The sequence below is a fragment of the Cellulomonas alba genome (genome assembly GCF_030362835.1).
Lineage (GTDB): Bacteria > Actinomycetota > Actinomycetes > Actinomycetales > Cellulomonadaceae > Cellulomonas > Cellulomonas alba.
Window position 1 is genome coordinate 168012 of the sequence record NZ_JAUCGQ010000002.1, and the last position, 115343, is coordinate 283354.

Genomic DNA, 115343 nt, shown 5'->3' on the forward strand with positions numbered 1-115343 from the left:
GAGGCGGTCCGTCGTGGTCCAGCCGTCGGCCACGAGCAGCTCCGCGACCGCGTGGAAGTCGTCGAACACGTGCTGCTTGTGGGCGCGCATGCCGGCGCGGTGCCAGTCCTCGCCCTCCTCGCCGCCGCCGCGCAGGTTCGCGACGACGTAGACGCCGCCGGCCTCGACCCACGCGAGCGTCGTCGCCGAGTACGCCGGGTCGAGCGAGATCTGGAAGCCGCCGTACCCGTAGAGGATCGTCGGCGCGGGCGCGAGCGGGCGGCCGTCGGCGTCGACCGCGTCGGCCCGTGCGACGACGAAGGCGCGGACGGTCGTGCCGTCCGCGCTCGTCGCCTCGACCTGCCGCGTGACGACGTCCGGGAGGTCGGGGACCTCGCCGGGAGCCGAGGCCCACAGCGTCACGCGCCGCGTGCGCTCGTCGAAGCGGTGCACGGCCGGGACGCTCGTGTGGTCGGTGTACGAGAACCAGACCTCCGGTCCGCCCTCGGGTCGGGTCACGAGCCCCGAGATGGACCCGAGGCCGGGCAGCTCGAGCGCGCCGGTGGCCTCGCCGGTCGCCGGGTCGTGCGTCGTGACCTCGCTGACCGCGTGGCGGCGCCACGACGCGAGCAGCAGCGTGGGCACGCGCTCGTCGTCGCCGCCGTCGGTGAACGCCACGTCCTCGAGCACCGCGTCCGCGCGCTCCGCCAGGAGCGTCGTCCAGTGCTCGACGCCCGGCCGCTCGGGGTCGGTGACGGCGAGTCGGCCGCGCGGCGCGTCCTGGTCGGTGTGGACGTACAGGCGACCGTCGCGCGCGACCCACGCGCCCGTCTCGGCGTCGAGCCCGACGGCGACCTCGACGAACGCGGGCGCGGCGGCGTCCGCGGCGATCTCGGCGATCCAGACGTCGGTGCGCGGCGCCGTGCCCGCGGACGCCGAGACGATGAGCCAGCGACCGTCGCGCGACACCGAGACGCCGTAGTAGTTCGTGTGGTCGAGGCCCGCGCCGAACACCTCGACGTCCTGGTCGGCGGGCGTCCCGACGCGGTGCAGCCACACGCGGCGGTGGTACTGCCGCTCGTCCTCGGGCAGCAGCTCGGGCGCCAGCCGGCGCACGTAGAAGAACGCCTCGCCGCCGGGCAGCCACGCCACGGGGGAGTAGCGCGCGCGGTCGATCGGCCCGTCGACCACCTCGCCGGTCGCGACGTCGAGCACGCGCAGCACGCTCTCCTCCGTGCCGCCGGTCGACACCTGGTACGCGAGGCGCTCGCCCTCCTTGGACGGCTGCCAGGCGTCGAGCGTCGTGGTCCCTGCCGGGTCGAGCGCGACGGGGTCGAGCAGCACCCGCTCGTCGTCGCCCTCGGCGACCACGACGACCGCGTGCTCCTGGTCGCCCGCGCGCCGCGAGAAGAACCGCCGACCGCCGCGCCACGCCGGCGTCGACACGAAGCCGGCGCCGAGCAGCTCGCCGAGCCGCGCGGTCAGGCGCTCTGTCGCGAACGCGCCGCCCAGGGCGTCGAACCGCGCGCGGTACGCGGCGTAGAGCGCGTCCTGCTCGGCCGACCAGCGCTCGGTGTCGGGGTCGCTCGCGTCCTCGAGCCAGCGGTAGGGGTCGGCGACGCGGTGGGTGTGGAGGTCCTCGACGAGGTCGAGGCGGTGGGCGTGCGGGTAGGCGGGCAGCGCGGGGTCCGTCATGGTCCGCAAGGCTACGACGCGCACCTCGCGACACCCGGCGCGTGCCCCTCGTCCTGCGTCTTCGCTCACCCACCTGGCAGGATCGGCACGTGGCCGACCACACCGAACCGAGCGGCGCCCTGGTGCGCCTCGCCTCGGCGCACGGCGTGGTGCCCGACCACTGGGACTTCCACGGCAACCACCGGCGGGCCTCGGCCGAGACGCTCACGGCCGTGCTGGCGGCGCTCGGGGTCGACGCCTCGTCCCCCGAGCGCATCGACCTGGCGCTGCAGTTCGCGGAGGACCAGCCGTGGCGGCGCGTGCTGCCGCCCGTCGTCGTGATGCGCCGCGGCCGCACGGCCCACGTGCCGGTGCACGTGACGCACGGTGACCCTGTCGAGCTCTGGGTCGAGCTCGACCCGGAGGCCGGCGGTGGACGCCGGGACGTCGCGCAGGCCGACGTCCCCGTCCCGCCGCGCTCGGTCGACGGGCGCGACGTCGGACGCGCGACGTTCACGCTCCCGGCCGACCTGCCCCTCGGCTGGCACACGCTGCACGCGTCGGGCCCGAGCGCCGAGGGCCGTGCGCCGCTCGTCGTGACGCCCGACCGCCTCGAGCTCCCCGAGCGGCTGCGCGACGGCGACCGCGCGTGGGGGTTCATGGCGCAGCTGTACTCGGTGCGCTCGCGCGCGTCGTGGGGCGTCGGCGACCTCGCCGACCTCGCGGAGGTCTGCTGGCGCGCCGGGCGGGATTGCGGCGCCGACTTCGTGCTGGTGAACCCGCTGCACGCGGCCGAGCCCGGCGCGCCGATGACGCCGTCGCCCTACCTGCCGACGACCCGCCGCTTCGTGAACCCGCTGTACGTGCGCGTCGAGGACGTGCGCGAGGCCGCGTACCTCTCGGCCGCCGACCGGGCGCTCGTCGAGTGGGCAGCCGAGCCCGCCCGCGCGCTGGGCGACGACCCCGGCCCCATCGACCGCGACGCCGCCTGGACGGCCAAGCGCGCGGCGCTCGAGGTGGTGTTCGCCGCGCCGCGGTCGGCCGCGCGCCAGGCGCGGTTCGACGCGTTCGCCGAGCGCGAGGGCGACGGGCTGCGCACGTTCGCGCTGTGGTGCGCGCTCGCCGAGAAGCACGGCAGCGAGCACTGGCCCGACGAGCTCCGGGACCCCGCGTCGCCCGCCGTGGCCGAGCTCGCCGCGCAGCTGGCCGACCGCGTCGAGTTCTACACGTGGCTGCAGTGGGTGGCCGACGAGCAGCTCGAGACGGCGCAGCGCGCGGCCCACGAGGGCGGCATGGCGATCGGCGTCATGCACGACCTCGCGGTGGGCGTGCACCCCGAGGGAGCCGACGTCTGGGCGCTTCGCGACGTCCTCGCGCGCGGCGCGACCGTCGGCGCGCCGCCCGACATGTACAACCAGCAGGGCCAGGACTGGTCGCAGCCGCCGTGGAACCCGGACGAGCTCGCTCGGGTCGCGTACCGGCCGTACCGCGACATGCTGCGCTCCGTGCTGCGCCACGCGGGCGCCATCCGGATCGACCACGTGATCGGCCTGTTCCGGCTCTGGTGGGTGCCCGCCGGGAGCCTGCCGTACGACGGCGCGTACGTGCGGTACGACCACGAGGCGCTCGTCGGGATCCTCGCCCTCGAGGCGGAGCGTGCCGGCGCGATCGTCATCGGCGAGGACCTCGGCACCGTCGAGCCGTGGGTGCGCGACTACCTCGCCGACCGCGGCGTGCTCGGCACGTCGGTGCTGTGGTTCGAGCAGGACCTCCACGGCAACCCGCTGCCGCCCGACGAGTACCGCCGGCTGGTGCTCGCGACCGTCACGACGCACGACCTGCCGCCGACCGCGGGCTACCTCGCGGGCGAGCACGTCGCGATCCGCGACCGCCTGGGACTGCTGACCGAGCCTGTCGCCACGGTGCGCGCCGCCGCCGACGCCGAGCGGGGCCGCATGATCGACGCGCTGCGCGCGCGGGGCCTCGTGGGCGACGACCCGTCCGAGCGCGAGATCGTCGAGGCGATGCACCGCTACGTGCTCGGGACGCCCGCGGTGCTCGTCGGGGTCGCGCTCACCGACGCGGTCGGCGAGCGGCGCGCGCAGAACCAGCCGGGCACCGACCAGGAGTACCCGAACTGGAAGGTGCCCCTCGCGGACGGCGCCGGCCGCCTGGTGACGGTCGACGAGCTGTTCGACAACCCGCGGCTGCGCTCGCTCGTCCAGGTGCTGCGCGAGGGCTGAGCCCGTCGCCCGACCCGCCGGGCCTCGGGGCCCCCGCGCGCGGTGGGCGTCGGAGGCCGATCCCGTGCGCCCGCGTCAGCCCGCGGAGGCGGACGGGGTCGGCTCGGTCGCGCCGTCGGTCGGTGCCGCGGTGGGCGACGCGGTCGCCGCCGACTCCTGCTGGAGCACGGAGTAGACCTCGGCGACCATCGACATGAACGTGGTCGCGTCGGACGGGTCGCCGCTGTAGAGGTGGCCGCCCACCGCGATGAGCGGCACGTTCGTCGCCGAGACCGGGTTCGCACCCGTGATCGGCACCGACTTCTGCGCGCGGGCGGTCGCCTGCGTGGCCCAGTCGGTGAAGTCGCCGTGCTCGATGCAGGACGCGACGGTGCCCGACGTCGCACCCGCCTTCTTGACGAGCGCGACGAGCTGCGTCGTGGTCAGGCCGCCGGCCGGGAGGGTCGGCTGCGCGGTGAGCAGCGCGGCGTTGACGTCCCACGCCTTGGCGGGCGTCGAGTCGGTGACGCAGGCGAGGGCGCCGGCGGCGCGCAGGGAGTAGTCGCCGGTGAGCGCGGTGCCGGGGGCGAGCGTGCTGGTGGGCGCGGGCGTCGGGGTCGCCGACGGCGTCGCGGACGCGGACGGGCTCGGCGACGCGGACGGCGTCGTGGTCGGGGTCGCCGTCGCGCTCGCGGAGGGCTGCGGCGTCGGCGTCGGCACCGTGGAGCCGTCGAGCAGCGCGACGGGGTGGATCTCGAGCTGCACGTGCGAGCCGGTCACCCACGACTTGAGCGAGTCCGCGTTGGCGGCCCACCACGCGGCGGAGCGCGAGTCGCGGTAGTCGACGTACGCGATGACGTCGATCGGGTCGGCCGAGGTGCGCCCGAAGTCGGTGTCGACCGGCGTGGCGTCGGGCGCGATGCCCGCGGTCGTCTGCGGCGCGATGCCCGACCCCGAGCCGTCGCCCTCGAACAGCACGCCGTCGCTGAGCATGTTCTTCGGCCCGGTGGCCGCGGCGCGTGCGGAGGCGTGCTGCGCGCGCACGATGCTGCCGATCGTCACGCCGACCACCAGGAGCACCACGAGCCCGACCGCGGTCCACCGGTAGAGCACGCGCCGGCGCTGCTGGGCGGCTCGCCGGCGGGCGGCCTCCCGCTCGGCCTCGCGCTTGCGCACCTCGCGCTCGTGGTAGGCGACCTTGTTCTTGGCGGACTTGCGGTAGCTCATGGCGGGGGGATCCTCCGGACGGACGCCGGGGGACCGGCGACGGCGCTGCTCGCCGCACATCCTGCCCGACGACGCTGGGTGCGCAGGCCCGTCCCGGCTGTGAGTTCGCCGGGGAACGCGCTCGCGCTCGCGTCGGCCGCCCCGGCAAGCGCCGGGTCAGCCCCGGCGGCGGTCCGCCTGCTGCGCGACCAGCGCACGCCGGACGCGGTCCCGCTCCTCGGCCACGAGGCGCCGCAGCGCGGGCGGCGCGTCGGTCTCGGCCTCGAGCCACGCGTCCGTGGCGCCCGCGACGTCGACGCGGTCGTCGTCGGCGAGGTCGATCGGGTACAGCCCGACCACCACGTTCTGCGCCATCTCGTTCGTCTTGTCGGCCCACACGCGCGTCAGCTGCTCGAAGTACGGCGTGACGAAGGGCAGGAGCAGACCGCGGTCGTGCACGCGGCCGAGGCCCGCGATGGTGGCGGCCTGGATCGCGTTCGGCAGCTCGTCGCCGTCGACGACGGCACGCCACGCGGCGGCCTTCGCCTCGGCCGTCGGCATCGCGGCACGCGCGGCGGCCGCTGCCCGCTGGCCGGTGGCCGTCGGGTCGTCGGCGAGCTGCGCGGCGACGTCGACCTCGCCCGCGCGCCCGCCGGCGACCAGCGACGTGAGCAGCTCCCAGCGCAGGTCGGTGTCGATCGACAGGCCGGGCAGCGTCTCGCGGCCGTCGAGCAGCGCGGCCACGGCGTCGAGGTGCGCCTGCGTCGACGCGCGCGCGGCGAACGCCTTGACGAGCTGCAGCTGGGTGTCCGAGCCCGCGTCCGCGGCGCGCGCGAGGCCGAGCAGCCGCTCGGTGGCGACCACGTCGGCCTCCTCGCGGTGCTCGCGGGCCACGTAGAGGTCGAGCGTCGTGTGCAGCTGGCGCAGCAGCACGAGCACCACCGACGAGTCGGTCTCGTGCGCGATGTTGCCGAGCACGAGGTCGACGAAGTCGCGCGCGGGCGTCTCGCCGTCGCGCGTCGCGTCCCACGCGGCGGCCCACACGAGCGTGCGGGGCAGCGAGTCCTCGAACCGGTCGAGGTGCGCGATCGCCTCGGCCAGCGACGCGTCGTCGAGCCGGATCTTCGCGTACGCGAGGTCGTCGTCGTTGACGAGCAGCAGCGAGGGGCGCGGCCGCCCGACGAGCGCGGGCACCTCGGTGCGCGGGCCGTCGACGTCGAGCTCCTCGCGCAGCGTCCGGACCAGGCGGCCCGTCGCAGGGTCGAGGTCGTAGCCGCCGATCGCGAGGCGGTGCGGGCGCTGCACCGGGTGCTCGGCGGGCACCTCCTGCAGCACGGCGAACGACGTGATGACGCCGTCGGCGTCGACCGCGACCTCGGGGCGCAGCAGCGTGACGCCGGCCTTCTCGAGCCACAGAGCCGACCAGGCCGACAGGTCGCGGCCGCTCGTCGACTCGAGCTCGGTGAGCAGGTCGCGCAGCTCGGTGTTGCCCCACGCGTGCTTGGCGAAGTAGGCGCGCACGCCGGCGAAGAACGCGTCGTTGCCGACCCACGAGACGAGCTGCTTGAGCACGCTCGCGCCCTTGGCGTACGTGATGCCGTCGAAGTTGACCTCGACGTCCTCGAGGTCGCGCATGTCGGCGACGATCGGGTGCGTCGACGGCAGCTGGTCCTGGTTGTACGCCCAGCTCTTCTCGAGCGACGAGAACGTGGTCCACGCGCTCGTCCAGGACGTCGCCTCGGCGGTCGCGAGCGTCGACGCGTACTCCGCGAACGACTCGTTGAGCCAGAGGTCGTCCCACCAGCGCATCGTCACGAGGTCGCCGAACCACATGTGCGCGAGCTCGTGCAGGATCGTCACGGTCCGGCGCTCGATCGTCGCCTGCGGCACCTTGGACCGGAACACGTACGACTCGAGGAACGTCACCGCGCCCGCGTTCTCCATCGCGCCCGCGTTGAACTCCGGCACGAAGAGCTGGTCGTACTTGGCGAACGGGTACGCGAAGTCGAACTTCTCCTCGTAGAACGCGAAGCCCGCGCGCGTGACGTCGAGGATGTTGTCGGTGTCGAGGTGCTCCGCGAGGGACGCGCGGCAGTAGACGCCGAGCGGGATCTCGCGACCGTCGCTGCTGGTCAGCGAGCCGTGCTCGTGGTGGTAGGGCCCCGCGACGATCGCAGTCACGTACGACGACAGCACCGGAGTCCGCTCGAACGTCCACGTCGCGGTGCCCTCGTCCCGGCCACCGTTGCGGTTGCTGCCGCCGTCGACCGGCACGGGCTCGCCCACGACCGGGTAGTTCGACACGACGGTCCAGTGGGCGGGCGCGGTGACCGTGAACGAGAACGTCGCCTTGAGGTCGGGCTGCTCGAACACCGCGAACACGCGGCGGCTGTCTGCGACCTCGAACTGCGAGTACAGGTACACCTCGTCGTCGACCGGGTCGACGAACCGGTGCAGGCCCTCACCCGTGTTCATGTACGCGCAGTCGGCGACGACCAGCAGCTCGTTGTCGGCCTCGAGGTCGGTCAGCGCGATCCGGGACTCGGCGAACACCTGCGCCGGGTCGAGCGAGCGGCCGTTGAGCACGACCTCGTGCACGGCGGGCGCGATGAGGTCGACGAACGTCGAGGCGCCCGGCGTCGCGCCGAACCGGAGCACCGTGCGGGAGGAGAACGTCTGCGGCCCGGTCGTGAGGTCGAGCGTCACGTCGTAGGAGCGCGTCTCGACGACGGAGGCGCGCTCGCGCGCCTCGGCACGGGTCAGGTTCTCGGCGGGCACGGGTTCTCCTCGGAGCGGTGCGGGGGGCTGGTGGCCGCGTCGATCATCGCACGCGGCCGCGAACGCCTGGCGCGTGGGACGACATGCACGAACCGCGGCGCGCGATGCAGACTCGCGGGGTCCACCCCACCCGAAGGAGACCTCGTGACGACCACCTCGACCGCGCCCCGACCGACCGTCGACTTCTGGTTCGACCCCGCGTGCCCGTGGGCGTGGATGACGTCGCGCTGGATCGACGAGGTGGCCGAGCGCCGTGACGTCGAGGTGCGGTGGCACGTCATGAGCCTCTCCGTCCTCAACGAGGGCCGTGACCTCCCGGAGAGCTACCGGCGGCTCATGGACGAGTCGTGGGCGCCCGTGCGCGTGATAGTCGCCGCGGCGCGCGACCACGGCGACAAGGTGATCAAGCCGCTGTACGACGCGATGGGCACGCGCCGTCACCCCGGACGCCGCAGCGACACCGCGGCGATCGTCGCCGAGGCGCTCGAGGAGGTCGGCCTGCCCGCGGACCTCGCCACGGTGGGGGAGACGGACGAGGTCGACGGCCTGCTGCGTGCGTCGCACGCCGAGGCGATCGCACTCGTCGGTGACGACGTCGGCACGCCGGTCGTCGCGGTCGACGGCGTCGGCTACTTCGGACCCGTCGTGACGCCCGCACCCACGGGGCAGGCGGCGCTCGACCTGTTCGACGGGCTCGTGCTCATGACGCGCGTGCCGGGGTTCTACGAGCTGAAGCGCTCGCGGACCGCCGGCCCGTCGTTCTGACAGGCGCGTCGGGCGGCTCGAACCGGCTCCTGACCTGCAGGGTTGGGCTGCCCGGTTCGTCCCGTGTGATCCTGTTCCGCGTCCCGCCGCCGACAGCAGGAGCCGCATGGTCACGCCCCGCACGATCCGAGCGCTCGGCCTGCTCGACCTCGTCCTCGTCATCGCGCTGCTCGTCGCCGCCGTCGCGTACCTGACGAACGACGGCCGGCCGGCCGCGGGGCCCACGGGCGACGTGAGTGCGGTCGCGCAGGCGCCGACGCCGACGGCCGCGCCGACCGCGGACACGGCGTTCGCGCTGCCCAGCGGCAACATCGGCTGCGCGATGACGGTCGACGGCGTGACGTGCTCGATCGCGAGCATCGCGTACAAGAAGCCGAAGGTCGAGGGCTGCTCGGGCACGACCGGCCATGTGATCACCCTCGGGACGCAGGGCGCGGCGTGGGCGTGCGTCGAGGGGAAGAAGCCGTCCGTCGCGTCTCCCGAGACGCCCGTGCTCCAGTACGGCTCGACGAGGTCCGTCGGGGACTACACGTGCACGAGCGCGACCGACGGCGTGACGTGCACCGACGGCGGCGGCACGGGCTTCCGGCTCGCACGCGCGTCGTGGGACATGCTGCCCTGACGGGTGCGGTCCACACCGGGCGCATCCAAACCCGCTGGGCCGCTCGTTGCGCGCTGCGGCCACCGGTCCCCGCGGGGCGCTCGCTCCGCGCGGCGCGCGTCGTGCAGACGGGCCGGGAGCAGCCGCGTCAGGCCCGCTCCCGCTCCACCACGTCGGCCGGCCGGGACGGGTGCGTCGCCCCCAGGGGCACCGCGCGGTGCCCGAGGTGCGTGGCGGCCAGCTCGTACGCCGTCTCGCCGTGCACGGCGAGGTCGAGGCCGGTCCGCTCGTGGTCCTCGTGCGCGCGGAACCCGACGGTCCGCTGCACGGTCCTCGCGATCAGCCATGTCGCGCCGAACGCGTACGCCGCGATCACGACGACGGCGACCGCCTGACGGACGAGCAGCCCGACACCGCCGCCGAACAGGAGCCCGCGCGCGTGCCCGGTCACCGTCGCGGTGGCGAGCACGCCGATCAGCAGCATGCCGGTGACGCCACCCACGCCGTGGACCCCCGCGACGTCGAGGGAGTCGTCGTACCCGAGGCGGTACTTCAGGCCCACCGCGTACGAGCACGCGAGGCCCGCCGTGAGCCCGATCAGCAGCGCGCCGATCGGGTTCACCGCGCCGCACGCCGGAGTGATCGCGACCAGACCCGCGACCGCGCCGGACGCGGCCCCCAGCGTCGTCGCCTTGCCGTCGCGCCGCCGCTCGACGAACAGCCAGCCGCCGACCGCGGTGGCGCCCGCGATCTGCGTGTTCAGCAGGGCCGTCGCGGCCGAGCCGTCGGCTGCGAGCGCGGAGCCGGCGTTGAACCCGAACCAGCCGAACCACAGCAGGCCGGCGCCGAGCACGACGAGCGGCAGGCTGTGCGGGCGCATCGGGTCGCTGCGGAAGCCGAGCCGAGGCCCGAGCACGAGCGCCAGCGCGAGGCCGGACGCACCCGAGTTGATCTCGACGACCGTGCCGCCCGCGAAGTCGAGCAGGTGCAGGTGGGTCGCGATCCAGCCGTCGGGCGCGAACACCCAGTGCGCGATCGGGAGGTACACGAGCGTGGTCCACGCGACCACGAACCAGATCCAGCCGGCGAACCGCGCCCGGTCGGCGATCGCCCCGCTGAGCAGCGCCGCGGTGACGACGGCGAACATCAGCTGGAACGCGACGTACGCCGAGGCGGGGACGGTGTGGAACAGCGTGTGCGGGCCGATGCCCGCGAGTCCCACGTGCTGCAGGCCGCCGATCAGGCCGAACGCCGCGTCGGGTGCGAACGCGAGCGAGTAGCCGTAGAGCACCCACACCACCGTCACGGCGGCCAGGCACCCGAAGCTCATCATCAGCATGTTGAGCACGCTCTTGGCGCGCACCATGCCGCCGTAGAACAGCGCGAGGCCCGGCACCATCAGCAGCACGAGCGCGGTGCTGACCAGGAGCCACGCGGTGTCGGCGGCGCTGAGCTGGGCGGGCATCCGGTCCTCCGGGGGAGACGACGCAGGGCGGCCGATCGGCCGGACCGAGCGTGGCCCGCGGCGGTTTCGACCGGCTCACGCGCCCGTTTCGGCCGCGTAACGAGCCGCCCCTCCCTGTTACGTCCGCGTTTCGCGGCAGCAGAGGGCCGCGCGGGCGGGCGCCAGTTGCCCGGCTCCCGCCCGCGACCGGTCTCACCAGATGCTGACGCGCTCCGCCGGGTCGAGGTACAGCGCGTCGCCGGGCTGCACGTCGAACGCCGCGTAGAACTCGTCGACGTTGCGCACGACGCCGTTGCAGCGGAACTCGGTGGGCGAGTGCGGGTCCGTCGCGAGCCGGCGGATCATCTCCTCGTCACGCCCCTTGGTCTGCCACACCTGCGCCCAACCGAGGAACACGCGCTGCGCACCCGTCAGCCCGTCGACCACGGGTGCCTCCTCGAGAGACGTGCCGAGCGCGATCCGGTACGCCTCGAGTGCGATCGACAGGCCGCCGAGGTCGCCGATGTTCTCGCCGATCGTCAGGCCGCCGTTGACCTTGTGCGACCCGTCGAGCTGCGCCGGCGAGAACTGCGAGTACTGGTCGATGAGCGCCTTGGTGCGCTTCTCGAACTCCGCGCGGTCGTCGGCCGTCCACCAGTCCTCCAGCCGGCCGTCGCCGTCGTACTTGCTGCCCTGGTCGTCGAAGCCGTGGCCGATCTCGTGGCCGATCACCGCACCGATGCCGCCGTAGTTCACGGCGTCGTCGGCGTCGGCGTCGAAGAACGGCGGCTGCAGGATGGCCGCCGGGAAGACGATCTCGTTCATGCCGGGGTTGTAGTAGGCGTTCACCGTCTGCGGCGTCATGAACCACTCGTCGCGGTCGATGGGCTTGCCGATCTTGTTCAGCTCGCGGTCCTGCTCGAACGCCGACGCGCGGCGCACGTTCCCGACGAGGTCGTCGGCGGACACCGTGAGCGCGGAGTAGTCCCGCCACTTGGCCGGGTAGCCGATCTTCGGCGTGAACTTCTCGAGCTTCGTCAGCGCCTTGGCGCAGGTCTCCTCGCCCATCCAGTCGAGCCGCGCGATGGACTGCCGGTAGGCCTCGACGAGGTTCGCGACGAGCTGCTCCATCCGCTCCTTGTGGCTCGGCGGGAAGTGCCGCTCCACGTACACCTTGCCGACGGCCTCGCCGAGCACGCCCTGCACCAGCGCGACGCCGCGCTTCCAGCGGTCCCGCAGCTCCTGCGCGCCCGTGAGGGTGCGGCCGTAGAAGTCGAAGTTGGCCTCGACGAGCTCGTCGTTCAGGTACGGCGCGCGGTCGGACACGACGTGGAACGTGAGCCACGCCTTCCAGTCCTCGAGCGGCTCGGACGCCCAGAGCTGCGCGAAACCCTCCGCGAACGACGGCTCGCGCACCACGAGCTGGTCCAGCGAGCCCTGCGGCGCACCGAGCGCCGACGCCCACGCGCGCCAGTCGAACTGCGGCGCGCGCTGCGCGAGCTCGTCCAGCGTCAGCGCGTTGTAGGTCAGGTCGGCGTCGCGGTCCTTGACGACGTCCCAGTGGTGCGACGCCAGCTTGGTCTCGAGCCCGACGACGCGCTCGGCCGCCGCGTCGGCGTCCGCCGGGGCCACGCCGGCGCCGAGGGCCAGGATGCGTGCGACGTGCGGGCGGTACGCCGCCAGGACGGCCGCGTACTGCTCGTCGCGGTAGTACGACTCGTCCGGCAGGCCGAGACCGCCCTGGTAGAGGTGCACCACGTAGCGCTCGGGGTCCTTGGCGTCGTTGTCGACGTAGAGGCCCACCGCGCCGCCGGCGCCCGTGCGCTGCAGCGCGCCCAGGGCGCCGGTGAGCTCGGCCTGCGACGTCGCTGCCTCGACGAGCGCGAGGTCCGCGCGGAGCGGGGCCGTGCCCGCGGCCTCGACGGCGTCGGTGTCCATGAAGCTCGCGTAGAGCGCGCCGATCTGGGCCTCGACGCCGCCGGCGTCGCCGGCGTGCGCGCCCGCCTCCTCGATGATGACGCGGACGTGCTCCTCCGCCTCGTCGTGGAGCTGGCGGAACGAGCCGTCCATGGCGCGGTCGGCGGGGATCACGTGCTCGGCGATCCACCGGCCGTTCACGTGGGCGAAGAGGTCGTCCTGGGGGCGGACGTCGGGGTCGAGGGCGGAGGTGTCGATGCCGCTGCGTGTCATGCGGGCCAGCCTAGGCAGAGGTGCCGACAGGCGCGGCCCGGTCAGCGCGGCGGCGCGGTCTCGGGCGCGGGGACACCGGCCGGGACGCCCGCCGGCACGAGCCGCAGGAACGGGATGTGCCTCCCGACGAGCGCGAACTCGTCGCGGCTGTCGACGGCGAAGCCGAGGTACCGGCACAGCCCGCGCGCGGCGACCGGGTGCCGGCGCGCATAGCGGTCCATCGTGGCCGCGCCCTCGTCCGTGGTGAGGGGCACCGCGCGGACCGCCCACGTGCGCAGGCCGGTGGTGACGCGGGCACGCGGGTCCGCGCGCAGGTTGCGGTACCAGTCGCTGCGCGTGCCGAACCCCGACGCGACGAGCAGCGCTCCGTCCTCGCGCCCGACGACCTCGATGACGACGCTCCGCACCGCGCCCGTGACTCGTCCGCGGTGCTCGACGAGCACGAAGCGGCGGCCCAGGACCCAGCCGAGGTGCGCGCGGTACAGCGCGATCGGCAGCCGGAACCAGGCGCGCCGCCAGCCGGTGGGCACGTCCGGGACGGGGAGCTCGCGCACACGGCGACGCTAGGCCCGGCGCGGCGCCGCCGCAGGCCGACGAGGCGTGCGGACGTGCCGCTCGTTCCGCGTGGACGCGGTGCCTGGTCCGCGTCGCCGCCCCGCCCGGTCCGCGTGGACGCGCGCTGCCCGCCCCTGCGCGCTGCGGCAGGATGGGCCCATGCGCATCCACGTCGCCTCCGACCACGCCGGGTTCGAGCTCAAGGCCGCCCTCGTCGAGCACCTGCGCGCGGCCGGGCACGACGTCGTCGACCACGGCGCCGACACGTACGACGCGCAGGACGACTACCCGCCGTTCTGCTTCCACGCGGGCGAGGCCGTCGTCGCCGACCCCGGCTCGCTCGGCGTCGTGATCGGCGGCTCGGGGAACGGTGAGCAGATCGCCGCGAACAAGGTGGTCGGCGTGCGCGCAGCGCTCGCCTGGAACCTCGTCACGGCGCAGCTGGCGCGCCAGCACAACGACGCGAACGTCGTGGCCATCGGCGCGCGGCAGCACTCGGTGGACGAGGCGCTCGAGCTCGTCGACGCGTTCGTCGCCGAGCCGTTCAGCCAGGACCCGCGCCACGAGCGCCGCATCCACCTGCTCGCGGAGTACGAGGGCGCCCACCGCTGACGTCCCCGCCACGCGCGGTGCGGCTCGGGCAGCCGGTGCCGCCGCGCGTGGCCGGACATCAGAACACCCAGCTGCAGCCCGGCGCGACGGCCCACCCGAACGCGGCGGCCGTCTGCGCCACCGCACCGGGAGTCCGCTCCTCGAGGAGCCCGGCCCGGGCGTACGCCTCGAGCGAGCGGCCGCCGAGGTACGCCGCACCGAGCTCGCGCACGTCGAGCGCCACGTCGGCGTCGTCGTCGGTGCGGCTCACGCTCGCGGCCCAGCCCGTCGTCGCGTCGTGGTCGCGCGTGGTCAGGCGCCAGCGCCCCGCGTTCGACGGCAGGCGCGCGTCGGTGACGTCGAGGACCACGTCGACCGGCGCCGAGTAGCGCCGGGCCTCGAGCGCCGCCGGCAGGTCGAGCAGCCGCACCCAGACGTTGTCGGTGAGTCGCGGGGTCGCGCGGCGGGGCTCGACGAGCAGCTGGAGCAGCGGGTCGTCGACCGGGAGCATCGGCGACTCGACCGTCCCGGTGAGGTCCAGGTCGAGCAGGGCGCCCCAGAGGCGGTGCGCGGCGGCGGCGTCGAGCGCGGCGACCTCCTCGACCGTCACCTTGTTCTGCGGGCCGGCCGGCCCCCAGTCCTCCTTGCGGCGGAAGAGGGCGTACCCGCGGGGCTCGCCCTCGGCGGTGTGGACGCTCAGCAGGCGCTGGGCCTCGGCCCCGTTGCGCCACGCCGGCGGGTCCGCGAGGAACCGCGCGCGCAGCTCGGGCGTCGAGCGGGTGACCGCGCCGGGCCGGTGCGCGCTCGCCGCGGCGTGCAGCGAGTGGACGAGGTCGTCATGGCGCGCGGCGTCGATCGTGTCCAGCCGCACGGTGAGCGCCGCCGAGCCGGGGACGTCGCGGAGCGCCGCCCGGCGGGGGAGCGTCAGGCGGACGTCGTCGGCGGCCGAGCCGTACCCGAACCGCCCGTAGATGGCGGGCTCGGCGGCGTAGAGGGCCGAGACCGGCTCCCCGCGGCCGAGCGAGCGCTCGAAGTGCGCGTCGATCATCGCGTTCAGCAGGCCGCGGCGGCGCTCGTCGGGACGGGTCGACACCCACGTCAGGCCCGAGCACGGCACCGCGCCGCCCGGCACGGGCATCGTGAACTCGTACGAGCCGTGGATCGCGGCGTACTCGCCGTCGGGGCGCTCGACGGCGACGGCGCGGTCGTAGGCGATCGAGAACGGGATCGTCGCGACGGTGTCGGGGTCGCCGGTGAACCCGAAGCCGAGCTCCAGGACGTGCCGGAACCGGGGCAGGTCGTCGGCGGTGACGGGCGAGATGCGATAGCCCTCGGGCAGCGTTGACATGCGCCCATCGTGCCGACCGGCACCGACACGCGGCCACGTGATTGCACGCGGAGGTGCGGCTCAGTCCTCGTCGGGGAACCAGATCGCGCGGCGCAGCGCGACGCGGCGTCCGTCGTTCGTCAGCGGCGTGCCCTCGGCGCGCAGCTCGGCCAGGGCCCTCAGCTCGTGCCGCGGCGGCGGCGCTCCCGAGGCGTTGACGACGCGCCACCACGGCACGCCGCCGCCCGCGCGGCTCATCACCTGGCCGACCTGACGCGGGCCCCCGCGGGCCGCGCCACCGGCCGCGACGAACCCGTCCGAGACGACCTCCGCGATCGTGCCGTACGTCATCGCGCGGCCCGGCGGGATGCGCGCGACGAGGTCCAGCACGGCCTCGGCGTAGTCGTCGTCCATCAGTCCGCGAGCACCTGCGCGATCGTCGGCAGTGTGCGCGGGTCGGCCTGCACGAGCAGCGTCGTGATCGCCGTCGACCGCCACGCGGGCAGCTGGGCGCGCACGTCGTCGGGCGTCCCGACGAGCGCGACGTCGCGCACCAGCTCGAGCGGCACCGCCGCCGTGGCGCGCGCCCGGTCGCCTGCCAGGTAGTGCGCCTGGATCTCGGCGCACGCGTCGCCGTAGCCGAGGCGGTCGAGCACCGCGCGGTGGAAGTTGGCGCCCTTGGCGCCCATGCCACCGGCGTAGAGCGCGACGAACGGGCGCACCGCGTCGGCCGCGGCCTCGACGGACGCGCCGAGCACCACGGGGACCGTCGCGACGACCTCGAACGCGTCGGGTGCGCGCAGGGCCGCCGCGCGCCGCGCGAAGCCCTCCGCGAGCAGCTCGCGGTACTGGTCGTCCATGCGCGGGCTGTAGAACAGCGGCAGCCAGCCGTCGGCGATCTCGGCCGTGAGGGCGACGTTGCGCGGGCCCTCCGCCGCGAGGTGGATCGGCAGGTCGGCGCGCAGCGGGTGCACGGTCGAGCGGAGCGCCTTGCCGAGGCCCGCGCCCTCGTCAGGCCGCAGCGGCAGCCGGTAGAACTCGCCGTCGAACGTCACCGGGGCCTCCCGCGCGAGCACCTGCCGGACGATCGCGACGTACTCGCGGGTGCGGGCCAGCGGCCGCGGGAACGGCTGGCCGTACCAGCCCTCGACGACCTGCGGTCCGGAGGCGCCGAGACCCAGCACGAACCGACCGCCCGAGAGGTGGTCGAGGGTGAGTGCCGCCATCGCCGCGGCGGTCGGCGTGCGGGCCGAGAGCTGGGCGATCGCCGTGCCGAGCCGCACGCGGGACGTGCGCGCGCCCCACCACGCGAGCGGGGTGAACGCGTCCGAGCCGTACGCCTCGGCCGTCCAGACCGAGTCGAACCCGAGCGCGTCGGCCGCGAGCACCGCGTCCTGGGCACCCGGCGGCGGACCGGCCGACCAGTAGCCCGTGTGGTAGCCCAGCCGCATCGTCGCTCCCTGTCCGCGGGGCGCCCTCGCCCCGCGGGGCGTCACGCTACCGGTGGGTATGCGCCGTCACCCCACGCGGTGCCGGTCCGCGAGCGTGTTGAGCAGCGCGACCGCCCGCTCCGCGTCGTCGACCGTCACGACGTACGTGCGGCCGCCGGTGCGCTCCACCTCGACGCCGGGTCCGGTGCGCAGCACGATGCCCGTCCGCCCCCCGCGGCCGAGGCGGTAGCCCCAGCCGCCGAACTCGGGGACCGGACGGACGTGCACGACGCGCGCCTGCTCGACCTCGTCGAGCGGGATCACGAGCCGCGGCCAGCCCAGCGCGGAGCGGACCGTGAGGCCGCGCTCGTCGACGCTGACGTGGAACACGAACATCGTGCCGAGCATGGCGGCGAGGACCACCGCGACGACGAGCGTCAGCGGTGTGTGCAGGACGACCGCGAGGAGCACGAGCACCACGCAGACGACCCCCACCACGACGGCGGTCGACCGGCTCGAGACCGTGCGCGTCCACGCGGCGCGCGCACCGGGCGCGAGGTCGAGGCGCGGCGCGTCCGCGGGCACGCGCTCCGCGGTCGGCTGCGGCGCGTCGCGCGGTGCGAGCAGCGCGACGGCGACACCGAGCACCACACCCGCGAGGATCCCCGCCACCACGACGCCGTCGATGCCCGGCGCGTCGAGCCCGTCCTCGATGCCCCGCTGCACCGCGAGCGCGCCGACCGCCATCACGGCGAACGCGATCGCAAAGCCGACGGCGAAGCCCACGCTGATGCGCCGCGTGCCCGAGCTCCGGCCGGCGAGCACCGCGAGGAGCCAGCAGCCGACCGCGACCACCGCCGGCACGCCGAGCGCGACCGCGAGGAAGCCCGCGAGCGTCCCGGTGCCGTTCGGGCCCGTGGAGTCCCAGTGCGTGGCGACGCGGTCGGGCAGCTCGTCGGCGAACGACGCGATCGCGAGCCCGGCGACGAGCAGCACGGCCAGGGGGACCAGCAGTGCGAGCACCGTCGACGAGAGCCGGTGCGGGACGGGCGGGCGTGCGGTCATCGCAGGGCCTCCTTGACGAGGGCGAGAGTGGTGGCGGGCGGCACGCCGAGGTCGCGCGCCGTGGCGACGACGGATGTGATCGCCGCGTGGAGCGCCGCGTGGTCGACCGGGTGCGCCGTGACGACCGCCCCGCGGCCGCGGCGGAGCTCGATCAGCCCGTCGTCGCGCAGGTCCTGGTACGCGCGCAGCACGGTGTGCAGGTTGACGTCGAGCGAGGTCGCGAGGTCGCGTGCGGACGGGAGCCGCTCGCCGGGCCGGAGCTCGCCGCGCGAGACCATCGCCCGGACCTGCGCGCCGATCTGCGCGAACAGCGGCTCGGGCGAGGAAGGGTCGAGGACGACGAGCATGCCGCCAGCCTAGTTGTTTGAGTGAAACTAGAACAACTTCGACCCGTGTACCCGTGGGCGTGACCGGCGCGCGAGGGGGCGTCACGCGAGGGGGCGTCACGCTGGGGCCGGCCCGGACGGCCGATCGGGCCGGTCGGCGAGATCGCGCGAGGGAGGGCGCGATCGCGCCGTGCCGTTGCGCGTTCGCCGTGCCGTTGCGCGATCGGTGTGCAGGCGCTGGTGCGCCGCGTCGTCGCGTGATCGGGGTGCAGGCGCTGGTGCGCCGCGTCGGCCGGGTCGCGCGCCGTTGCCCTCGCACCGTTGCCCGCGCAGGATGCGACGTCGTGCCGCGTCGTGCCGCGGCGGGCCGGGGAGGGGTCAGATGAAGATGGCGGGGTCGTCGACCTCGACGTCGAAGGGCGCGGCCTCGGTGCGGACGCGGATCTGCGCCGGCACGCCGACGGCGATGGCGCCGTTCGGCACGTCGTGGATGACCACGGCGTTCGCGCCGACCTGCGCGTCGTCGCCGATCCACACGGGGCCGAGCACCTTGGCGCCGGCGCCGATCACCACGCGGTCGCCCAGCGTCGGGTGCCGCTTGCCGTGGCGCATGGACTTGCCGCCGAGCGTCGAGCCGTGGAAGAGCAGCACGTCGTCGCCCACCTCGGCCGTCTCGCCGACGACGACGCCCATGCCGTGGTCGATGAAGAGCCGCCGGCCGATGCGCGCGCCGGGGTGGATCTCGATGCCCGTGACGGCGCGCACCACCTGCGAGAGCAGGCGCGCGGGGAGCCGCAGCGCGGGCTCGCGCCACATGGCGTGCGCGATCCGGTAGCCCCACACGGCGTGCACGCCGGGGTACGCGATGGCGACCTCGAACAGGGAGCGTGCGGCGGGGTCGCGGTGGCGCGCGGCCTCGAGGTCCTCGCGGAGCGCGGCGAGCAGCGGCGACATGGGGGTCCTTGTCGTGGGGGGACGGACGGGGACGGTTCCGGTGGCCCGGGCCGGGCGGGGACGGGCCGGGCGAGCCCGGGCCACCGGCGGGGCTCAGTCGAGCAGGTCGGCGTAGAGGATCGTCGACAGGTACCGCTCACCGAACGACGGGATCACCGCGACGATGAGCTTGCCCTCGTTCTCGGGGCGCTTCGCGAGCTGGATCGCGGCGTAGAGCGCGGCGCCGGACGAGATGCCGACGAGCAGGCCCTCCTCCTTGGCGGCGCGGCGCGCGTACGTCACGGCCGTCTCGGCGTCCACGTCGATGATCTCGTCGTAGATCGACGTGTCGAGGATCTCCGGCACGAAGTTCGCGCCGAGGCCCTGGATCTTGTGCGGGCCGGGGGTGCCTCCGTTGAGGATCGGCGACTCGGCGGGCTCGACGCCCACGATCTTGATGTCGGGGTTGCGCTGCTTGAGCACCTGGCCGACGCCCGTGATGGTGCCGCCCGTGCCGATGCCCGCGACGAAGATGTCGACCTTGCCGTCCGTGTCGGCCCAGACCTCCTCGGCCGTGGTGCGGCGGTGGATCTCGGGGTTGGCGGCGTTGGCGAACTGGCGGGCCAGGACGGCGCCCGGACGCTCGTTGGCGATCTCGTTGGCGCGGTTGACCGCACCCTTCATGCCCTCGGAACCCGGCGTGAGGATCAGCTCGGCGCCGTAGGCCCGGAGGAGCGCGCGGCGCTCCTTCGACATCGTCTCGGGCATCGTCAGCACGACGTTGTAGCCGCGCGCCGCGCCGACGAACGCGAGCGCGATGCCGGTGTTGCCCGACGTGGCCTCGACGATCGTGCCGCCCGGCTGGAGGTCGCCCGACGCCTCGGCCGCGTCGATGATCGCGACGCCGATGCGGTCCTTGACCGAGTTGGCCGGGTTGTAGAACTCGAGCTTGCCGACGATCGTCGCGGGCGCGCCGTCGGTGATCTTGTTGATGCGGACCAGCGGGGTGTTGCCGATCAGCGCGGTCGCGTCGTCGTAGATGCGGGCCATGGTTCCTCTTCGAAGAAGCCGCCGGGGGCTCCGGCGTGGGGGACGGGTGGGAGTGGGTCGGCCACCGTGACACGGCGCACGACGACGTGCCCGGTGGGTGGTGCGGTGGGGCGAGCGCTGACGCAGCCGCGGGTCACGGCCCAGGTCGGGACGTACCGACGGCGGGGGACGGCCAGCGCTCTAGAGACAGCGACAACAGGGCGTGCAGGCGCACGCGGCGGAGAACGGGGTGCACACGCGCACGCTCATCGTTCTCCTCGAGAGGCAGGGCCCCAGATCAGGGCCGCAGACTGGCCGACCGTAGCGTCAACTGCCGGAGCCGCGCAAAGGTTCCCCACGGAGCGGGACGGCCCGGGTCGGCGCCCCGGCCGCGCGACGGCGCGGCGAGGGGCCGCCGAGCACCTACGCTTGGCCTCGCCCGGTCGAGAGCCGGGCGACGGGGTGTGGCGCAGGTTGGTAGCGCGTCCGCTTTGGGAGCGGAAGGTCGTGGGTTCGAATCCCGCCACCCCGACCCGTCGCCGGGCCGTCCCCGTCGGGCGGCCCGGCCCCCACCGGCCGCTGGCTGCGGTTGGATGGCCCGGTGCCCGCCGACCCGCCCCGCCGCATCCGTGTCGTCGGCAACACCGGCTCCGGCAAGACGACGCTCGCGCGCGCGGCCGCCGACCGCCTCGGCGTGCTGCACGTCGAGCTGGACGAGGTGTTCTGGAGCGAGGGCTGGACGAAGCGCGACCGGGACGAGGCGCGCGCCATCCTGCGCGAGCGGCTCTCGACGGCCGGCGCGGCCGGCTGGGTCGCCGACGGGAACTGGAACCGCGACCGGCAGGGCATGCTCGACGACGCGGACCTCGTCGTGTGGCTCGACTACCCGCGCCGGCTCGTCATGCGGCGCGTGCTCGTGCGGACGCTGCGTCGGGGCGTGACCCGGCAGGAGCTCTGGCACGGCAACCGGGAGCGGCTGCGCAACCTGCTGCGGCGCGACCCCGACCAGAACGTGGTGCTGTGGTCGTGGACGCAGCACCCCCACTACCGGGAGACCTACGCCGCGCTCGCGGCGAGCGACCCGCGCGTCGTGCGGCTCGCCGGCCCGCGCGAGGCCGACGCCTGGCTCGCGGGTCTGCGGCGGGTGGCCGGCTGACGCCGGGGCCGGTCAGGGCCTGATGGCCCGCACGTGGACCACGGGCTGACGCATCGTCGTCGTCACGGCCACCTCCGCGACGTCGACGAGCCCGGCGGAGCGCAGCAGCCGCTCGATGCCGTGGTCGGCGTTGTCCGCGAGGAACGCGCGGTCCGCGCCGCGGTGCGACCGGCCGTCGGCGCGCGGCTGGAGGTCGGCGATCGTGACGCGGCCGCCGGGCGCCAGGACGCGCGCCAGCTCGGCGGCGAGCGCGGCCTTCTGCTCGGTCGGCACGTGGTGGAGCGCGAAGGCGCTGACCACGTGGTCGAGCGAGCCGTCCTCCGCGGGCAGGTGGTCGGCGTAGCCGCGGACGAGCGTCAGCGGCAGGCCCGCGCGGCGCGCCTTGGCGGCGGCCTTCTCCAGCGCGCCGCGGTCCGGGTCGAGCCCCGTGACGATCGCCCCGCGGCGGGCGGCGCGCAGCGCGAGGTTCCCCGTGCCGCACCCCACCTCGAGCACCCGCTGCCGGGTTCCCACGCCGGCGACCTCGAGCAGCTGCTCGTGGACCCGCCCGACCCGCGCGAGCCGCGTCATCAGGTCGTACGTCCACATCAGGTGCGGGTTGCCCGTGCCGGGGACGAACGGCCGCTCGCCCGCCGCGGGATCGTCGAGGACGCGGACGGCTGCGTCGGTCGTGCTCATGGTGGCTCCTTCTCGCGGTGCGTCGGCGGGTGGTAGACCGGGTGCCCGGCCTGGCCAGCGTGCGCCACGCCGATCGGCGCGGACCGGACAGCAGTGGGGGGCCATGAGACATCCGTCGGCTCCGGAGCACGCGCCGACCGCGTCGGCGGACGCGCTGCGCCGCCACGTCCGCGTCCGCACGGTGCGGCCGGACGGCACGCCGGTGTTCGCGTACGACGAGCGACAGCGGCGCCCGCCCGTCGACCTGATCCACCTCGACGACAGCCTGGGCGCGGGTCCCGTCCTGCCCGGCGACCACCGGCACGCGCACGACTTCCACGCTCTGGTGTACGTCGAACGCGGTGGCGGTGACGTCGCGCTCGACGACGGCGTCGTCACGCTGCGGACCGGCGAGGTCGTCGCGGTGCCGCCGGGCCACGTGATCGGCGTGGGCAGCCTCAACCCCGTGGTGGGCGCGCTGTGGACGGTGGCGTTCCGGTCGGACGTCGCGGTCCGCCGGACGCCGGCGGCGGCGTGGACCGCCGACCCGCTGCTCGCGGCGTTCCCGGCGGACGGCGTCGGTCGGTACCTGGTGCCGCCCGACGAGCGGGCCGCGTGGACGGGATGGCTGCGCGACCTCGACGCGGAGCTCGACCTCGCGGCACCCGGTGCGCCAGACGCGGTCGCCGCCGTCGTGACGCGGCTGCTCGTGGCGTCCGCGCGGCTCGCGGCTCCGGAGCCCGCGGGCGGCCGCCCTGGACGGCCCGGCGACCCCTTCGTCGCGCGCGTGCTCGACCTCGTGGAGGAGCGCTATGCGACCCCCGTGGGGACGGCCGACCTGGCACGCGAGCTCGGCTACACCGCGGGGCACCTGACGACCGTGGTGCGCCGGCGCACCGGGCGGACGGTGCTCGAGTGGCTGACCGAGCGGCGCATGGCCGAGGCGCGCCGCCTGCTGGTGGACACCGACCTGCCGCTCTCGGCGATCGCGACCCGGGTGGGCTACCGGGACCCGGCGTACCTCGGCCGGCGCTTCCGCGCGGCGCACGGCGTGACGCCCGAGCGCTGGCGTCGGGCGGTGCGGTCGCCCACAGCGGAGCGCTGACTGCTCGGCTCACGCGCCGGGACCGCGTGCCGCGCCGGTCGCCACCTGCCCGATCGTGTCGGTCGGCACACCGAAATCAGTGGCGCCCCGCGCGGATCGTAACGATACGATTCGCGTCAGCCCCGCGCCCCGGCGTCGCCGCCGCTCCGCAGTGCACCACCCCTCGTTCGTCCTCCTCCCGGAGCGCTGCCCGCATGCCCAAGGTCCTCACCGCCGGTCGTCCCTGGCGCGTGATGCTCGTGTTCGCCGTCCCCCTGCTGATCGGCAACGTCGTCCAGCAGCTCTACCAGGTCACCGACGCGATGATCGTCGGCCGCACGCTCGGCGTGGACGCGCTCGCGGCCGTCGGCGCGACGGGCAGCCTGCTGTTCCTGCTCATCGGGTTCGCGTGGGGCATGACCACGGGCTTCGCGATCCCGACCGCGCAGGCGTTCGGCGCCGGGGACCACGCGGCGGTGCGGCGCTCGGTCGCGGCGGGCACGATGCTCACCGCGCTCGCGAGCGTCGTGCTGACCGCGCTCGCGCTCGGGCTGACGCGCCCGGCGCTCGAGCTGCTCCGCACCCCGCCCGAGCTGATGGGTCAGGCGACGACCTTCGCCACCGTGAGCTTCGCCGGCGCCGTGGCCACGATGTTCTACAACTACCTGGCCGCCGCGGTCCGGGCCATCGGCGACTCGCGCACGCCGCTCGTCTTCCTGACGATCTGCTGCGCGCTCAACGCCGCGCTCGTCGTGGTGCTCGTGCGGTACGCGGGCCTCGGGGTCGGCGGCGCGGCGCTCGCGACGGTGACCTCGCAGGCGATCTCGGTCGTGCTGTGCCTCGCGTACATCCGGCGGCGGGTGCCCGTGCTGCTCGTGGGCCGCGCCGACTTCCGGGCGGCGACCGCCGAGCTCGCGGGCCACCTGCGGATCGGCCTGCCGATGGGCTTCCAGGCGTCGATCATCGCCATCGGCACGCTCGCGGTGCAGCTGCGGCTCAACGAGCTCGGCGCCGACGAGGTCGCGGCCTACACGACGGCGACCCGCGTCGACGGGCTCGCGGTCGCGCTGCTCGCGTCGCTCGGCCTGGCGGTGTCGACGTTCGTCGCCCAGAACCATGGCGCGGGCCGGCCGGACCGCATCCGCGTCGGCGTCCGCCAGGGCACCGTCATCGCGGTGGCGGGCTCGGTGCTGCTCGGCGTCGTGCTCGTCACGTCGGGTGCGCCGATCATCCGGCTGTTCGTCGGCTCCGGGCAGGAGGGCGTCGTCCACATGGCGGCGAACCTGCTCGCGGTCAACGGCTCGCTCTACACCGCGCTCGGCGTGCTGTTCGTGCTGCGCGGGGCGCTGCAGGGGCTCGGCCACACGTTCGTGCCGACCATGACGGGCGCGGTCGAGCTCGTGATGCGCGTCGGTGCGTCGCTCGTGCTCGGCGCGATCTTCGGCTACGCGGGTGTGGTGTGGGGCAACCCGCTGGCGTGGCTCGGTGCCGTCGTGCTGCTCGTGCCGGCGTACCTGCGGGCGAAGCGGTCGTTCGACGCCGTGCGCCCCGAGGAGGCCGTGACGGGTGGCGCGGTCGACGAGCCGCTGGTGGTCGAGGGGCCCGCCGAGGGGTCGGCGGTCGTCGAGGCTGTCGTCCCGCAGCCGCGACCCGAGCCGGTGCCCGCGGGCGACGCCGAGCACGGCCGCGACGACGCACGCTGCGAGCCCGCGTCGCGCTGACGGGCGTCGCCGCGCGGCGCGTCAGGCCGCCGCGCGCGCCTGGCGGTCGGGCACGACGACGAGCGCGACCAGCGCCACCACCGCGCCCAGGAGCGTGCACAGCACACGGTCGACCGTCAGCGCCGTCGGGTCGCCCGTCCCGGCGAGCGACACCATCAGCAGCGCCATCGGCGTGATCGTCAGCATCGCCAGGCCGTAGTGCCGCATGACGACCACCTCAGTGACGAGCTGGAGCGCGACGACGAGCGCCGCCACGGCTGCGAAGGGCAGGTGCGCCTCGAGCAGCGGCCACGCCACGAGCGCGCCCGCCACCGTGCCCGCGGCCCGCTGTGCACCGCGGACCACGGCCTGGCCGGTCGAGGCGACGGTCAGCGTCGCGGTCGCGCCCATCACGGCCCACGCGCTGTGCGACGAGCCGGACGCATGCGCCACCCCGCCCGCCGCGAGCCCGGCGACGAACAGGCGCAGCAGCGGCCGGCGGTCGAGCGCGGGGAGGCCCTCGCGAAGGGTCCGCGTGAGCGTGCGGCGCGGCGGGAGGGGGGCCGGCGCCGGCCCGAGCCGTGCGGCGATCACGGCGGCGTGCCGACGCAACGGCTCGGTCGCGGTGCGGCCGCGCGCGTGGGTGGCGTCGTCGGCGAGCACGTCGCGCGCTCGCTCGACGAGGGCCGTCGCGTGCCGGCGCGACGCGGCCGAGCCGGTCGCGAGCGCGACGTCGACCGCGCCGGCCGCCCGGCGGACGGCGACCCGCGCCGGGCCCGCCGGGTGCAGCAGCCATCCCGCGCAGCACACCACCCACGCGAGCGCGGCGCCGACCGCTGCGGCGGCCACGCGAGCGCCGATGTCGGCCAGGGTGGGCTCGCCGCTCAGCCCGGCGCCGACGCAGAAGACGACGATCGTCGCGCCGGGCGGTCCGCTCCGCAGCGCGGTGCACAGCGCCGCCGTCCCGGCCGCGACGGCCGCGGCGAGCGCGACCGTCCCGACGGCGGGCGCCCCCCACGCCGCGACGAGCGAGCTCACCGCGACGGCCCCGACGAGGCAGCCCGCGACCACGGCGAGCATCCCGGCACGCCGGCGGTACGGCTCCCACCGCCCGTAGAGCGACGCGAGAGCCGCGAGGGCCGCGAAGCCGGCGACGCCGCGGTGGCCGGTCAGCGTGCAGGCGGCGAGCGCGAGCGCGACGGCGACCGCGCACCGCACCGCGGCGGCGAGGGTCGAGTCGGCGGGCTGGGTGCGCAGCGCAGCGCGCAGGTGGGCGGGGTCGAGCACGTCCCGGGCCGCGGAACGCGCCGCCGACGCCAGGGGAGCGAGGGTCGTCGTCATCGGTTCCAGATTACTTCACTGGTAAATCAATCTGGAACGACTAGGCTGTGACGGTGGACGCAGTCGAGCGCGCGCGGGCGCAGTGGCGGGAGCGACGGCCCGACGTCGACACGTCCGGCATGGCCGTCGTCGCGCGCGTGCTCCGGCTCGCGGCCCTGATGGCGCGCGAGCACGACGACGCGCTCGCGCGCGACGGGCTCACGACCGGCGAGTTCGAGGTCCTCGCGGCGTTGCGGCGCGCGGACCGCCCGCTGCGCGCGCACGAGGTCGCGACGGTGACGTCGAGCCCGGGGGCGACGCTCACCAAGCGGCTCGACCGGCTCGGCGCCGCGGGGCTCGTCGAGCGGCGCACGCTCGAGCGCGACCGGCGTGGCGTCCTCGTCTCGCTCTCGGACGAGGGCCGCGCGCTGGTCGACGCGGTGCTCCCCGGCCACGCCGGCCGCGAGGCTGCCGTGCTCGCCGACCTCAGCGACGACGAGCGCGCGACCCTCGCGTCGCTGATCGCCCGCGTGCTCGCGACGGCCGAGCGGGGCCCCGCGTCCTGATGCCGCGCCCGGCGGCCGGCGATCGGTGGGTCGACGGGTGCGTCGGCCGTCGCGCGGCGAGGATGGGACGCATGCCCGAGCCCGATGCCCGCGTGGCCGTCTACATCGACTTCGACAACATCGTCATCTCCCGGTACGACCAGACGTTCCGCCGCGGCGAGTGGCAGCGCGACGGGGCGCGGCACCACGCCATGGACGACGCCGCCGACCCCGTCGGGCGCAAGCTCGCCGAGGCGCGCGTCGACGTCGGCGCCCTGCTCGACTACGCGTCGTCCTTCGGGTCGGTCGTCGTCAGCCGCGCCTACGCGGACTGGTCGCTGCCGGCCAACGCCGCGTACCGCGGCCAGCTCGTCGACCGCGCGGTCGACCTCACGCAGCTGTTCCCGGTGACGGCGGGGGTCAAGAACGGCGCCGACATCCGGCTCTCGGTCGACGTGGTCGAGGACCTCTTCCGCCTGCCGGACCTCACGCACGTCGTGGTCGTCGCGGGCGACTCGGACTACATCGCGCTCGCGCAGCGCGCTCGCCGGCTGGGGCGGTACGTGGTCGGGATCGGCGTCGCGGGGTCGACGAGCCGCGCGCTGATGGCGGCGTGCGACGAGTACGCCGACTACGGCGAGCTCGTCGACGTGCCCGAGCTCGCCGACGAGGCGGACGACGCGGACGACGGCGACGACGCGGACGACACTGCGGCGCCAGGCGGTGGCGAGGCGCCCGCGAGCGGGACGCCCGGACCGGAGGCCGGTGCCGGACCCGACGCGGGCGCGCCGGACGGGAGGAGCGCGGCGCGCCCCACGGCGGGGAAGGCCGCACAGCGTGCCGCGTCCCAGCTGCTCGTGCGCGCGATGCGGCTGATCCACGACCGCAAGCCCGACGACGTCTGGCTGTCGTTCGGCGAGGTGAAGAACCAGATGCTGCGGATGGACCCGGCGTTCAGCGAGAAGCCGCTCGGGTTCGGCTCGTTCAGCGACTTCGTGGCCTCGCGCGGTGGGCTCGTCGAGACCAGCCCGAAGCGCGGGACGACGCAGCCGGAGATCCGGCTGCGGGCGCGCTGACCTGGGCCGTTGGTCCGTCGAACGGCTGGCCGCGGCCGAGGAGCCTGAGCCGCGAGCGTCCGCCGTCGCCACCCGCTGCGGTGAGGCGGCCCGGGCTCCCGCCGGGCGCGGTCGGTCGCGGGGACCGGTCGCGCCCGGCGTTCTGCCCGTCTCCGCGCGCGAGGCGGTCCGTGCGCGGAGACGATGTGCTCGTGCCCTCGAGGGAACCCGCATGACGCAGGCCGACCCGCGCACGGGCGCGGACCTCGTCGGTGCGTACCTGCGGGCGGTCGTGGACGACCTGCTCGCCGCCGACCCGCTGATCCGCGCGGACGAGCCCGACGCGGTGCACAAGGCGCGCGTCGCGACGCGGCGGCTCCGCTCGGCGCTCCGCACCTTTCGCGGCGTGCTCGACCGCACCGCCACCGACCCGCTGCGCGCCGAGCTGCGGTGGTGGGGCGGCGTGCTCGGCGGGGCACGCGACCGCGAGGTCCAGCGCGACCGCGTCCGGGCCGTGCTCGACGGCCTCGCGCCCGAGCTCGTCGTCGGGCCGGTGCACGCGCGCGTCACCGCGGAGCTCGACGCCGGCTACCACCTCGCTCGCGCGGCGGTGGTGCAGCTCATGGACCACGCGCGTTACGGAGAGCTGGTGGACGGGCTGCGGGCGCTCGCGGACGCGCCGCCGTTCACCGAGCGTGCCGAGCGGTCGGCGGCCACGATCGCGCGCCGGGCGTGCCGGTCGACGTGGCGCCGCGCGCGGCGGGCCCACCGGGTGGTGGACGAGCGGGTCGCGGCGCTCGAGGAGCCCTGGCTCGAGGGCGACGAGGATCTCTGGACGGCCGACCCCGCCGAGCCGGAGAACGCGGGGCCTGACGCGACCGACCCGGACCTCGCCACGGCGATCCACGAGCTGCGCAAGGCCGCGAAGGCGGCGCGGTACGCCGGCGAGGCGTGCGCACCCGCGCTCGGAGACGCGGCGAGCGCGTACGCGTCCGCATTCGAGGCGCTCCAGGACCTGCTGGGCGCGCACCACGACGCGGTGGTGCTGCACGGTGTGTTCCGCGACATGGGCATGCGCGCGCACCTCGACGGGGAGAACGGGTTCACGTACGGGCTCCTCGTCGGCCTCGAGCGGGCGCGGGCGCAGGGCGCGGTCCGGGACCTGCCCGATGTGTGGCGCGTGGCACGGCGCGAGCGCGTGCGGCGGCACTGACCCCGGCCCCCGGCCCGGGCCGTCGGGTTCCGGCGCCCTAGCCTGGGGCGAGTGACGGAACGCTACGAGCACCGCCGGACAGGCGACCGCGAGCTGCTGGGCTGGCTTCGCGCCGAGGGCGACGACTACGTCGCGGTCGACCTGCTCGGCCGCGAGCTGACCGACGCGGTCGACTGGCCGACCGCCGAGGAGGCGCTCGACGCGCGCGGCCTGCGCTGGCTGTCGGACCTGTGGCAGCTACGGCTCGACGACGGCTCGGTCGAGCGGGTCCGGATCGTCGAGGTGCGGCCCGACGACCGCGTCGTCGTGAAGCGCGACGATCTCGGCGCCGTGGGGGCGGAGCAGGTGGTGCACGTGCTCCCGTTCCCGGCGCCGGCGGCGCTGCAGCCGTTCGCGGGCGACCCGCACGTGCTCGGCTGACATCTTGAGGAAGTCCTGAGGTGGGGTGGAGGGCCGGCTGAGGTGGGTCCGGTGCACTCGTGCCGAGCGTCGGGGAGAGCCCCGCGCCAGGACCCGGGAGCAGCGATGCAGATCACGAAGAAGCGGGTGCTCGTCACGTCGGCGGCCGCGGCCGTCGCCCTCGTCTCCGCGGTGGCGCTGTCCGCCGCGACGGACGCGTCGGCGTCGGCCGGCGGGCAGCAGGCCGCCGCCACGGCGCAGAAGACGCCGGACCGCCCGCCGCACCAGGCGGCCACCGTCAAGACGGACGCGGCGTCGGCCCAGGACGTCGACGCCTTGACCCTGCCGTCGACGATCCGCCAGCTCGCGCAGTCGCTCGGCGTGTCCCAGGACGCGGCGAGCACGGCGGCCGCGGGGCTGCGGGCGTCGGAGCACGGCGACGGGCTGGACCCGCGCAGCGCCGAGTTCGCGGCAGTCGCCGACCAGCTCGGCGTCAGCACGTCGGATCTCGTCGGCGCGATCAACACGATCAAGTCGGAGGGGTGATCCGCCGGGTGATGCCTCCGCGGCCGCGCGGCGGTCGGAGAATGAGCCCGTGCTGATCCTCGTCGCGGAGGACGACCCGGGAGTCGCGGCGTCGCTCCGGCACGCGCTGACCCGAGACGGTCACCGCGTGCTGGAGGCGCCGGACGGTGCGGCCGCGCTCGCGCAGATGCAAGCGCGGCCGGACCTGCTCGTGCTCGACGTGCTGATGCCCCGGATGGACGGGCTCGAGGTCTGCCGGCGCCTGCGCGCGTCCCGCGACCGGACGCCGATCCTCATGCTGACCGCGCGTGACCTCGTCGAGGACCGCGTCGCCGGGCTCGACGCCGGGGCGGACGACTACCTGGTGAAGCCGTTCGCGCTCGACGAGCTCCGCGCCCGCGTGCGCGCGCTGCTGCGCCGGCACGGCGGCCAGGACGACGTCCTCGAGCTCGCCGACCTGCGGATGGACACCGCCTCTGCCACGGTCACGCGCGGGGCGCGGGAGATCGCGCTGACCCGCACCGAGTACGCGCTGCTCGAGCTGTTCCTGCGCCGGCCGGGTCGCGTGCTCGCGGGCGACCAGGTGGTGGAGCTCGTCTGGGGCTACGACGGCTACACCGGGCGGCAGACGCTGTGGGTGCACCTCAGCAGCCTGCGCGGCAAGCTCGAGGCCGCGGGCGAGCCGCGGCTGCTGCACACGGTCCGCGGCATGGGGTACGTGCTCCGGGAGGCGCGGTGAACCTCCGCTCGCGGCTCGGCGTGCTGTCCGCGGTGACGGCGGCGGCCAGCACGCTCGCCGTGTCGGCCGCGCTCCTCGTCGCCGACGCCCGGGCCGCGGTGCCGCGGGCAGACGCCAGCCTCGTCGCGGCCGCGGCGCAGTCCGACCAGGTGGCGCGCGCCGTCAAGAGCCGGAGCGACGGCCCGGACGCGGCGATCGCGCTCGACAAGCCGCTCACGGTCGGGGACGTCACGCTCGAGCTGCTGCCGTCGGCTGCGGCGGCCGCCGACGCGGGCACGAGCACGATCGCGGGCCGGCTGACCGCGCAGGACGTCGAGGCGGTGCGCGGCGGGCAGGCGGTCGCACCCGACTGGCGGACGGTGGACGGCGCGCGCTACCGGGTGCACCTGACCCCCTTCGGCGCGAGCGGCGGCATGGTGGTCGCGGTGTGGCCCGCGTCGGCCGGCGCGCGCGCCGAGCGGGAGCTCGCGCTGCGCCTCGGTCTGCTGGTCGTCGTGGCCGCGCTCATCGCGGGCCTGCTCGGGCGCGCCGTCGCGCGTCGCGCGCTCGCTCCCGTCGCCCGCCTGCAGGCCACCGCCGAGCAGATCACCGCGACGGGCGACCTCGGGCGGCGCATCCCCGTCACCGAGGCGGACGAGGTCGGCCGCCTGACGGCCACCGTCAACGCGATGCTCGCGAGCCTCGAGGTGTCGGTGACGGCGCAGCGCCAGCTCGTGGCCGACGCGTCGCACGAGCTGCGCACGCCGCTGACCGTCCTGCGGACCAACCTCGACCTGCTCGCCGAGCCGCCGGCCCTCGACGACCCCGAGGCGCCCGAGCTCGTGGCTCAAGCCCGGCGTCAGGTCACCGAGCTCACCGAGCTCGTCGCCGACCTCGTCTCGCTCGCGCGGTACGGCCGGACGCCGCAGGCACCCCAGGACGTGCGGCTCGACGAGGTCGTCGCGTCGGTCGTGGCGCGGCAGGGGGACCGGACCGACCGGCATCCCGTGGTGCTGGACCTCGCGCCGACCGTGGTGCGCGGCGAGCCGGAGGCGCTCCAGCGGCTGGTGTCGAACCTCGTCGCGAACGCGATCGCGTGGAGCCCGCCGGGCGCTCCCGTCACCGTGCGGCTGCGCGACGGGCGGCTCGACGTCGAGGACGCAGGGCCCGGCATCCCCGACGCGGACCTGCCGCACGTGTTCGAGCGGTTCTACCGCTCGCCGGCGGCACGCTCGAAGCCGGGCTCGGGCCTCGGGCTCGCGATCGTCCAGCAGGTCGCGGAGTCGCATCGGGGCACGGCCGGCGTGACGTCGTCGCCCGGCGGCTCGACGTTCACCGTCGAGCTGCCGACGGTCGACGGGCAGGCGACCGCGCCCGCGTCGGACGCTTCCGCGTCCGACGAGGACGGGACGGCGCGGGCCGCGCGGGACGCGGTCGGGTCGACGCCCGACGGTCGCGCGCCGGGGTCCGGCGAGGCCGGGTCGAGGCAGCCCGGTCCGAGAGCGGACGAGCGCGAGCGCGCCTAGGCGCCGGCGCCGCGGCGGGGCCGTCGAGCACCCGGACCGGGTGATGACGCCCGCTCGCCCGCCTCGCGACGATCGAGGTCGCGGGGGACCGGCGCGCGTCATGGGGGACGGGCGACTCTGCGCGGGAGGTCGTCATGCCGTCACCTGTCTCCGTCCAGGACTACGACGCGGTGCTCTTCGACCTCGACGGCGTGCTGACGACGACGCGCACGGTGCACGCGGCGGCGTGGAAGCGGATGTTCGACGAGTTCCTCCAGCAGTGGGACGCGGACCACGGCACGACCTCGCCGCACTTCGACGACCGCAGCGACTACGCCGCGTACGTCGACGGCAAGGCGCGCGAGGAGGGCGTGCGGTCGTTCCTCGCGTCGCGGGGCATCGTGCTGCCGCCCGGGGCGCCGGACGCGCCGCCCGAGGAGGTCTCGTGCTGGGGGCTCGGCAACCGCAAGCAGCTGCTCGTGGAGGACGAGCTCGAGCGCAACGGCGTGGAGGCGTTCCCCGGCTCGGTCGCGTGGGTGCGCGAGCTGCGCGAGGCCGGGCTGCGGACGGCGGTGGTGTCGAGCAGCCGCAACTGCGCGACGGTGCTGGAGTACGCGGGCATCGCGAACCTGTTCGACGCGCGCGTCGACGGCGAGACGATCCTCGAGCTCGGACTGCCCGGCAAGCCCGCGCCGGACGGGTTCCTCGAGGGTGCGCGCCGCCTCGGTGTCGACCCCACGCGGACGGTCGTGGTCGAGGACGCGATCGCCGGCGTCGAGGCGGGGCACGCGGGCGGCTTCGGGCTCGTCATCGGCGTCGACCGCGACGACCACGCGGACGAGCTCGCCGCGCGCGGCGCCGACCTGGTGGTCGCCGACCTCGCGGAGCTCGTCTCCGACCCGGAGGAGGACGTCCACCGCGCCGGGCCGCCGAGCCGCCGCCTCGTCGAGGCCGCGCGGCGCATCCTCTCGTCGTCGGGCGACTACCCGCCGGACCGCTGGCGCATCGTCGAGCGGGCGTACAACCCCGACTTCGTGCCGCAGACGGAGACCCTCTTCGCGCTCTCGAACGGCTACCTCGGCATCCGCGGGGCGTTCGAGGAGGGCGAGCCCGTCTCGGCCCCCGCGACGCTGCTCAACGGCTTCCACGAGACCTGGCCGATCGTGTACCCGGAGCGCGCGCACGGCTTCGCGAGCGTCGGCCAGACCATCCTGCCCGTGCCCGACGGCACGACCGTGCGGCTGCTCGTGGACGACGACCCCGTGACGTGCGCGCGAACCGAGGTGCGCACGTTCGAGCGCGCGCTCGACATGCGCCGCGGCGTCGTCGAGCGCACGGTCGAGTACCAGCTGCGCGACGGCCGGCGCTTCCTGGTCCGCACGCAGCGGCTGGTGTCGCTCGTCCAGCGCCACCTGGCCTGCCTGCGGTACGAGATCACCGCGCTCGACGCGCCCGCGCACGTCGTGCTGTCGTCCGAGCTCGTCACGCCGCTGGACGACCCGGCCCCGGAGGTGTCGTTCGACCCGCGCCGGACCCGCCCGGTCGACGGCGCGCTCGACCTCGTGCACGAGCGGCGGGACGGCGCACGCGTCGTCCGCGCCTACCGGACGCCGAGCAGCGGCCTCACGGTCGCGGCCGGCATGGACCACGACCTCGACGGCGGGCTGGCCCACCTCGTCACGCGCGTCGACGGGGCCGGTGCGCACGTCGTGCTCGAGGCGGACCTCGAGGTCGGCGTCCCGGTCGGCTTCACCAAGTGGCTCGCGTACCACTACGGCTCCGAGGACGGCCCGGCGCTCGCGGACCGGGCGCAGCTCACGCTGTTCCGTGCGCGCCGGGACGGGCACGTCGAGGTCGTCGCCGCCCACGAGCGCGCGGTCGCGGAGTTCTGGGCCCGCAGCGAGATCGTGTGGGACGGCTCGCCGATGGCGCAGCAGGCAGCGCACCTCAACCAGTTCACGCTGATGCAGGCGTCGCTGCGCAGCGAGGGGCACGGCGTGCCGTCCAAGGGGCTGACGGGCACGGGCTACGAGGGCCACTACTTCTGGGACACCGAGGCGTACCTCCTCCCGTTCCTCATCCACACCTCGCCCGACGTCGCGCGCAGCCTGCTGATGCACCGCATCCGGATGCTGCCCGCCGCCCGGCGCCGCGCCGCCGAGGTCGGGTGCGCGGGCGCCCTGTTCCCGTGGCGCACGATCAACGGCCACGAGGCGTCGGCGTACTACGCCGCGGGAACGGCGCAGTACCACATCGACGCCGACGTGGCGTACGCGTTGCACCAGTACGTCGAGGTCACGGGCGACACCGACCTCCTGGTCCGCCACGGCGCGGAGCTGCTCGTCGAGACCGCGCGGATGTGGGCGGCGCTCGGCTTCTTCTCCGACCGGCACGACGGGAGGTTCGTGATCAACCGGGTCACCGGGCCGGACGAGTACTCGACGGTCGTCGACAACAACCTGTTCACGAACCTCATGGCGGCCGAGAACCTGCGCATCGCGGCCGACGCCGTCGTGCGCCTGCGGGACGAGTTCCCGGACGACTACGCGCGGCTCGTCGCACGCGTCGACCTGCGCGACGGCGAGGAGGCCGCGTGGCGCCGCGCCGCCGAGCAGATGCACGTGCCCTACGACGAGCGGGCCGGCGTGCACATGCAGGACGACGGGTTCCTCGACCAGCCGCCGTGGGACTTCGCGGGGACGCCGGCGGACAAGTACCCGTTGCTGCTGCACTTCCACCCGCTCGTCATCTACCGGCACCAGGTGATCAAGCAGGCCGACGTCGTCCTCGCGACCGTGCTCCTGCCCGAGCGGTTCACGGCTGAGGAGCGGCGCAGGATCTTCGAGTACTACGACCCCCTGACCACGGGGGACTCGTCGCTGTCGGAGTGCATCCAGGCGATCGCGGCGATCGACGTGGGCAAGTACCGCAGCGGCGAGGAGTACCTGGTCGACGCCGCGGCGATCGACATCGCGGACCGCGCCGGGAACCTGCACGACGGCGTGCACGTCGCGTCCGCGGGCGGCACGTGGATGGCCGTGGTGCAGGGCTTCGCGGGCTACCGGTGGCGGGGCACGCGGTTCGCGCCGATGCTGCCGACGCGTGCGCGCCGGCTGCGCTTCCCGCTCACGATCCGCGGCTCGGTGCTCGACGTCGACATCCGGCCCGACGAGGTGACGTACTCCGTGCGCAGCGGCGGCCCGGTGACGGCGCACCACCACGACGTGGCGTTCACGGTGGCGCCCGGGGCGCCCGTCTCCTTCCCGGGGACCTACCACACGAGCGACGCCGGGCCCGACGCGCTCGACGACGGCGCGGTGCGGACGGGGGTCGCCTGACCGGGTGAAGTTCGGGTGCCGGAAACCTCCGCGTACGGGCGGTTCGCGGGCGGGATTCGTCCTGCTCGTCCCCGATGTCCCCGCCGCGTGGGTGGGCGATCGGGGCGACGTGTCGCACCCGTCCTCTTCACTTGCCGCGTGACCTCGTGGAAAGCACCCCTGACGGCCGTCGCCGCCACCGCGGCCCTGCTCGCCGCCGCACTGCCGGCCGCCGCCTCGACCGGGACGGGCACGGCGCCCGACGGGACCGCGATGACCGTCGCGATCGACGACTTCGACGGACCCGCGCCATCGAGCCGGGAGGAGCGCGTCGTCGTCACCGACGACGGCCGGATCGTGCCGACCACGACGGCCGCCCGGCCGGACGCCGCGGCGCGGCCCTCGGTCCGCCGGCTCCTGGCCGGGACCGGCCTGCGTGCGGCGTCGACGCTCGCGCCCTCGAGCGCGGCGACGGTCGCGCGGTCGCTGGCACCGGTCACCGAGGAGCTGTACGTCGCCGCGATCCAGGACTCGTCGACCACGGGCTCGCTGTCGACGACCCAGGCGACCCAGATCGCGTCGACGGCGGCGGGCTACTGGCAGCGCGAGGCGAAGGGCGGGATCGCGTCCTTCACGGTCGCCGCCGCGGTCGACCTGCCGCTCGACGGCAGCTGCAGCCGCGACTACGAGGACCTCTGGGCGCTCGCCGCCGTGGAGTACCCGGGCGTCGACTTCACGGCGCCGGGCACGCACCTCGCGGTGTTCAGCCCGCTCGGCTGCGAGGCCAGCTACGACTACGCCGGCATCGCGAACGTCGGTGACGACCTGACCACCGGGGGCTACATCCAGGTGGTCGGCGACGAGTGGGGCATCCTCGCGCACGAGCTCGGCCACCACTTCGGCCTCGGCCACGCCGACCTGGCGCTGCAGACCGCGACCGACGTCGCGACGTACGAGTACTTCGGCCTCTTCGGGCCCCAGGCGCTGCAGGTCTCGGACTACGAGCCCGGAGCCCTCGACGGTGCGTGGCGCGCCCAGCTCGGGCTTCCCGGCGAGGCCGCTCGCGAGCGGGTCGCGCGCTGGAACTCCGCTCCCGCCCTGTACTCGTTGACGCCCCTGACCTCGAGCGGCGTCAGCACGCTCGTGGTGCAGGGTTCGGACGGCGCTCCGGCGTTCTACCTCGACTACCGCTCGGGTGCGGCGGGCGACACCCACACCTTCTACGCCGCGGACGCGACCGGCCTCGTCTCCGCGGCGTGGTTCGACGACCTCGCCGACGTGTCGTACCGCCGCGGCGTCACCGTGTCGCTCCCCGCGCTCGGCGACCTGTTCACGGCGGCCTTCCCGGCGAACGACGGGACCTACCACGCGGCGGGCCGGCCGGGCGACGCGCTCACTCTGATGAGCGGCGCCGTCACGATCCGCGTCGTGAGCCAGTCGTCGACCGGCGCCCAGGTGCTGGTCTCGTACCGGGCCAACCCCCAGGTGGGGACGACCACGAAGGTCGCGGTGCCGGCCGTCGCCGAGCACGCCAGGGCGAAGGTCGCGATCTCGGTCACCGCGCCGAACGGCGCCGCGGTCTCCGGTCAGGTCGACGTGCTGATGGACGGCAAGCGGATCGGCGCCGCCACGGTGGCCGGCGGCAGGGCCGCCTTCACGACGCCGAGCGGCATGGCAGCGGGCCGGCACTCGTTCACCGCGCGGTACCTCGGCACGCCCGCGTTCCGCGCCTCGGCCGCCTCGACCAGCGTGCTGATCAAGGACGCGTCCACGGTGCGTGCCTCGGCGGCCAAGGTGCGGGCCGGCACGGGGGCGACCGTCGTCGCGAAGGTGCGCTCCGACCTCAAGGCGACGGGCACCGTCCGCGTCTACAAGGGCTCCGTGGTCGTCGGCAAGGCGAGCGTCAAGGCCGGCAAGGCGACGATCCACCTCCCCAGGTCGTGGAAGGCGAAGACCTACAAGCTGACCGTGAAGTACTCCGGCAGCTCGACCGTCGCCGGGTCGTCGACCACGACGAAGGTCGTCGTCCTGCCTCGTCGCTGAGCTGCCCGCGACCGCCGACGTCGCGTCCGGTGCGCCCGCAGACCACACCGGACTGCGGGCGCCCCGGCACGCCGGGCGGTCCCGCGGGTGCTCCGCCCGGAGCGGTCGCGTGCTCCCGACGGACGACGCCGGCGCGACACACCGGCGGCTAGCGTGGCCGCATGCCGTACCCGCGACCCGACGACGCGCACGCGTGGGGTCCGCCCGGGGCGCGCGGCGGTCCGTGGGGGCCGCCCTGGTCGCGCGGCGACCTCGACCCGGACCGGCGACGGCGCCTGCGGACCGCCGCGCTGACGGTCCCGGCGACGGCCCTCGCGCTCGTCGTGCTGGCCGGCTCGTCGGTCGCGAACCACTTCTCCCACCCGCCTCGCGCGCTCGACGCGCTCGGCTACCTGCTGCTCCTCGTCGCGCCCGCGTGCCTCCCGGCGCTCGGGCTCGGTGGCCGCGCTGCCGCGGTCGCGAGCGTCGTGGCCGGGGCCGGTGTCGGCGCGTACCTGCTGCTGGGCTACGCGTTCGGGCCGGTCGTACTGCCGCTCGTCGTGGTGGTCGTCGTGCTCGGCGCGAGCCGCCGCCGGGTCGTGTCGTGGACCGTCGCCGGGCTGGGGGTCGCCGCCGTGGTGGCGCGCGGGCTGGCGGACCCGACCGCGCGGCCGACGTCGCTCGTGGTGTGGACGACCGCGCTGCTCGCCGCGGGCCTGCTCGGCGAGGGCGCGCGCGGTCGCGGTGAGCGCATGCGGGCGGTGCAGGCGGTGCGGGTGTCGCGCGAGGAGGCAGCGGCGACGGCCGAGCGGCTGCGCATCGCGCGCGACCTGCACGACGTGCTGGCGCACTCGCTGTCCGCGATCAGCGTGCAGGCGGGCGTCGGCCTGCACCTCATGGACCGCGAGCCCGAGCAGGCGCGCGAGGCGCTGCGGAACATCCGCGCGACGAGCGTGGGCGCGCTCGACGAGGTGCGCGAGGTGCTCGGGATCCTGCGCGCCGACGGCGAGGCGCCGCCGCGCGAACCCGCGGTCACGGCGGCCGTCGATCTCGTGCCCGGGCTGCTCGACGCCGCGCGCACCGGTGGCCTCGTCGTGGACGACCGGCTGGACCGGGCCGTGCTCGCGGGACTCGACGACGATCGCGCGTCCGTGCTGGTCCGCGCGCTGCAGGAGGCGCTGACGAACGTGCGCCGCCACGCGGGGGAGCGCCCGCGGGTGGACGCGCGGCTGGTGGCCGACGCGGGCGTGGTGCGGCTCGAGGTGGTCGACGACGGCGGTCGGGCGGCCGCCTCCGGCGGGGTGGGCGCCGGGCGGGCCTCGTCGTCGGGACGCGGGAGCGGGTCCGACGTGCTCTCGCCCGGACAGCCCGACGGGCGGCCCGAAGGCTTCGGCCTGCGCGGCATGCGCGAGCGCGTCGAGGCGCTCGGCGGCACGGTCGGGGCGGGTGCCCGCGGTACCGGGTGGGCGGTCGTCGTGGAGCTCCCGCGAGGCGCGTCGTGATCCGCGTGCTGCTCGCCGACGACCAGCAGCTGATCCGAGCCGGTCTGCGCGCGCTCGTCGACGCCGAGCCCGACCTGACCGTGGTCGGCGAGGCGGCGACGGGTCTGGAGGCCGTCGTGCGGACGCTCGACCTGCTCCCGGACGTGGTCCTGATGGACATCCGCATGCCCGGGCTCGACGGTCTCGAGGCCACGCGCCGCATCGTCGCCGACCCGCGGGCGGCGGGCGTCCACGTGGTCGTCGTGACGACGTTCGAGCTCGACGAGTACGTCGGTGAGGCCATCCGCAACGGTGCGAGCGGCTTCCTCGTCAAGGACACCGAGCCTGCGGAGCTGCTGCGCGCCGTGCGGGTCGCGGCCGCCGGGGAGGCGCTGCTCTCGCCGACCGTGACGCGCCGGCTGCTGGAGCGCGTCGCGCGCGCCACCCGCGACGCGCCGCCGCTGCCGGGCCTCGGCGACCTGACGGCGCGCGAGCGCGAGGTCGTGGTGCTCGTCGGCGAGGGCCTGTCGAACGAGGAGATCGGCGAGCGGCTGTTCCTCTCGCCGCTCACGGTCAAGACGCACGTGCTGCGCGCGTCGGCCAAGCTCGGCGCGCGCGACCGCGCGCAGCTCGTGGTCGCGGCGTACGAGTCGGGGCTCGTCCGGCCCGGGTGGGTCGACTGAGGCCCGCTGCTCCGTCCGGAGCGTCGGGGAGGGTCCGCCCGGACGACGACGGCGACCGGTGCGCCGGGGGAGCGTGGAGGTGCGGTCGAGGTGCGGCCGCGCGACACCACCGGAGGCTCCTCATGACGTCCACCCTCGCCACCGCGCTGGCCCACCCGACCGTCGTGTACGGCGGCTGGTGGCCCGGCCCGTGGTTCCTGCTGATCCCGCTGTTCTGGATCGCCGTCGTGGTCGCGATCGTCGCGTTCGCCACGTCGCGCCGCCGCCGGTGGGCCGCGGCCGGCTACGGCCCGGGAGGCCCGTGCGGCCCGTGGGGCGGCTCCGCTGCGCACGGCTCGGCGACGTCCGTGCTCGCCGACCGGTTCGCACGCGGCGAGATCGACGAGGCCGAGTACCGCGCGCGGCTCGAGACGCTGCTCGCGACGGAGCGCCGCCCGCAGGCCTGACCGGCGTCGCGGCGGGCCCGCGTCGGTCGGGTCCGCCGCACCGGTCGGCCGCGGCGCTGCACGACGTCGCTCTCGCGCCGCCGCGCGGCGACCACCGCCGCGAGGCATCCTTGGCCCCCAAGGCGGCGCGCCCCCGAGCGTCGCCGGCGGGGAGCGTGGCGTGACGGACAGCGAGGTCGCGGCGCTCGTCGACGCGGTGACGCGCCTGCGCGACGCGGTCGACGAGGTCGCGCTGCCGTTCGAGGTGGCGTCCGCACGCGCCGCGCGCGACGAGCGCCGACGCCTGCTGGACCGGCTCGACGACCACCTGCTGCCGCGCCTGCGGCACCCGGACGCGCCGACGCTGGTGGTCGTCGGCGGCTCGACCGGCGCCGGCAAGTCGACGCTGGTGAGCGCGCTCGTGGGCGCGGAGGTGAGCGCCGCCGGCGTGCTGCGGCCGACGACCCGCTGGCCCGTGCTGGTGCACCACCCGGCCGACGCCGACCAGTTCGCAGGCGACCGCGTGCTGCCCGGCCTGCCGCGCCTGACGGGTGCGGGCGCCGCGGGCGGCCGCGGGCTCCGGCTCGTGGCGTCCTCCGTGGTCCCGCCCGGGCTCGCGCTGGTCGACGCGCCGGACATCGACTCGGTCGAGGACGAGAACCGCGAGCTCGCGGTCCAGCTGCTCGGCGCGGCGGACGCCTGGCTGTTCGTCACGACCGCCGCGCGGTACGCCGACGCGGTGCCGTGGGAGCTCCTGGCCGACGCCGCGCGCCGGCGGACGCACCTGGCCCTCGTGCTGGACCGGGTCGACGACGTCGAGGCGGCCCCGGTGCGCGCGCACCTGACGACGATGCTCGAGGAGCGCGGGCTCGCCGGCACGCCCGTGCTCGTGGTGCGCGAGTCGCGGCCGGACGACGACGGGCTGCTGCCCGCGCACGCCGTCGCCGCGGTCGCCGACTGGGCCACCGCGCTCGCCGTGGACGCGCCGACCCGCGAGGCCGCCCTCGCCGCGACCCGCGACGGGTCGACGCTCGAGGCGGCCGGCGCCGCGCGCACCCTCGCGGACGCCGCGGACGAGCAGCGCACGGCCGCCGACCGGCTGCGCGCGGCCGTGCTCGCGGCCTACGGAGCGGCGCGCGAGCTCGTCGCGGAGCGGACGTCCGACGGGTCGATGCTCCGCGGCGAGGTGCTGGCCCGCTGGCAGGACGTGGTGGGCACCGGCGAGTGGGTGCGCGCGATCGAGAGCGGCGTGTCGCGGCTCCGCGACCGGCTGACCGCGGCGGTGCGCGGGCGGCGCGCGGCCCAGCCGGCGCTCGCGGAGGCGGTCGGGCACGGGCTCGAGGCGGTCGTGCTCGACGCGGCGCAGGACGCCTCGGCGCGAGCCCACGCGGACTGGTACCACGACCCCGCGGGGCGCGCGCTGCTCGACGGGCTGACCCTGTCGCGCGCGTCGGGGGACCTGCGCGAGCGGGTCGACGCGGCCGTGCGCGGCTGGCAGGGCGACGTGCTCGAGCTGGTCCGCGAGGAGGGCGCGGGGCGCCGAGCGACCGCCCGCGCGCTGTCGCTCGGCGTCAACGGGCTCGGCGCGACGCTCATGGTCGCGGTGTTCGCGTCGACCGGCGGCCTGACCGGAGCCGAGCTCGGCATCGTCGGCGGCACGGTGCTGCTCGCGCAGCGGCTCCTCGAGGCGGTGTTCGGGGACGACGCCGTGCGGCGCCTGACGCGGACGGCGCACGAGCGGCTCGACCAGCGCGTCGGCGGCGTGCTCGACGCGGAGGCGGCGCGGTTCCTCGCGCTCCTCGACCCGCTCGCGGCGCAGGTGCACGACGGCGGCGCGCTGCGCTCGCGGGCCGCGCTCGTCGAGACCGCCGCGAGGGCGGCCGCCGCCGCGCCGCGGGACGTCGCGGAGCGTCCGCTCGTGCCGGCGTCCGGAGGGCTGCGCGGCGCGGGGCTCGTGGGCGCGGGGCTCGTGGGCGCGGGGGTCGCGGGCCCCGGGCCCGCCGTCGGGGCGCGGCCGGTCCGCACGCCCGACGAACGCCGCCGGTGGTGGCGCCTCGGGCGGCGCAGGTGAACGCGATCACCGCCGCCGCGGCAGCGCCGGGCGCGCTCGGCCGGGTCGAGGCGCTCGACGAGGCGCTCCGGCTCGGGCGGTCGTGGCTCCCCGCCGCGGTGCTCGAGCGGGGCGACGCCGTCGTCGAGCGCGGCCGGCGTCGGCTGGGCCTGTCCGGCGACCACACCGTCGTGGCGCTCGCCGGGCCGACCGGGGCGGGCAAGTCGTCGCTGGTCAACGCGCTGGCGGGCACCGAGGTGGCGCGGCCCGGCGTCCTGCGGCCCACGACCGGTCGGCCGCTCGGGCTCGTGGTCCCGGACGGCGCTGCCACGCCGGTCGTGCCGTCGGCCCGGCGCGGCGGCCGACTGCTCGGTCGCCGGGCCACGGGTCGGTCCGCGGCGACGTCGGCCGCCGTCGCGCCCGGCCCGCACGACCTGCTCGACTGGCTCGACGTCGACGACCGCGTGGTCACCGACGCCGCGACGTCACCGCTCGCGGCCGCCACGGGCCTCGTCCTGCTCGACCTGCCGGACCACGACTCGGTGGTCGTCGAGCACCGCGCGATCGCCGAGCGCCTCTACGACCGCGTGGACCTGCTGCTGTGGGTCGTGGACCCGCAGAAGTACGCGGACGCGGTGCTGCACGTGCGGTACCTGCGCCCCCTCGCGGGCCACGACGCCGTCGTGGTGCTCGTGCTCAACCAGGTCGACCGGCTCCGGGCCGACGAGGTGCGGACGTTGCTCGCGGACCTGCGGCGGATCGTCGTCGCGGACGGCCTGACCGACGCCCGCGTCCTCGGCGTCAGCGCCGCCACCGGCCAGGGCGTGGACGAGCTCCGCGGCCTGCTCGCCGAGGCCGCGCGCCGGCGGCGATCGGCCACCGAGCGGGTGCTCGCGGACGTCCGGGCCAGTGCCGGCGCCGTCGCCGCCGCGTGCGGGGACGGCGCCCGGCAAGGCGTCCCGCAGCAGGCCCGCACCCGCCTGGTCGACGCGCTCGAGGACGCCGCCGGGGCCCCTGTGGTGGTCGACGCGACGCGGCGGTCGTCCGTGCGGCGCGCCCGCGCCGCCACCGGCTGGCCGCCCACCCGGTGGATCGGCGGTCTGCGCGCGGACCCGCTGCGGCGGCTCGGGCTGGGCAGGGCGCGCGCGGCGTCCGGGGGCAGGTCCGGCGGCGCCGGAGACGACCCGGCGGCGGCGTCGGCCACGCGCCGGAGCTCGCTCGAGGGACCGAGCGCCACGGCACGGGCTCGTGCGGCGCTCGCGGTGCGCGCCTACCTCGACGCGACGACCGCCGGGGCACCCGACGACTGGGTGCTCGAGGCGCGTGGCGCCGTCCGGCCCGACGACCTCGCCGACGCGCTCGACCGCGCGGTCGTCCGGACCGATGCCGAGGCGCCGTCCGACCCCCGCTGGTGGCGCGCCGTGGGCGTCGTGCAGTGGGTGCTCCTCGGGGTCGCGGTGGCCGGGCTCGTCTGGCTCGCGGGGCTCGCCGTGGTCGGCTACCTGCGGCTGCCCGAGCCGCCGACGCCCGCGTGGGGGACCGTGCCGTGGCCGACCGTGCTCGCGGCCGGCGGCGCGCTGCTCGGCGTGGTCCTCGCGCTCGCGGCCCGGGTCGCCGCGTCGGTCGGGGCGCGGCGGCGCGCGCGTGCCGTCCGGCGAGCGCTGCGGCGCGCGGTCGACGACGTCGCCGGTCGCCTGGTCGTCGACCCGCTCGCGGCGGCTCAGGCGGCGCTGGACGGCTGCCGGCGCGCGGCACGGGCTGCCGGCGGGCGCTGAGGCTTGCCCGTCGAGCCGGCGCCCGGGTCAGCGGGCGTCGGAGCTCGAGCAGGGCGCCGTGCCGCCGCGCCCGTCCCCGCCGCGTCAGCCCAGGTAGTCCACGTCGAGGTACGGCCCGAACGTGTCGGGCTCCCAGCTCTGCACGAGCGTGGTGCCCGGCTGGAGCGTGAACACGTCGGCCTGCTCGAGCGTGTCCCGGTCGTTCGCGAAGTCGGGCGCGTACGGGCCGGGCACCACCGCACCGAGCTTCACGTCGCCCGCGGGCAGTCCGGTGATCCGGTAGTAGTAGCCCTCGATGTCGGCGGGCCCCGAGCCGACGGCGAGCCCGGTCACCGCGTCGTACACGGTGACGGTGCCGCCCGAGACGGGGTCGAACTCGGAGAGCAGCTGGCCCTCGACCGCCGCGTTCGCGTTCGCGACGGCGACCCGGTCGACGTCGTGGAGCCGGCGCGCGTGCACGTCGCGCACCGCGAGCGCGTGGCGGCCCGGACCGACGAGCGTCACGCCCGTGAAGGTGTGCGTCCCGCGGTCGGCCGGCGTGAACGTGTAGCGGGCGGGCAGCGCGCGGACCAGCGGGTCGTCGGTCGCGAACCGGACCGTGCCCAGGTACGACGCCCCCGTCCTCCCGTGCCGGGCGTGGGCGACCACGGTGACGTCGAACGGCACCCCGGCCGTCACCGTCGCGGGTGCGCGGAGGTCGAGGTGGAGGGTTCGTGCGCCGGCTGCGGGTCCGGGTGCGGCTCCGACGAGGCCGACGACGGCCAGTGCCGCGACCGACCACCACGCGAGCCGTCTCGTCGTCCTGTCCCGCGGTACCGGTGCAGCGTCCATGGCGCACCCCTTCGAGGGCGGCCCGAGGTGGCGCCCCGTGGGTGCCGCCCCTCCCGACCGGCGTAGACCTCGGCGCCAAGCGGCCGCAAGACCGGCGGCGCCACTTCACCCGGCGACGGCCGTGGTCGTGGACGCCCGTCCTGCCGTCGGCGCGATCGGCCTAGCGTGCGGCCATGCCGAAGACCGTCATCCACCTGTTCCACGACGACGTCGACTCGCTGACGCTCGGCTCGCGGGTGCCGCAGCGCATCCACGAGGTCGCCGCCGACCACGACGTGACGGTCGAGGTCTTCTGCTTCGGCCCCGCGCAGCGGAGCCTGGCCGCGTCCGGCTCGACGGCCGAGCAGACCTTCAACCGGCAGATCGACGAGCTGGTCGCGTCCGGCGTGCGCGTCGGCGCGTGCGTCAACGCGGCGCGCGCCGACGGCGCCGAGCAGGCGCTCGAGCAGCGCGGCCTGGTGCTGCGCGTCGCGCGGGACGAGTTCCTGCGGTTCACGCTCGAGGGCGCGACGGTCGTCACGTTCTGAGGGGAGCCGCCCGCGGCCGCCGGCGGTCGCGCCGGCGCGTCCACGCCGCGTCCACGACGACGGCGAGCGCGACGAGCGCGACCATCGCCCAGAACGAGTGCCGCTGCGACCGGAACAGGTCGACGACGAACCAGGCGAGCACCACCCCGCTGACGGCGATGGCCGTCGCCGTGAGCCACGACGCGGCGCCGATCTCACGGCGCAGCCGCCACGCAGCGACCGCCACGAGGACGAACACCGAGAGCGACACCGCGCTGCCGACCGAGGCGAGCGCGCCGAGGCCGAGGACGGTCACGAACAGCAGCATCAGGACGGTCGTGATGACGAGTCCGCCGTGCCGGCCGAGCCGGCTCGTCGACCCGAACGCCGGCGGGAACGTGCCGGAGCGCGCGAGCTCCTCGGTCAGGCCGCGCGAGCCGTAGAGCATCGCCGTCACGGTCGACGACGTGGCCAGCAGCGCGGCGAGCGTCATCATCGTGTAGCCCGCGTGCCCCAGGGCGGGCTCGGCCGCCACCGCGAGGGCCCGCGGGCCCTCGTCGACCACGTCCTGCACCGGCAGCGTGCCGAACAGGCAGACGGACACCGCCACGTAGAGCACGGTCGTGATGGCGAGCGCGCCGTACATGGCGACCGGGAGCTCGCGACGGGGCGCGCGCAGGTCACCGCCGACGAACGAGATCACGGCGAACCCGAGGAACGCGAAGAACGTCAACGCGACGCTCGCGACGACGTCGGAGAGGTCCGGGTACGTGCTCGGCGCAAGGAGGGACGCGTCGACCTGCGGGAGCGTGCCGACCACGAACACGGCGAACACCGCGAGCAGCAGGCCGACGACCACCGACTGGACCCGGTCGACGAGCCGCGGGCCGGCGACCGTCAGCCACGCACCCAGGACCACCAGGGCCGCAGCGCACAGCCTCGACAGCCAGCCGCCCGGCGGAGCGCCGGCCAGGAGCACCGCGGCGTAGTCGCCGAACGACGCCGCGACCATCGCTCCGACCACGACGATCGCGGTCAGGTACCCGAGCCACGCGGCCACGCCGACCAGGCGCCGGCTCGCGAACCCGTGCTGGAGGTGCACGACGATCCCGCCCGACGACGGGTACCGGACCGCCAGCTTCACGAGCGTGTAGCCGAGCGCGCCGGACATCGCCCCGGCGATGACGAACGAGAGCCACACGGCCGAGCCGGCGACGGCGCCCGCCTGACCGAGCAGCGCGAAGATGCCGGCGCCGACCATCGAGCCGACGCCGAGCATGATCGCGCCGCGCACGGTCAGCCGCGTGCTCGCCGGCGGCGCTGGCTCTGCCATGGTCCCCCCGGGCGGGCTGCTGCGTGCCGGTCGGCACCTCGCTCGATGCTCCCGTGCGTCGTCGGACGCTGCCACCGCCCGGCCCGCGCCGACGAGGAGCAGCACCTACCGTGGCGGCATGACAGTGCGGATGGACAACGTCGGCATCGTCGTCGCGGACCTCACGGGCACGATCGAGTTCTTCACCGAGCTCGGGCTCGAGCTGGAGGGGCGCGCCGTCGTCGCGGGCGAGTGGGCGGGCCGCGTGACGGGGCTGCGCGACCAGCGGGTCGAGATCGCCACGATGCGCACGCCGGACGGGCACGGCCGCCTCGAGCTCTCGCAGTTCCTGACCCCCGCCGTGATCGCCGACCACCGCGACGCCCCCGTCAACGCGCTCGGCTACCTGCGGGTCATGTTCGAGGTGGACGACATCGACGAGACCCTCGGCCGCTTGCGCGCGCGGGGCGCGGAGCTCGTCGGCAGGGAGGTGGTCCGGTACGAGGACGCGTACCGGCTCTGCTACGTGCGCGGGCCGGAAGGGATCCTCGTCGGGCTCGCCGAGGCGCTCGGCTGATGGGGGGGGACCCACGCACGGCGCGCGCGGTCAGGGCGGGGCGTGGGTCGTGCCGGGCTCGGACGGGGCTCCCGCGTCGTGAGAGCGTCGGTGCCATGAGCACCCACGACACCCGCACGCAGTACGAACGCATGGTCGCCGGCGACTGGTACGAGGCCGACGCCGAGATCCACGCGATCACCTCGGCCGCGGCGGCGCGGTCGGAGCGGTTCGCCGAGGCGGTGCGGACAGGGGCGGCCGACGCGGAGGACCGGCTGCGCGAGCTGCTCGGCTCGCTCGGCGAGGGCTCGTGGATCCGACCCCCGCTGCACGTCGACCTCGGCGTGCACCTGCACCTCGGCGACCGGTCCTTCGTGAACTTCGGCCTCGTCGCGCTCGACGTCGCCCACATCCGCATCGGGGACGACACCAAGATCGGCCCGAACGTGCAGCTCCTGACGCCGATCCACCCCGTCGACCCCGAGCCGCGCCGGGCGAAGCTCGAGGCGGCGAAGCCCATCACGATCGGCGACAACGTGTGGCTCGGCGGCGGCGTCATCGTGTGCCCCGGCGTGACCATCGGGGACAACACGGTGGTCGGCGCGGGCGCGGTGGTGGTGAAGGACCTCCCGGCGAACGTCGTCGCGGTCGGGAACCCCGCGCGGGTCGTGAAGCAGATCTGACGCGCACCCACCCCGTGCGGCCGGTGCCCGGCGCATCGCCCGGTCCGCCGTGGCGGCACGCCGAGCCCCCGGGCAGAGTGGCGGCATGCGTCTGCTGGTGCTGGGGGGAACGCGGTTCGCGGGACGGGCGGTCGTCGACGACGCGCTCGCGCGGGGCTGGGACGTCACGACGCTGAACCGGGGGAGCACCCCGCCGGCCGCCGGCGTGCGGGCGATCGTCGCCGACCGGACCGACCCGGCCGCCGTCGCGTCCGCCCTCGAGGCCGGCACCTGGGACCTCGCCGTCGACACGTGGTCCGGTGCGCCGCGGGTCGCGACCGCGACGGCCGCCGCGCTGACCGGGCACGTCGCGCGGCTGGCCTACGTCTCGTCGATCTCCGTGTACGTCTGGGGTCAGCATGTCGACGAGACGTCGCCGGTAGTCGACGGCGACCCCGCCGCAGACCAGGGCGCGTACGACGCCGTGAAGCGCGGCTCCGAGCTCGGCGTCGTGCGCAGCTTCCCGGAGGCCCTGCTGGCCCGCTGCGGCCTGATCCTCGGGCCGCACGAGGACGTCGGACGGCTGCCGTGGTGGCTCACGCGGATCGCGCGCGGCGGCGACGTCGTCGCACCGGGCCGTCCCGACCGACCGCTGCAGTACGTCGACGTGCGCGACCTGGCCCGGTGGGTGCTCGACGCGCTCCTCGCGGGGCGGTCGGGGCCGTACGACCTTGTCAGCCGCTCCGGGCACACCACGACCCGCGAGCTGCTCGAGGCGTGCGTCGCGGCCACCGGCTCGACCGCGCGGCTCGTGTGGGTGCCCGAGGCCGAGGTGCTCGCGGCGGGCGCCGAGCCGTGGACGCAGCTGCCGATCTGGGTGCCGGAGGGCGGCGAGTGGGCCGGCTTCCTCGAGGCGGACCCCGCGAAGGCGTCGAAGGCGGGTCTGCGCTGCCGGCCGGTCACCGAGACGGTCGCCGACACCTGGGCGTGGCTGCAGGCCGACGGTCCGCCCGACGACCGCCCGGGACGGCCCCGGCACGGGCTCCCCGCCGACCTGGAGCGGGTGCTCCTCGACGGGTCCCGGTGACGTCGGGCGGCACGCCCGCGGCGCTCGGCTGACGGCCGTCCGGGGGAACGCCGCCCCGTTTCGCTCACCGTGAATGCGTGATCGCGCACCCGAAATGCTCTGTTCATGCCATTTCATTGTCGGCCTCTGAGCGATGTGGCATGAACGTCTGTGAACGACCGGTGCGGCGCCTGTGGGGCACCGCGCGCCGGACCCGGACGCGGACGGAACGGAGCACACGTTGAAGACACGCAGAGGTCGAGCACTTCCCGTCGCGGTCGCGGCGGCGCTGGCGGTGACCGTGGGCGCCGCCGCCCCGTCCGCCGCGAAGGCGCCGGCGCCCCAGGACCAGGCGACGTCGGCGCTGAAGGCGGAGATCGACCGGCTCTACGCGAGCGACCCGGGCCTGCTCGGGCGCACGCACAAGATGCAGGCGTTCATCATGGAGCTCGCGCTCCACGCGAAGACGCGCAACCCCGACTTCAAGGTCATCCCCCAGGACGCCGCCGAGCTGGCGTTCGTCGACGGCGACGTGGACAAGGGCGTCCTGAAGGACCTCGTCGGGCTCGTCGACGGCTGGGGCAAGGAGGACCTGCTGCTCGACGGCGACGGCGTCACCCCGACGGACGAGCAGCGGGCCTACCTGGAGCTGGTCCGCCATCACCTGATGGTCACGGAGACCTCGACCGTCGAGACGCAGGCGGAGCTCCAGGAGTACTACGCCAGGGCCGCGAAGTGGGGCGTCATCCCGTACCCGCGCATCGGCGGCGAGCTCGCCCAGCAGCTGAACCCCGGCAAGCGCTGGGCGGAGAACGGGGACTACTTCTGGGTCGAGGACCCGACCACGATCGGCCTGGGGAGCAGGATCGACGGCACCCGGGACGTGACACGGCTGACCGACGCGAAGAACTACCTCTACAACATCAACGGCCGCCCGTACGACGCCTGGAGCACGTGGGACGCCGAGGAGGCCGCGTACGCGGCGGGTGACGGCGACCGGACGCGCATCACGGACAGCTACGGGAACGGTCTGCTCGTCCCCTCGCCGGGTGGCCCCTACAAGCCGGTGCCCGCGGACGACCCGACCGTGCAGAAGGCGATCACGATCTACGGGGACGAGTGGGACTGGTGGTGGCGGGCCGCGGGCCTCGACGCGAGCGCGGGCCGCCAGACGTGGCTCGACGCGCTGCGGAACTCCGACTACGACGTGATCTACATCGACTCGTTCTACAACCACCGAGCGCTGCCCGCGCACCAGACCCCGCTGACGCGCGCCGAGATCGAGAGCCTCAAGCACAAGCCGGACGGCGGACGGCGGCAGGTCATTGCGTACCTGAGCGTCGGCTCGGCGGAGCAGAACCGCTGGTACTGCCAGGACGACTGGGTGTGGGTCGACCCCACCAACCCGAACACGGAACGCAGCATGAAGTCCGGCAAGCTCGTCAACCGCGTCTACTCGCCGCCGGAGAACGCGCCCGAGTGGCTCGCCCTCGGCTACGGCGGCAACTACGCGGAGGAGGCGGTCGTGCAGTGGTGGAACCCGGAGTGGCGGGACATCATCATCAACGGCGGCAGCCCGTACAAGAACGTCGCGACGGGTGACGACACGTCGTCCATCGACCGGATCATCAGCCAGGGCTTCGACGGCGCGTACCTCGACAACGTCGGCGTCTACAGCCGGCAGGGCCGCAACGGCGGCTGGAACGAGTTCGAGAGCTACTGGCTCGCCCACGGCGGCATCCCCGGCGAGGACCACCCGTACATCTCCGTCGGCGGCATCACGCCCGGGCACGGGCAGGTCGACGTCGACTTCGCCATCGAGTCGGCCAACGGGAAGGGGTACTCCCTCTACCTCAAGGAGGCTGACGCGCAGGGGCCGTTCGCGCGGTACGGCGACGTCAGCTACAACCGCAAGGGCGCGCACATCAAGGGCCTGAAGGACGGCACCGCCTATCTCGCGTACGTCGTCCATGACACGGGCGGAACGACGTCGAGGACGGAGACGGTGACGTTCCGACCCGGGCTGCGGAAGGGCTGAGCGCGGGACTCGCGGAGGTCGGCCGCCGGCCGGCCTCCGCGAGGCTGCGCGACCGGGCGGAACGGAGCGCCGGCTGCGTGTGGCGCCCGGCCCCCGGTCGTCGCGTCCGCGAGACTGGGGCGCCGAGACCACGGGGACGACGTTCGTGCGCGCCCGGGCCGGCGGGACCGGGAGGCGGACCGTGGCGAGGCTGCTGTGCATCGGCGAGATCCTCGTCGAGATGGTCGCGGTCGACGTCGACCAGCCGACCACCCGACCGGGTCGCTGGGCCGGCCCGTTCCCGTCGGGCGCGCCGGCCATCCTGGCCGACCAGGCCGCGCTGTGCGGGGCCGAGGTGTCGCTCGTGGGCACCGTCGGCCGCGACGCCTTCGGGACCGCGTGCCTGACGCGGCTGCGCGCGAGCGGCGTGGTGGTCGACCAGGTCCGGGTGGACCCCGACGGCACGACGGGGGTCGCGTTCGTCAGCTACCGGGGTGACGGGTCCCGCTCGTTCGTGTTCCATCTCGCGGACGCGGCATCCGGCCGGTTCCGCCTCGCGGACGTCGAGTCCGGCCTGCTCGGTGTGGACGTCGTGCACCTCATGGGCAGCAGCGTCTTCAGCGCGGCGGCGGCCGAGGCCGTGGGCGAGGTGTTCGACGCGGCGCGCGCCCGGGGGATCGCCGTCTCGTTCGACCCGAACCTGCGCCCCGAGACGCTCCGGCGCGAGCACGTCCCGACGCTGCTGCGGATCCTGCGGGGTGCGCAGGTCGTCCTCGCGAGCGAGGGCGAGCTCCAGCTCCTGCTCGGCGACGCCCCGGACGAGGACTGCGCGCGTCAGCTCCTGGCTGGCTCGGCGACGACGGTCGTGCTCAAGCGCGGCGCGCGCGGGGCCGGCCTCTACCTCGACGGTCGCGAGGAGCTCAGCGTGCCGGCCGTCCCGGTGGACGAGGTCGACCCGACGGGCGCGGGCGACTGCTTCGGCGGCACGTTCCTCGCCCTCGTCCTGCAGGGCTGGGCGCCCGCGGACGCGTTGCGCCACGCCAACCTCGCCGGCGCGCTCGCGGTGACCCAGCGGGGCCCGATGTCGGGCAACCGCACGCTGGCGGACCTGCGCGCCGCCGAGCACCTGCTCCCGTCGACCTGAGCCGCCGGGACGTGCCGACCGACTGTCGACCGGCTACTGCCCGGTCCCGTCGACGGCGTACGGCTCGATCGCGGCGAGCTCCTCCGCCGTGAGCGGCGCCGCAGCGAGCGCCCCGACCGTGTCCTCGAGCTGGCGGACGCTCGACGCGCCGACCACCGCCGACGTGACGCGCGGGTCGCGCAGCACCCACGACACGGCGAGCTGCGCGAGCGACTGCCCCCGCGACCGGGCGATCGCGTCGAGCGCACGCGCCCTCTCCAGGTACTGCTCGGTCAGCGCCGAGGTCGACAGGAACGGCGAGTCGCTGCGGGCGGCGCGCGACCCCTGCGGCGCCGAGCCGCCGAGGTATCGACCGGTCAGGAGCCCCTGCGCCAGCGGGCTGTAGACGATCATCCCGATCCCGAGGTCGCCGACGACGTCCAGCAGGGCCTCGGTCTGCGGGGTGCCGTCCTCCTCGTCGGCGACGGCCAGCTCGACGTGGCGGTCGAACATCGAGTAGCTGGGCTGGTGGATGAGCAGCGGGGTGCCCAGGTCGTCGAGCATCGCGGCGGCCGCGCGGGTGCGTGCGGGGGAGTAGTTCGACACGCCCACGTACCGGGCCCGTCCCGAGCGCACGGCGTCGGCCAGCGCGCCCATCGTCTCCTCGAGCGGCGTCGCCGGGTCGGCGCGGTGGTGGTAGAAGACGTCGACGTGCTCGAGGCCCATGCGCTCGAGCGAGGCGTCGAGCGACGACAGCAGGTACTTGCGCGACCCGTGGTCGCCGTACGGGCCGGGGAGCATGTCGTAGCCGGCCTTGGTCGAGACGACCAGCTCGTCGCGGTACGGGTGCAGGTCCTTGGCGAGGATGCGCCCGAAGTTCTCCTCGGCCGAGCCGTAGGGCGGTCCGTAGTTGTTCGCCAGGTCGACGTGCGTGATCCCGAGGTCGAACGCCCGGCGGGCGACGTCGCGCTGGGTCTGGAACGGCGTGGTGTCGCCGAAGTTGTGCCACAGCCCGAGCGACAGCGCGGGCAGGTCGAGGCCGGAGCGGCCGGTGCGGCGGTACGTCATGGAGTCGTACCGGCGCTCGTCGGCGAGGTAGCGCGGGGCGATGGGCACGGGACCGGAGTCCTTCCGTCGGGGGATGGGGCGTCGCGCTGCGGCGGCGGGTGGGGGAGGTCAGCAGGAGGCGCGCGGGTGCCTCGGGCGGCGGCTCACGCCGGCTCCGCGACGACCAGCTGGAACCGGGTGAACGTCAGGTCGACGGACGCCTCCGGCCCTGCGACCACGCCGAGATCGGTGTCGTGGAACGGGTCCGTCAGGCGGTACGTCCTCGGGCCGAGGCCACGGAGCTCGACCGCGCCGCTCCAGCGGTCGGCGAAGAAGGCGTAGTGCAGGGCCGTCCCCTTGGCGATCGCGTGGCCTTCGGGGACGTCGAAGCCGATGTCGTACAGCTCGCCGCGGTACTCGCCGGTCGTGAGCCCGGAACGGGCGTCGAGCGCGATCCACCTGCGCCAGAGCGCGTCCTTCTCCGGCGTGAGGACGACCTGCGGGTCCGGCCCGGCCGGGTAGGCGAACTTCGTCGACAGCACCGCGCCGACGCCGTAGCTCGAGGCGAAGTCGTCCTGGCCGTCGCTCAGCTCGACGTGGTCGCCGGCGTAGCTCGAGCCGGTGCCCATGAGCGCCTTCACCGACTTGCCCTTGGACCGGACCTGGAAGGAGGACAGCGGGTCCGCCGACGGGTACTGGTCGACGAAGGGCAGGTTGTGGAAGTCGAGAGCGGTGCCGCACGGGCAGAACTCGACGACCGCATCCGGTGCCGCGGCGTGAACGACGTCGTAGATCGCCTCCCAGAACCGGGCGAGGCCCTCGGTGGACTCCTCCGGGCGCACGTGGCCGTGCGCGGGGTTGAAGCACGGGCCTACGGCGTTGAGGTGCTGACCGTCGAGCTTGAGGCCCTCGAAGCCCCAGCTCGTGACGAACCGCCGAGCCTGCGCGACGAAGTGGTCGATCGTGGGCTGGTAGGCGGGACACAGGGTGAGGTCGTCCCACCACGTCACGCGCTGCGGCTCGCCGTCGGAGCCGAGCAGGAGCATGTCCGGGCGCAGCCGGTGGACGTCGCTCGCGGGGTCGGCCGCCAGGGGCGCCCACCACAGACGCGGGCGCAGGCCGTGCTCGCGGATCCGCGCGGTGAGGGCGCGCATGTCCTCGTCGCCGCGCGGGAACTTCTCCGGGTGGAGCTCCCAGTCGCCCTCGTTCGTCTGCCAGCCGTCGTCGAGCACGGCCCACCGCAGACCGAGCTCGGCGACCTTGGGCAGCGTCGCCACGACCTGCTCGACCGTGAAGTCGCGCTCGTAGCCCCAGGCGCACCAGACCGGCTCGAAGGCCGACACGGGCGCCGCCGGGGCGCGCAGCCCGAGGCCGGCGAGGTAGTCGCGGTAGCGCTCGAGCGGCACGAAGTGGTCGCCATGGTGCGCCATGACGAAGGTGGTGGCCGTGACGAGCTCGCCGCCCGGCGCCAGCACGCGACCTGCGCGGTCCTCGACCGCGATGCTCGCGCCGGCGCTCGTCCTGCGGACGGGCAGGCTCAGGGCGCGCACGACCGGCTCGAGGTGCCCGACGCACAGGCCCGCGTCGCGCCGCCAGACCGTCGCGACGGGGGTGCCGCCGCCGTAGTCGGACGAGTCCATCCCGAGGAAGTTGACCTGGTCGAACGTGTCGGTCACGCGGTGCACCCAGTCGCGACGGTCCGTGTGGGTCGCGCCCGAGAAGGTGAAGAAGCCCCCGGGCGACTCGGGCAGCTCGTGGGCGGCGGTGCGCCACCCGGTCACGCGTACGGGCTGGGTCGACGCGTTGGTGAACGTCGCCTCGAGGACGACCATCCCGGGCAGCCGCTCGTAGGACGTCAGGACGACCGTCTTGCGCACGCCTGCGGGCGCGTCGCCGTGCACCGTCGTGCGGACGCCGCGGCCGTGGTGGGGGTGCACACGCTCGACCGCCTCGTGCCCGCGGTAGGCGAACTCCTCCACCGCCGTCCCGTCGACGAGCAGGACCTCGCTCGGGTCGAACGTGGTGACCGCGACGCCGTCGAGCGACACCCGGGTGAGCAGCGCCTCGTCGACGTCGATCGTGGCGCCGCCGGCGGACGCCGTCAGGACGACCCGTCGGTTCGCTGGGGGCATGCCGAGCTCCTCTTCCGTGGTGTCTCGAGTGATGTCTCGCGCGGACGTCGCCGCGCCTCAGGCGAGCGAGTGGACGAGCGCGAGCCCCGCGACGACCACGATGACCGCGCGGAGGAACCACGCCGGCACCGCCTTGGCCAGGCGTCCGCCCGCGTAACCGCCGACAGCCGCGCCGACGGCGATCGCCGCGGTGGCCGACCACACGACGTCCGCGTGGCCGGTGAAGGACGCGATCGTGAACATGACGGCCGCCGTCACGTTGACGGTCAGCGTCAGGAGGTTCTTGACGCCGTTGATGCGGCCCATGGGCTGACCGGTGAAGGCCCCGAGGACCCCGAGCAGCAGCACCCCCTGCGCGGCCGCGAAGTAGCCGCCGTACACGGAGCAGGCCGCGATCGACGCGCGCAGCGCGCGCGACCGGTACGGGCTCTCGACGGCCGGACCCTCGTCCTCGGTGGCCGGTCCCTGGGCCGCCCGGCTCCGGACCCAGCGGGCGACCTGCGGCTGGAACACGACCAGCAGCAGCGCGAAGCCGATGAGCACCGGCACGACGACCTCGATGGCACCCGGCGGAGTCGTCAGCAGCAGCACGGACCCGACGAGCCCCCCGAGCGTCGACACGACCGTCAGGGGTCGCAGGTGCGGGCGCTCGGCGCGCAGCTCCGTGCGGTAGGCCATGACCCCGCCGAACGCCGACAGGACCATCGCGATGGTGTTCGTCGTGACCGCGGAGGCCGGGCCGAGGCCGAGCGCGAGCAGGACCGGCAACGTCACGAGCGAGCCGGAGCCGACCGCGCCGTTGATCGAGCCCGCCGCGAGCCCGGCGAGCACCAGCACGACCAGCTCGAGAGCGGACACCCCGTCAGCCCTTGACGCCCGAGAGCGTCATGGTGGCGATGAAGTGCCGCTGGGCCGCGAGGAAGAAGGCGATCAGGGGAGCGGTCGCGACCACGTTGGCGGCCATGAGCAGCTCCCACTGGGTGCGGCGCGTGCCCTGGAAGTTCGCGATGCCGAGCTGGATCGTGAAGGCCGACTCGTTGTTGATCGCGATGAGCGGCCAGACCAGGTCGTTCCACGAGCCGAGCAGCGTGAAGATCGCGAGCGTCGCGAGCGCAGGCTTGGCGAGCGGCAGCACCACGCGGAAGAAGATCTGCAGCCGGCCGCACCCGTCGAGCGCCGCCGCCTCCTCCATCTCTTTGGGGATGGACAGGAAGAACTGCCGCATGAGGAAGATGCCGAACGCACCGGCCAGCCACGGCACGATCGCCGCCCCGAGCCCGTCGAGCAGGCCGAGCCTCGAGAACACCATGTAGGTCGGGACCATGAGGACCTGCGTCGGGATCATGATCGTGGCGATGATGAAGAAGAAGGACACGTTGCGGCCCTTGAACTTCAGCCGCGCGAACCCGTAGCCCGCGAGCGAGCACAGGATGCACTGGGCGATGATCGCGCTCAGCGCGACGATCGCCGAGTTGAGCAGCCAGTGCAGCGCGGGCGTCGTCGTGAAGAGCGTGCGGAAGCCGGCGAGCGTCAGGTGCGAGGGGAGCAGCGGCCGCGGGAACTGGGCGAGCTCCTTCGCGGGGGAGACCGACGCCAGGATCATCTGCACGAGCGGCACCAGGAACAGCACGGCCGTCGGCAGCAGGAAGAAGTGCCAGCCGCTGAACGGCAGCCGACGGCGGCGCCGCACCGCGGGCGCGGCGACGACCTGCTTCTCCGCGGCCGGCTCGACGAGGGTCGTCGTCATCAGAACGCCTCCAGGTTCTTGCGCCGGGAGTACATGACGATCCCGAGGGTGATGCCGAGCGTCACGACGAACAGCGCGTACGCGGCGGCGGAGCCGTAGCCGAACTCGAGCGTGTGGAACGCCTTGTCCCAGAGGAAGTAGACGATCGTCTTGGTGGAGTCGAGCGGTCCGCCCCGGGTCGTCGTGTAGACGAGGTCGAAGAGCTGGACGGCGCTGATCGTCTGCCAGACGACGACGAACACGGTCACCGGCGTCAGGTGGGGCCAGACGATCCGCCAGAAGGTCTGCCACGGGCTGGCGCCGTCGATCTTCGCCGCCTCGGTCAGCTCGTGGGGGACGTCCTGCAGCGCCGCGAGGTAGATCACGGTGGTGAAGGCCGCCTGCCCCCACAGCGACATGATCGCGATGACGAGCATCGCCTGCGACGGGTCCTCCAACCAGCCCTGCTGGGGCAGCCCGAGCCGCCGGAGCATGTCGTTGACCAGGCCGAACTGGGGGCTGAACAGGTACGTCGCGAGGACACCGGTCGACGCCGCCGAGGTCACGAAGGGCACGAAGATCGCGGTGCGGTAGAAGCCGATGCCCCGGATCTTGCGGTTGAGCGCGACGGCGAGCAGCAGGCCCGCCAGGACCGACGCGGGCACGAACAGGAACGTGTACAGCCCGGTGTGCCTGACCGCGTCCCAGAACGCCTGGTCCGTGAGGAGCCGGGTGTAGTTGTCGGTCCCGACGAACTCCGGCTGCGAGAAGCCGTCCCACTTCTGGAACGACAGGACGAAGGACCAGATCGCCGGGAAGATCGACAGCCCGACGACGATGACCATGGCCGGGCCGATGAAGGCCCACCCGTGGAGGTTGTCGGCCAGGCGTCGCACCCGGCTGCTGCCGGCGGGCTTGCGGCCCGCCGGCAGCTGCTGGACGGCTGTGCTCTCGTGACTCGTCACCATGGTGCTCCGAAGCGTGTTACTTGGCGGCCGAGGCCAGTGCGGTGTTCGCGTCCGTCTGTGCCTTCTGGAGCGCCTCGGCCGGGTCGCCCTTGCCCTGGAGCACCTGGGAGATCGCGGTGCCGATCGCCTCCGAGAGGCCCACGTAGCCGGGGACGGTGGGTCGGGCGGTCGTCGCGTTGGCGCTGTTGGCGGCCATGACGTCGAGGCCGGGCAGGTCCGCGACCTGCTTCTTGAACTCCGGCGAGTCCTGCTCGGACGCGCGGAGCGGCAGGTTCCCGTACGCGACGTTCCAGCGCAGGTCCTGCGCGGGCGAGGTCAGCCAGTTGAGGAACTCGAAGGTCCAGTGCGCCCGGTTGACGTCCTTGTGGTCGAGTGCGACCCACAGGTCAGGGCCGGAGACCGTCTGGTGGCTGCCGTCGAAGCCGGGGAGCTGCACGACGCCGTACTTGGTACCCGCGACCTGCAGGTCGTGCAGGGCCCACGGGCCGGACGTCTCCATCGCGATGCGGTCGGCCGCGAACAGCTGCGCGATCTTCGTGTCGGTCTGGTCGAGGTAGAGGCTCTTGTCGTCCTGCGCCATCGAGCGCAGGAACGTGAGCGCGTCGACGCCCGGCTTGTCGGCGAACGTCGCGGTCTTCTGGTCGGCCGAGAGGATCTGGCCGCCGCGCTGCCACAGGTGGGGCCAGAACTGCCAGGTGGTCTCCTCGGTGCCGGACACCGAGTACCCGAAGCCGTACGTCTGCGTCGTGCTGTCCGTCAGCTTCTTGGCCGCGGCGCGCAGGTCGTCCCAGGTCCAGTCCTTGGTCGGGTACGCGACCCCCTTGGAGTCGAACACCGTCTTGTTGTAGAGGAGCGACAGGTTGTCGACGAGCGCCGGGAAGCCGATCGTCTTGTGGCCGGACGGCTGAGCCGTCGCCCGCGCCGCTGCCGGCAGCTCGTCCCACTTCACCGCCGGGTCCTTGACCTGCTCGGTGAGGTCGAGCGTGCGGCCCGATCCCTCGAGCTGGCTGGCCCACGAGCCGAACGCGTACGAGATGTCGGGGTAGGTGCCGCCGGCGAACCCGGCGGACATCTTCTGCAGCAGGTCGTCGGTCGACGACGCGCCCGGCTCCGCGACGATCTTCACGTTGGGGTGGAGCTTGGTGAAGTCCTTCGCCAGGCTCTGCAGCAGCTCGTTCGCGCTGTCGGGCTGGCCGGTCCACCACGTCAGCGTGACGGGCGCCTCGGTGTTGAGCACGCTGGCCCCGTGGCCGGAGCTCCCGCTGCACGCGGCCAGGCCGGTCGTGGCCAGCGCGGCCGCGATGACCAGAGCCGTCCGTCGGACTGCTCGTGAACTCTTCGGGCGAACCGTCATCGGTCGCTCCTTTCTGCAGGGGATGCGCTTCGGTGCGCGATCGGTGGCGTCGGTTGTCGTCTGGTCGTGACGCCGAGGGGATGACGGCCTGCGCTGGGGCCGTCGGTCGGGCTGGTGGTCTCGGGCTTCGTGGGCGGGGTGACGACGTCGGCGTTGACCGTCTGTCCACGTCACGAAGGGGGCCGAGGCCGCCCGCGAGCGCTACCGGAGCACGAGGTCCACGTCCCCTCCGAGGCTGCGTGGGAGCACGCTTCGGTGGGCGACGAGAAGCTCGTCGCAGAGATCCCAGATCTGCTGCGGCGTCAGGGTAGACGACGCATTCGGGTCCGCCAGCACCGCCTGGCGGACCTTCCGGGGGTCTCCGGTGAGCGTCGCCTCGACGGCGAGCTCCGCGACGGAGAGGTAGGTGCGGTTGAGCGCGGCGCCCGCCGTGGGGATCGCGCCGACGGCCTTCGGGTGGACGCCGTCGCGGTCGACCAGCGCCGGGACCTCGACGGCTGCGCCCTGAGGGAGGTTGTCGACGAGGCCGTGGTTCGGCACGTTGACGTGGATCCACCGCTCGGTCCCGGTCAGCAGCGAGTGGATGATCTGCGGGGCGTACTCGGCGGCCGGCTCGTCCGGCAGGTCGAGGTCCTCGCCCGCGGCCAGCCGCCGACGCGTCTCTGCGACCTCCGCCACGTTCTCGTCGGAGATCTGCAGGTAGACGAGCGGCTCGAGGCGGTACCTGTCGATCTGCTCGTCGGACCGCAGGAACCACGACAGGTACTCCGACGAGTGCTCGGACGTCTCGGTGGGGTAGTAGCCGATCCGCTCGTACATCTCGACGCGGACCCGGCGCCGGAGCTCCGGGTCGGCGGCGATCTTCGCGTCCAGCAGGGGGTAGAGGCTCTCCCCGTCGCGGCTCCACTCGGTGAGCCACGCCTGGTGGTTCACGCCGGCGGCCTGGTAGGTCGTGCCCTCGAACGGCACGCCGATCAGCTCGTTGAGGCCGTGGACGGTCCAGAACACCGAGTGGCACAGGCCGACGACCTTGAGGTCCGGCGCGACGACCGACCACCACCACACGTTCATGGCCATCGGGTTCGTGTAGTTGAGCACCCAGGCGTCGGGGCAGAGCTCACGGACGTCCTGCGCGATCTGGGAGATGACCGGGAACGTGCGCAGGCCGCGGAAGACCCCGCCGACCCCGGTGGTGTCGCCGATGGTCTGGCGCAGCCCGTACCGGGCCGGGACCTCGAGGTCGACGTGCGTCGCCTCGACACCCCCGACCTGGATCATGATGACGACCGCGTCCGCGCCGGTGAGGGCCTCGCGGCGGTCGAGGGTCGCGACGACGTCGAGCGACCGACCCATGCGCTTCGCGACGTGCTCCGCCGTGCCTCGGGCGATCTCGAGGCGTTCGGGGTCGATGTCGTGGAGCGCGATCTCGAGGGTGGGAAGGTCCTCGTAGCCGAGGAGGTCGACGAGGAGCTGCCGCGTGAACACGGCGGACCCTGCGCCCAGGAAGGCGATGCGTGGCATGGCTCAGATGATCGACAGATCTGGACAAGCGATGCAAGCATCTGAGCGAATTCGGTCTGTTACGATCAGAAAAACTGAGCGTTTCGGAGGGGCGATGTCAACCAACGTGCCGGTCGTCGAAGCGGGCTCGCGCAAGCGGACCCGGCGGTTCGTGCAGATCCTCGACCTGGTCAACGAGCGGGGCGAGGCGACCCTCGCCGAGCTCGCCGAGACGCTCGGGATCTCGCCGGCGACGGCCCGCCGGGACCTGGCCGACCTCGCCGACCAGCGCCTGGTGCAGCGCACCCACGGCGGGGTCGTGGCGCTCGACCAGGGCTCGGAGCTGCCGGTCGAGCTGCGGGACACGAAGTTCCAGGAGGCGAAGCAGGCGATCGCGCGAGCGGTCGCCCAGCGGATCCCGCACGAGCGGCACGCCGTCGCGCTCTCGGGCGGGACGACGACGGCACGCGTCGCGGTCGAGCTCACGCGCCACCCGCTCCTGACGATCGTGACCAACTCGCTGACGATCGCGGAGCTCACCCATGCCCATCCGGCGCTGCGCGTGGTGGTCACCGGCGGCTCCCTGCGCCCGCAGTCGCTCGAGCTCGTCGGGACGCTCGCCGAGCGGACCTTCGGGGCGCTCCACGTCGGCACCGCGATCCTGGGCGCGGACGGCATCGCGGCGAGCGCGGGCGTGACCACCTACGACGAGATCGAGGCGCGCACCAACCGTGCGATGGTCGCCAGCGCCGAGCGCACGATCGTCGTCGCGGACGGCTCGAAGGTCGGTCGGCTGACGCTCGCCCAGATGGTGTCGTTGGACGAGGTCGACACGCTCGTCACCGACGCGTCCGCCGACCCCGACGAGCTCGAACGCATCCGTGCGGCCGGCGTGGAGGTCGTCGTCGCCTGACCAGCGCCGCCGTTAGCCCGCACGTGCGGCGTCCAGTTGCGGCCCACCTGAGCGGTGAACTGCTTGATGCGCGCAGCAAGAGTGATCGTTTGACGCAGAAACGTTGACCGAAGCAGTCGCTCGACCTACGTTTCCCTCGCAAGCACGCAGGAGCGCCTCTTCCGGGGGCCGCCTGCGCGAATGAGCGGTGGAAGCGCCGCGCACGTCGAGCACCAGGAGATCACCGTGCATGAACCCCGCCATGGCAGCAGCCGCCCCACGCCGCGAGGGCGCGGTCCGCGACTCGCGGTGAGCACGGGCTGCCCTGGCGGCACGGTCGCGGCGGTGCGGGCGTGAGCGACAGGTTCGGGGCCGTGCTCGACCAGCACCTCGCGGGGCAGCCCGTGGGCGTCACGTCGGTGTGCTCGGCCCACCCGCTCGTGCTGCGTGCGGCGGCCGAGGAGGCCGCCGTCAACGGGAGCGTGCTGCTCGTCGAGGCGACCAGCAACCAGGTCGACCAGTTCGGCGGCTACACCGGGATGCGCCCGTCGGGCTTCCGCGACCTGGTGCGCTCGATCACCGACCGCGCCGGACTGCCGGGCGAGCAGGTCGTGCTGGGCGGCGACCACCTCGGCCCGAACACGTGGCGCGCGCTGCCGGCCGAGGAGGCCATGCGCCGCAGCGAGGACCTCGTCGCGGCGTACGTCGAGGCCGGCTACACCAAGATCCACCTCGACTGCACCTACCCCTGCGCGACGGACACGACCCCGCTCACCGACGAGGTCGTCGCCGAGCGGGCCGCTCGGCTCGCCGTCGTGGCCGAGGCGGCGGCGGAGCGGACGTTCGGACGCAGCGACCTCCGCTACGTCATCGGCACCGAGGTGCCGGTGCCGGGCGGCGCGCACGAGGTGATCGACCGCCTCACGCCGACGTCGCCCGACGCCGCCCGAGCGACGCTCGAGGCGCACGAGCGGGCCTTCGCCGCCGTCGGCGCACGCGAGGCGTGGGACCGCGTGGCCGCGCTCGTCGTCCAGCCCGGGGTGGAGTTCGACGCGGTCCAGGTCGTCGACTACGACCGCACCCGGACGGCCGCGCTGAGCCAGGTGCTCGAGGGCCGCGACCTCGTCTTCGAGGCGCACTCCACGGACTACCAGACCGTCGAGCGGCTGACGGCGCTGGTCGAGGACCACTGGGCGGTGCTCAAGGTGGGTCCGGGCGTGACGTTCGCCCTGCGGGAGGCGCTGTTCGGCCTCGCCGCGATCGAGGCGGAGCTGTTCCCCGAGAGCCAGCGGTCGGCGCTGCCCGAGGTCGTCGACGCGGTCATGGTCGACGAGCCGCGCTGGTGGAAGGGCTACTACGAGGGCGACGAGGACGAGCAGCGGATCGCCCGCCGCTACAGCTACAGCGACCGCCTGCGCTACTACTGGCCGAACCCCCGCGTGAACGACGCGGTCGCGCGACTGGTGCGCAACCTGCGGAGCAGGCCCGCACCGCTGCCCCTGCTGAGCGCGCACCTGCCGACCCAGTACGAGCGGGTCCGGGACGGCCGGCTGACCACCGATCCCGAAGCCCTCGCGCTCGACCACGTCCGTGACGTGCTCCGCGCCTACGACCTCGCCTGCAACCCCCTGAGCCAGAGGAACAAGTCGTGACCGCAATGCTCCCCAAGACGGCCTTCGGAGACGACGGACGGGGCACGCTCGACGAGCGCGCGGGCGCGACGGGCCGCGAGATCGCCCAGCAGCCCGCCGTCTGGCGCCGGCTCGCCGCCGACCTCGCCGGGCGACGCGAGACCGTGCGCGGCTTCCTCGAGCCGCTCCTGTCGCGCGGCGACCTGCGCATCGTCCTGACGGGCGCCGGTACCTCCGCGTTCGCGGGCGAGCTGCTCGCGCCGGCGCTGGCGCGCGCGCTGTCCCGCACGATCGACGCGGTCGCGACGACGGCCATCGTCACCAACCCCCGCGAGGCCTTCGTCGAGGACGTCCCGACGCTCCTGGTCTCGTTCGCGCGGTCGGGCGACAGCCCCGAGAGCGTCGCCGCGACCGAGCTCGCCGACAGGTGCCTGTCGTCGGTCTACCACCTGATCGTGACGTGCAACGCCGAGGGCCACCTCGCGCGGACGCACTCGGCGTCGGAGCGCTCGCTCGTGCTGCTCATGCCGCCCGAGTCGCACGACGAGGGCTTCGCCATGACGTCGAGCTTCACGTCGATGGTGCTCGCGACGTGGCTCGCCCTCGTGCCGAGCGGGCTGGACTCCGGCGTCGCCGAGCGCCTGGCCGAGGCGGGGGCCGCGGTGCTCCGCCGGACCCCGGACGACGTGGCGAAGCTCGCCGCGCGCGGCTACGACCGCGTCGTCTACCTCGGCAGCGGGTCGCTCGCGGCGCTGGCCCGCGAGTCGGCGCTCAAGGTGCTCGAGCTCACCGCCGGCGAGGTCGTGAGCTACTCCGACTCCTCGCTCGGGTTCCGGCACGGCCCGAAGTCGGTCGTCAACGACCGCACGCTGGCGATCGTGTACCTGTCGAACGACCCGTACGTCCGCCTCTACGACGAGGACATCGTCGCCGAGCTCCAGGCGCAGATGGGCAGCGACAACGTGGTCGTCGTGGGCGCGAGCCCGAGCGCGGCGCTCGAGCCGGACGGCCCGTGGGCCGTGCCCCACCTCGCCGAGGACCCCGACGCGCTCGTCGGCCTGGTGTTCGTGCTCGTCGCGCAGCTCCTGGCGATGAACGCCTCCCTCGAGCTCGGGATCAAGCCCGACACCCCGTGGCCCGACGGCCAGGTCAACCGGGTGGTGCAGGGCGTGACGGTGCATCCGTTCGAGGCGGATCGATGACGGCGTTCCTCGGCGTCGACGGCGGCGGCACGAAGACGGCGTTCTGCGTCGTCACGGACGACGGGCGCATCGCGGGCGAGGTGCGGGCGACCAGCACGTACTACCTCGGCGGCGCGGACGGCGTGCGGGTGATGGGGGAGGTGCTGGCCGCCGGGGTCCGCGAGGTGTGCGCGATCGCCGGCCTCGGCACGGACGACATCGCCCACGCGTTCTTCGCGCTCCCCGGCTACGGCGAGTCGAGCAGCCGGACGGCGGACCTCGACGCGGCTCCGCGCGCCGCCCTCGGCCACGACCGCTACTCCTGCGGGAACGACATGGTCGCCGGCTGGGCGGGCTCGCTCGGCGCGCAGGACGGCATCAACGTCGTCGCCGGCACGGGATCGATCTGCTACGGCGAGCACGACGGCCGTCACGTGCGGGTGGGCGGCTGGAGCGAGCTGTTCGGTGACGAGGGCTCGGGGTACTGGATCGCCGTGCGCGGCCTGCAGGCGTTCAGCCGCATGAGCGACCGTCGCCTCGCGCCCGGCCCGCTGCTCGACGTGGTGCGCGAGCACGTCGGCGCCGGCGACGAGCTCGACGTGATCGGGATCGTCCTGGGGGACTGGGGCAGCGATCGCGGCAAGGTCGCCGCGATGTCCCGCGTGGTCGCGCAGGCTGCCGACGACGGCGACGCCGCCGCGCGCCAGATCCTCGCGGACGCGGCCGGGGAGCTGGCCGCGCTCGTGGAGACGGCCGCGACCCGGCTCGGCTACGCGGACGACGAGCAGGTGCCCGTCTCGTGCTCCGGCGGGGTCTTCTCCTCGCCGCGCGTGCGCGAGGAGTTCGCGACGCTGCTGGCCCGGGCGACCCGGCGCTACGACCTGCGCGAGCCGCTCTACCCGCCGGCCGTGGGAGCCGCGCTGTACGCGGCGCACCTCGCCGGCACCCCGCTCGGACGGTCGGCGCGCGAGCGCCTGCTGGAGGCCGTCCGCGCCACCGACGTGTGACGCCACGGCGACGCGCCTGAAGACGACGGGCGCGCACGGTGGCCCGACCCTGCCCCGTGCGCGTGCTGCACGACCCCTGGTACGAGGAGGTTCCGCTCGATGGACGTCGAAGAGCTCGACGGGCTGGCCCTGCGCGACTTCGCGCCGCGCCCGACGGTGAGGCTGGCATCGCACCGGGTGCCGCGCGCCTCGACGCCCGCCGTGGACGCGCACAACCACCTCGGGCGCTGGCACGCGCACCTGCGTACCGGGCGGTGGAGCGACGACGACTGGCGCGTGAAGGACGTCCCGGCGCTCGTCGGCCTGATGGACGAGTGCAACGTCGCCACCGTCGTCAACCTCGACGGGAGCTGGCGCGACGAGCTCGAGGCCAACCTCGACCGCTACGACCGGGCCCACCCCGGTCGGTTCGTCAGCTACGCCCGGGTCGACTGGGACGAGACGTCGCAGAAGGGCTGGCCGGAGCGGATCGCGGCCTCGGTCGTCGACTCCGCGGCACGTGGGGCGGGCGGGCTCAAGCTCTGGAAGGACATCGGCCTGCGCCTGCGCGACGAGAGGGACGAGCCGATCTTCCTCGACGACGCGCGCCTGGGGGGGATGTGGTCGGCCCTGGCGGACACCCGCCTGCCGGTCGCCGTCCACACGGCCGACCCCGCCGCGTTCTTCCAGCCGCTGGACCGGCACAACGAACGGCTCGAGGAGCTGCTCCGGCACCCGGACTGGCAGTTCATGGGCCCGCAGTTCCCGCCGCTGGCCCGGCTCCTCGACGCGCTCGAGGCGGCCGTGGCGGCGAACCCGCGGGTCACGTTCGTCGCCGCCCACGTGGGCTGCTACGCCGAGGACCTCGACTGGGTCGACCGCATGCTGCGCACCTACGCGAACTTCAACGTCGACATCGCGGCGCGGATCGCCGAGCTCGGCAGGCAGCCGCGCCGGACCAAGCGCCTCATCGAGGACCACCCGCACCGGGTCGTCCTGGGCACCGACGTCTCACCGCCGACCGCCCAGGACTACGAGATCTACTTCCGGTTCCTCGAGACGGCCGACGAGTACTTCCCGTACGACGCCGACGAGCCGCCGGGTAACGGCCGGTGGCGCATCTCGGCCCTCGACCTGCCACCGGAGCTCGCCGCCGGGGTCGTCGGGGACAACGCACGACGACTCATCCCCGCTCTGCACACGCTCGCCTAACCCCCAAGGAGAAGAACGTGAATCGCGCGCACAGCAAGACCAAGCGGACCGCCTTCGTCGTTGCGGCCGGCCTCGCGGCCGTGACGGCGCTCGCCGCCTGCTCCAGCTCGTCCGGCAACGGCGGCGGTGGCGGTGACTCGGGTCCGGTCACGATCAGCTACGGCGTCTGGGACGACACGCAGGGCAAGGTGATGCAGCAGATCGCCGACAAGTTCCACGAGTCGAACCCGAACATCACGGTCAAGGTGCAGATCACGCCGTGGGACCAGTACTGGACGAAGCTCAAGACGGCGGCGACGGGCGGAGCCGCTCCCGACGTCTTCTGGATGAACGAGTCGAACTTCGCGACGTACGCGAGCGGCGGCGTCCTCGCGAACCTGTCGGACAAGCTCAAGGGCTCCGACATCGACATGTCGAACTACATCGACATCCAGACGAAGGCCTACACGTTCGACGGCAAGGTCTACGGCATCCCGAAGGACATCGACTCCATCGGGCTCTGGTACAACAAGGCGCTGTTCAAGGCCGCAGGCGTCGCCGAGCCGACGGCTGACTGGACCTGGGCCGACATGGTGGCGGCGGCGAAGAAGCTGACCGACCCGAGCAAGGGCCAGTACGGCATCGTCGCCCAGTCGGCACCGCAGCAGAGCTACTACTCGACCATCCCGCAGACCGGCGGGCAGGTCATCTCCGACGACAAGAAGTCCTCGGGGTACGACACGCCGGAGGCCATCAAGGGCGTGCAGGTGTGGGTCGACCTCGTGAACAAGGACAAGGTGTCGCCGTCGCTGCAGCAGATGACGGACACGGACGCCGACACGTGGTTCACGTCCGGCAAGGCCGCGATGATCTTCGAGGGCTCGTGGGCCGCCGCCGAGTTCAAGGAGATCCCGTACGCGGCCCAGAACGCGAACGTCGCGCCGATGCCGAAGCTCGACCAGCCGGGTGGCGTCAGCAACGGCCTGGGCAACGTGATGTCCGCGAAGTCGGCGCACCCCGACGCCGCGTGGAAGTTCCTGCAGTACCTCGGCAGCAAGGAGGCCGAGACCGCGCAGGCCGACGCCGGCATCGTGATCCCCGCCTACAAGGGGACCGCGGACGGCTGGGTGAAGGCCTTCCCGGAGTTCAACCTCCAGGTGTTCGTCGACGCGCTGAAGAACTCGTCGCAGTACCCGTCGTCGATGAACTCCGCCGCGTGGCAGGACCCGATCGAGCTCGAGTTCAACAAGGCGTGGTCGGGCGACGAGACCGCCGCCCAGGCTGCGGCGAACTCGGCGAAGATCATGAACGACGCGCTCGCCGCGGAGAAGTGACCGGGGGCTCGACAGGTGACCTCACAGCTCGTGCCGCCGGTCGAGCAGGGGCAGCGGCGGCCGACGCCGCTGCCCCCCCGCGGCACCAAGAGGCGCTCGCTGCGTCACGGTGACCGGTACTGGGCCTATCTCCTGATCCTGCCGACGGCCGTCGGTCTGACCGTCTTCTCGATCTGGCCCGCGATCCAGACCTTCTACTTCTCGTTCACGAAGTGGGGGACGTTCGGCGGCCACGAGTGGACCGGCCTCGACAACTACGCCCAGGTCTTCCACGACCCCGAGCTGCTGCGGTCGCTGTGGAACACCGTGATCTTCTCGGTGATGACGCTCCTCGGCATCCCGCTGTCGATCGGGCTCGCGGCGCTGCTCAACACCAAGGGGCTGCGCGGGGTGGGCGTCTACCGGGCGCTGTACTTCCTGCCCGTCGTCACCATGCCCGCCGCGATCGCGCTCGTGTGGAAGCTCATCTACAACGGCGACACCGGCATCCTCAACCAGTTCCTCGCTGTGTTCGGCGTCGACGGCCCGCACTGGCTGTCGGACCCGGCGACGGCGATCTACGCGGTCGGGGTCGTGTCCATCTGGAGCTCGCTCGGCTACAACATGGTGCTCTTCCTCGCGGGGATGCAGTCGATCCCGGGGGAGTTCTACGAGGCCGCGTCGATCGACGGCGCAGGCCCGTGGCGGCAGTTCTTCCGCATCACGATGCCGCTCCTGACGCCGACGACGTTCTTCGTCACGGTCATCACGGTGATCAACGCGCTGCAGGCGTTCGACCTCGTCTACCTCATGGTCGGCAAGGCCAGCCCCGCGATCGAGGAGTCGCAGACGGTGGTCTACCTGTTCTACGCGAAGGGCATCCTGCAGGGCGACGGCGGCTATGCCGCCGCGATCGCCTTCGTGCTGCTCGCCCTGATCCTGCTGATCACGGCCTTCCAGTTCCGCGTCCAGAAGCGGTGGGTGCACTATGAGTGACCGAGTCCCCGCGACGAGCGCCGTCGGGCCGAAGCGCTCGCACACGGCCATCCACGTGGTGCTGATCGTCGGTTCCGTGCTGATGGTCCTCCCGTTCTTCTGGGAGGTCTCGACCTCGCTCAAGACGTACGCCGAGTCGATCTCCGTGCCGCCGACGATCTTCCCGTCGAGCCCGGTGTGGAAGAACTACACGGACGTCTTCGCCACGCTGCCGTTCGGTGCCCAGTTCCTCAACACGGTGATCATGACCGTGGCACGGACCGTGGGCCAGGTCTTCTTCTGCGCGGCGGCCGGGTACGCGTTCGCGCGCCTCGAGTTCCCCGGACGCAACGCCATCTTCATCGCCTTCTTGTCGGTGCTGATGGTCCCGTCCCAGCTGTTCCTGCTCTCGCAGTTCCAGCTCATGCAGCGATTCGGCCTGCTGAACACGGTGACGGCCCTCGCCCTGCCCGGGATCTTCAGCGCGTTCGGGACCTTCCTCCTGCGGCAGTTCTTCCTGCAGCTGCCGGCGGAGCTGGACGCGGCAGCCCGGCTCGACGGGTGCAACCCGTTCCAGGTGTGGTGGAAGGTCATGCTCCCGCTCGCGAAGAACGGGATGCTCGCGCTGGGGATCCTCACCGCGATCTGGTCGTGGAACGACCTGCTCTGGCCGCTGGTCGTGAACAACGACCCCGAGAAGATGACCCTCTCCGCCGGCTTGTCCACGCTCCAGGGGCAGTTCCTCACGAACTACCCCGTGCTGATGGCGGGGTCCTTCCTGGCGAGCATCCCGATGATCGTCCTCTTCGTCATGTTCCAGAAGAACATGCTCGAAGGAATCGCCTCCAGCGGCATCAAGGGCTGACGCCCCGTCGCACGTCAGATTTCCACAGATTGAGAGACGCAGAATGCCTGCCCCTGAAGCCGACTGGGACGCGATCGTCAACCTGCCGCTGCGCGAGTGGCGGCCCCGCAGCCGGATGACCGCCACCGTCACCCCCGTCGACCACCCGGCGTTCCCGGCGGTCGACATCCACAACCACCTCGGACGCTGGCTCAGCGACGACGGCGACTGGCTGATCAAGGACCCGGCCGCGCTCGTCGCGATGATGGACGAGGTCGGCGTGACGACGATCGTCAACCTCGACGGTCGCTGGGGAGACGAGGTCACCGCGAACGTCGAGCGGTACGACCGCGCGTACCCGGGCCGCTTCGTCACGTTCTGCCACGTCGACTGGGACCGGCTCGCGGAGCCCGACGGCGAGCAGACGCTGCTCGCACAGCTCGAGGACAGCGCCGCGCGCGGCGCCCGCGGCATCAAGGTCTGGAAGAACCTCGGCCTGTGGGTCGAGGACGCCGACGGCTCGAAGATCCTGCCCGACGACCCGCGCGTCATCCGGATCCTCACGCGCGCCGGAGAGCTGGGGCTGCCGATCCTCATCCACGTGTCGGACCCCAAGGCGTTCTTCGACCCGCTCGACGTGCACAACGAGCGGCTCGACGAGCTGATGCACAGCCGGGACTGGTGGTTCGGTGACACGACGAGGTTCCCGACGTTCGAGCGGATCGTCGAGGGCCTCGCCAACCTCGTCGTCGCCACCCCGGGCACCACCTACATCGGCGCCCACGTCGGCTGCGTCGCCGAGGACCTCGACTGGGTCGAGGCGCTGATGGCGAAGGCGCCGAACTTCCACGTCGACATCGCCGGTCGCATGGCGGAGATCGGCCGTCAGCCGCGCCGGTTCGCGAGGATGGTGGAGCGGTTCCCCGACCGGGTGCTGTTCGGCACGGACATCTACCCGGTCTCGGCCGAGGCGTACCGCAACCACTTCCGGTTCCTCGAGACGCAGGACGAGTCGTTCGACTACTCGCCCGGCGCGGAGATCCCGCCGCAGGGCCGCTGGCAGGTGTCGGGCGTCGACCTCCCGGTGCACCTGCTCCGGGCCGTCTACCAGGACAACGCGCGCCGCATCCTGGCGTGACGGGGCATCCGCTCGATCGTCCCGGCCGAGGGTTCAGCGCAGCCGCGCCGCTGCGCTGAACCCTCGCCTCTGCGCGACCTCGCGCAGCGCACGCGTGCGCGGCCTCGCGCCGCACGCCACCCGCTGGCCGCAGGCCACGCGTCTCGTCCTCGCTCCCCGCCCCACGGCGTCGGCCGGGAGCCCCCGCGGCTCTGCCGCGCCCTCGCTCGATCCCGGAGGAACTCCATGACGCAGGCCGCAGTCGACGCCGGCTACGGCGGTCCGCGGACGGTCCGGCGCAACGTCCTGCTGTTCTTCCTGGACGGCGTCACGTTCCAGCCGTCGACCGCGCTGATCTCGATGACGACGGTGATCCCGCTGCTCTTCGACCAGCTCCACGCGTCGACCCTGCAGTTCGCGATCGCGACGGCCATCGTCTCCGTGTGCTCGTTCGTCTCGCAGCCCGTCTTCGTGTCCCTCTGCTCCCGGGTGCGACGCATGGGGCGGTCGTTCGCCTGGATCTTGTTCCTGCAGCGGGTGCTGTTCCTCGCCTTCGTCGTGTCCATGCCCCTGCTCGCGGGCAACCCGTCGACGATGACGTGGGTGTTCCTCGCCTCCTGGGCGGTCTTCAACCTGTTCTCCGGGTCGGGGACGGTGTTCAACGTCCCGCTCGTGCTCAAGCTCCTGCCGCCGAACCGGCGAGCCGGGATGCGCGGGGTGGGCATCGCGATCGGCAGCCTCATCTCGCTCGCGATGGCCGCGCTCATCCCCGTCACGATCGAGCGGGTCTCCTACCCGCAGGACTTCATGGTCCTGTTCGGCATCGGCCTGCTGTTCCTGTTCGCCAACGCCGCCGGCTTCTGGCTGATGGACGAGGGGGAGGACGTCGAGCCGCGACACCCCGTCCGGGTCGCCGAGTACATGAAGGCCATCCCCGCGACGCTGGTCGGCGACCCGGTGTTCCGCGCGATGGTGGGGTCGTGCGTCGCCCTCGTGGTCGCGAACTCGCTCATCCCCTTCTACACGCTCCACGCGATCCGGGACCTGTCGGCCTCGGAGGCGCAGGTGTCCCTGCTCGCCGGCCTCGCGATCGTCACCGGCGTCGCGGTGAGCCTCGTCTTCGGGTTCTTCATCGACCGCAAGGGGCCGGTCAGGCTGTCGCCGGTCGCTGCCGTCGTCGCGACGGCGGCGGGGGTCGTCGGGCTGGTGGCGCACTCGTTCCCGGCGTTCGTCGTCGCGTGGGTGCTCGCGAACCTGGCGAACGCGTGCTACATGCAGGTGACGATGCTGATGCTGGGCGACGTGAGCCCGCGGGGGAAGTCGCCGCTGTACGTGGGCATCCTGCTGTCGATCTCGATGCTCCTGTCGTCGGTCGTCGTGCTCGCGCTGGCACCCGTGCTCGACCACGTCGGCTTCACCGCGCTGTTCGTGCTCGTCCTCGTCTGCGGCGCCGCGGCGTGGTACCTCAACGTCCGGGTCTTCCAGCCCCGCCTGGCGGCGACGGCCGGGACCGAGACCGTGCCGGGCGGGGTCGGGCGGTGACGCCGACGGGAGGCCGCGTGCCGGCTCCTAGAATCGGCGTCCCCACCCCGGAGGTCTGATGAGAGTCGCACTGATCCGCCACGGCCAGACCGACTGGAACATCCAGCGGCGCTACCAGGGCTGGCACGGGCTCGACCTCAACGAGATCGGCCGCGCGCAGGCGCAGGAGGCGGGCGGGCGGCTCGTCGCAGCCGGCTCGGCGACGGGCGCTGACTGGCGGTGGCTCGCGTCGTCGACGTCCCCGCGCGCGGTGCAGACGGCCGAGATCGTCGGGGAGGTCGCGGGACTGGAGCTCCGCGAGCAGGTGCGGGACCTGATCGAGCGGGGCTTCGGCGTGGCCGAGGGCATGCTGATCGACGAGGCGCGCACGCGCTGGCCCGACCGCGACTACGAAGGCGGCGAGTCCACGGCGCAGGTGCTGGCGCGGTCGCTCGCCGCCCTGGACGCCCTGGCAGCCCAGCACGCCGGCACGGACGGCGTCGTGGTGTCGCACGGCACCGTGCTGCGCCTGATCGTCGGGGAGCTGACGGGCACCGACCCGGGCAGCCTGCCCAACGGGGCGATCGCGGTGCTGGACGGAGGGCCCGGCGCCTGGCGGGTCGAGGTCCACCCGGTGCCCTCGGCCTGACGCCGTCGACCGGCCGTCGGGCCGCCCGCGTCCCGCGCGCGTGGTGCCGCACGGTGACCGTCGAGCCCGAGCGGGATCTCCGTCGAGCACCCGGACGGCGCGGGGCGTCGGCGTGGCGCATGGCGCGGGCGGGTGATGAGCGGCTCGTTTCGCCCACCATCAGCGACGTTGCTCGTTAGGGTGCGACGCGACACTCGCCACCACGAGGCCCGGGCAGCGCTGCCAGGCACACCAGGAAGAGGGGCCGCATGTCCTGGCCGACCGTTCTCCCGCTCGTGCGGGCGTCCACCACCGCGACCGTGTCACGCGCCACGACTCGACCGGTCCGGGCGTGACGCCGGCAGAGCCGAGCACGGGCGCGTCGTCTCGAGGGCTGACCCGACGCTCCCTCGTGCTCGCCGCGCTCGCGGGCGGGGCGGGCGTCGTCGGCGGGTACGCGCTCGCCGGCCGGCGCGCGGGCGCGGCTGCCGGCGCGGGGCCGACCGTGACCACCGCCGAGCGGCACGCTGCTCAGCCCGAGGCCCTGTTCCGCATCCCGACGACGGAGCCGATCGTGGCCCTGACCTTCGACGATGGTCCGGACCCGCTGTACACACCCGCCGTTCTCGACCTGCTCGCGGACAGGGGCATGAGCGCCACGTTCTTCCTCGTGGGCGCCAACGCCGCCGCCGAGCCCGAGCTGGTCCGGCGGATCCTGGACGGCGGCCACGGCATCGGCAACCACACCCAGGACCACCGCAGCCTCGACACGTTGACCGCCCAGCAGGTCCGTGTCGAGATCCAGCAGGCGCACGACGCGCTGATCGCCGCGGGCTGCCCCGAACCGGACCTGTTCCGACCACCGAGGGGGCGCACGAACGCGATCGTCGGCACGCTCGCCGACTCCTACGCGTACCGGACCGTGTTCTGGGACGCGTGCGTCGAGCACTTCGTCAACCATCAGCCGGTCGCCGCCGGGGTCGAGCAGATGGTCTCCACGATCCGGCCCGGCTCGATCATCCTGGCTCACGACGGCGGACGGATCGTCGGCTCGGAAAGCGCGCCCCTGTCGCGGGCCCGGACCATCGAGGCCCTGCCCGATCTTCTCGACCGCCTCACCGAACGAGGACTGAGGGTGGTCGACGTCGCGACGTTGCTGCAGGCGACCGGGACCCCCGCGCTCGCGGTCTGAACGTCGACGACGGCCGCCGGCGTTCGCCGCGCCCGACGGGCGGATCCCGCGGAGGGAGCGGACGGGTGGAGGGACCGGGGAGGGGAGCGGACGACGGGAATCGAACCCGCGTAGCCAGTTTGGAAGACTGGGGCTCTACCATTGAGCTACGTCCGCGCAGGTCACAGGCCTGAGCGCCGCCTGCGAGAGGCGAGCCGTGGGTCCGGACCGCGGACACAGGCTACCGGCTCGCGCGGCCTCTCCTCGCACCACCGCGCTCGCCCGGACAAGCCGCCGCGACCTCACGCCGACGTCCGTGCCGACCGGCGGCCGCGACATCGCCCCGCCGTGCGAGCCGACCGACGTGCCGCGCCCCCGCTCGGCCGTCCGAGCCCGTCGCCGGGTGCCCCGCGCGCGTCCGCCTCGCACCGTCCCGGGACGGCCGCCAGGGACCACCGTCGTGGCAGCCGCGTCGCGCCGTGACGTACCATCGAGGGTCGCCCGCGCGCGGTCGCGGTGCTCCCCGCCTCTCGAGGAGCGGTCCGCCGCGCGCCGACCCCGATGCCTGAACACGCCGGAGCTGCCGGCGTCCGCCCGACCATCTGGAGACCAACGAAGTGAAGAGCGCCGTCGAGACCCTGGAGCCCACCAAGGTCAAGCTGACCGTCGAGGTGACGTACGACGAGCTCAAGCCGAGCATCGAGCACGCGTACGAGCACATCGCGCAGGACGTGACGGTCCCCGGGTTCCGCAAGGGCAAGGTCCCGCCGCGCATCATCGACCAGCGCATCGGCCGCGTCGCCGTCATCGAGCACGCCGTCAACGACGGCCTGTCCGGCTTCTACGCCGAGGCCGTGCGCGAGAACGACCTGCGCCCGCTCGGTCAGCCCGAGGTCGAGGTCACCAAGGTCCCGGGTCTCGTCGCCGGCGAGGACGAGGGCGAGCTGCACTTCACCGCCGAGGTCGAGGTGCGCCCCACGATCACCGTCCCGGAGCTGTCCGAGGTCGCGCTGAGCATCGACGGACTGGACGTCTCGGACGAGGACGTCGAGGGCCGCCTCGACGCGCTGCGCGAGCGCTTCGGCACGCTGGTCGGTGTCGACCGCCCCGCCGCCGAGGGCGACTTCGTCGTGCTCGACCTCGTCGCCAAGATCGGTGACGAGGAGATCGACTCGGTCTCGGGTGTCAGCTACCAGATCGGTGCGGGCAACATGCTCGAGGGCCTCGACGAGGCGCTGACGGGCCTCTCGGGCGGCGAGACCACGACGTTCGAGACGGCGCTCGCCGGTGGCGACCGCGCGGGCGAGCAGGCGCAGGTCGCGGTCACCGCGCAGCAGGTCAAGGAGCGCCAGCTCCCCGAGGCCGACGACGACTTCGCGCAGCTCGCGAGCGAGTTCGACACGCTCGCCGAGCTGAAGGACGACCTCCGCGAGCAGGCCGGCCGCATCAAGGCGCAGAACCAGGCCGTGCAGGCGCGCGACCTGCTGCTCGAGAAGCTCCTCGAGGGCACCGAGATCCCGGTGCCCCGCGGCGTCGTCGAGGCCGAGATCCACCGTCACCTCGAGTCGGAGGGCCGCCTCGGGGACGACGAGCACCGCGCCGAGGTCGACGAGCAGGCCACCGTCGCGCTGCGCAACCAGATCCTCCTCGACACGCTCGCCGAGCAGCTCGAGGTCAAGGTCTCGCAGCCCGAGCTCATCGACTACCTCGTGAACGCGTCGCGCCAGTACGGCGTCGACCCGAACACGTTCATCACGACGCTCGACCAGCAGGGTCAGATCCCGCAGATGGTCGCCGAGGTCGCGCGCTCGAAGGCCATCGCGGTCGCGCTGCGCCGGGTCGCCGTCACGGACCCGAGCGGCGCCGACGTCGACCTGTCCGAGTTCATCGGCACCGACGAGGAGGACGCGGCTGCGGAGGCCGAGGCCACCGGTGGCGAGACGAGCCAGGGCGTCGTCAGCGGCTCGGACGCCGCGGCGATCCCGGTCTTCGTGGACGAGCAGCAGGCCTGACGACCCCGGCCGAAGGCCCGCGCCCCTCGGGGACGCGGGCCTTCGCCGTCCCCGGCGGCCGGCGCCGCGGCGCGGTGAACGCGCGTCGGCACGGCGAGACGAGCGAGATCGCGCGCCGCGGGCGATGGATCGCGCGCGCGACGTGCGCGATCTCGCTCGCCGAGCCGCGCACAGCCCCGGCCGCGCCGACGACGTCCACCGGATGCGGCGTCGCGCGGACGTGTCGAGCACTGGTCCCGGACCATCGACGCGTGGATGACGAGACGCTCCTCGCGAGCCTCCCTGACGGTGTCGTGGTCCTCGACGACGCTCGCCGGATCGGGCTCGACCCGCGACGGCTGTACCTCGCCGAGCGACGCGGCCGGTTGGTGCGCGTCCGCCCTGGTGCGTTCGTCCGCACCCGCGAGTGGGAGGGCCTCGCGCCGGGGGAGCAGCACGTGCTCGTGGTCCGAGCCGCGGCCTCGGTCATGCGCCACGTGGTGTTCTCGCACGACTCCGCGGCCGCGCTGTGGGGGATGCCGCTGGTCGCGCCGCCGGCGGCCATCCACGTGTCGAGGGCGCGTTCCGGCGGGTCGTCATGGACCGGCGTCGTCCGGCATCGCGGGGCCGGGGACCTGGCCGTCCACGAACGTGACGGCGTGCGCGTCACGTCGGCGGTCGACACCGTGCTGGATCTCGCGGCGAGCCTGCCGTTCGCCTGTGCCGTCCCCGCGGCGGACCACGCGCTCCGTGCCGGTCTGGTGACGGCCGACGCCCTCGCGGCCGGGGTGGCGGAGCGCGCGGGACGCCGGGGTGTCGCTCGGTCGGCGGCGGTCGCACGGTTCGCGGACGCGCGCTCCGAGTCGCCGGGCGAGTCGCTCAGCCGCGCGCGGATGCACGAGCTCGGTCTGCCGGCCCCGCGGCTGCAGACCGAGTTCGCCGAACGCGGGGAGGTCGTCGCGCGGGTGGACTTCTGGTGGCCGGAAGCGAGGCTGGTCGGCGAGTTCGACGGGCGCCTCAAGTACCGGGTCGACGGCATCGCGGACCGCCGCTCGCTCGAGGAGCGGCTGTGGCAGGAGAAGGTGCGCGAGGACCGCCTGCGCCGGGCGGGTCTCCGCGTCGCACGGTGGACCTGGTCCGACGCCATGAGCCCGTCGCGCCTCGCGACGATCCTGAGCCGCGCGGGCCTCCGCCGAGCGCTCGGAGGAGGTTCCGCGGGCGAGATCGCGCAGAAGCGGCGCGCGATCGCGCGCCCCGGCTGAGCGATCTCGCCCGGCCGGCACGATCTCGCCCGTCTGTTCCAGCCGGGGTGCGGGAGCGCTGCGCGCGGGGGCACCGCGTGGCGTCGGTGCCGCCGCGCGACCGGCGCCGCGCCATGCGGGCGGCGGCGGGGCTCGTGCGCCGTCAGCGAAACCGGGGCCGGGCGGGCCATGGACGCGCTCGTGCGGGCGTTAGGGTCGCTGCAACGCACGGCCCCAGACGAAGGAGCTATTCGTGAACGAGCAGGTGCCGATGATCGGCCGGGCAGACGCTCCGTCCCCGTTCGGTCTCAACGACAGCATCTACAACCGGCTCCTGCGCGAGCGCATCATCTGGCTGGGCTCCGAGGTCCGCGACGAGAACGCGAACGCGATCTGCGCGCAGATGATGCTGCTGGCCGCGGAGGACCCGGACAAGGACATCTGGCTGTACCTCAACTCGCCTGGTGGGTCGATCACGGCCGGCATGGCGATCTACGACACGATGCAGTTCATCAAGCCGGACGTCGCGACGATCGCGATGGGCATGGCGGCGTCGATGGGGCAGTTCCTGCTCTCGTCGGGCGCGAAGGGCAAGCGGTACGCGCTGCCGCACGCGCGCGTCATGATGCACCAGCCCTCCGGCGGCATCGGCGGCACGGCCACCGACGTGCGCATCAACGCGCAGCTGATCCTGCACATGAAGACGGTGCTGGCCGAGCTGACCGCCGCGCAGACCGGCAAGAGCGTGGACCAGATCAACGCCGACGCCGACCGGGACCGCTGGTTCACGGCGCCCGAGGCGCTCGAGTACGGCTTCATCGACCACGTCGTCGAGACCGCGGGTTCGGTCACCGGCGGCGGCGGCACCAACTGACCCGCTGACCGGTGCGAGTGCCTCGCCGACCCGCCCGACCCGCAAGGAGAAACCCGTGAGCATGGAGTCCCAGTTCGTGGCCCGCGCCGGCCGGCTCGCCGGCGGCCTCGCCCCGGCGTCGCCGTCCGGCCGTTACGTGCTGCCGCAGTTCGAGGAGCGCACGGCCTACGGCTTCAAGCGCCAGGACCCGTACACCAAGCTGTTCGAGGACCGCATCATCTTCCTCGGGGTGCAGGTGGACGACGCGTCGGCCGACGACGTGATGGCGCAGCTCCTGGTGCTCGAGAGCACCGACCCGGACCGCGACATCATCCTGTACATCAACTCGCCCGGTGGCTCGTTCACGGCGCTCACGGCGATCTACGACACGATGCAGTACATCAAGCCGGGCATCCAGACGGTGTGCCTCGGCCAGGCGGCGTCAGCCGCCGCGGTGCTGCTCGCTGCCGGCTCGCCGGGCAAGCGCCTCGCCCTGCCGAACGCGCGCGTGCTGATCCACCAGCCCGCGATGGAGGGTGGCGGCTACGCGCAGGCCTCGGACATCGAGATCCACGCGAACGAGCTGATCCGCATGCGCGAGTGGCTCGAGGAGACGCTCGCGCACCACACGGGCCGCGACGTCGAGCAGGTCCGCCAGGACATCGAGCGCGACAAGATCCTCACGGCTCAGCAGGCGCTCGAGTACGGGATCGTCGACCAGGTCCTCGCGAGCCGCAAGGGCGTGCAGCCGACGGTCGTGCAGCCGGCCTGAGACCGTTCCGGACGGGCTCGTCGCATCTGCGACGGGCCCGTCCGCCGTCCTCCGGCGGGACACGCCGGGCCGTACGTCGTGGCGGCTGACATCCCACGGCGCGTGGTGTGCAATGGTGGGGTGCGCGGCCCCCGGGGGCCACACTGATCGACTGGCGATGCCGCTCGGCTCGAGGAAGGGGACGTACGTGGCTCGTATCGGGGACGGAGCCGACCTCCTCAAGTGCTCGTTCTGCGGCAAGTCGCAGAAGCAGGTCAAGAAGCTCATCGCGGGCCCGGGTGTGTACATCTGCGACGAGTGCATCGACCTGTGCAACGAGATCATCGAGGAGGAGCTCGCCGAGGCGTCCGAGACGGGCCTGGTGGAGCTGCCGAAGCCGAAGGAGATCTTCGAGTTCCTCGAGCAGTACATCATCGGCCAGGAGTCGGCGAAGCGGGCCCTGTCGGTGTCCGTGTACAACCACTACAAGCGCATCCAGGCGGGCGACGCCGGGCGCCAGGTGACCGACGACCACATCGAGATCGCCAAGTCGAACATCCTGCTCGTCGGCCCCACGGGCACGGGCAAGACGTACCTCGCGCAGACCCTCGCGCGGATGCTGAACGTGCCCTTCGCGATCGCGGACGCCACCGCGCTGACCGAGGCCGGCTACGTCGGCGAGGACGTCGAGAACATCCTCCTCAAGCTCATCCAGGCCGCCGACTACGACGTCAAGAAGGCCGAGCAGGGGATCATCTACATCGACGAGATCGACAAGATCGCCCGCAAGAGCGAGAACCCGTCGATCACGCGCGACGTCTCGGGCGAGGGCGTGCAGCAGGCGCTGCTCAAGATCATCGAGGGCACGCAGGCGTCGGTGCCGCCGCAGGGCGGCCGCAAGCACCCGCACCAGGAGTTCATCCAGATCGACACGACGAACGTGCTGTTCATCGTGGCGGGCGCGTTCTCCGGACTGGACGACATCATCGCCGCGCGGGCTCGCAAGCGCGTCGTCGGGTTCGGCGCCCCGCTCGTCGAGGCGTCCGGCGAGGGCGACCTGTTCAACGAGGTGCGCCCCGAGGACCTGCAGAAGTACGGCCTCATCCCCGAGTTCATCGGCCGCCTGCCGGTCGTGGCGGCGGTGTCGCGGCTCGACCAGGACGCGCTCGTCCGGATCCTCAGCGAGCCGCGGAACGCGCTGGTCAAGCAGTACCAGCGGATGTTCCAGATCGACGGCGTCGAGCTCGAGTTCACCGACGACGCGGTCGCCGCGATCGCGGACCAGGCGCTGCTGCGCGGCACCGGAGCGCGCGGGCTGCGGGCGATCATGGAGGAGGTCCTCCAGCAGGTGATGTTCGAGGTGCCGAGCCGCGACGACGTGGCGCGGGTCGTCATCACGCGCGAGGTCGTGCTCGAGAACGTCAACCCGACGCTCGTACCGCGGGACGCGCCGCGCGAGAAGCGGCCGCCGCGCGAGAAGAGCGCCTGAGCCGGGAGCCCGTCCGGGGGCTGGCCCGCGACACGCCCGCGCTCGCAGCGGGCCGAGCGGCCGACCGCCCGAGCCCGGGGCACCGGCGTGGTGTTCGCATGGTCCTGCGCGCGCCGGCGAGCCGGCGGATGGGGCCTTCAGCCCTCGGGCGTCCCGCTCGCGTGGTCCTGCGCGATCTCCTCGTGGTGCCGGATGACCTCCTCGACGATGAACGCGAGGAACTTCTCCGCGAACACCGGGTCGAGGTCGGCCTCGTGCGCGAGCCGGCGCAGGCGAGCCACCTGCTCTGCCTCTCGGGCCGGGTCGGCCGGCGGCAGACCCTGCGCCGCCTTGAGCACACCCACGCGCTTCGTCGCCTTGAACCGCTCCGCCAGGAGGTAGATCAGGGCGGCGTCGATGTTGTCGATGCTGCCGCGCAGTCCCACGAGCTCGGCTGGGACGGGCCGGGTGTCGCTCACGCTGGCGATCCTAGGGCCGGGCGTGTGTGGCGAACCGGACGCGACGCCCGTTGGACGCCTCCACAGCGGCGGCGTGCTCGCGCTGGTGGGGCCGGACGGCGCGTCGCGCTGGCCCGGCCGGGTGCGTCGGGGTCGCCGCCGGCCGGGGAACCACCCGCGCCCGGCCCGGAGCGGCGGCGCAGTGGCGGCGGGGCGTCCGGTGGAAGAAGGTAGGGAAGGTCAGCCTGGAGCCGGCCGGGACGGCGACGTCGTCCTAGGGGTCACCGGGGGAGATGACCGTCCAGGAGGTGCCGCACGCATGGATCTGCACTGGCTGAAGCCGCTTCTCGGCCGTCCGTCGCCGTTCGTCACGGTGTACCTCGACGTCACCCGCGCGGAGGCGGCCGGCGAGGCCGAGGCGGCCGACCGGTGGCGTGGCCTGCGGCGCGGCCTCGAGCGTGACGGCGCGTCCGCCGCGGTGCTCGACGAGATCGGCGACCGCGTCGCGGTGCCCACGGGCGTGCGCCGACCGCACGGGCGCGTCGTGGTGGCGGACGCGCACGGCGTGGTCGTCGACCGCGTGCTGCTGCAGCCTCCCGCGCAGTCGACTGCCGAGGTGGGGCCGGCGCCGGCGCTGCTGCCCGCGGTCCGCGCTGCGGACGAGACGGTGGCGTACCTCGTCGTCGTCGTGGACCGCAACGGTGCCGACCTCGCGTGGAAGACGTCGGACTCGGGGCACGGTCCGTCGCGCCGCGAGGTCGTCGAGGGCGGCCACGACGACGTGCACAAGACGCGCGAGGGATCGCTCGCGCGGCGTGGTCAGACGCGGGCCGAGGACTCGTGGGAGCGGAACGCCGAGGCAGTCGCGCGGGCGGTCGAGCACGCGGTCGCCGAGGACGCGTTCGACGTCGTGGTGCTCACGGGCGACGTCCGCGCTGTCGCGCTCGTCAAGGAGGAGCTCGGCCGGCCCGCGCTCGACGTCGTGGTCGAGGTGCCGGGCGGTGCGCGCGGCGAGGGCGCCCGCGGAGACGTGTTCGAGGCTCGTGTCGCCGAGGCGCTCGAGGCGGTGCGCGAACGGCGCCGCGCCGAGGTGCTCGACCGGTTCCGCGAGGCGCAGGGTCGAGGCGAGGGTGCGGTCACGGCGCTCGAGGACGTGATCGAGGTGCTGCGACGCGGGCAGGTGGCGGAGCTCGTGGTGCACGTGGACGCGCTCGCCGGCGGCCTCGGAGACCGCGAGCTCTTCGTCGGGCCCGAGCCGCTCCAGCTCGCGAGCTCCGCGTCCGACCTGGCGGCGCTCGGCGTCAGCGGCGCGCCCCGCACCATGGCGGCGGGCGTCGCGCTGCTGCGCGCCGCGATCGGTCAGGACGCGGGCGTGACGTTCGCCGACGACGGGTCGGTCGACCTCGTCGACGGGATCGGGGCCGTGCTCCGGTGGTCGGACGGGTCGACCCCGAGCGAGGCCGTGCCGACGCAGTCGGCCGACCAGCGGCGCCTGCGCACGGTGATCTGACGAGGGGGCGCCCGGCGGGTGGCGCGACGGAGGGCGCGGGCCGGCCTGTGGCGTGACGGAGAGGGCGCGCCGGCGCGCGTCCCGGCCGTCGACCTGACCGGCAGGCCCGCGGTGCCCGACGCCGTCAGTGGTTGCCGCTCGCGCGCGTGTCGACGTAGAGCTCGTCCACGTCGGCCGCGAAGTCCTTCAGCACGAGCCCGCGCTTCACCTTGAGGCTCGGCGTCAGGTACCCGTTCGCCTCGGTGAAGTCCGTGGGCAGCACGTGGATCTTCCGGATCGACTCGGCGCGCGAGACGGCCTCGTTGGCGCGGTCGACGGCCCGGTCGAGCGCCTCGAGCACCCGCTCGTCGTGGCCGGCGCTGACGACGTCCATGGCCGGCAGCCCGTGGTTGGCGAGCCAGCCGGGGAGCATCTCGGCGTCGAGCGTCACGAGGGCGCCGATGAACGGGCGCTGGTCGCCGACGACGACGACCTGCGAGATCAGCGGGTGGCCGCGCAGCCGGTCCTCGAGGACCGCGGGCGCGACGTTCTTGCCGCCCGCGGTCACGATGATCTCCTTCGACCGGCCGGTGATCGTCAGGTAGCCGTCGTCGTCGAGGGCGCCGAGGTCGCCCGTGCGGAACCATCCGTCCTCGAACGCGGCCTTCGTCGCCTCGACGTCGTGCCGGTAGCCGCGGAAGACGTGCGGCCCGGAGATGAGCACCTGGCCGTCGTCGTCGATGCGGACGGCCGTGCCCGGGAACGCGGGCCCGACCGTGCCGACCTTCGTCAGCCCGGGCCGGTTGACCGTCGTCGGGGCGCACGTCTCGGTGAGGCCGTAGCCCTCGAGGACGCGGACGCCGATGCCGCGGTAGAAGTGCCCGAGCCGCTCCCCGAGCGGCGCGCCGCCCGAGACCGCCCACTGCAGGGCGCCGCCCAGGGCGGCCCGCACCTTGCCGTGCACCAACGCGCCCGCGAGCCGGTGCTGCGCCGTGAGCGCGGCGGACGGTCCGCCCGGGGTGTCGAGCGCCCGCGAGTACTCGATCGCGACCTTGGCGGACCACCGGAACAGCCGCAGCCTGGTGCCCGACCCGGCGCTCTGCTCCGCCGAGTTGTAGACCTTCTCGAACACGCGCGGGACGGCGAGCACGAACGTCGGCTTGAACGAGTCGAGGTCGGGCAGCAGCGTGCGCGTCGAGGGTGAGTGGCCGATCACGGCGCCGGACGGCAGGCACACGACCTGGAGGTAGCGCGCGAACACGTGGGCGAGCGGCATGAACATGAGCGTGCGGGCGCCGGGGGCCGCGCAGACCTCGCCGAGGCCCTCGACGCCGTTGAGCGACAGGCTGACGAAGTTGCCGTGCGTCAGCTCGACGCCCTTCGGACGCCCGGTGGTGCCGGAGGTGTAGATGATCGTCGCGAGGTCGTCGGCGCCCGCCTGCGTCGAGCGGCGCTCGATCTCGGCGTCCGCCACGTCGCGGCCCTCGCCGGCCAGCGTCGTCACCGCACCTTCGTCGATCACGAGCACGTCCGTCAGCCCGGGGAGGTCGTCGCGCACCTGGCCGACGACGTGCGCGTGCGCGGGCGTCTCGACGATCGCGAGCCGTACCCCCGCGTCGGCGCAGATCCAGCGGACCTGCTCGGCCGACGACGTCTCGTAGACGGGCACGCCGACGCCGCCCGCGAACCAGATGGCGTAGTCGAGCAGCGTCCACTCGTAGCGCGTCTTCGCCATCAGGGCGACGCGGTCGCCGGGCTCGACGCCCCGCGCGACGAGTCCCTTCGCGACCGACACGACCTCCGCCGCGAAGGCGGCCACCGTGACGGGCGTCCAGCCGCCGCCGATCGACTGGCGACGCTCGACGTAGACGGCGTCCGGGTGGGTGGCGAGCCGGTCGCGCAGGAGCCAGGGGATGCTCCAGTGCGGCTCGGCGCGCGTGATGCCCTCGGCGTGGAACTCCCGCACCGTGACCTCCTCGGTCCGCCTGCCGGCCCCGTCGGCCCGCTGCCCGTCAGCCTTCCACGTCGCCGCCCAGGTCGGCGCGCGGCCACGGCGCGCCGACCCCTGGGTGGTGGAGGTCAGGCGGGGACGACGAGCTCCGCGTCGTGCGCGACCGCGCCCTCGCCGTCGTGGTCGGCCAGGTCGAGCGAGCCCGTGACGCGGCCGGCGGCGCGGACGTCGTCGAGCGCGATCTCGACACCCGCGCGCAGCGCGTCCGGGACCGCGAGGCGCACGGACGCGATCTCGGTGCGCATCGACACCTTGGCCTCGGACTTCACCTTGCGCAGCGCGGCGAGCGCGGCGCCGGCGGCGCCCACGACGCCCGGGTCGGCGTCGGCGGCGGCGGCCCGCAGCGGGGCGGCGTCGGGCCACGGCGCGCGGTGCACCGAGCCCTCGCGCCACCACGACCAGACCTCCTCGGTCGCGAACGGCAGCACGGGCGCGAACAGCCGCAGCAGCGTGTCGAGCGCGATGCCGAGCGCGGCGCGCGCGGACTGCGTGCCGGCCGAGACCTCGCCGTCGCCGCCCGCGTACGCGCGGTCCTTGACGAGCTCGAGGTAGTCGTCGCAGAACGTCCAGAAGAACGTCTCCGAGAGCTCGAGCGCGCGCGTGTGGTCGTAGCCCTCGAGCGCGGCGGTGGCCTTCTCGACGACGTCCGCGAGGCCGGCGAGCATCGCGCGGTCCAGCGGGTTCGTCACGAGCGCCGGGTCGAGCTCGGCCGTGCCGAACGAGAGCGCGAACTTGCTCGCGTTGAGGATCTTGATGGCGAGGCGGCGGCCGATCTTCATCTGGCCGATCTCGAACGCCGCGTCGGTGCCGAGCCGGGCCGAGGCCGCCCAGTAGCGGACCGCGTCCGAGCCGTGCTCCTCGAGCAGCGCCATCGGCGTGACGACGTTGCCCTTGGACTTCGACATCTTCTTGCGGTCGGGGTCGAGGATCCAGCCGCTGATCGCGGCGTCGGACCATGGCAGCTCGCCGTGCTCGAGGTGGCTGCGCACCACCGTCGAGAAGAGCCAGGTGCGGATGATGTCCTGCCCCTGCGGGCGCAGGTCCATCGGGAAGACGCGCGCGAACAGGTCGGGGTCGGTGCGCCAGCCGCCGACGATCTGGGGCGTCAGCGACGAGGTCGCCCACGTGTCCATGATGTCGGGGTCGGCCGTGAAGCCGCCGGGCACGTCGCGCTGGTCGGCCGTGTACCCGGCCGGGACGTCGGACGCGGGGTCGACGGGGAGCAGGTCCTCGGACGGCAGGAGCGGGTGGTCGTGGTCCGGCTCGCCGGCCTCGTCGAGGCGGTACCAGACCGGGAAGGGCACGCCGAAGAAGCGCTGCCGGCTGATGAGCCAGTCGCCGTTGAGGCCGCCGACCCAGTTCTCGTACCGGACCTGCATGAACTCCGGGTGGAAGTCGAGCTCGGCGCCGCGGGCCAGCAGCGCGTCACGGAGCTGCGCGTCGCGCCCGCCGTTGGTGATGTACCACTGGCGGCTCGTGACGATCTCGAGCGGCTTGTCGCCCTTCTCGTAGAAGTTCGCCTTGCGCTGCGTGGCCTGCGGCTCGCCCTCGAGGTCGCCCGTCTCGCGCAGCCCGGCGACGACCGCCTCGCGCGCGGAGAACGTCGTCTTGCCGGCGATCTCCTCGTAGCGGGCGCGGCCCTGGTCGGAAGCGATCCAGTCGGGGGTGTCGCGCAGCACGCGGCCGTCGCGGCCGATCACCGAGCGCGTCGGCAGCTGGAGCTCGCGCCACCACTGGACGTCCGTCAGGTCGCCGAACGTGCAGCACATGGCGATGCCCGCGCCCTTGTCGGGCTCCGCCGCGGGGTGCGACAGCACGGGCACCTCGACGCCGTAGAGCGGCGTCGTCACCGTGGTGCCGAACAGGTGCTGGTAGCGCTCGTCGTCGGGGTGCGCGATGAGCGCGACGCACGCCGCGAGCAGCTCCGGGCGGGTGGTCTCGATGTGCACCGGGCCGCCCGCGCCGTGGAACGCGACGCGGTGGAACGCGCCGGGGTAGTCGCGCGCCTCGAGCTCGGCCTGCGCCACGGCCGTCTGGAACGTGACGTCCCACAGCCCCGGCGCCTCCGCCTGGTACGCCTCGCCGCGCGCGAGGTTGCGGAGGAACGCCTGCTGCGCGACGGCCCGCGACTCGGCGGAGATGGTCTGGTAGGTGGTCGACCAGTCGACGGAGAGCCCGAGGTGGCGCCAGAGCGCCTCGAACTGGCGCTCGTCCTCGACCGTCAGGCGCTCGCACAGCTCGACGAAGTTCCGGCGGCTGATCGGCACCTGGTCGGCGGCCTTGATGACCTTCCCGTCGGTGCCCTCGTGCGGCGGCTCGAACCCGTCGACGTACGGCAGCGACGGGTCGCAGCGCACGCCGTAGTAGTTCTGCACGCGGCGCTCGGTGGGCAGGCCGTTGTCGTCCCAGCCCATCGGGTAGAACACCTCGCGGCCGCGCATGCGCTGGAAGCGGGCCACGACGTCGGTGTGCGTGTACGAGAACACGTGGCCGACGTGCAGCGAGCCTGAGACGGTGGGCGGCGGGGTGTCGATCGAGTAGATCTCGTCGCGGCTCTTGGTCCGGTCGAAGCCGTAGAGGTTCTGCTCCGTCCAGGCCGCGTCCCAGCGCGTCTCGATGCCGTCGAGCGAGACCTTGTCCGGTACCGCGCGCGTGCCTCGGGTCGGGGCGGGCGTGGTCGGGCTCGGGTTCTGCTCGGTCATGACACCCATCTTCCCAGACCGGCGACATCCGGCGGTGCGGCGACCACCGCTCGTCAGAGGCGGACGGTGCCCTCGACGACCGTCACGGTGGCGCCTCCGACCCAGATCCGGCCGGAGTCCTCGCGCTCGACGTGCACGCGCCCCGCGCGGCCGACCGCGGTGCCCTGGGCCGCGACGTACGCGGCGGGCGCCCGGCCGGTGCGCGTCAGCCACTCGCCGACCGACGCGTTGAGGCTGCCGGTGACCGGGTCCTCCTGGATGCCGATCCCCGGCGCGAACGCGCGCATCTCGAACGCGGTCCGGCCGCCCGCCGGGCGGGGTGCGACGACGCCGAGCTTGCCGGGCGCGGCGCGCGACCAGTCGGGCCGGAGCTCGAGCACCCGGTCCGCCGCGTCGAGCAGGAGCACCGGCCACGCGGGCCCGTTGTCGAGCAGCCGGTGGTCGACGACGGCGTCGGCGGGCAGCCCCAGCACGTCGAGCGCGGACGCGAGCTCGGCGTCCTCGAGGGGTCGGTCCTGCCGCAGCGGCGGCGCCGCGAAGGCGAGGCGGTCGCCCGTGCGGCGGATGGTCACGGGCCCGACCGTGCAGTCCTGGGTGATCGTGTCGCCGTCCACCGGGAGGCCGCCCGCGCCGAGCCACGCGTGGCACGTGCCGAGCGTCGGGTGGCCGGCGAACGGCAGCTCGCCGCCGGGCGTGAAGATGCGGACGCGGTAGTCGGCGCCGGGGCGGGTCGGGCGCAGCAGGAACGTCGTCTCCGACAGGTTGGTCCACCGCGCGAACGCCGCGAGCTGCGCGTCGCTCAGGTCGTCGGCGTCGTGCACCACGGCGACGGGGTTGCCGAGCAGCGGCGTCGACGTGAAGACGTCGACCTCGGTGTAGCGGTGGGCGGCAGGCATGCGTGCACGGTAACCACGACGCGCGCCCGTCGGGTCCGCGACGACCGGGCCGCGCGGGGCGACGATGAACAGCGGACGACGAACGCGTGAACTCGGGCTCGGTGCGGGCGGGATGCCGGTGCCGGGCTGCGAGGATGCGCGGTCGGCACGCGGTCCGGTGACCGTGCCGACGAGTGCCCGACGAGTGCCGGACGAGTGGCGGAGGGAGGCCGGCGCGACCCGCCGAGGTCCCGCCGGGCACGGGTGGTCGACGACGAGCTGTTCTCGAGGTCCGGCCGGGCCGCGCACCCGCGCACGCTCCTCGACGTGCTCGACGCGACCGTCGGGGCGCACGGGGACGCGCCGGCGATCGACGACGGCACGGCCGTCCTGACGTACGACGAGCTCTCGGACGCGGTCCACGCCGGTGCCGCGGCGCTCGCGCGGCGCGGTGTGCGCCGCGGTGACCGCGTCGGCGTGCGGGTGCCGTCCGGGACGGCCGAGCTCTACGTCGCGATCCTCGCGGTGCTCGCGTCCGGTGCCGCGTACGTGCCGGTCGACGTCGACGACCCCGACGAGCGGGCGCGGCTCGTGTTCGAGGAGGCGAAGGTCGCGCTGATCGTGGGGGAGGGCGACCTCGACGCGTGGCGCGCGGCGCGGGGGCGGAGCGCGGCGGTCACGGCGCCCGAGCCCGGTGACGACGCGTGGATCATCTTCACGTCCGGCTCGACGGGCACCCCGAAGGGCGTCGCGGTCACGCACCGCTCGGCCGCCGCGTTCGTCGACGCCGAGGCGGGGCTGTTCCTGCAGGGGGCGCCGCTCGGCCCGGGCGACCGCGTGCTCGCCGGGCTCTCGGTCGCGTTCGACGCGAGCTGCGAGGAGATGTGGCTGGCGTGGGCGCACGGCGCCTGCCTCGTCCCCGCGCCGCGCGCACTCGTCCGCACGGGCATGGACCTCGGCCCGTGGCTCGTCGCGCAGGGCGTCACGGTGATCTCGACCGTGCCGACTCTGGCAGGGCTCTGGCGGCCCGAGGAGCTCGCCGGCGTGCGGCTGCTGATCTTCGGCGGCGAGGCCGTGCCGCCCGAGCTCGCAGCCCGGCTGCTTGCGCCCGGCCGCGAGGTGTGGAACACGTACGGGCCGACGGAGGCGACGGTCGTCTCGTGCGCGGCGCTGCTCACGGGCGACGGACCCGTGCGGATCGGGCACGCGCTCGACGGGTGGGACCTCGCGGTGGTCGGTCCGGACGGCGCGACAGTCGAGCCGGGCGGCACCGGCGAGCTCGTCATCGGCGGCGTCGGGCTCGCGCGGTACCTGGACCCCGCGAAGGACGCCGAACGGTTCGCGGCGGCGCCCGCCCTCGGGTGGGCGCGCGCCTACCGGAGCGGCGACCTCGTGCGCGCCGAGCCCGAGGGGCTCGTCTTCGTCGGCCGCGCCGACGACCAGGTGAAGATCGGCGGCCGGCGCATCGAGCTCGGTGAGGTCGACGCGGCGCTGGGCGACCTGGTCGGCGTGGCGGGGGCGGCGGCCGCGGTGCGCCGGACGCCCGGCGGCGCCGCGATCCTCGTCGGGTACCTGCTGCCGGCGCCGGGCGTCGCGCTCGACCTCGACGCGGCGCGTGTCGCGCTACGCGACCGGCTGCCCGCGGCGCTCGTGCCGCTGCTCGCCGCGGTCGACACGCTGCCGACCCGCGGCTCCGGCAAGGTCGACCGGGACGCGCTGCCCTGGCCGCTCCCGGGCGTCGGCGGCGGGGCCGGGGGTGGCGGGGCCGGTGGTGGCCCAGGCGGCGCCGAGGGTGCTGCGCTGGGCGGGACGGCGGCCTGGGTGGCGACGCGGTGGACCGCGGCGCTCGGGGCGCCCGTCGCGGGGGCGGACGACGACTTCTTCGCCGCCGGTGGCGGCAGCCTCGTGGCCGCGCAGCTCGTGTCAGCGCTGCGTGAGAGGTTCCCGACCGTGACGGTCGCGGACGTGTACGAGAACCCGCGGCTCGGCGCGCTCGCGCGGCGGCTCGACGAGCTCGAGCCGGTCGGGGCCGCGACGCCGCGCGCGGTCGCGCCGGTGCCCGCGTCGGCGCGCGCGTGGCAGTGGCTCGCCGCGGTGCCGCTCGCGGCGCTGGTGGGTCTGCGGTGGCTGACGTGGACGCTCGCCGCGGGTGCGGTGCTCGACGCTGTCGCGCCGGCGCCGTGGCTGCCGAGCGTCCCGCACGTGTGGTGGTGGGTGCTGCTCGGGTGGGTGGTGCTCGTGAGCCCGCTCGGCCGCATGGGCAGCACGGTGCTGGTCGCGCGGGTGATGCTGCGCGGTCTGCGGCCCGGGCGCTACCCGCGCGGCGGGTCGGTGCACCTGCGGCTGTGGTTCGTCGAGAGCTGGGCGCACGCGGCGGGAGCGGGCAACGTGTCGTGCGCGCCGTGGACCACGCTCTACGCCCGGGCGCTCGGCGCGAAGGTCGCGCCCGACGTCGACCTGCACGCGTTCCCGCCCGTCACCGGCCTGCTCTCGCTCGGCGCCGGGTGCGCGGTCGAGCCCGAGGTCGACCTGACGGGCCACTGGCTCGACGGTGACGTGCTCCATGTCGGGCGGGTGCGCGTCGACAAGCGTGCGACGGTCGGGACCCGGTCGGTGCTCGCGCCGGGCTCGCGCGTCGGCCAGGGTGCGCAGGTCGCGCCCGGCTCTGCGGTCCGCGGGTCGGTCCCGCCGGGCGAGCTGTGGGCGGGCTCGCCCGCCGCGTTCGCGGACCCGGTGGGCGAGGGCTGGCCGCATGCGCGGGCCCCGCGGTCGCGGCGCTGGGTCGCCGCGTACGGGGCGACGGCGGCTGCGGTCGGCGCGCTGCCCGTGGTGTCGGTGGTGACGGGCCTCGTCGTGGTCGGGATCGGCATGCGCGGCGCTGCGACGTGGGGCGAGGCGGTTCGCGACGCGGCGCGAGCCGTCCCGCTCGGCGCGGCCGTCGCGTCGGTCGTGCTCGCGCTCGTCACGGGCGTCGCGGTGCGGCTGCTCGGCCGCGGGATGCTCGACGGCTACCACCCGGTGCACGGGCGGGTCGGCTGGCAGGTGTGGACCACGCAGCGGCTGATGGACGACGCTCGCTCCACGCTGTTCCCGCTCTACGCCAGCACGCTGACACCGGTGTGGCTCCGAGCGCTCGGCGCGCGCGTGGGCCGCGACGTCGAGGCGTCGACCGTGCTGATGCTGCCGACCATGACGAGCGTCGGCGACGGCGCGTTCCTCGCGGACGACACGCTGATCGGCTCGTACGAGCTGGGCCGGGGCTGGATGCACGTCGAGCCCGCGAAGGTCGGCAAGCGCGCGTTCCTCGGCAACTCGGGCATGATCGCGCCCGGTCGCGCCGTGCCGAAGCGCGGGCTCGTGGCGGTGCTGTCGGCGACGCCGCCCGCCGCGAAGGCCGGCACGTCGTGGCTCGGTTCGCCGCCCGAGCGGCTGCGCCGCACCGCCTCCGACGTCGACGCGGACCGCACGTTCGAGCCGGCGACGCGGCTGCGGATCGCGCGCGCGGTCGTGGAGCTCTGCCGGTTCGTGCCGGTGGCGTGCTCGTTCGGGCTCGGCGTCGCGGTGCTGCTCGTGCTCGACGCGGTGGTGCGGACCGCCGGCGTCGGGACCGCGGCCTGGGTGTCGCCGCTCGTCGTGCTCGGCGCGGCTGCGGTCGCCGCGGGGCTGGCCGTCGTCGCGAAGTGGGCGCTGGTCGGGCGGCTGCGCGCGGGGGAGCACCCGCTGTGGAGCTCGTTCGTGTGGCGGAACGAGCTCGCGGACACGTTCGTCGAGGCGCTCGCGGTGCCGTGGATCGGGCCGGCCGCGGTCGGGTCGCCCGCGCTGACGCTCTGGCTGCGCGCGCTGGGCGCGCGGATCGGACGCGGCACGTGGTGTGAGACGTACTGGCTGCCCGAGGCGGACCTCGTGACGCTCGGCGACGGCGCCACCGTGAACCGTGGGTGCGTGCTGCAGACGCACCTGTTCCATGATCGGGTGATGAGCATCGACACCGTCACGCTGGGCGCAGGTGCGAGCCTCGGCCCGCACGGCGTCGTGCTGCCCGCCGCGAGCCTGGGCGCGGGCGCCGCCGTCGGGCCCGCGTCGCTGGTGCTGCGCGGCGAGGCCATCCCGGCGGGCTCGACGTGGACGGGGAACCCGGTCGTGCCGGTGCCCGCATGACGGACGCCGACCCCTACCAGCCGCGGCGCGGCGACGGCGGGCTCGACGTCTCGCGTTACGAGTTGGAGCTCGACTACCGCGTCGCCTCGAACCGGCTCGACGCCCGGGCTCGGGTGCACGCGACCGCACAACGCGCGCTCGACCGGTTCTCGCTCGACCTGGCCCACCTGCGCATCACCAAGGTGCTCGTCGACGGCCGGCGGCCCGAGCGCTGGACCCACCGAGACGGGCGCGTGCTGATCCGGCCGGACCGCGTGATCCCGCCCGGGTCGGCGCTGGTCGTCGAGCTGCAGTACACCGGGCAGCCACGGCCGGTCGTCGGGCCGTGGGGCGAGGTCGGCTGGGAGGAGCTCACCGACGGCGTCATCGTCGCGGGTCAGCCCGACGGGTCGCCGTCCTGGTTCCCGTGCCACGACGACCCCGCGGACAAGGCGACGTTCGGCATCACGGTCACGACCGAGGCGGGCTACGCCGTGGTGTGCAACGGCCGGCTCGTCTCACGCACCGCGAAGGCGAGCCGCGTGCGGTGGGTGTACGACCAGCCCGAGCCGACCGCCTCCTACCTCGCGACGGTCCAGGTCGGGCGGTACGAGCCCCTCGAGCTCGCGCCGGGTCCCGTGCGCCAGGTCGCGTGGGTGCCGCTGCGGCTGCGCGAGGTGGCCCGCCACGACCTCGGCCGGCAGCCCGAGATGCTGCACGTGTTCGAGGAGCTGTTCGGGCCGTACCCGTTCGGCGAGTACGCGGTGGTCGTGACGGACGACGCGCTCGAGATCCCGCTCGAGGCCCACGGTCTGTCGGTGTTCGGCGCCAACCACCTCGACGGCCGGCGCGGGTCGGAGCGGCTGGTCGCGCACGAGCTCGCGCACCAGTGGTTCGGCAACAGCCTGACGGTCGCGCACTGGCGCGACATCTGGCTGCACGAGGGGTTCGCCTGCTACGCCGAGTGGCTGTGGTCGCAGGCGTCGGGCGGGCGCTCGGCCGACGTGCTCGCACGCGCCGCGCACGACCGGCTGGCGCGGCTCCCGCAGGACCTCGTCATCGGCGACCCGGGCCGCGACCGGATGTTCGACGACCGGCTCTACAAGCGGGGAGCGCTCGCGCTGCACGCCCTGCGCCGGACCGTCGGCGACGCGGCGTTCTTCGCGACGCTGCGCGAGTGGACGCGGCGGTACCGGCACGGGTCCGTGACGACCGAGGCGTTCGTGGAGTGCGCGTCCGCGGTCTCGCGGCGCCGCGTCGACGAGGTGCTCGAGCCCTGGCTGCACCAGGCGACGCTGCCGACGCTCCCGCGCTGAGCGAGCGCGTCAGCCCGGCCCGGCGTCGAGCGTCGGCGCGTCGCCCGGGCCGCGCGCGCCGAGTCGCAGCGCGACCGCGCCGACGCAGCCCGGCACCGCGTCCGCGTCCGCGACCCACCAGCCCGGGGCTGCGAGCGGGGCCGGGACGAGCACGCGGTGCGGCGGCTCGACCGTGACGTCGCCCGGGTCGACCGCGAGGCCGACACCGGCGGCCTTCAGCACCGCCTCGACCCGGACCCAGCGGCGCAGGACCGCGGGGTCGTCCTCGACGGTCGCCGGCGCGTCCGCCCGCGGCTCGCGCACCCGGTCGGCGTGCGCGACGGCCGCGACCGCGTCCACGTCCGGCCCGCGCTCCGGACCCGTGCGCGCCCCGCCGTCGCGTCCGCCGGCCAGGAGGTCCGCGAGCCCGGCCGTGCGGGTGCCGACGCGCTCGACGTCGACCCCCAGTCCGAGGACCGGTCCGTCGGCGACCGCCGCCACCACGAGCGACCCGGCGCGACTCAGCGACACCCCGACCTCCCCGACGCCGCGCACCCGCGCGACGGGCGCCCCGTGGCGCGCGCTCCCGCACCGCGGGCACCGCCGCGTCGTCACGACGCCCTCGGGATCGACGCCGTGCACGTGCGCGACCGTGTCCCGCACGAGCGCGTCGGCCACCGCCCGCCGGGCGTCCGCGACGCCACGGCGGGTCTCGCCCGACGCCGGGTCGGGTGTCTCGCGCCACCGCAGCACGACCCGCACGGCGCCCATCCTGTCGTGCTGCGCGGTCGGGGCCGGGCCGCCGCGCTCGGCCGCCGGTCAGGCGCCGGGCCGGACCGACAGCCCGGCGGCGCGAGGGTTAGGGTCGCCGAGAGGCCGGTGCGCAGGCAGCGCCGGGCGGTCGGCGGGCGAGACGAGGCCCGCGACGGAGAGGGACACCCAGTGACGAACGGTCTGACGGTCGGGCTCGCGGCCGCGCTCGAGCAGTTCCACCCGCGCGACATCGTGGACGTCGCGACCCTGGCCGAGGAGCACGGCTTCTCGGGCGTGATGGCGGCCGACCACTTCCAGCCGTGGGTGCCCGCGCAGGGGCAGGCGTCGTTCGTCTGGAACGTGCTGACGGCGGTCGGCGAGCGCACGCGCGGCGACCTCGGCCCCGGCGTCACGGCGCCGACCTTCCGGTGGCACCCGGCGATGGTGGCGCAGGCCAGCGCGACGCTCGCGGCGATGTACCCGGGCCGGCACTGGCTCGGGCTCGGGTCCGGCGAGGCGCTGAACGAGCACATCGTCGCGCAGTACTGGCCCGAGGCGCCCGAGCGGATCAACCGCATGTTCGAGGCCATCGACATCATCAAGAAGCTGTTCTCGGCGTCGCTCGCGGGCAAGGACACGAAGCACGCCGGGCAGTTCTACAAGCTCGAGTCGACCCGGCTCTGGACGATGCCCGAGGTGGCGCCCGAGATCCTCGTGGCGACCGCCGGGCCCGTCACGGCGAAGCGCGCGGGCCGGCACGCCGACGGGCTCATCACCGTCGGCGCGCCGCTCGAGAAGATCGGCGGCCTGTTCGCCAAGTTCGACGAGGGCGCACGCGAGTCGGGCCGCGACCCCGAGCAGATGCCGAAGGTGCTGCAGCTGCACCTCTCGTGGGCGCCGACCGACGAGGAGGCTCTCGCGAACGCGATGCAGCAGTGGCCGAACGGCGGCATGAAGTTCCCGAAGGGCGACGTGCGGTCGCCGTTCGAGTTCGAGCAGATGGCGAAGCTCGTCCGGCCCGAGGACTTCGAGGGGCGCATGGTCATCTCCGCCGACCCGGACGCCCACCGCGCCGAGATCCAGAAGTACGTCGACCTCGGGTTCGACCGGATCTACCTGCACAACGTCGGACGCAACCAGCGCGAGTGGGTCGAGGTGTTCGGCCGCGACGTGCTGCCGAAGCTGGCGCGGTGAGGGTGGCCGCGATGACGACGGTGGTCCGGGCATGACGGCCGAGCTGCGCGTCTGGGCGCCCGACGGGCTGCCGGAGATCGCGCCGGGCGACGACCTGGTCGCGCTGCTCGCGGGCGTCCTGCGCGCCGGCGAGCCCCTGGAGGACGGCGACGTGCTGGTCCTCACGAGCAAGGTCGTGTCGAAGGCCGAGGGCCGGTACGTCGCGGCGGCCGACCGCGAGCAGGCGATCAGCGACGAGACGGTGCGCGTCGTCGCGACGCGCGAGCACGCGGGCGGCGTCACGCGGATCGTCGAGAACCGGCTCGGCCTCGTCATGGCGGCCGCCGGGGTCGACGCGAGCAACACGCCCGCCGGGACCGTGCTGCTGCTGCCGGTCGACCCGGACGAGTCGGCGCGCCGGCTGCGGGCCGGCCTCGGCGAGGCGCTCGGCGTCCGGCTCGGCGTGATCGTCTCGGACACCGCCGGGCGGCCGTGGCGCGACGGGCTCACCGACATCGCGATCGGCGCCGCGGGCATCCAGGTGCTCGACGACCTCCGTGGGCAGGTCGACTCGTTCGGCCGCCTGCTCGTCATGACGGTCGCCGCCGTCGCCGACGAGGTGGCCGCCGCGGCCGAGCTGGTCAAGGGCAAGGCGACCGGGCGGCCGCTCGCGGTCGTGCGCGGTCTCGCGCACCTCGTGACGGACGACGACGGGCCGGGCGCGCGGGCGCTGGTCCGACTGGGCGAGGCCGACATGTTCGCGCAGGGCAGCGCCGAGGCGTACGCGGCGGGCTGGAAGGACGCCCTCGCGGCGGAGGCGGGTCCGGAGCAGCAGCAGCCGTAGCGCCCACCGCGGCCGGGACGTCGACCCGGCCGCCCGGCGGGGCGCCAACCCGCGACGCATGGGCGCCGGCCACGTCCCGGCCGGCACGTCGACCTGGGCGCCGGCGTGCCCGCGGGCCAGGTGGATCGAGCCGCGACGCGCGGGCGCCGAGGGGCGTGAGCCTCAGGCCGGCCTCGTACCGTGTGCCGCATGACGCGGCGGGGTCGGGCGGTGGTGGTCGGCGTCATCGTCGTGCTGGTGGTGGTCGCGGGCGTCGCCGCGGCGCAGGCTCTCCGGCAGGGTCCGCCCACGGCGGGCCCGACGTCGACCGGCACGGCGACGCGGACCCCGACGCCCACTGCGACGGTGACGCCGACACCGACCCGCTCGGCCACGCCCACCGCGAGCCCGACCGAGCCCGCGGACCCGCTGGCCGGCTGGACGCTCGAGCAGAAGGTCGGCCAGCTGTTCATGGTCGGCGTCGACCTGACGAAGCCGCAGCAGGTCGCGTACCGCGCGGTGCGCGACGACCACGTCGGGAACGTGTTCCTGCACGGCCGGACGACCGCGGGTCTCGGCCCGACGCGCACCCTGGTCCGGTCGATGACGTCCCTCGTCTCGCCCGAGACCACCCATGGCACGCGGATGTTCGTCGCGACCGACCAGGAGGGCGGGCTCGTCCAGGCGCTCCAGGGGCCGGGCTTCGCGCGCATCCCGGACGCGATGACGCAGGCCGGGTGGTCGACGCCGACGCTGCGCTCGCGGGCTGCGACGTGGGGCGGTCAGCTGGCGGCCGCGGGCGTGAACCTCGACCTCGCGCCCGTCATGGACCTGGTCCCCGGGGCGGCCGCCGCGGCGACGAACCCGCCCGTCGGGCAGCTGCACCGCAACTACGGGTACACGCCGGCGAGCGTGACGGGCAGCGCGAACGCGTTCTCCGCGGGCCTGCGGTCGGAGGGCGTCGGCGTCGCCGTCAAGCACTTCCCGGGGCTGGGCCGCGTGACCGGCAACACCGACACGACCGCGGGCGTCACCGACGGCGTCACGACCCGGCACGGCGCCTCGGTCGACGTCTTCCGCTCGGGCATCGACGCGGGCGCGGAGCTCGTCATGGTCTCGACGGCCGTGTACTCGAGGATCGACGGCTCGCGGCCCGCGGCGTTCTCGCCGGTCGTCGTGACCGACATGCTGCGCGGCGACCTCGGGTTCCGCGGGCTCGTCATCACGGACGACCTCTCCGCCGCCGCGCAGGTCGAGGCATGGACGCCGGGGGAGCGGGCGGTGCAGGCGATCGACGCGGGCGTCGACCTCGTGCTCGTCTCGAAGGACCCGTCCGTGACGCACGCCGCCGTCCAGGCCGTGCTCGGCCGCGCGCGCAGCGACGCCGCGTTCGCGGCGAAGGTCGACGCGGCGGCGCACGCGGTGGTCGCCGCCAAGAGCTGACGCGGCGGCGGCCGGCCCGACGGATCACCCGCGCGGTGCCGCCGGCGCCGATCGTCGCCGTGCCAGGATCGCCCGCGTGATCGTGGTGACGACGAACGACATCCCGGGCTACCGGATCCAGGCCGTGCTCGGCGAGGTGATGGGCCTGACCGTCCGCTCGTTGAACATCGGGACGAGCATCACCGCCGGCTTCCGCTCGATCGGCGGCGGCGAGATCCCCGAGTACACGAAGATCATGTACGAGAGCCGCCAGGAGGTCATGCACCGCATGGCGGCGGAGGCGCAGCAGCGCGGCGCGAACGCGATCGTCGCGATGCGGTTCGACACCGACTCGATCGACCGGTTCTCCGAGGTGTGCGCGTACGGCACCGCGGTGATCGCCGAGCCGATCGGCGCGGGGCAGCCCGGTGCCACGGGCCAGTCCGCGCAGCTCGCGGGGCAGCCGCAGGGCTGACGCGGCCGCGCCGGCCTAGGCCTTCGCGGCCTTCGCCGCGGCCTTGGCCGCCTGCTTCGTCGCGCGGACCTCGCCGAGCGACGTGGCGTCGACGACGTCGGCGATCGACCGCCGCGACCCCTCCTCGCCGTAGGCGCCGGCGGCCTCGCGCCACCCGTCCGGCGTCACGCCCCGCTGCTTGCCCAGGAGCGCCAGGAAGATGCGCGCCTTCTGGTCCCCGAACCCCGGGAGCGCCTTGAGCCGCGCGAGCACGGCCGTGGCGTCGGGCGACCCGGCGGTCCACAGCTGGGTGACGTCGTCGTCGTACTCGTCCGCCACGACCCGCGCGACCGCCTGGACGCGGCCCGCCATCGAGCCGGGGTAGCGATGGATCGCGGGCGGCGTGGTGCACAGCGCCGCGAACGACTCCGGGTCGGCGTCCGCGATGCGCGCGGGGTCCAGCGTGCCGAACCGCGCCAGGATCTTCGCGGGGCCGGAGAACGCGGCCTCCATCGGGTACTGCTGGTCGAGCAGCATGCCGACGAGCAGCGCGAACGGGTCCGAGTCGAGCAGCCGGTCGGCGTCCGCGTCGCCGGTCATCCAGAGCGTCATGTCGCCATCCTGGCATCGGCCAGGCCGGCAGCGGAGCCCGGTGGCCCCGCTGCGGCGCACGAGGGCCCCCCGTTCGTGAGGCGGCGAACCGGCTCCGCCCCACGACCGGGGCCCGCGCGTTCAGGACACGTCACCGCCGCGCGGCGGCCCCGGCATCACGTCGCGGCGGGCGCCGGGGCGAGGTGCCGCGCGAAGAAGCGGGCGGCGTCCTCGCCGGCGTGCGCCGGGACCCCGGTGTGCCCGCCCATGTTGGCCTGCAGCGTCTTCTCCGCCGAGCCGAAGGCGTCGAACAGCTCGAGCGACCGCTCGCGGTCGTTGTTCTCGTCGTCCCACTGGAGCAGCACGTGCAGCGGGATCGTCACACGCTGCGCCTCCGCCAGGATGCTCCGCGGCACGAAGCTGCCCGCGAACAGGCCGGCCGCGACGATGCGCGGCTCCACGAGTGCCAGGCGTGTCCCGATCGAGACGTTGCCGCCGGAGTACCCGACGGGCCCGCCGACCTCCGGCAGGTCGAGGGCGGCGTCGAGGGTTGCCTGCCACTCGGGCACCGCAGTGTCGACGAGGGGGAGGACGAGGCGATCGATCACGTCCTCGCTGGGCGCCTCTCCGGCGAGGACGGCGCGTCGCAGGTCGGCGCGCGCCTGCTCGGTGGCCGGGGACGCCGGGCGCTCGCCGGACTCGGGCAGCTCGACGGTGACCGCTGCGAAGCCCTGCTCGGCTGCGCTGCGTGCCCGGCCCAACAGGCGCGGGTACATCTGGCGCATCCGCCCGGGGTGCCCGAGGAGGATCAGCGGCACCGGGCTGGACGCCGACGCGGAGGAGGGCGTCCACAGGATGCCCGGGATCTCGCCGAGGGTGAACTCGCGCTCGAGGACGTCGCCGAGGCGTTGTTCTGAGGTGACGTGCATGGTCGTGCCTTTCGGGAGTGCGCGGATGAGGCGCTCCCGGACGACCTATCGTCCGACCGTGTCCCCGAGGAGGAGCACCCACGTCGAGACCTTCATGGGGACACCTCCTCTCCACGCTGCACGGACCCGCACACGGTAGCAGCGCGGTGGCAGCATGGCGCCAGCGCGCTCGGAGCGACGAGCGCGATCCCTCTCCGTCCGCGACGCACAGCGCCGGCACCCGCCCGGCCGGACGACCAGTGACAATGGGCGCGTGACGTCGCTCGGGTGGGTCGTGGTCGTGCCGGTCAAGCCGGCCGCACACGGCAAGTCGCGCCTCGCCGGCCTGCTCACGGACGACGACCGCGCCGACCTGGTCAGGGCCATGGCGCTCGACACGATCGCGGCCGCGCGGTCGACCGTGGGGGTTCGTCGGGTCGTGGTCGTGACGGCCGACGACCCGCTCCGCAGAGCCCTCGTCGCGGCGTCGGACGAGGCCGAGGCGCCGATCGACGTCGTCGACGAGCCGGACCCGAGCCCGGATCCGCTCAACGCGGCCCTGCGGGCGGGAGCCGCGGCGGGCCGCCGGCTCGAGCCGGACGCAGCCGTCGCCGCCCTGCTGGGCGATCTGCCGCGGCTGCGCGCGGACGACCTCGCCGAGGCGCTCCACGCGGCGGCCCCGCACCTCGGCGCGTTCGTCGCCGACGCGCAGGGCACCGGGACGACCCTGCTCGCCGTCGCGCCGGGCGCGGAGCTCGACCCGCGCTTCGGTGCGGGCTCCGCGCGCGCACACGCGGCGGCCGGCAACGTCGAGCTGGACGTCCCGCGCACGTCGACCCTGCGGCACGACGTCGACGTCCCGGACGACCTGCGTGCGGCGCAGGAGCTCGCCACCGGCCCACGGACGACGGCGTGGCTCGCGCGCGCGGCCGCGGTCGGGCCGTTGGGCTGACGCGCAGGCGCAACCCGTCAGGGCAGGCGGTCCACCAGCGTGAGGGCGTCCGCCGCGATCTGCGCCGTCGTGGCGACGTCGGTCATCAGCGTCGGCACCGCGCGAACGGTCCACCCGTCGTCGCGCAGCGCGTCTGCCGCGGCCCGGTCCGCGGTGTCCACCAGCCACGCGTCGAGCACCCCGCCGTCGACGCGCCGCCCGTAGTGCCGCGCGACCGCGGCCGCGTCCGTCTCGACGCCGATCGCGGTGAGGCATGCGTCCGCCATGCCGCGCACGGGCGCGCCGCCGATCACCGGGCTGACGCCGACCACGGGCGCGGTCGTCGCCCGCAGCGCCTCGCCGACGCCGGGGATCGCGAGGATCGTCCCGACCGACACCACCGGGTTCGACGGCGGCAGCACGACGACGTCCGCGTCCTGGAGCGCCTCCACGACGCCCGGCGCGGCGACCGACCCGACCAGCCCGACCTGCTCGAACCCGCGGGCCGGGAGAGCGGCGCGGTGGCGCACCCACCACTCCTCGAAGTGGATCGAGCCGCCGTCCACCAGCACGTGCGTCTCCACCTCCGAGTCGGTCGCCGGCAGCAGCCGGACCCCGAGCCCCCAGCGCGACGCGAGCCGAGCCGTCACCTCGGAGAGCGGCAGCCCGCGGCGCAGCAGCTCGGTCCGCGCCAGGTGCGTCGCGAGGTCGAGGTCGCCCAGCGTGAACCACTCCCAGCCGAGCCCGTACGCCTGCAGGTCGTCGGACACGCGCCGGCTCTCGTCGCGGCGGCCCCAGCCCTGCTCCTCGTGGACCGCGCCGCCGAGCGTGTACATGAGCGTGTCGAGGTCGGGGCAGACGCGCACGCCGTGCAGCCACATGTCGTCCCCGGTGTTGGCGACGACCGTGACGGACGCGGTCGTCCCGCCGACCCCGTCCGGGAGGCGGTCGCGCAGCAGCGCGAGCAGGCCGCGCGTGAACCGCGCCCCGCCGACACCGCCCGACAGCACCGTGACCTTCATGCCCGCACCTCCGCGGTGGCGTCGACGTCGTGGAACGCGATCACCGGGCGTCCCGTCCGGGGGTGCTCGAGGACGTCGCAGTCGACGCCCCAGACGTCGCGGACGAGCGCGGGCGTCAGGACGTCGCCGGGTGGCCCCGACGCGACGAGCCGTCCGGCGGAGAGCACCAGCACGTGCTCGCAGTACGCCGCGGCGAGGTTGAGGTCGTGCAGCGCCGCGACGGTCGTCCGGCCGAGCGAGCGCACGAACGAGAGCAGCGCGAGCTGGGCCGAGACGTCGAGGTGGTTGGTCGGCTCGTCGAGCAGCAGCAGCTCGGGCTCCTGGGCGAGCGCCCGCGCGATGTGCACGCGCTGCCGTTCGCCGCCCGAGAGCGAGCCCCACGCGCGGTCGGCCAGCGGGAGGGCGGATGCCGCGGCGAGCGCGCGATCGACGGCGCCCTCGTCCGGGTCGGTGCCCCACAGGCTGCGGTACGGCGTGCGCCCGAGCGCGACGACGTCGCGCACGGTCAACGGCACGGCGCTCGACGACTCCTGCTCGAGGAGCGCGACACGCCGCGCACGCTCCCTGCGCGCAAGGGCGTGCACCGGCGTGCCGTCCACGAGCACCGCGCCCGCCGCCGGCGGGAGGAGCCCGGCGACGAGCCGGAGCAGCGTGGTCTTGCCTGCGCCGTTCGGGCCGAGCAGGCCCGTGAGCACGCCGGTCGGAGGCGTCGCGTCGACGCCGTCGACGACCCATCGGCCGCCCAGCTGCGCGCCGACGCTCGCGATCGTCACGTCCACGCCGCACCTCCGCGACGCCGCAGCAGCACGACGAACACCGGCACGCCGACGAGCGCGGTGACGATGCCGACCGGCAGCTCGCGCGGCGCGAACAGCGTCCGGGCCAGCGTGTCCGCCCACGTCAGGAACACCGCACCGGCCAGCGCGACGACGGGCAGCAGCCGCCGGTGCAGCGGGCCGGTCAGCGCCGAGACGGCGTGCGGCAGCACGAGCCCGACGAAGCCGATCGCGCCGCTGACGGCGACCATCGCGCCCGTCAGCAGCGCGACGAGCGTCATGAGCGTCCACCGCGTGCGGTCGACGTCGATGCCGAGGGCCGCCGCCGCGGTGTCGCCGAACGCGAACGCGTCGAGCCGCACCGCGCTCGTCAGCAGCACCGTCCCGACGCCCACCAGCGCGACGCCCGCGATCGCGACCGACTGCCATGTCGCACCGGCCACCGAGCCGAGGATCCACGCGAGGATCTCCTGGTACGAGTCGCCCTTCGCGGTCCAGAAGACGACGAACGACGTCCCCGCCGCGCACAGCTGCGACACGGCGAGCCCTGCGAGCACCGCGCGCGACGGGGTGAGCGTCCCGCCGCTGCGCGCGAGCGTCAGCGTCGCGGTCAGCGCGAGCAGCGCCCCGGCGAACGCCGCGACGGGCAGCAGCAGCGTCACACCGAGCAGGAGCACGGCCACCGCGCCGAGCGACGCGCCCGACGACAGCCCCAGCAGGTACGGGTCGGCGAGCGGGTTGCGCGTCAGGCTCTGCATGACGGCTCCCGACAGCGCGAGCCCCGCACCCACCGCGGCGGCCGTCAGCACGCGCGGCAGCCGCAGCTCCCACACGATCGCGTCGTGCAGCCGAGGCACGGGCGCCACGTCGAGGCCCAGGTGGTGCGCGATCGAGCGCGCGACCTCGCCCACGCCGAGATGCGCGGGCCCGATGGCGACGCACACCAGCACCGTCAGGACCACCGCGAGGACGCCGCCGCCGACCAGCACCGCGAGCGGAACGCGCCGTCGCGCCGGAGCGGCCGCCGCGACCGCCGGGTGCGTCGCGCCGCCGGCCCGGACGTCGGTCGTCACGACCCCAGCTTCGCGAGCTGCTCGTCGATCGACGCCACGGCCTCGGCGTTCCGCACCCCGGCCTCGGTCGCGGCGAACGGGAGCACGACGTACCGCTGCTCCTTGACCGCGCGCAGCGCCGCCGTCGCCGGGTTGGCCGCGAGCGCCTTCTTCTTCGCCTCCGCGGGGTTCCACGACGCGTCGACCAGCACGATCACGTCGGGGTCCGCCGCGACGACGTCCTCCCACCCCGCGCTCGTCCACGTGTCGTGCACGCCCGCGAACACGTTCGTCAGGCCGGCGGCGTCCATGATCATCTGCGGCGCGCCGATGCCGGCCCCGACGTACGGGGTCCCGTTGCCCGAGCTCCACCAGAGCGCCCTCGGCGGCGTCGCCGGCTTGGTCACCGAGGCGAGCGTCTCGTGCTCCCGCGCGACGAGGGCCTCGGCGCGGTCCGGGACGCCGAAGATGCGTCCGACCTCGCGGATCTCCGCGTCGACGTCGTCGAACGTCAGGGGGTCCGGCTGGTACCCCTTCTCCTTGCACGCCGACGGCGACACGTACGTGCCGATGCCGAGCCTGGCGAGCGCCGCACGGTCGCCCGCGCCCTGTGCGGAGAAGTTCGACTCCCAGCCGGCGTAGACGAAGTCGGGGCTCGTCGCGAGCACCGACTCCTGGCCCGGCACCGTGTCGGACAGGACGGGGACCTTGTCGTACGCCGCCTTCTCGTCGGCCGGCACGGGCCCGTCCGCGAACGCGGTGCCGACGAGCCGGTCGCCGAGGCCGAGCGCGAGCATCGCCTCGGTGGTCGACGACTTGATCGTGACGACCCGCTGCGGCGGGCTGGTGACGGTGACCTTCGTGCCGCAGTTGTCGAGCGTCACGGGGGCGAACGACGGGGCGGCGCTCGGGCCGGAGGCGCTCGGCGCGCTCGGGCCATTCGAGGCGTCCGAGGCCGAGGAGCAGGCGGCGAGGGGCAGGGCGGCGGTGACGAGGGTGAGCGCGGCGAGCGCGCGGAGGCGGTGCGACGGCATGGACGGGTTCGGCTCCGGGTCCGGGGGCGCGCCGCGGGGCCGCAGCGCGGGGGAGGGAGGCGGTGCACGTCGCGCCGCGGGAGGGCCGGCCACGTCCGGCCGGCGTCCCCGGCCACGTCCGGCCGGGTTCCGCTGGTCAGCCTAAGGCCGCCGCGCCGGGTTCGTCGGCCGCGGTGGTCGCCGCGAGACGGGCGACATCAGTCGTCCGGAGCGCTGGATCGCTCGCCCGGCGTGCCTGATCTCGCCCGGCCTGCCTGATCTCGCCCGGCGTGGCTGATCTCGCCTGGCGTGCCTGATCTCGCCCGGGTGCGTCATGTCGCGCCCGGGTGACGCGGGAGGATGGGCGCCGACACTCGTCCCCGCTGCTGGAGGCCACCGTGACCGAGCCGAACCCGACGCCCGAGCCGACCGCGCCCCGGCGGGCGCTCGTCACGGGCGCATCGTCCGGGATCGGTGCCGCCACCGTGCGGCGCCTGCGCGCCGAGGGCTGGTCCGTCGTGGCGGCGGCGCGGCGGCTCGACCGTCTGGAGGCGCTCGCGGCCGCGACGGGGGCCGAGCCGTTCGAGCTCGACGTCACCGACGCCGCGGCAGTCGAGCGGCTCGCGGCTCACCTCGAGGCGAGCGGCGGCCTCGACGCCGTCGTCAACAACGCGGGCGGCGCGCTCGGCCTCGACCCGGTCGAGAGGGCCGACGTCGAGCAGTGGCGCGCGATGTTCGAGGTGAACGTGCTCGGCACGCTGCAGGTGACGAAGGCCGTGCTGCCGCTGCTGCGCGCCGCGGGCGGTGGCGACGTCGTGGTCCTGACGTCGACCGCGGCGCACGGCGCCTACGAGGGCGGTGCGGGCTACACGGGCGCCAAGCACGCCGAGCGCATGCTCGCGACGACGCTGCGCTGGGAGATCGTCGGCGAGCCGATCCGCGTCATCGAGGTCGCGCCCGGCGCGGTCGCGACCGAGGAGTTCTCGCTGGTGCGGTTCGCCGGAGACGCCGAGCGCGCGGCGGCGACGTACGCGGGGTTCCAGCCGCTCGTCGCGGACGACGTCGCGGACGCGATCACGTGGGCGCTGACCCGGCCGCCGCACGTCAACGTCGACCTGCTCGTGGTCCGACCGCGCGCGCAGGCGAGCAACACGAAGACGGCCCGCACGGGCGTCTGACGAACCACCCCGCGCGCGTCGACCCTCGCGGCCGTGACCCGAGGTCGTTACCTCGGGTCACTATTCGGAATCCCGAGGCGCGTGTCGGAGGCGCTTCGTAGGGTGGTCGGGTGCCCTCTGCAACACCCCCTCCGCCGCGCCCGTCCGTCGTCCCGTCCGAGGGGCTCGCGACGAGCGCGGGAGCGGGCCAGGCCCCCCGCACGTCGGGCGGTCGTGGCGCGGAGCGCGACGAGTCCGCGACGCGGACGCTGCTGCGGCTCGTCGAGTGGGCGCGGCCGGCGGTCCCGCGCATCGTGACCGGCGGGTTCACCGCGCTCGGGGCGAGCCTGCTCGCGCTCGCGGTGCCGCAGGTCCTCCGCTGGATCGTCAACGGCCCGATCCTCACCGACGGCTCGTCGCAGGCCGTCGTCGCCGGCGCACTCCTCGTGCTCGCGCTCGGCGTGCTCGAGGCGTTCTTCGTCTGGTGCCGCCGCGCCCTCGTCGCGACGCCCGGCACCACGGTCGAGCGCGACATGCGCGTCCGGCTGTTCCGCCACCTGCTCGACCTCCCGGTCGAGTTCCACGACCGCTGGGCCGGCGGCCAGCTGCTCTCGCGCGCGATGTCGGACCTCGGCGCGATCCGGCGCTGGCTCGTGTTCGGCCTCGTGATGCTGCTGGTCAGCGCCACGACCGCGGTCGTCGGCGTCGTGCTGATGTTCGTCACGAGCTGGGTGCTCGCGCTCGTCTACGTCGCCGGCGCGGTCCCCATGGTGTGGCTGAGCTTCCGCTTCCGGCAGGACTACAAGGTCGCGGCGCGCCGCGCCCGCGAGCAGACCGGAGACCTGGCGACGGCCGTCGAGGAGTCGGTGCACGGCATCCGCGTCCTCAAGGCGTTCGGGCGCGGGGACGACGCGCTCGACGACTTCGTGCGCCAGGCCGACGAGCTGCGCGAGACCGAGATCGACAAGGCGCGCACGCTGTCGCGCGTCTCGTTCGCGCTCGGCGCGATCCCCGAGGCGATCCTCGCGGTCGCACTCGCGGTCGGCGTGCCGCTGACGGCCCACGGCCACCTGTCCGTCGGCGCGCTCGTCGCCTTCTTCGCGACCGCCGCCGTGGTCAACAACCCCGTCGAGCGGCTGGGCCAGCTGCTCGCGATGACGCTCGACGCGAAGGCGTCCACCGACCGGTTCCTGCAGGTGATGGACACGGCGTCGACCGTCACCGACCCGCTCGAGCCGCACGCGTTGCCGCCGGCGCCCGGGGCCGGCTCGACGGTCGAGCTGCGCGGCGTGCGGTTCGCGCACCGGTCGACGCGCGGCTCGTCGGAGGTGCTGTCCGGCGTCGACCTCGTGCTCGAGCCCGGCACCACCACGGCGCTCGTCGGTCTCACCGGCAGCGGCAAGACGACGCTGCTGCAGCTCGTCCCGCGGCTGTACGACGTGACCGGCGGCGCGGTGACGATCGACGGCGTCGACGTGCGCGACCTGACGCGTCACGACCTGCGGCGCGCGGTCGCCGTCGCGTTCGAGGACCCGATCCTGTTCTCCGCGTCGGTGCGCGAGAACGTGCTGCTCGGCACCGACGACCTCACCGGGGCCGAGGCGGACGCCCGGGTCGAGGAGGCGCTCGAGGTGGCGAGCGCGGGCTTCGTGCGCCGCCTGCCGCAGGGCCTCGCGACCGTGATCGGCGAGGAGGGGCTCAGCCTGTCCGGCGGCCAGCGGCAGCGCGTCGCGCTCGCCCGCGCGATCGCCACCCGACCGCGCGTGCTCGTGCTCGACGACCCGCTCTCGGCGCTGGACGTCACGACCGAGGCCGTCGTCACCCGGCGGCTGCGCGAGGTCCTGCGCGGCACGACGTCGCTCGTCGTCGCCCACCGGCCCTCGACCGTCGCGCTCGCGGACCGGGTCGCGGTGCTCGAGGACGGGCGGATCACGGGCGTCGGCACGCACGAGGACCTGCTCGCGAACCACCCGCACTACCGCTTCGTGCTCACCGCGCTCGCTGCCCACGCGCCCGGCGACGGGGTCGAGGAGCGCGGCGACGAGGACGGCGTCGACGGGCCCCCGGGCGGCCCGCCCGGCGCGCGGGCCCAGCGCGCTCCGCGCGACGCCGCCGACGACGCGACGGGCGCGCGCACCGGCCGCCACGACTCCGGCCGCGCCGGCGTCACCCCGGGAGGTGCTCGATGAGCGCCCTGCAGCCCGAGTTCCGCGACCGGCCCGCCGACCGTGCGGAGTCGCGCGCGATCCGCAGCCGCTCGATGCGCCTGCTCGGGTCGCTCCTGTCGCCGGTCGCCGCGGCGACGTGGCTGACCGTGGCCCTGGTCGTGCTGTCGCAGGTCGCCGCCGTGGCCGGCCCGGCCTTCGTGGCGTACGGCGTCGACCACGCGCTACCCGCGTTGCAGGGCGGCGACAGCGGGCCGCTCGTGCTCGCCGCGGGGGCGTACCTCGTCACCGCGCTCGCGGGCGGCCTGCTCACCGCGTGGACCGTGCGGCTCGCGGCGCGCGTCAGCCAGGCGATCCTGCTCGACGTCCGCAGCCGCGTCTTCCGCCACACCCAGCGGCTCAGCCTCGAGTTCCACGAGAGCTACACGTCGGGCCGGATCATCTCGCGGCAGACGTCTGACGTCGACGCGCTGCGCGAGCTGCTCGACGGCGGCATCACGACGCTCGCGCAGGGTGTGCTCGCCATGGTGTTCACCGCCGTCGGGCTCGTGCTGCTCGACTGGCGCAGCGGCCTCGTGCTCCTGATCGCGGTCGTGCCCGGCATCGTGCTGACGCGCTGGTTCCAGGTCCGCTCGCAGCACCAGTACCGGCTCAGCCGAACCGCCGCGGCGCGCGTCATCATCCGCTTCGTCGAGACGATGACCGGCATCCGCGCCGTCCAGGCGTTCCGTCGCGAGCGCCAGGTCTCCGAGGTCTACGACGACCTCGCGGAGGACTACCGGCGCACGAACGCCGAGGCGATCCGGCTCAACGGCGTGTTCGACACGGGTCTCACGCTGATCGGCAACGTGACGGTCGCGACCGTCCTGCTCATCGGCGGCCTGCGGGCGCTGCACGGCGAGCTCGCGGTCGGCGTGCTGATCGCCGCCGTGCTCTACGCCCGGCGGTTCTTCCAGCCGCTCGCGCAGATCGGCATGTTCTACAACGCGTTCCAGTCCGCGGCCGCTGCTCTCGAGAAGCTCGCGGCGCTGCTCGCCGAGGAGCCCACGGTGCCGGACCCGGTGCGGCCGGTGCACCTGCGTGCCCCGCGCGCCGACGTCAGGTTCGAGGGCGTCGAGTTCGGCTACGGGACCGGCCCGACAGTGCTGCCGCACGTCGAGCTGCACCTGCCCGCGGGGCAGACCGTCGCGCTCGTCGGCGAGACGGGCGCGGGCAAGTCGACCGTCGCGAAGCTGCTTGCCCGGTTCTACGACGTGCGCCAGGGCGCGGTGCGGATCGACGGCCTCGACGTGCGCGACATCGACCCGGTCGACCTGCGGCGGGCCGTCGTCATGGTCACGCAGGAGGCGTACCTGTTCTCCGGCTCGGTGGGCGCGAACATCGCCCTGGGCCGTCCGGGTGCGACTCCGGAGGAGATCGAGGCGGCGGCGCGCGCGGTCGGCGTGCACGACGTCATCGCCGCGATGCCGGACGGCTACGACACCGAGGTCGACAAGCGCGGCACGCGGCTGTCGGCCGGCCAGCGGCAGCTCGTGTCCTTCGCGCGCGCGTTCCTCGCCGACCCGGCGCTGCTGATCCTCGACGAGGCGACGAGCTCGCTCGACGTCCCCGGCGAGGCGCTCGTGCAGCACGGCCTGCGCACCCTGCTCGCGGGCCGGACGGCGGTCGTCATCGCGCACCGCCTCTCGACGGTGATGGGTGCCGACCGGGTGCTCGTCGTGGACGGCGGGCGGGTCGTCGAGGACGGCACGCCGGCGCAGCTGGTCGAGCGCGGCGGCCTGTTCGCGGCGCTGCACGCCGACTGGCAGCGCTCGCTGGGCGCGACCGCCGGCGCCTGACGCGGCCGGGCGGCCGCCTGACGCGGCCGTCCGGCCGCCGCCGCCCGGGCCCGACGCGGCCGGGGGAGGCAGGCCCCACCCCGGCCGCGGCGATCAGCGGTTGGCCGCGACCCACGCCCGGATCGCGTCCCGGACGAACGTCGCCTTCTCGGCCGTCTCGTACGCGCTCCGGAACCGGTCGTCCGCCACGTACATGTCGGCCAGGCCGAGCAGGTACCCGGCTGCAGGCGTCCCGTCGTCGTCGCGCGGCGTGCCCGGCACCGACCGCAGCCAGTCGACGTGCCGCTGCGCGAGCGCCTGCGCCTCGTCGGAGGTCGGGTCGAGGCCCGCTCCCGCGGCGGCGGACCAGGCGTTCGTGAGGTCCGCGGCGCGCGCCTTCCACGCGGCCTGCTCGCCGGCGTCCATCGACGTCCACCAGTCGTTCGACGCCCGGTAGGCGTCCGCGCCCCAGCGCTGCTCGACCTCCTCGCGGTACTGCGTGTGGTCGAACCCGTCGAACATGTCCTCGGCCATGAGCCCTGCCCCTTCCTCTCGTGCGGTGATCGTGCGTTCCACGGAGGCGACGAGCCGGTCGAGCCGCCGCGACTCGGCCCGCAGGTGCTCGAGATGACGACGCAGGGCCGCCGTCTCGTCGTCGTGCGCCTCGAGGGCGCGAGCGATCTCCGGCAGGCCGAGGCCGAGCTCGCGCAGCAGCAGGATCCGCTGCAGCCGCACGAGCGCGTCCTCGTCGTACCAGCGGTACCCGTTGTTCCCCACGCGGCTCGGGGTGAGCAGCCCGACGGCCTGGTAGTGCCGCAGGGTCCGGCTCGTGGTGCCCGTCAGCCGGGCGACCTCCTGGATCGACGCCTCCATGCCGACCACGGTAGAAGTTGACGCGGCGTCAACGTCAAGCGCGCGCCCCCAAGCGTCACACCGCGAGGCGCAGCTGCTCCAGCACCGCGCGCGCGAGCTCGGCCGGCGAGTCGACCAGCGCGACCGCCCCGGCGTCGTCGAGCTCGCCCGGCAACGCGTACCCCCACGTCACGCCGATCGTCGGGACGCCGTGCACCTGCGCGCCCTCGACGTCGTGCTCGCGGTCGCCGACCATCACGACCGCCGACGGCGGCTCGGCGAGCGACGCGAGCGCCTCGCCGATCACGGCGGCCTTGTTCGAGGTCGACTCGTCGAGCGGAGCGCCGAAGACGCCGTCCACGAGCTCGGCCAGGCCGAAGTCGGCGCACAGCGGGCGCGCCCACACGGCGGGCTTCGACGTCGCGATCAGCAGCTGGAGGCCCGCGGCGCGCAGGGCACGCAGCGCGTCGGGGATGCCGTCGAACACGCGGGTGTCGTGCAGCGCGCCGGCCTCGAGCGCGGCGCGGTAGGCGTCGACCGCGGCGTCCATCAGGTCGGCCGGCACACCGTGCCGCGCGAACGAGTCGGTGATCGGCGGACCGGCGAACGTGCGGAGCTCGGCGTCGGTCGGCAGCGGCAGGCCGGTGGCGCGGTACGCGGCGGTCGCGGCCGTCACGACGCCCGCGATCGAGTCCATCAGCGTGCCGTCGAGGTCGAGCAGGACGAGGGGCCGAGTCATCCCACCAGTCTGCCGCCGCGCCGGCGATGCTCATGACACGCTGTGCCCGGCCCGCCCGGAGCCACCCCTCGACAGGAGCACCATGACGCCGCGTGTCCGTGTGAACCAGCTCGGCTACCTCGCGACGGGTCCGCTGCGCGCGACGCTCGTGACGGACGCGACCCGGCCCGTGCCGTGGCGCCTCGAGCGTGCGGGCGCGCTGGTCGCGCAGGGCGGGTCGACCCCGCGCGGCCACGACCCGTCCGCGGGGCTCGACGTCCACGTCCTCGACGTCCCCACGCCCGCGCCGGGCACGGGCTACCGCCTGGCGGCCGACGGCGACACGAGCGACGAGTTCGCGGTCGGCGACGACCTGTACGCGGGGCTCGCCGACGACGCGCTGCGGTTCTTCCACCTCCAGCGCAGCGGCGTCGAGATCGGGCCGGACGTCGCGGGCCCCGCCTACGCCCGGCCCGCGGGCCACCGGGGCGCGCACCCGAACCGCGGCGACACCGCGGTCCCGTGCCTCCCCGCGGGCCACGCCGTGACGCCCGACGGTGTCGACCTCTACGAGGGCTGGACCGACTCGCACGTGCTCGACGTGAGCGGCGGCTGGTACGACGCGGGCGACCAGGGCAAGTACGTGGTCAACGGCGGCATCGCGGTCGCCCAGCTGCTCGCCGTCGCGGAGCGGCTCGCGCGTCGCGGCCGGGCCGACTCGCCGTTCGCCCGGCGGGTCCGCGCCGAGGCTCGCTGGGAGCTCGAGTGGTTGCTGCGCATGCAGGTCCCGGCCGGCCACCGCCACGCGGGGATGGCGCACCACAAGGTCGTCGACGAGCGCTGGACGCCGCTGCCCACGCTGCCGCATCTCGACCCGCAGCCGCGCTACCTGCACCGCCCGTCGACCGCCGCGACGCTCAACCTGGCCGCGGCGGCCGCGCAGGGCGCGCGCGTCCTGGCGACCGACGACCCCGATCTCGCGCAGCGCCTGCTCGCCGCGGCCCGCGTGGCGTACGCGGCCGCTCTCGAGACGCCGGACCTGCTGGCTCCGGACACCAACGCGCTCGCCGACGCGGGCGGCGGCCCCTACGACGACACCGACGTCGACGACGAGCGCGGGTGGGCCGCCGCCGAGCTGCTGCTCACGACCGGCGAGGCCGCGTACGCGGAGGACCTGCGCGGCAACCCGTGGTTCGTCGGCGGTACCCGCGACCCGTGGGCGGTGCTCGACTGGCAGTGGACGGGCGCCCTCCCGCTGATGCAGCTCGCGCTCGCGCCGGGCGTCCCGGCGCTCCCGGAGCAGGACGCCGTGCGTGCGGCGGTCGCGCAGGCCGCTGACCGGTGGCTCGCGGCGCAGCGCGCGCAGCCGTTCGGGCACCCGTACGCGCCACCGGACGGCCGCTACGCGTGGGGCTCGAACGGTCGCCTCCTGACGAACCTCACGGTGCTCGCCGCCGCGTACGACGTGACGCGCGACCCGCGGTACCGCGACGGCGTCGCGGAGGGGATCGACTACCTCCTGGGGCGCAACGCGCTCGGCCTGTCCTACGTCACGGGCTACGGCACGAGGTACGCCGCGCACCAGCACAGCCGCTGGTACGCGCACCAGCTCGACCCGAGGCTGCCGCCACCCCCGCCCGGCACGGTCGCGGGCGGCCCGAACTCGGACGTGCCCGACCCGGTCGCTGCGCCGCTCTCGGGCCGCGCGGCGCAGCTCTGCTACGTCGACGACATCGGCTCGTACGGCACCAACGAGCTGACGATCAACTGGAACGCGCCGCTCGTGCAGGTCGCCGCGTTCCTCGTCGATCCGGGCTGAGACGGGGCGCCCGCCCTGGCGAGCCAGGTGGCGGCGCGGCTGTGCAAGCACGCGCCGACAGAGGTCCGTCAGTCCGTCAGCCCGACGAGCCGGCGCACCGTCGCGACCAGCGCCGACGGCGAGTCGACCACCTCGACGGCCCCGGCCCGCTCGAGCTCACCGTGGCCCGCGTAGCCCCACGAGACGCCGACGCACCGCAGCCCGTGCGCCGCCGCGCCGGCCGCGTCGTGCTCGCGGTCCCCGACCATCACGGTCGTGCCGCGCGACCAGTCGCCGATCGCCGCGAGCGCCGCGGCGATCACGTCCGCCTTCGTCGAGGGCACGTCGTCGGGCGGCGCCCCGAACACGCCGTCCACGAGCACGTCGAGCCCGAACCGGGCGCAGATCGGCTCGGCGTAGACCTGCGGCTTCGACGTCGCGACCACCAGCCGGCACCCGTCGGCCCGCAGCCGGCGCAGCGCCTCGGGGATGCCGTCGAACACCGCGTTGTCGTACATCCCGCCCGCGACGAACGCCGCGCGGTACGCCGTCACCGCGTCCCGCACCCGGTCGGCCGGCACGCCGTGCGCGCGGAACGAGTCGGCGATCGGCGGCCCGACGAACGTCCGGAGCTCGGCCGCGGTCGGCACCGGCAGGCCGAGCGTCCGGAAGGCGTCGGCCGCGCACGCGAAGATCCCCGGTCCGGAGTCGGTGAGCGTGCCGTCGAGGTCGAGCAGGACGAGGGGAGCGGCGGCCACGCCGGCATTGTCGACCACCGGCCCGCGCCGCCGCTGCGGCGTCCGAGCAGGCGGGACGGTCGCGCGGCCCGGTAGCATGGCACCCACAGGCGTCGACCCGGCCATCACCGGCGAGCCTCCGGAAGAACAGGGCGCGAGCCCCCAGTAGAACCGGACGGGGCAGGCCCGTCACAGCCGCAGGCGAGTGGTCGGGCCCCGGTCCGGCAAGCGAGGTGGTACCGCGGCGTTCGCGTCGTCCTCGTGGACCGTGCCGTGCGCATCCGTCCGCGGGTGCCGATCACAGGAGCGACCGCCAGTGGCCGACCAGCCGCGCTACCCGCTGCACCGCCCGGACGCGACCGGCGTCCCCGCCTCCCCGGACCTGCCGCAGATCGAGCGTGACGTGCTCGCGCACTGGGAGGCCGACGGCACCTTCCAGGCGTCGATCGACCAGCGGCCCGCGGGCGAGCACGGCGACAACGAGTACGTCTTCTACGACGGCCCGCCCTTCGCCAACGGCCTGCCGCACTACGGCCACCTGCTGACCGGCTACGCCAAGGACGTCGTGCCGCGCTACCAGACGATGAAGGGCCGCCGGGTCGAGCGCCGCTTCGGCTGGGACACGCACGGCCTGCCGGCCGAGCTCGAGGCGCAGCGCCTGCTCGGCATCACGGACACGCGCCAGATCGAGGAGATGGGCCTCGCCGCGTTCAACGCCGCGTGCCGCGAGTCCGTCCTCAAGTACACGGGCGAGTGGCGGGAGTACGTGACGCGCCAGGCCCGCTGGGTCGACTTCGACCACGACTACAAGACGCTCGACGTCACGTTCATGGAGTCCGTGATCTGGGCGTTCAAGCGCCTGCACGACCAGGGCCTGGCGTACGAGGGCTACCGCGTGCTGCCGTACTGCTGGCGCGACGAGACCCCGTTGTCGAACCACGAGCTCGGCATGGACGCGGACGTCTACCAGTCGCGCCAGGACCCGGCGCTGACGGTCGGTCTGCGCCTCGAGAGCGGCGAGCTGCTGCTCATCTGGACGACGACGCCGTGGACCCTCCCGTCCAACCTCGCCGTCGCCGTCGGGCCGGACATCGAGTACGTGGTCGCCGAGCCGGCCCCCGACAGCCCGTTCGCGCAGGCGCACCCGGGCGAGCGCGTCGTGCTCGCGCAGGCCCGGCTCGCGGCCTACGAGCGCGAGCTCGGCGAGGCGACGGTCGTCGAGACCGTCACGGGCGCCGACCTCGCGGGCCGCCGGTACACGCCGCCGTTCGACTACTTCGCCGGCCACGAGAACGCGCACCAGGTGCTCGTCGCGGACTTCGTCACCACGGAGGACGGCACCGGCGTGGTGCACCTCGCGCCGGCGTTCGGCGAGGACGACATGGCGGCGTGCGAGCGCGCAGGCATCGCGCCCGTCGTGCCCGTCGACTCCCGCGGCGAGTTCACGGCGCAGGTCGCCGACTACGAGGGCGTGCAGGTCTTCGACGCGAACAAGCAGATCATCACGGACCTGCGCGACGGCGTCGGTGCGCTCGCCCGCGTCCCCGCCGAGCGCCGCTCGGTCGTCGTGCGCCACGAGACGTACCAGCACTCGTACCCGCACTGCTGGCGGTGCCGGAACCCGCTCATCTACAAGGCGGTGAGCAGCTGGTTTGTGCGTGTCACGGAGTTCCGCGACCGCATGGTCGAGCTCAACCAGGACATCCGGTGGATCCCGGAGCACATCCGCGACGGCCAGTTCGGCAAGTGGCTGGCGAACGCGCGCGACTGGTCGATCAGCCGCAACCGCTACTGGGGCACGCCGATCCCGGTGTGGGTGTCCGACGACCCGGCGTACCCGCGCGTCGACGTCTACGGCAGCCTCGCCGAGCTCGAGGCGGACTTCGGCCGCGTCCCGACGAACGAGGCGGGCGAG

Annotated in this window: 95 protein-coding genes and 2 tRNA genes (2 of these 97 cut by a window edge); 58 read left to right on the top strand and 39 right to left on the bottom strand. The window is 74.5% G+C overall.

Annotated elements, in window-relative coordinates; all coding sequences use genetic code 11:
- Positions 1-1674, bottom strand: partial view of a prolyl oligopeptidase family serine peptidase gene (locus QRT04_RS13555; protein WP_289456027.1) — the 5' portion only. It extends 507 nt beyond the left edge of the window; the window shows 1674 of its 2181 coding nt (coding positions 1-1674); it begins with the start codon at positions 1672-1674; its stop codon lies off the left edge, out of view.
- Between the two features lie 89 nt (positions 1675-1763).
- On the opposite strand from QRT04_RS13555, the gene malQ reads away from it, so the two are divergent.
- Positions 1764-3896, top strand: coding sequence for a 4-alpha-glucanotransferase (gene malQ, locus QRT04_RS13560; protein WP_289456028.1), 2133 nt, complete (start codon positions 1764-1766; stop codon positions 3894-3896).
- A 75-nt stretch (positions 3897-3971) separates the two neighbouring features.
- Here malQ and QRT04_RS13565 read toward each other — a convergent pair whose 3' ends face one another.
- Positions 3972-5102, bottom strand: a complete 1131-nt coding sequence (locus QRT04_RS13565; protein ID WP_289456030.1) for a DsbA family protein — start codon at positions 5100-5102, stop codon at positions 3972-3974.
- 156 nt (positions 5103-5258) lie between these two features.
- Entirely contained in the window at positions 5259-7859 is a 2601-nt protein-coding gene (pepN, locus tag QRT04_RS13570; RefSeq protein ID WP_289456031.1) for an aminopeptidase N, read from the bottom strand.
- A gap of 144 nt (positions 7860-8003) precedes the next feature.
- On the opposite strand from pepN, the gene QRT04_RS13575 reads away from it, so the two are divergent.
- The gene (locus QRT04_RS13575) at positions 8004-8624 is read left to right on the top strand and encodes a mycothiol-dependent nitroreductase Rv2466c family protein (RefSeq protein ID WP_289456032.1); all 621 of its coding nucleotides are present in this window, start codon (positions 8004-8006) and stop codon (positions 8622-8624) included.
- A gap of 106 nt (positions 8625-8730) precedes the next feature.
- Positions 8731-9246: a hypothetical protein gene (locus QRT04_RS13580; RefSeq protein WP_289456033.1), complete on the top strand. Its 516-nt coding sequence runs from the start codon at positions 8731-8733 to the stop codon at positions 9244-9246.
- Between the two features lie 127 nt (positions 9247-9373).
- Here the strand turns inward: QRT04_RS13580 and QRT04_RS13585 are convergent, their stop codons facing one another.
- From QRT04_RS13585 to QRT04_RS13595, 3 genes are all read right to left on the bottom strand, one after another.
- On the bottom strand, positions 9374-10690 hold the full coding sequence (locus tag QRT04_RS13585) for an ammonium transporter (protein WP_289456035.1): 1317 nt from the start codon (positions 10688-10690) through the stop codon (positions 9374-9376).
- 192 nt (positions 10691-10882) lie between these two features.
- Positions 10883-12859: a M13 family metallopeptidase gene (locus QRT04_RS13590; protein WP_289456036.1), complete on the bottom strand. Its 1977-nt coding sequence runs from the start codon at positions 12857-12859 to the stop codon at positions 10883-10885.
- Between the two features lie 41 nt (positions 12860-12900).
- The gene (locus QRT04_RS13595; RefSeq protein WP_289456037.1) at positions 12901-13413 is read right to left on the bottom strand and encodes a nitroreductase family deazaflavin-dependent oxidoreductase; all 513 of its coding nucleotides are present in this window, start codon (positions 13411-13413) and stop codon (positions 12901-12903) included.
- Positions 13414-13573: 160 nt separating this feature from the next.
- Between QRT04_RS13595 and QRT04_RS13600 the strand changes: the two genes are divergently transcribed.
- Positions 13574-14026, top strand: coding sequence for a ribose-5-phosphate isomerase (locus QRT04_RS13600; protein WP_289456038.1), 453 nt, complete (start codon positions 13574-13576; stop codon positions 14024-14026).
- 58 nt (positions 14027-14084) lie between these two features.
- Here QRT04_RS13600 and QRT04_RS13605 read toward each other — a convergent pair whose 3' ends face one another.
- The 7 genes from QRT04_RS13605 to cysK all read right to left on the bottom strand — a co-directional run bounded on the left by QRT04_RS13605 (position 14085) and on the right by cysK (position 20136).
- A complete protein-coding gene (locus QRT04_RS13605; RefSeq protein ID WP_289456039.1) occupies positions 14085-15353 on the bottom strand; it encodes a GNAT family N-acetyltransferase in 1269 nt (422 codons plus the stop codon).
- A 60-nt stretch (positions 15354-15413) separates the two neighbouring features.
- On the bottom strand, positions 15414-15746 hold the full coding sequence (locus tag QRT04_RS13610) for an MGMT family protein (protein ID WP_289456040.1): 333 nt from the start codon (positions 15744-15746) through the stop codon (positions 15414-15416).
- Positions 15746-16783, bottom strand: coding sequence for an LLM class F420-dependent oxidoreductase (locus QRT04_RS13615; RefSeq protein WP_289456041.1), 1038 nt, complete (start codon positions 16781-16783; stop codon positions 15746-15748). Before QRT04_RS13615 ends, QRT04_RS13610 begins: the two co-directional genes overlap by 1 nt.
- 66 nt (positions 16784-16849) lie before the next feature.
- Entirely contained in the window at positions 16850-17827 is a 978-nt protein-coding gene (locus tag QRT04_RS13620; protein WP_289456042.1) for a DUF1648 domain-containing protein, read from the bottom strand.
- Positions 17824-18174: a GntR family transcriptional regulator gene (locus QRT04_RS13625; protein ID WP_289456043.1), complete on the bottom strand. Its 351-nt coding sequence runs from the start codon at positions 18172-18174 to the stop codon at positions 17824-17826. The genes QRT04_RS13620 and QRT04_RS13625 overlap by 4 nt, the downstream gene beginning before the upstream one ends.
- A 357-nt stretch (positions 18175-18531) precedes the next feature.
- Positions 18532-19107, bottom strand: coding sequence for a serine O-acetyltransferase EpsC (gene epsC, locus QRT04_RS13630; protein ID WP_289456044.1), 576 nt, complete (start codon positions 19105-19107; stop codon positions 18532-18534).
- Between the two features lie 93 nt (positions 19108-19200).
- Entirely contained in the window at positions 19201-20136 is a 936-nt protein-coding gene (gene cysK / locus QRT04_RS13635) for a cysteine synthase A (RefSeq protein ID WP_289456045.1), read from the bottom strand.
- A 437-nt stretch (positions 20137-20573) separates the two neighbouring features.
- Between cysK and QRT04_RS13640 the strand changes: the two genes are divergently transcribed.
- Together QRT04_RS13640 and QRT04_RS13645 are read left to right on the top strand one after the other, a co-directional pair.
- Positions 20574-20647: transfer RNA gene (locus QRT04_RS13640), tRNA-Pro, on the top strand.
- A gap of 69 nt (positions 20648-20716) precedes the next feature.
- Positions 20717-21271, top strand: coding sequence for a P-loop NTPase family protein (locus QRT04_RS13645; RefSeq protein WP_289456047.1), 555 nt, complete (start codon positions 20717-20719; stop codon positions 21269-21271).
- A 12-nt stretch (positions 21272-21283) separates the two neighbouring features.
- Here the strand turns inward: QRT04_RS13645 and QRT04_RS13650 are convergent, their stop codons facing one another.
- The gene (locus tag QRT04_RS13650) at positions 21284-21949 is read right to left on the bottom strand and encodes a class I SAM-dependent methyltransferase (protein ID WP_289456048.1); all 666 of its coding nucleotides are present in this window, start codon (positions 21947-21949) and stop codon (positions 21284-21286) included.
- Positions 21950-22052: 103 nt separating this feature from the next.
- Here QRT04_RS13650 and QRT04_RS13655 point away from each other — a divergent pair, with 103 nt between their 5' ends.
- Positions 22053-23033: a helix-turn-helix domain-containing protein gene (locus QRT04_RS13655; RefSeq protein WP_289456049.1), complete on the top strand. Its 981-nt coding sequence runs from the start codon at positions 22053-22055 to the stop codon at positions 23031-23033.
- Positions 23034-23227: 194 nt separating this feature from the next.
- Positions 23228-24733 (top strand): MATE family efflux transporter, encoded by a 1506-nt coding sequence (locus QRT04_RS13660; RefSeq protein WP_289456050.1) that lies wholly within the window; start codon positions 23228-23230, stop codon positions 24731-24733.
- Positions 24734-24754: 21 nt separating this feature from the next.
- Here the strand turns inward: QRT04_RS13660 and QRT04_RS13665 are convergent, their stop codons facing one another.
- Positions 24755-26053: an FUSC family protein gene (locus tag QRT04_RS13665; protein ID WP_289456051.1), complete on the bottom strand. Its 1299-nt coding sequence runs from the start codon at positions 26051-26053 to the stop codon at positions 24755-24757.
- A gap of 53 nt (positions 26054-26106) precedes the next feature.
- Between QRT04_RS13665 and QRT04_RS13670 the strand changes: the two genes are divergently transcribed.
- The 14 genes from QRT04_RS13670 to QRT04_RS13735 all read left to right on the top strand — a co-directional run bounded on the left by QRT04_RS13670 (position 26107) and on the right by QRT04_RS13735 (position 43745).
- Complete coding sequence (locus tag QRT04_RS13670; protein ID WP_289456052.1) at positions 26107-26598, top strand: MarR family winged helix-turn-helix transcriptional regulator; 492 nt, start codon at positions 26107-26109, stop codon at positions 26596-26598.
- A 71-nt stretch (positions 26599-26669) separates the two neighbouring features.
- Positions 26670-27653: an NYN domain-containing protein gene (locus QRT04_RS13675; protein WP_289456053.1), complete on the top strand. Its 984-nt coding sequence runs from the start codon at positions 26670-26672 to the stop codon at positions 27651-27653.
- Between the two features lie 211 nt (positions 27654-27864).
- Positions 27865-28845, top strand: coding sequence for a CHAD domain-containing protein (locus QRT04_RS13680; protein WP_289456054.1), 981 nt, complete (start codon positions 27865-27867; stop codon positions 28843-28845).
- Positions 28846-28896: 51 nt separating this feature from the next.
- Positions 28897-29265, top strand: a complete 369-nt coding sequence (locus QRT04_RS13685; protein WP_407653628.1) for a hypothetical protein — start codon at positions 28897-28899, stop codon at positions 29263-29265.
- A 105-nt stretch (positions 29266-29370) separates the two neighbouring features.
- A complete protein-coding gene (locus QRT04_RS13690; RefSeq protein ID WP_289456056.1) occupies positions 29371-29790 on the top strand; it encodes a hypothetical protein in 420 nt (139 codons plus the stop codon).
- 49 nt (positions 29791-29839) lie between these two features.
- Positions 29840-30508: a response regulator transcription factor gene (locus tag QRT04_RS13695; protein ID WP_289456057.1), complete on the top strand. Its 669-nt coding sequence runs from the start codon at positions 29840-29842 to the stop codon at positions 30506-30508.
- Positions 30505-32013, top strand: a complete 1509-nt coding sequence (locus QRT04_RS13700) for a sensor histidine kinase (protein WP_289456058.1) — start codon at positions 30505-30507, stop codon at positions 32011-32013. The genes QRT04_RS13695 and QRT04_RS13700 overlap by 4 nt, the downstream gene beginning before the upstream one ends.
- Positions 32014-32147: 134 nt before the next feature.
- Complete coding sequence (locus QRT04_RS13705) at positions 32148-35330, top strand: beta-phosphoglucomutase family hydrolase (protein ID WP_289456059.1); 3183 nt, start codon at positions 32148-32150, stop codon at positions 35328-35330.
- A gap of 138 nt (positions 35331-35468) precedes the next feature.
- Positions 35469-37352 (top strand): Ig-like domain-containing protein, encoded by a 1884-nt coding sequence (locus tag QRT04_RS13710; RefSeq protein ID WP_289456060.1) that lies wholly within the window; start codon positions 35469-35471, stop codon positions 37350-37352.
- A 161-nt stretch (positions 37353-37513) separates the two neighbouring features.
- Positions 37514-38833 carry a sensor histidine kinase gene (locus tag QRT04_RS13715; protein ID WP_289456061.1) on the top strand — a complete coding sequence of 440 codons (1320 nt, stop codon included), beginning with the start codon at positions 37514-37516 and terminating at the stop codon, positions 38831-38833.
- Complete coding sequence (locus QRT04_RS13720) at positions 38830-39495, top strand: response regulator (protein WP_289456062.1); 666 nt, start codon at positions 38830-38832, stop codon at positions 39493-39495. The genes QRT04_RS13715 and QRT04_RS13720 overlap by 4 nt, the downstream gene beginning before the upstream one ends.
- Before the next feature lie 122 nt (positions 39496-39617).
- Entirely contained in the window at positions 39618-39941 is a 324-nt protein-coding gene (locus tag QRT04_RS13725; RefSeq protein ID WP_289456063.1) for an SHOCT domain-containing protein, read from the top strand.
- Positions 39942-40101: 160 nt separating this feature from the next.
- Positions 40102-41991, top strand: coding sequence for a GTPase domain-containing protein (locus tag QRT04_RS13730; RefSeq protein ID WP_289456064.1), 1890 nt, complete (start codon positions 40102-40104; stop codon positions 41989-41991).
- Complete coding sequence (locus tag QRT04_RS13735; RefSeq protein WP_289456065.1) at positions 41988-43745, top strand: P-loop NTPase family protein; 1758 nt, start codon at positions 41988-41990, stop codon at positions 43743-43745. The genes QRT04_RS13730 and QRT04_RS13735 overlap by 4 nt, the downstream gene beginning before the upstream one ends.
- Before the next feature lie 84 nt (positions 43746-43829).
- Here the strand turns inward: QRT04_RS13735 and QRT04_RS13740 are convergent, their stop codons facing one another.
- Positions 43830-44576, bottom strand: a complete 747-nt coding sequence (locus QRT04_RS13740) for a hypothetical protein (protein ID WP_289456066.1) — start codon at positions 44574-44576, stop codon at positions 43830-43832.
- Positions 44577-44749: 173 nt separating this feature from the next.
- Between QRT04_RS13740 and QRT04_RS13745 the strand changes: the two genes are divergently transcribed.
- On the top strand, positions 44750-45103 hold the full coding sequence (locus tag QRT04_RS13745) for a DsrE family protein (protein WP_289456067.1): 354 nt from the start codon (positions 44750-44752) through the stop codon (positions 45101-45103).
- Here the strand turns inward: QRT04_RS13745 and QRT04_RS13750 are convergent.
- Positions 45093-46415, bottom strand: a complete 1323-nt coding sequence (locus QRT04_RS13750; protein WP_289456068.1) for an APC family permease — start codon at positions 46413-46415, stop codon at positions 45093-45095. The genes QRT04_RS13745 and QRT04_RS13750 overlap by 11 nt on opposite strands.
- Positions 46416-46533: 118 nt before the next feature.
- Between QRT04_RS13750 and QRT04_RS13755 the strand changes: the two genes are divergently transcribed.
- The 5 genes from QRT04_RS13755 to QRT04_RS13775 all read left to right on the top strand — a co-directional run bounded on the left by QRT04_RS13755 (position 46534) and on the right by QRT04_RS13775 (position 51839).
- Positions 46534-46971, top strand: coding sequence for a VOC family protein (locus QRT04_RS13755; RefSeq protein ID WP_289456069.1), 438 nt, complete (start codon positions 46534-46536; stop codon positions 46969-46971).
- Positions 46972-47066: 95 nt separating this feature from the next.
- Positions 47067-47633 (top strand): sugar O-acetyltransferase, encoded by a 567-nt coding sequence (locus QRT04_RS13760; RefSeq protein WP_289456070.1) that lies wholly within the window; start codon positions 47067-47069, stop codon positions 47631-47633.
- An 85-nt stretch (positions 47634-47718) separates the two neighbouring features.
- The gene (locus QRT04_RS13765; RefSeq protein ID WP_289456071.1) at positions 47719-48699 is read left to right on the top strand and encodes an NAD-dependent epimerase/dehydratase family protein; all 981 of its coding nucleotides are present in this window, start codon (positions 47719-47721) and stop codon (positions 48697-48699) included.
- Positions 48700-48919: 220 nt separating this feature from the next.
- Positions 48920-50716 carry a hypothetical protein gene (locus QRT04_RS13770; protein WP_289456072.1) on the top strand — a complete coding sequence of 599 codons (1797 nt, stop codon included), beginning with the start codon at positions 48920-48922 and terminating at the stop codon, positions 50714-50716.
- A 181-nt stretch (positions 50717-50897) separates the two neighbouring features.
- The gene (locus QRT04_RS13775; RefSeq protein ID WP_289456073.1) at positions 50898-51839 is read left to right on the top strand and encodes a sugar kinase; all 942 of its coding nucleotides are present in this window, start codon (positions 50898-50900) and stop codon (positions 51837-51839) included.
- Between the two features lie 33 nt (positions 51840-51872).
- Here the strand turns inward: QRT04_RS13775 and QRT04_RS13780 are convergent, their stop codons facing one another.
- From QRT04_RS13780 to melA, 7 genes are all read right to left on the bottom strand, one after another.
- Positions 51873-52886: an aldo/keto reductase gene (locus QRT04_RS13780; RefSeq protein WP_407653643.1), complete on the bottom strand. Its 1014-nt coding sequence runs from the start codon at positions 52884-52886 to the stop codon at positions 51873-51875.
- Positions 52887-53029: 143 nt separating this feature from the next.
- Positions 53030-54997, bottom strand: coding sequence for a glycoside hydrolase family 36 protein (locus QRT04_RS13785; protein WP_289456075.1), 1968 nt, complete (start codon positions 54995-54997; stop codon positions 53030-53032).
- A gap of 57 nt (positions 54998-55054) precedes the next feature.
- Positions 55055-55855 (bottom strand): sulfite exporter TauE/SafE family protein, encoded by an 801-nt coding sequence (locus QRT04_RS13790; protein ID WP_289456076.1) that lies wholly within the window; start codon positions 55853-55855, stop codon positions 55055-55057.
- Positions 55856-55859: 4 nt separating this feature from the next.
- Entirely contained in the window at positions 55860-56744 is an 885-nt protein-coding gene (locus tag QRT04_RS13795) for a carbohydrate ABC transporter permease (protein WP_289456077.1), read from the bottom strand.
- A complete protein-coding gene (locus QRT04_RS13800; RefSeq protein WP_289456078.1) occupies positions 56744-57691 on the bottom strand; it encodes a carbohydrate ABC transporter permease in 948 nt (315 codons plus the stop codon). The genes QRT04_RS13795 and QRT04_RS13800 overlap by 1 nt, the downstream gene beginning before the upstream one ends.
- 16 nt (positions 57692-57707) lie before the next feature.
- Positions 57708-59045, bottom strand: a complete 1338-nt coding sequence (locus QRT04_RS13805; RefSeq protein WP_289456079.1) for an ABC transporter substrate-binding protein — start codon at positions 59043-59045, stop codon at positions 57708-57710.
- A 201-nt stretch (positions 59046-59246) separates the two neighbouring features.
- Positions 59247-60566 (bottom strand): alpha-galactosidase, encoded by a 1320-nt coding sequence (melA, locus tag QRT04_RS13810; protein WP_289456080.1) that lies wholly within the window; start codon positions 60564-60566, stop codon positions 59247-59249.
- Between the two features lie 94 nt (positions 60567-60660).
- Here melA and QRT04_RS13815 point away from each other — a divergent pair, with 94 nt between their 5' ends.
- The 12 genes from QRT04_RS13815 to QRT04_RS13870 all read left to right on the top strand — a co-directional run bounded on the left by QRT04_RS13815 (position 60661) and on the right by QRT04_RS13870 (position 74016).
- Complete coding sequence (locus QRT04_RS13815) at positions 60661-61458, top strand: DeoR/GlpR family DNA-binding transcription regulator (protein WP_289456082.1); 798 nt, start codon at positions 60661-60663, stop codon at positions 61456-61458.
- A gap of 332 nt (positions 61459-61790) precedes the next feature.
- A complete protein-coding gene (locus QRT04_RS13820) occupies positions 61791-63089 on the top strand; it encodes a D-tagatose-bisphosphate aldolase, class II, non-catalytic subunit (RefSeq protein ID WP_289456083.1) in 1299 nt (432 codons plus the stop codon).
- Between the two features lie 5 nt (positions 63090-63094).
- Positions 63095-64270 carry an SIS domain-containing protein gene (locus tag QRT04_RS13825; RefSeq protein ID WP_289456366.1) on the top strand — a complete coding sequence of 392 codons (1176 nt, stop codon included), beginning with the start codon at positions 63095-63097 and terminating at the stop codon, positions 64268-64270.
- On the top strand, positions 64267-65256 hold the full coding sequence (locus tag QRT04_RS13830) for an N-acetylglucosamine kinase (protein ID WP_289456084.1): 990 nt from the start codon (positions 64267-64269) through the stop codon (positions 65254-65256). The genes QRT04_RS13825 and QRT04_RS13830 overlap by 4 nt, the downstream gene beginning before the upstream one ends.
- A gap of 99 nt (positions 65257-65355) precedes the next feature.
- Complete coding sequence (locus tag QRT04_RS13835; RefSeq protein WP_289456085.1) at positions 65356-66447, top strand: amidohydrolase family protein; 1092 nt, start codon at positions 65356-65358, stop codon at positions 66445-66447.
- 17 nt (positions 66448-66464) lie between these two features.
- The gene (locus tag QRT04_RS13840; RefSeq protein ID WP_289456086.1) at positions 66465-67760 is read left to right on the top strand and encodes an ABC transporter substrate-binding protein; all 1296 of its coding nucleotides are present in this window, start codon (positions 66465-66467) and stop codon (positions 67758-67760) included.
- A gap of 15 nt (positions 67761-67775) precedes the next feature.
- Positions 67776-68735 carry a carbohydrate ABC transporter permease gene (locus QRT04_RS13845; protein ID WP_289456087.1) on the top strand — a complete coding sequence of 320 codons (960 nt, stop codon included), beginning with the start codon at positions 67776-67778 and terminating at the stop codon, positions 68733-68735.
- Positions 68728-69579 carry a carbohydrate ABC transporter permease gene (locus tag QRT04_RS13850; protein ID WP_289456088.1) on the top strand — a complete coding sequence of 284 codons (852 nt, stop codon included), beginning with the start codon at positions 68728-68730 and terminating at the stop codon, positions 69577-69579. The genes QRT04_RS13845 and QRT04_RS13850 overlap by 8 nt, the downstream gene beginning before the upstream one ends.
- 43 nt (positions 69580-69622) lie before the next feature.
- Positions 69623-70696 carry an amidohydrolase family protein gene (locus QRT04_RS13855; protein ID WP_289456090.1) on the top strand — a complete coding sequence of 358 codons (1074 nt, stop codon included), beginning with the start codon at positions 69623-69625 and terminating at the stop codon, positions 70694-70696.
- Between the two features lie 225 nt (positions 70697-70921).
- Entirely contained in the window at positions 70922-72217 is a 1296-nt protein-coding gene (locus QRT04_RS13860; RefSeq protein ID WP_289456091.1) for an MFS transporter, read from the top strand.
- 58 nt (positions 72218-72275) lie between these two features.
- Complete coding sequence (locus tag QRT04_RS13865; RefSeq protein WP_289456093.1) at positions 72276-72845, top strand: histidine phosphatase family protein; 570 nt, start codon at positions 72276-72278, stop codon at positions 72843-72845.
- A 331-nt stretch (positions 72846-73176) separates the two neighbouring features.
- Positions 73177-74016 carry a polysaccharide deacetylase family protein gene (locus QRT04_RS13870; RefSeq protein ID WP_289456094.1) on the top strand — a complete coding sequence of 280 codons (840 nt, stop codon included), beginning with the start codon at positions 73177-73179 and terminating at the stop codon, positions 74014-74016.
- 85 nt (positions 74017-74101) lie between these two features.
- On the opposite strand, the gene QRT04_RS13875 is transcribed toward QRT04_RS13870, so the two are convergent.
- A tRNA-Gly gene (locus QRT04_RS13875) sits at positions 74102-74172 on the bottom strand.
- 440 nt (positions 74173-74612) lie between these two features.
- On the opposite strand from QRT04_RS13875, the gene tig reads away from it, so the two are divergent.
- The 5 genes from tig to clpX all read left to right on the top strand — a co-directional run bounded on the left by tig (position 74613) and on the right by clpX (position 80320).
- Positions 74613-76007, top strand: a complete 1395-nt coding sequence (gene tig, locus QRT04_RS13880) for a trigger factor (protein WP_289456095.1) — start codon at positions 74613-74615, stop codon at positions 76005-76007.
- Positions 76008-76258: 251 nt separating this feature from the next.
- Entirely contained in the window at positions 76259-77248 is a 990-nt protein-coding gene (locus QRT04_RS13885) for a type IV toxin-antitoxin system AbiEi family antitoxin domain-containing protein (RefSeq protein ID WP_289456096.1), read from the top strand.
- A 250-nt stretch (positions 77249-77498) separates the two neighbouring features.
- Positions 77499-78101 (top strand): ATP-dependent Clp protease proteolytic subunit, encoded by a 603-nt coding sequence (locus tag QRT04_RS13890; protein ID WP_407653644.1) that lies wholly within the window; start codon positions 77499-77501, stop codon positions 78099-78101.
- Between the two features lie 55 nt (positions 78102-78156).
- Positions 78157-78852: an ATP-dependent Clp protease proteolytic subunit gene (locus QRT04_RS13895; protein WP_289456098.1), complete on the top strand. Its 696-nt coding sequence runs from the start codon at positions 78157-78159 to the stop codon at positions 78850-78852.
- Positions 78853-79039: 187 nt separating this feature from the next.
- Positions 79040-80320 carry an ATP-dependent Clp protease ATP-binding subunit ClpX gene (gene clpX, locus QRT04_RS13900; protein WP_289456099.1) on the top strand — a complete coding sequence of 427 codons (1281 nt, stop codon included), beginning with the start codon at positions 79040-79042 and terminating at the stop codon, positions 80318-80320.
- A gap of 137 nt (positions 80321-80457) precedes the next feature.
- Here clpX and QRT04_RS13905 read toward each other — a convergent pair whose 3' ends face one another.
- A complete protein-coding gene (locus tag QRT04_RS13905) occupies positions 80458-80778 on the bottom strand; it encodes a chorismate mutase (protein WP_289456101.1) in 321 nt (106 codons plus the stop codon).
- 298 nt (positions 80779-81076) lie between these two features.
- Here QRT04_RS13905 and QRT04_RS13910 point away from each other — a divergent pair, with 298 nt between their 5' ends.
- Entirely contained in the window at positions 81077-82267 is a 1191-nt protein-coding gene (locus QRT04_RS13910) for a baeRF2 domain-containing protein (protein ID WP_289456103.1), read from the top strand.
- A gap of 124 nt (positions 82268-82391) precedes the next feature.
- Here the strand turns inward: QRT04_RS13910 and QRT04_RS13915 are convergent, their stop codons facing one another.
- The 3 genes from QRT04_RS13915 to QRT04_RS13925 all read right to left on the bottom strand — a co-directional run bounded on the left by QRT04_RS13915 (position 82392) and on the right by QRT04_RS13925 (position 87855).
- Entirely contained in the window at positions 82392-84212 is a 1821-nt protein-coding gene (locus QRT04_RS13915) for an AMP-dependent synthetase/ligase (RefSeq protein WP_289456104.1), read from the bottom strand.
- A 113-nt stretch (positions 84213-84325) separates the two neighbouring features.
- Positions 84326-86959: a valine--tRNA ligase gene (gene valS, locus QRT04_RS13920; RefSeq protein ID WP_289456105.1), complete on the bottom strand. Its 2634-nt coding sequence runs from the start codon at positions 86957-86959 to the stop codon at positions 84326-84328.
- Positions 86960-87012: 53 nt separating this feature from the next.
- A complete protein-coding gene (locus QRT04_RS13925; RefSeq protein ID WP_289456106.1) occupies positions 87013-87855 on the bottom strand; it encodes a PhzF family phenazine biosynthesis protein in 843 nt (280 codons plus the stop codon).
- 243 nt (positions 87856-88098) lie between these two features.
- On the opposite strand from QRT04_RS13925, the gene QRT04_RS13930 reads away from it, so the two are divergent.
- Both QRT04_RS13930 and QRT04_RS13935 read left to right on the top strand, forming a co-directional pair.
- Positions 88099-91992, top strand: a complete 3894-nt coding sequence (locus QRT04_RS13930) for a Pls/PosA family non-ribosomal peptide synthetase (RefSeq protein ID WP_289456107.1) — start codon at positions 88099-88101, stop codon at positions 91990-91992.
- Positions 91989-93287 carry a M1 family metallopeptidase gene (locus QRT04_RS13935; RefSeq protein WP_289456108.1) on the top strand — a complete coding sequence of 433 codons (1299 nt, stop codon included), beginning with the start codon at positions 91989-91991 and terminating at the stop codon, positions 93285-93287. Before QRT04_RS13930 ends, QRT04_RS13935 begins: the two co-directional genes overlap by 4 nt.
- A 9-nt stretch (positions 93288-93296) precedes the next feature.
- On the opposite strand, the gene QRT04_RS13940 is transcribed toward QRT04_RS13935, so the two are convergent.
- A complete protein-coding gene (locus tag QRT04_RS13940) occupies positions 93297-94028 on the bottom strand; it encodes a 4'-phosphopantetheinyl transferase family protein (protein WP_289456109.1) in 732 nt (243 codons plus the stop codon).
- A gap of 180 nt (positions 94029-94208) precedes the next feature.
- On the opposite strand from QRT04_RS13940, the gene QRT04_RS13945 reads away from it, so the two are divergent.
- From QRT04_RS13945 to QRT04_RS13960, 4 genes are all read left to right on the top strand, one after another.
- Positions 94209-95213 (top strand): TIGR03557 family F420-dependent LLM class oxidoreductase, encoded by a 1005-nt coding sequence (locus QRT04_RS13945; RefSeq protein ID WP_289456110.1) that lies wholly within the window; start codon positions 94209-94211, stop codon positions 95211-95213.
- A 31-nt stretch (positions 95214-95244) separates the two neighbouring features.
- A complete protein-coding gene (locus QRT04_RS13950) occupies positions 95245-96036 on the top strand; it encodes a coenzyme F420-0:L-glutamate ligase (RefSeq protein ID WP_289456111.1) in 792 nt (263 codons plus the stop codon).
- 189 nt (positions 96037-96225) lie between these two features.
- The gene (locus QRT04_RS13955; protein ID WP_289456112.1) at positions 96226-97458 is read left to right on the top strand and encodes a glycoside hydrolase family 3 N-terminal domain-containing protein; all 1233 of its coding nucleotides are present in this window, start codon (positions 96226-96228) and stop codon (positions 97456-97458) included.
- A gap of 76 nt (positions 97459-97534) precedes the next feature.
- Positions 97535-97912: a YbjQ family protein gene (locus QRT04_RS13960; RefSeq protein WP_289456113.1), complete on the top strand. Its 378-nt coding sequence runs from the start codon at positions 97535-97537 to the stop codon at positions 97910-97912.
- 15 nt (positions 97913-97927) lie between these two features.
- On the opposite strand, the gene QRT04_RS13965 is transcribed toward QRT04_RS13960, so the two are convergent.
- Positions 97928-98503 carry an HhH-GPD-type base excision DNA repair protein gene (locus QRT04_RS13965; protein WP_289456114.1) on the bottom strand — a complete coding sequence of 192 codons (576 nt, stop codon included), beginning with the start codon at positions 98501-98503 and terminating at the stop codon, positions 97928-97930.
- 155 nt (positions 98504-98658) lie between these two features.
- Positions 98659-99411: an alpha/beta hydrolase gene (locus tag QRT04_RS13970; RefSeq protein WP_289456115.1), complete on the bottom strand. Its 753-nt coding sequence runs from the start codon at positions 99409-99411 to the stop codon at positions 98659-98661.
- A gap of 253 nt (positions 99412-99664) precedes the next feature.
- On the opposite strand from QRT04_RS13970, the gene cofC reads away from it, so the two are divergent.
- Entirely contained in the window at positions 99665-100342 is a 678-nt protein-coding gene (gene cofC, locus QRT04_RS13975) for a 2-phospho-L-lactate guanylyltransferase (protein WP_289456116.1), read from the top strand.
- A gap of 17 nt (positions 100343-100359) precedes the next feature.
- On the opposite strand, the gene cofD is transcribed toward cofC, so the two are convergent.
- Genes cofD through QRT04_RS13995 form a run of 4 tightly spaced genes read right to left on the bottom strand, consistent with a single transcriptional unit; the run spans position 100360 to position 104205 of the window.
- Entirely contained in the window at positions 100360-101343 is a 984-nt protein-coding gene (gene cofD / locus QRT04_RS13980; RefSeq protein WP_289456117.1) for a 2-phospho-L-lactate transferase, read from the bottom strand.
- Positions 101340-102122, bottom strand: a complete 783-nt coding sequence (locus QRT04_RS13985) for a putative F420-0 ABC transporter ATP-binding protein (RefSeq protein ID WP_289456118.1) — start codon at positions 102120-102122, stop codon at positions 101340-101342. Before QRT04_RS13985 ends, cofD begins: the two co-directional genes overlap by 4 nt.
- Complete coding sequence (locus QRT04_RS13990; protein ID WP_407653631.1) at positions 102113-103192, bottom strand: putative F420-0 ABC transporter permease subunit; 1080 nt, start codon at positions 103190-103192, stop codon at positions 102113-102115. The genes QRT04_RS13985 and QRT04_RS13990 overlap by 10 nt, the downstream gene beginning before the upstream one ends.
- Positions 103189-104205 (bottom strand): putative F420-0 ABC transporter substrate-binding protein, encoded by a 1017-nt coding sequence (locus QRT04_RS13995; RefSeq protein ID WP_289456119.1) that lies wholly within the window; start codon positions 104203-104205, stop codon positions 103189-103191. The genes QRT04_RS13990 and QRT04_RS13995 overlap by 4 nt, the downstream gene beginning before the upstream one ends.
- A 377-nt stretch (positions 104206-104582) precedes the next feature.
- Between QRT04_RS13995 and QRT04_RS14000 the strand changes: the two genes are divergently transcribed.
- The 3 genes from QRT04_RS14000 (at position 104583) to QRT04_RS14010 (ending at position 109344) form a co-directional block, all read left to right on the top strand.
- Positions 104583-105362: an SDR family NAD(P)-dependent oxidoreductase gene (locus QRT04_RS14000; protein WP_289456120.1), complete on the top strand. Its 780-nt coding sequence runs from the start codon at positions 104583-104585 to the stop codon at positions 105360-105362.
- Between the two features lie 248 nt (positions 105363-105610).
- Positions 105611-107530 carry an ABC transporter ATP-binding protein gene (locus QRT04_RS14005; RefSeq protein ID WP_289456368.1) on the top strand — a complete coding sequence of 640 codons (1920 nt, stop codon included), beginning with the start codon at positions 105611-105613 and terminating at the stop codon, positions 107528-107530.
- Positions 107527-109344, top strand: coding sequence for an ABC transporter ATP-binding protein (locus QRT04_RS14010; RefSeq protein WP_289456121.1), 1818 nt, complete (start codon positions 107527-107529; stop codon positions 109342-109344). Before QRT04_RS14005 ends, QRT04_RS14010 begins: the two co-directional genes overlap by 4 nt.
- 93 nt (positions 109345-109437) lie before the next feature.
- Here QRT04_RS14010 and QRT04_RS14015 read toward each other — a convergent pair whose 3' ends face one another.
- Both QRT04_RS14015 and QRT04_RS14020 read right to left on the bottom strand, forming a co-directional pair.
- Entirely contained in the window at positions 109438-110196 is a 759-nt protein-coding gene (locus QRT04_RS14015) for a MerR family transcriptional regulator (RefSeq protein WP_289456122.1), read from the bottom strand.
- A 55-nt stretch (positions 110197-110251) separates the two neighbouring features.
- Positions 110252-110914, bottom strand: a complete 663-nt coding sequence (locus QRT04_RS14020; RefSeq protein WP_289456123.1) for an HAD hydrolase-like protein — start codon at positions 110912-110914, stop codon at positions 110252-110254.
- An 82-nt stretch (positions 110915-110996) separates the two neighbouring features.
- On the opposite strand from QRT04_RS14020, the gene QRT04_RS14025 reads away from it, so the two are divergent.
- The gene (locus QRT04_RS14025; protein WP_289456124.1) at positions 110997-112712 is read left to right on the top strand and encodes a glycoside hydrolase family 9 protein; all 1716 of its coding nucleotides are present in this window, start codon (positions 110997-110999) and stop codon (positions 112710-112712) included.
- Positions 112713-112780: 68 nt separating this feature from the next.
- Here QRT04_RS14025 and QRT04_RS14030 read toward each other — a convergent pair whose 3' ends face one another.
- Positions 112781-113449, bottom strand: coding sequence for an HAD hydrolase-like protein (locus tag QRT04_RS14030; RefSeq protein ID WP_289456125.1), 669 nt, complete (start codon positions 113447-113449; stop codon positions 112781-112783).
- A gap of 295 nt (positions 113450-113744) precedes the next feature.
- Between QRT04_RS14030 and ileS the strand changes: the two genes are divergently transcribed.
- A protein-coding gene (ileS, locus tag QRT04_RS14035) for an isoleucine--tRNA ligase (RefSeq protein WP_289456126.1) crosses the window boundary here: on the top strand, positions 113745-115343 show its start. The gene runs 1677 nt beyond the window's last position; only the first 1599 of its 3276 coding nucleotides appear in the window; the start codon lies at positions 113745-113747; its stop codon lies off the right edge, out of view.

Excerpts from the sequence above, each read along its gene's own strand:
- QRT04_RS13565 (WP_289456030.1), bottom strand. The coding sequence starts at position 5,102 with ATGAGCTACCGCAAGTCCGCCAAGAACAAGGTCGCCTACCACGAGCGC.
- QRT04_RS13580 (WP_289456033.1), top strand. The coding sequence starts at position 8,731 with ATGGTCACGCCCCGCACGATCCGAGCGCTCGGCCTGCTCGACCTCGTC.
- QRT04_RS13585 (WP_289456035.1), bottom strand. The coding sequence starts at position 10,690 with ATGCCCGCCCAGCTCAGCGCCGCCGACACCGCGTGGCTCCTGGTCAGC.
- QRT04_RS13590 (WP_289456036.1), bottom strand. The coding sequence starts at position 12,859 with ATGACACGCAGCGGCATCGACACCTCCGCCCTCGACCCCGACGTCCGC.
- QRT04_RS13600 (WP_289456038.1), top strand. The coding sequence starts at position 13,574 with ATGCGCATCCACGTCGCCTCCGACCACGCCGGGTTCGAGCTCAAGGCC.
- QRT04_RS13605 (WP_289456039.1), bottom strand. The coding sequence starts at position 15,353 with ATGTCAACGCTGCCCGAGGGCTATCGCATCTCGCCCGTCACCGCCGAC.
- QRT04_RS13610 (WP_289456040.1), bottom strand. The coding sequence starts at position 15,746 with ATGGACGACGACTACGCCGAGGCCGTGCTGGACCTCGTCGCGCGCATC.
- QRT04_RS13615 (WP_289456041.1), bottom strand. The coding sequence starts at position 16,783 with ATGCGGCTGGGCTACCACACGGGCTACTGGTCGGCCGGTCCGCCGCCG.
- QRT04_RS13620 (WP_289456042.1), bottom strand. The coding sequence starts at position 17,827 with ATGACCGCACGCCCGCCCGTCCCGCACCGGCTCTCGTCGACGGTGCTC.
- QRT04_RS13625 (WP_289456043.1), bottom strand. The coding sequence starts at position 18,174 with ATGCTCGTCGTCCTCGACCCTTCCTCGCCCGAGCCGCTGTTCGCGCAG.
- epsC (WP_289456044.1), bottom strand. The coding sequence starts at position 19,107 with ATGTCGCCGCTGCTCGCCGCGCTCCGCGAGGACCTCGAGGCCGCGCGC.
- cysK (WP_289456045.1), bottom strand. The coding sequence starts at position 20,136 with ATGGCCCGCATCTACGACGACGCGACCGCGCTGATCGGCAACACCCCG.
- QRT04_RS13650 (WP_289456048.1), bottom strand. The coding sequence starts at position 21,949 with ATGAGCACGACCGACGCAGCCGTCCGCGTCCTCGACGATCCCGCGGCG.
- QRT04_RS13655 (WP_289456049.1), top strand. The coding sequence starts at position 22,053 with ATGAGACATCCGTCGGCTCCGGAGCACGCGCCGACCGCGTCGGCGGAC.
- QRT04_RS13660 (WP_289456050.1), top strand. The coding sequence starts at position 23,228 with ATGCCCAAGGTCCTCACCGCCGGTCGTCCCTGGCGCGTGATGCTCGTG.
- QRT04_RS13665 (WP_289456051.1), bottom strand. The coding sequence starts at position 26,053 with ATGACGACGACCCTCGCTCCCCTGGCGTCGGCGGCGCGTTCCGCGGCC.
- QRT04_RS13675 (WP_289456053.1), top strand. The coding sequence starts at position 26,670 with ATGCCCGAGCCCGATGCCCGCGTGGCCGTCTACATCGACTTCGACAAC.
- QRT04_RS13680 (WP_289456054.1), top strand. The coding sequence starts at position 27,865 with ATGACGCAGGCCGACCCGCGCACGGGCGCGGACCTCGTCGGTGCGTAC.
- QRT04_RS13690 (WP_289456056.1), top strand. The coding sequence starts at position 29,371 with ATGCAGATCACGAAGAAGCGGGTGCTCGTCACGTCGGCGGCCGCGGCC.
- QRT04_RS13705 (WP_289456059.1), top strand. The coding sequence starts at position 32,148 with ATGCCGTCACCTGTCTCCGTCCAGGACTACGACGCGGTGCTCTTCGAC.
- QRT04_RS13715 (WP_289456061.1), top strand. The coding sequence starts at position 37,514 with ATGCCGTACCCGCGACCCGACGACGCGCACGCGTGGGGTCCGCCCGGG.
- QRT04_RS13725 (WP_289456063.1), top strand. The coding sequence starts at position 39,618 with ATGACGTCCACCCTCGCCACCGCGCTGGCCCACCCGACCGTCGTGTAC.
- QRT04_RS13740 (WP_289456066.1), bottom strand. The coding sequence starts at position 44,576 with ATGGACGCTGCACCGGTACCGCGGGACAGGACGACGAGACGGCTCGCG.
- QRT04_RS13745 (WP_289456067.1), top strand. The coding sequence starts at position 44,750 with ATGCCGAAGACCGTCATCCACCTGTTCCACGACGACGTCGACTCGCTG.
- QRT04_RS13750 (WP_289456068.1), bottom strand. The coding sequence starts at position 46,415 with ATGGCAGAGCCAGCGCCGCCGGCGAGCACGCGGCTGACCGTGCGCGGC.
- QRT04_RS13755 (WP_289456069.1), top strand. The coding sequence starts at position 46,534 with ATGACAGTGCGGATGGACAACGTCGGCATCGTCGTCGCGGACCTCACG.
- QRT04_RS13760 (WP_289456070.1), top strand. The coding sequence starts at position 47,067 with ATGAGCACCCACGACACCCGCACGCAGTACGAACGCATGGTCGCCGGC.
- QRT04_RS13765 (WP_289456071.1), top strand. The coding sequence starts at position 47,719 with ATGCGTCTGCTGGTGCTGGGGGGAACGCGGTTCGCGGGACGGGCGGTC.
- QRT04_RS13780 (WP_407653643.1), bottom strand. The coding sequence starts at position 52,886 with ATGACGTACCGCCGCACCGGCCGCTCCGGCCTCGACCTGCCCGCGCTG.
- QRT04_RS13785 (WP_289456075.1), bottom strand. The coding sequence starts at position 54,997 with ATGCCCCCAGCGAACCGACGGGTCGTCCTGACGGCGTCCGCCGGCGGC.
- QRT04_RS13795 (WP_289456077.1), bottom strand. The coding sequence starts at position 56,744 with ATGACGACGACCCTCGTCGAGCCGGCCGCGGAGAAGCAGGTCGTCGCC.
- QRT04_RS13800 (WP_289456078.1), bottom strand. The coding sequence starts at position 57,691 with ATGGTGACGAGTCACGAGAGCACAGCCGTCCAGCAGCTGCCGGCGGGC.
- QRT04_RS13805 (WP_289456079.1), bottom strand. The coding sequence starts at position 59,045 with ATGACGGTTCGCCCGAAGAGTTCACGAGCAGTCCGACGGACGGCTCTG.
- melA (WP_289456080.1), bottom strand. The coding sequence starts at position 60,566 with ATGCCACGCATCGCCTTCCTGGGCGCAGGGTCCGCCGTGTTCACGCGG.
- QRT04_RS13815 (WP_289456082.1), top strand. The coding sequence starts at position 60,661 with ATGTCAACCAACGTGCCGGTCGTCGAAGCGGGCTCGCGCAAGCGGACC.
- QRT04_RS13825 (WP_289456366.1), top strand. The coding sequence starts at position 63,095 with ATGCTCCCCAAGACGGCCTTCGGAGACGACGGACGGGGCACGCTCGAC.
- QRT04_RS13830 (WP_289456084.1), top strand. The coding sequence starts at position 64,267 with ATGACGGCGTTCCTCGGCGTCGACGGCGGCGGCACGAAGACGGCGTTC.
- QRT04_RS13835 (WP_289456085.1), top strand. The coding sequence starts at position 65,356 with ATGGACGTCGAAGAGCTCGACGGGCTGGCCCTGCGCGACTTCGCGCCG.
- QRT04_RS13850 (WP_289456088.1), top strand. The coding sequence starts at position 68,728 with ATGAGTGACCGAGTCCCCGCGACGAGCGCCGTCGGGCCGAAGCGCTCG.
- QRT04_RS13855 (WP_289456090.1), top strand. The coding sequence starts at position 69,623 with ATGCCTGCCCCTGAAGCCGACTGGGACGCGATCGTCAACCTGCCGCTG.
- QRT04_RS13860 (WP_289456091.1), top strand. The coding sequence starts at position 70,922 with ATGACGCAGGCCGCAGTCGACGCCGGCTACGGCGGTCCGCGGACGGTC.
- QRT04_RS13865 (WP_289456093.1), top strand. The coding sequence starts at position 72,276 with ATGAGAGTCGCACTGATCCGCCACGGCCAGACCGACTGGAACATCCAG.
- QRT04_RS13890 (WP_407653644.1), top strand. The coding sequence starts at position 77,499 with ATGATCGGCCGGGCAGACGCTCCGTCCCCGTTCGGTCTCAACGACAGC.
- QRT04_RS13910 (WP_289456103.1), top strand. The coding sequence starts at position 81,077 with ATGGATCTGCACTGGCTGAAGCCGCTTCTCGGCCGTCCGTCGCCGTTC.
- valS (WP_289456105.1), bottom strand. The coding sequence starts at position 86,959 with ATGACCGAGCAGAACCCGAGCCCGACCACGCCCGCCCCGACCCGAGGC.
- QRT04_RS13925 (WP_289456106.1), bottom strand. The coding sequence starts at position 87,855 with ATGCCTGCCGCCCACCGCTACACCGAGGTCGACGTCTTCACGTCGACG.
- QRT04_RS13935 (WP_289456108.1), top strand. The coding sequence starts at position 91,989 with ATGACGGACGCCGACCCCTACCAGCCGCGGCGCGGCGACGGCGGGCTC.
- QRT04_RS13950 (WP_289456111.1), top strand. The coding sequence starts at position 95,245 with ATGACGGCCGAGCTGCGCGTCTGGGCGCCCGACGGGCTGCCGGAGATC.
- QRT04_RS13955 (WP_289456112.1), top strand. The coding sequence starts at position 96,226 with ATGACGCGGCGGGGTCGGGCGGTGGTGGTCGGCGTCATCGTCGTGCTG.
- QRT04_RS13965 (WP_289456114.1), bottom strand. The coding sequence starts at position 98,503 with ATGACGCTCTGGATGACCGGCGACGCGGACGCCGACCGGCTGCTCGAC.
- QRT04_RS13970 (WP_289456115.1), bottom strand. The coding sequence starts at position 99,411 with ATGCACGTCACCTCAGAACAACGCCTCGGCGACGTCCTCGAGCGCGAG.
- cofD (WP_289456117.1), bottom strand. The coding sequence starts at position 101,343 with ATGAAGGTCACGGTGCTGTCGGGCGGTGTCGGCGGGGCGCGGTTCACG.
- QRT04_RS13995 (WP_289456119.1), bottom strand. The coding sequence starts at position 104,205 with ATGCCGTCGCACCGCCTCCGCGCGCTCGCCGCGCTCACCCTCGTCACC.
- QRT04_RS14010 (WP_289456121.1), top strand. The coding sequence starts at position 107,527 with ATGAGCGCCCTGCAGCCCGAGTTCCGCGACCGGCCCGCCGACCGTGCG.
- QRT04_RS14015 (WP_289456122.1), bottom strand. The coding sequence starts at position 110,196 with ATGGAGGCGTCGATCCAGGAGGTCGCCCGGCTGACGGGCACCACGAGC.
- QRT04_RS14020 (WP_289456123.1), bottom strand. The coding sequence starts at position 110,914 with ATGACTCGGCCCCTCGTCCTGCTCGACCTCGACGGCACGCTGATGGAC.
- QRT04_RS14025 (WP_289456124.1), top strand. The coding sequence starts at position 110,997 with ATGACGCCGCGTGTCCGTGTGAACCAGCTCGGCTACCTCGCGACGGGT.